72 protein-coding genes, 3 tRNA genes, 1 other RNA gene and 1 pseudogene (2 of these 77 running past the window's edge) are annotated in these 115,343 nt (G+C 53.0%); 35 read left to right on the plus strand and 42 right to left on the minus strand.

Annotated elements, in window-relative coordinates; genetic code table 11:
• Both KMZ15_RS04720 and KMZ15_RS04725 read left to right on the plus strand, forming a co-directional pair.
• Positions 1-881 carry the 3' portion of an aromatic ring-hydroxylating dioxygenase subunit alpha gene (locus KMZ15_RS04720; RefSeq protein ID WP_223691116.1) on the plus strand. 238 nt of this gene lie to the left of the window's left edge, so 881 of the gene's 1,119 nt are visible here — the last part of the coding sequence; the start codon falls outside the window, past its left edge; the stop codon is at positions 879-881.
• A 13-nt stretch (positions 882-894) separates the two neighbouring features.
• Positions 895-1,755: a sulfurtransferase gene (locus tag KMZ15_RS04725; RefSeq protein ID WP_223691118.1), complete on the plus strand. Its 861-nt coding sequence runs from the start codon at positions 895-897 to the stop codon at positions 1,753-1,755.
• Positions 1,756-1,781: 26 nt separating this feature from the next.
• Here KMZ15_RS04725 and KMZ15_RS04730 read toward each other — a convergent pair whose 3' ends face one another.
• Both KMZ15_RS04730 and KMZ15_RS04735 read right to left on the minus strand, forming a co-directional pair.
• A complete protein-coding gene (locus tag KMZ15_RS04730) occupies positions 1,782-2,828 on the minus strand; it encodes an SDR family oxidoreductase (protein WP_223691120.1) in 1,047 nt (348 codons plus the stop codon).
• A gap of 87 nt (positions 2,829-2,915) precedes the next feature.
• Complete coding sequence (locus KMZ15_RS04735) at positions 2,916-19,823, minus strand: SDR family NAD(P)-dependent oxidoreductase (protein WP_223691122.1); 16,908 nt, start codon at positions 19,821-19,823, stop codon at positions 2,916-2,918.
• Between the two features lie 525 nt (positions 19,824-20,348).
• Between KMZ15_RS04735 and KMZ15_RS08990 the strand changes: the two genes are divergently transcribed.
• Positions 20,349-20,501, plus strand: coding sequence for a transposase (locus KMZ15_RS08990; protein ID WP_368859504.1), 153 nt, complete (start codon positions 20,349-20,351; stop codon positions 20,499-20,501).
• Between the two features lie 28 nt (positions 20,502-20,529).
• Positions 20,530-20,757 (plus strand): IS4 family transposase, encoded by a 228-nt coding sequence (locus KMZ15_RS08995; protein WP_368859505.1) that lies wholly within the window; start codon positions 20,530-20,532, stop codon positions 20,755-20,757.
• Positions 20,758-20,801: 44 nt separating this feature from the next.
• On the opposite strand, the gene KMZ15_RS04745 is transcribed toward KMZ15_RS08995, so the two are convergent.
• The 4 genes from KMZ15_RS04745 to polA all read right to left on the minus strand — a co-directional run bounded on the left by KMZ15_RS04745 (position 20,802) and on the right by polA (position 48,351).
• The gene (locus KMZ15_RS04745) at positions 20,802-21,296 is read right to left on the minus strand and encodes a hypothetical protein (protein WP_258134733.1); all 495 of its coding nucleotides are present in this window, start codon (positions 21,294-21,296) and stop codon (positions 20,802-20,804) included.
• 132 nt (positions 21,297-21,428) lie between these two features.
• Entirely contained in the window at positions 21,429-22,736 is a 1,308-nt protein-coding gene (locus tag KMZ15_RS04750) for an NAD(P)/FAD-dependent oxidoreductase (RefSeq protein WP_223691128.1), read from the minus strand.
• A gap of 105 nt (positions 22,737-22,841) precedes the next feature.
• The gene (locus tag KMZ15_RS04755) at positions 22,842-45,038 is read right to left on the minus strand and encodes an SDR family NAD(P)-dependent oxidoreductase (protein WP_223691130.1); all 22,197 of its coding nucleotides are present in this window, start codon (positions 45,036-45,038) and stop codon (positions 22,842-22,844) included.
• 556 nt (positions 45,039-45,594) lie between these two features.
• A complete protein-coding gene (gene polA, locus KMZ15_RS04760; protein ID WP_223691132.1) occupies positions 45,595-48,351 on the minus strand; it encodes a DNA polymerase I in 2,757 nt (918 codons plus the stop codon).
• A 9-nt stretch (positions 48,352-48,360) separates the two neighbouring features.
• Here polA and KMZ15_RS04765 point away from each other — a divergent pair.
• A pseudogene (locus tag KMZ15_RS04765) lies at positions 48,361-48,555 on the plus strand (TIGR00730 family Rossman fold protein); the annotation flags it as partial.
• Positions 48,556-48,587: 32 nt separating this feature from the next.
• On the opposite strand, the gene KMZ15_RS04770 reads toward KMZ15_RS04765, so the two are convergent.
• The 4 genes from KMZ15_RS04770 to KMZ15_RS04785 form a co-directional block, all read right to left on the minus strand.
• On the minus strand, positions 48,588-49,358 hold the full coding sequence (locus KMZ15_RS04770) for a 4'-phosphopantetheinyl transferase superfamily protein (RefSeq protein ID WP_223691134.1): 771 nt from the start codon (positions 49,356-49,358) through the stop codon (positions 48,588-48,590).
• 47 nt (positions 49,359-49,405) lie between these two features.
• A complete protein-coding gene (locus tag KMZ15_RS04775; protein WP_223691136.1) occupies positions 49,406-50,167 on the minus strand; it encodes a metallophosphoesterase in 762 nt (253 codons plus the stop codon).
• 50 nt (positions 50,168-50,217) lie between these two features.
• Positions 50,218-51,636 carry a PfaD family polyunsaturated fatty acid/polyketide biosynthesis protein gene (locus KMZ15_RS04780; protein ID WP_223691138.1) on the minus strand — a complete coding sequence of 473 codons (1,419 nt, stop codon included), beginning with the start codon at positions 51,634-51,636 and terminating at the stop codon, positions 50,218-50,220.
• A 326-nt stretch (positions 51,637-51,962) separates the two neighbouring features.
• Positions 51,963-53,456, minus strand: a complete 1,494-nt coding sequence (locus tag KMZ15_RS04785; RefSeq protein WP_223691139.1) for an AMP nucleosidase — start codon at positions 53,454-53,456, stop codon at positions 51,963-51,965.
• Positions 53,457-53,696: 240 nt separating this feature from the next.
• On the opposite strand from KMZ15_RS04785, the gene KMZ15_RS04790 reads away from it, so the two are divergent.
• Positions 53,697-54,674 carry a homoserine kinase gene (locus KMZ15_RS04790; RefSeq protein WP_223691140.1) on the plus strand — a complete coding sequence of 326 codons (978 nt, stop codon included), beginning with the start codon at positions 53,697-53,699 and terminating at the stop codon, positions 54,672-54,674.
• 198 nt (positions 54,675-54,872) lie between these two features.
• On the plus strand, positions 54,873-55,691 hold the full coding sequence (locus KMZ15_RS04795; RefSeq protein ID WP_223691141.1) for a BPSS1780 family membrane protein: 819 nt from the start codon (positions 54,873-54,875) through the stop codon (positions 55,689-55,691).
• A 116-nt stretch (positions 55,692-55,807) separates the two neighbouring features.
• Here the strand turns inward: KMZ15_RS04795 and KMZ15_RS04800 are convergent, their stop codons facing one another.
• Together KMZ15_RS04800 and KMZ15_RS04805 are read right to left on the minus strand one after the other, a co-directional pair.
• Positions 55,808-56,728, minus strand: a complete 921-nt coding sequence (locus KMZ15_RS04800) for an Rpn family recombination-promoting nuclease/putative transposase (RefSeq protein ID WP_223691142.1) — start codon at positions 56,726-56,728, stop codon at positions 55,808-55,810.
• A gap of 229 nt (positions 56,729-56,957) precedes the next feature.
• On the minus strand, positions 56,958-59,279 hold the full coding sequence (locus KMZ15_RS04805) for a UvrD-helicase domain-containing protein (RefSeq protein ID WP_223691143.1): 2,322 nt from the start codon (positions 59,277-59,279) through the stop codon (positions 56,958-56,960).
• Positions 59,280-59,694: 415 nt separating this feature from the next.
• Between KMZ15_RS04805 and KMZ15_RS04810 the strand changes: the two genes are divergently transcribed.
• Positions 59,695-61,182 (plus strand): DEAD/DEAH box helicase, encoded by a 1,488-nt coding sequence (locus tag KMZ15_RS04810; protein WP_308710171.1) that lies wholly within the window; start codon positions 59,695-59,697, stop codon positions 61,180-61,182.
• Here KMZ15_RS04810 and KMZ15_RS04815 read toward each other — a convergent pair.
• From KMZ15_RS04815 to ffs, 6 genes are all read right to left on the minus strand, one after another.
• Entirely contained in the window at positions 61,173-61,607 is a 435-nt protein-coding gene (locus KMZ15_RS04815) for a universal stress protein (RefSeq protein ID WP_223691144.1), read from the minus strand. The genes KMZ15_RS04810 and KMZ15_RS04815 overlap by 10 nt on opposite strands.
• Positions 61,608-61,709: 102 nt before the next feature.
• Positions 61,710-61,907, minus strand: coding sequence for a Fe-S cluster assembly protein IscX (iscX, locus tag KMZ15_RS04820; protein ID WP_223691146.1), 198 nt, complete (start codon positions 61,905-61,907; stop codon positions 61,710-61,712).
• Positions 61,908-61,993: 86 nt separating this feature from the next.
• Positions 61,994-62,590: a recombination mediator RecR gene (gene recR / locus KMZ15_RS04825; protein ID WP_223691148.1), complete on the minus strand. Its 597-nt coding sequence runs from the start codon at positions 62,588-62,590 to the stop codon at positions 61,994-61,996.
• A 32-nt stretch (positions 62,591-62,622) separates the two neighbouring features.
• A complete protein-coding gene (locus KMZ15_RS04830; protein ID WP_223691150.1) occupies positions 62,623-62,949 on the minus strand; it encodes a YbaB/EbfC family nucleoid-associated protein in 327 nt (108 codons plus the stop codon).
• A gap of 13 nt (positions 62,950-62,962) precedes the next feature.
• Positions 62,963-64,678 carry a DNA polymerase III subunit gamma/tau gene (dnaX, locus tag KMZ15_RS04835; RefSeq protein WP_223691152.1) on the minus strand — a complete coding sequence of 572 codons (1,716 nt, stop codon included), beginning with the start codon at positions 64,676-64,678 and terminating at the stop codon, positions 62,963-62,965.
• Between the two features lie 19 nt (positions 64,679-64,697).
• Positions 64,698-64,796: signal recognition particle sRNA small type (gene ffs, locus KMZ15_RS04840), an RNA gene on the minus strand.
• A gap of 287 nt (positions 64,797-65,083) precedes the next feature.
• Here ffs and KMZ15_RS04845 point away from each other — a divergent pair.
• The 3 genes from KMZ15_RS04845 to ltrA all read left to right on the plus strand — a co-directional run bounded on the left by KMZ15_RS04845 (position 65,084) and on the right by ltrA (position 73,208).
• A complete protein-coding gene (locus KMZ15_RS04845; RefSeq protein WP_223691154.1) occupies positions 65,084-69,649 on the plus strand; it encodes a HEAT repeat domain-containing protein in 4,566 nt (1,521 codons plus the stop codon).
• Positions 69,650-70,026: 377 nt separating this feature from the next.
• Positions 70,027-71,127 (plus strand): ABC transporter substrate-binding protein, encoded by a 1,101-nt coding sequence (locus KMZ15_RS04850; RefSeq protein WP_223691156.1) that lies wholly within the window; start codon positions 70,027-70,029, stop codon positions 71,125-71,127.
• Between the two features lie 602 nt (positions 71,128-71,729).
• On the plus strand, positions 71,730-73,208 hold the full coding sequence (ltrA, locus tag KMZ15_RS04855; protein WP_223691158.1) for a group II intron reverse transcriptase/maturase: 1,479 nt from the start codon (positions 71,730-71,732) through the stop codon (positions 73,206-73,208).
• 116 nt (positions 73,209-73,324) lie between these two features.
• On the opposite strand, the gene KMZ15_RS04860 is transcribed toward ltrA, so the two are convergent.
• Positions 73,325-74,785, minus strand: coding sequence for an SH3 domain-containing C40 family peptidase (locus KMZ15_RS04860; protein WP_223694712.1), 1,461 nt, complete (start codon positions 74,783-74,785; stop codon positions 73,325-73,327).
• Between the two features lie 270 nt (positions 74,786-75,055).
• On the opposite strand from KMZ15_RS04860, the gene KMZ15_RS09000 reads away from it, so the two are divergent.
• From KMZ15_RS09000 to KMZ15_RS04875, 4 genes are all read left to right on the plus strand, one after another.
• On the plus strand, positions 75,056-75,184 hold the full coding sequence (locus KMZ15_RS09000) for a tail fiber assembly protein (RefSeq protein WP_223694714.1): 129 nt from the start codon (positions 75,056-75,058) through the stop codon (positions 75,182-75,184).
• A 155-nt stretch (positions 75,185-75,339) separates the two neighbouring features.
• Positions 75,340-76,434, plus strand: coding sequence for a hypothetical protein (locus KMZ15_RS04865; RefSeq protein WP_223691160.1), 1,095 nt, complete (start codon positions 75,340-75,342; stop codon positions 76,432-76,434).
• A 41-nt stretch (positions 76,435-76,475) separates the two neighbouring features.
• Entirely contained in the window at positions 76,476-77,084 is a 609-nt protein-coding gene (locus tag KMZ15_RS04870; RefSeq protein WP_223691168.1) for a hypothetical protein, read from the plus strand.
• Between the two features lie 7 nt (positions 77,085-77,091).
• Positions 77,092-77,628 (plus strand): hypothetical protein, encoded by a 537-nt coding sequence (locus tag KMZ15_RS04875; RefSeq protein WP_223691170.1) that lies wholly within the window; start codon positions 77,092-77,094, stop codon positions 77,626-77,628.
• On the opposite strand, the gene KMZ15_RS04880 is transcribed toward KMZ15_RS04875, so the two are convergent.
• Entirely contained in the window at positions 77,602-78,126 is a 525-nt protein-coding gene (locus tag KMZ15_RS04880; RefSeq protein ID WP_223691172.1) for a hypothetical protein, read from the minus strand. The two genes, KMZ15_RS04875 and KMZ15_RS04880, sit on opposite strands and share 27 nt — an antisense overlap.
• Positions 78,127-78,163: 37 nt before the next feature.
• A complete protein-coding gene (locus KMZ15_RS04885) occupies positions 78,164-78,373 on the minus strand; it encodes a hypothetical protein (RefSeq protein ID WP_308710628.1) in 210 nt (69 codons plus the stop codon).
• Between the two features lie 63 nt (positions 78,374-78,436).
• On the opposite strand from KMZ15_RS04885, the gene KMZ15_RS04890 reads away from it, so the two are divergent.
• From KMZ15_RS04890 to KMZ15_RS04900, 3 genes are read left to right on the plus strand one after another with little or no spacing between them, the layout of a single operon-like run.
• A complete protein-coding gene (locus KMZ15_RS04890) occupies positions 78,437-78,952 on the plus strand; it encodes a hypothetical protein (RefSeq protein ID WP_223691174.1) in 516 nt (171 codons plus the stop codon).
• A 36-nt stretch (positions 78,953-78,988) separates the two neighbouring features.
• Entirely contained in the window at positions 78,989-79,144 is a 156-nt protein-coding gene (locus KMZ15_RS04895) for a hypothetical protein (RefSeq protein ID WP_223691176.1), read from the plus strand.
• A 60-nt stretch (positions 79,145-79,204) separates the two neighbouring features.
• On the plus strand, positions 79,205-79,984 hold the full coding sequence (locus KMZ15_RS04900) for a hypothetical protein (protein WP_223691177.1): 780 nt from the start codon (positions 79,205-79,207) through the stop codon (positions 79,982-79,984).
• Positions 79,985-80,182: 198 nt separating this feature from the next.
• On the opposite strand, the gene KMZ15_RS04905 is transcribed toward KMZ15_RS04900, so the two are convergent.
• The 8 genes from KMZ15_RS04905 to rimP form a co-directional block, all read right to left on the minus strand.
• A tRNA-Leu gene (locus KMZ15_RS04905) sits at positions 80,183-80,269 on the minus strand.
• Positions 80,270-80,312: 43 nt separating this feature from the next.
• On the minus strand, positions 80,313-80,837 hold the full coding sequence (locus KMZ15_RS04910; protein WP_223691178.1) for a carboxymuconolactone decarboxylase family protein: 525 nt from the start codon (positions 80,835-80,837) through the stop codon (positions 80,313-80,315).
• A 62-nt stretch (positions 80,838-80,899) separates the two neighbouring features.
• The gene (locus tag KMZ15_RS04915; RefSeq protein WP_223691179.1) at positions 80,900-81,448 is read right to left on the minus strand and encodes a peroxiredoxin; all 549 of its coding nucleotides are present in this window, start codon (positions 81,446-81,448) and stop codon (positions 80,900-80,902) included.
• 232 nt (positions 81,449-81,680) lie between these two features.
• Positions 81,681-82,691 (minus strand): tRNA pseudouridine(55) synthase TruB, encoded by a 1,011-nt coding sequence (gene truB / locus KMZ15_RS04920; protein ID WP_223691180.1) that lies wholly within the window; start codon positions 82,689-82,691, stop codon positions 81,681-81,683.
• Positions 82,692-82,738: 47 nt separating this feature from the next.
• On the minus strand, positions 82,739-83,107 hold the full coding sequence (gene rbfA, locus KMZ15_RS04925) for a 30S ribosome-binding factor RbfA (protein WP_223691182.1): 369 nt from the start codon (positions 83,105-83,107) through the stop codon (positions 82,739-82,741).
• 14 nt (positions 83,108-83,121) lie between these two features.
• Complete coding sequence (infB, locus tag KMZ15_RS04930; protein ID WP_223691184.1) at positions 83,122-86,112, minus strand: translation initiation factor IF-2; 2,991 nt, start codon at positions 86,110-86,112, stop codon at positions 83,122-83,124.
• A 91-nt stretch (positions 86,113-86,203) separates the two neighbouring features.
• On the minus strand, positions 86,204-87,679 hold the full coding sequence (nusA, locus tag KMZ15_RS04935; RefSeq protein WP_223691186.1) for a transcription termination factor NusA: 1,476 nt from the start codon (positions 87,677-87,679) through the stop codon (positions 86,204-86,206).
• A gap of 13 nt (positions 87,680-87,692) precedes the next feature.
• Positions 87,693-88,127: a ribosome maturation factor RimP gene (gene rimP, locus KMZ15_RS04940; protein WP_223691188.1), complete on the minus strand. Its 435-nt coding sequence runs from the start codon at positions 88,125-88,127 to the stop codon at positions 87,693-87,695.
• 386 nt (positions 88,128-88,513) lie between these two features.
• Here rimP and thiC point away from each other — a divergent pair, with 386 nt between their 5' ends.
• Positions 88,514-90,466, plus strand: coding sequence for a phosphomethylpyrimidine synthase ThiC (thiC, locus tag KMZ15_RS04945; RefSeq protein WP_223691190.1), 1,953 nt, complete (start codon positions 88,514-88,516; stop codon positions 90,464-90,466).
• A gap of 100 nt (positions 90,467-90,566) precedes the next feature.
• Here the strand turns inward: thiC and KMZ15_RS04950 are convergent, their stop codons facing one another.
• Together KMZ15_RS04950 and KMZ15_RS04955 are read right to left on the minus strand one after the other, a co-directional pair.
• On the minus strand, positions 90,567-91,430 hold the full coding sequence (locus KMZ15_RS04950; RefSeq protein WP_223691193.1) for a DMT family transporter: 864 nt from the start codon (positions 91,428-91,430) through the stop codon (positions 90,567-90,569).
• Entirely contained in the window at positions 91,427-91,639 is a 213-nt protein-coding gene (locus tag KMZ15_RS04955; RefSeq protein WP_223691195.1) for a hypothetical protein, read from the minus strand. The genes KMZ15_RS04950 and KMZ15_RS04955 overlap by 4 nt, the downstream gene beginning before the upstream one ends.
• A gap of 332 nt (positions 91,640-91,971) precedes the next feature.
• On the opposite strand from KMZ15_RS04955, the gene KMZ15_RS04960 reads away from it, so the two are divergent.
• Entirely contained in the window at positions 91,972-92,220 is a 249-nt protein-coding gene (locus KMZ15_RS04960) for a hypothetical protein (RefSeq protein WP_223691197.1), read from the plus strand.
• A gap of 36 nt (positions 92,221-92,256) precedes the next feature.
• Positions 92,257-92,333 (plus strand) — tRNA-Met (locus KMZ15_RS04965).
• Positions 92,334-92,381: 48 nt separating this feature from the next.
• On the opposite strand, the gene KMZ15_RS04970 is transcribed toward KMZ15_RS04965, so the two are convergent.
• The 3 genes from KMZ15_RS04970 to rimO all read right to left on the minus strand — a co-directional run bounded on the left by KMZ15_RS04970 (position 92,382) and on the right by rimO (position 95,347).
• Positions 92,382-92,924 carry a DUF6013 family protein gene (locus tag KMZ15_RS04970; protein ID WP_223691198.1) on the minus strand — a complete coding sequence of 181 codons (543 nt, stop codon included), beginning with the start codon at positions 92,922-92,924 and terminating at the stop codon, positions 92,382-92,384.
• 104 nt (positions 92,925-93,028) lie between these two features.
• Positions 93,029-93,874, minus strand: coding sequence for a phosphoserine phosphatase SerB (serB, locus tag KMZ15_RS04975; protein ID WP_223694718.1), 846 nt, complete (start codon positions 93,872-93,874; stop codon positions 93,029-93,031).
• Between the two features lie 99 nt (positions 93,875-93,973).
• Positions 93,974-95,347 (minus strand): 30S ribosomal protein S12 methylthiotransferase RimO, encoded by a 1,374-nt coding sequence (gene rimO, locus KMZ15_RS04980; protein WP_223691199.1) that lies wholly within the window; start codon positions 95,345-95,347, stop codon positions 93,974-93,976.
• A 248-nt stretch (positions 95,348-95,595) separates the two neighbouring features.
• Here rimO and rnr point away from each other — a divergent pair, with 248 nt between their 5' ends.
• From rnr to rpiA, 3 genes are all read left to right on the plus strand, one after another.
• Complete coding sequence (gene rnr / locus KMZ15_RS04985; protein ID WP_223691201.1) at positions 95,596-98,007, plus strand: ribonuclease R; 2,412 nt, start codon at positions 95,596-95,598, stop codon at positions 98,005-98,007.
• Between the two features lie 15 nt (positions 98,008-98,022).
• The gene (gene rlmB, locus KMZ15_RS04990) at positions 98,023-98,775 is read left to right on the plus strand and encodes a 23S rRNA (guanosine(2251)-2'-O)-methyltransferase RlmB (protein ID WP_223691202.1); all 753 of its coding nucleotides are present in this window, start codon (positions 98,023-98,025) and stop codon (positions 98,773-98,775) included.
• Between the two features lie 62 nt (positions 98,776-98,837).
• Positions 98,838-99,536: a ribose-5-phosphate isomerase RpiA gene (gene rpiA / locus KMZ15_RS04995; protein ID WP_223691203.1), complete on the plus strand. Its 699-nt coding sequence runs from the start codon at positions 98,838-98,840 to the stop codon at positions 99,534-99,536.
• Between the two features lie 45 nt (positions 99,537-99,581).
• Here rpiA and KMZ15_RS05000 read toward each other — a convergent pair whose 3' ends face one another.
• Positions 99,582-100,379: an outer membrane protein assembly factor BamD gene (locus tag KMZ15_RS05000; protein WP_223691204.1), complete on the minus strand. Its 798-nt coding sequence runs from the start codon at positions 100,377-100,379 to the stop codon at positions 99,582-99,584.
• A 17-nt stretch (positions 100,380-100,396) separates the two neighbouring features.
• Here KMZ15_RS05000 and KMZ15_RS05005 point away from each other — a divergent pair, with 17 nt between their 5' ends.
• The 4 genes from KMZ15_RS05005 to KMZ15_RS05020 all read left to right on the plus strand — a co-directional run bounded on the left by KMZ15_RS05005 (position 100,397) and on the right by KMZ15_RS05020 (position 103,178).
• Positions 100,397-101,545 (plus strand): RluA family pseudouridine synthase, encoded by a 1,149-nt coding sequence (locus KMZ15_RS05005; RefSeq protein ID WP_223691205.1) that lies wholly within the window; start codon positions 100,397-100,399, stop codon positions 101,543-101,545.
• A complete protein-coding gene (gene pgeF, locus KMZ15_RS05010; RefSeq protein ID WP_223691207.1) occupies positions 101,542-102,375 on the plus strand; it encodes a peptidoglycan editing factor PgeF in 834 nt (277 codons plus the stop codon). The genes KMZ15_RS05005 and pgeF overlap by 4 nt, the downstream gene beginning before the upstream one ends.
• 69 nt (positions 102,376-102,444) lie before the next feature.
• Positions 102,445-102,999 (plus strand): polyhydroxyalkanoate synthesis repressor PhaR, encoded by a 555-nt coding sequence (gene phaR / locus KMZ15_RS05015; protein WP_223691208.1) that lies wholly within the window; start codon positions 102,445-102,447, stop codon positions 102,997-102,999.
• Between the two features lie 88 nt (positions 103,000-103,087).
• Positions 103,088-103,178, plus strand: a tRNA-Ser gene (locus KMZ15_RS05020).
• Between the two features lie 24 nt (positions 103,179-103,202).
• Here KMZ15_RS05020 and KMZ15_RS05025 read toward each other — a convergent pair.
• From KMZ15_RS05025 to KMZ15_RS05050, 6 genes are all read right to left on the minus strand, one after another.
• Complete coding sequence (locus KMZ15_RS05025) at positions 103,203-104,393, minus strand: DUF3596 domain-containing protein (protein ID WP_223691209.1); 1,191 nt, start codon at positions 104,391-104,393, stop codon at positions 103,203-103,205.
• Positions 104,369-104,575, minus strand: a complete 207-nt coding sequence (locus KMZ15_RS05030; RefSeq protein WP_223694719.1) for an excisionase — start codon at positions 104,573-104,575, stop codon at positions 104,369-104,371. Before KMZ15_RS05030 ends, KMZ15_RS05025 begins: the two co-directional genes overlap by 25 nt.
• Positions 104,576-104,898: 323 nt before the next feature.
• Positions 104,899-106,002, minus strand: a complete 1,104-nt coding sequence (locus tag KMZ15_RS05035; RefSeq protein ID WP_223691210.1) for a hypothetical protein — start codon at positions 106,000-106,002, stop codon at positions 104,899-104,901.
• Positions 106,003-106,008: 6 nt separating this feature from the next.
• On the minus strand, positions 106,009-106,896 hold the full coding sequence (locus KMZ15_RS05040; RefSeq protein ID WP_223691211.1) for a YqaJ viral recombinase family protein: 888 nt from the start codon (positions 106,894-106,896) through the stop codon (positions 106,009-106,011).
• Positions 106,896-107,282: a hypothetical protein gene (locus tag KMZ15_RS05045; RefSeq protein WP_223691212.1), complete on the minus strand. Its 387-nt coding sequence runs from the start codon at positions 107,280-107,282 to the stop codon at positions 106,896-106,898. Before KMZ15_RS05045 ends, KMZ15_RS05040 begins: the two co-directional genes overlap by 1 nt.
• Before the next feature lie 425 nt (positions 107,283-107,707).
• On the minus strand, positions 107,708-108,370 hold the full coding sequence (locus tag KMZ15_RS05050; protein WP_223691214.1) for a LexA family transcriptional regulator: 663 nt from the start codon (positions 108,368-108,370) through the stop codon (positions 107,708-107,710).
• 548 nt (positions 108,371-108,918) lie between these two features.
• On the opposite strand from KMZ15_RS05050, the gene KMZ15_RS05055 reads away from it, so the two are divergent.
• The 6 genes from KMZ15_RS05055 (at position 108,919) to KMZ15_RS05080 (ending at position 113,396) form a co-directional block, all read left to right on the plus strand.
• On the plus strand, positions 108,919-109,812 hold the full coding sequence (locus KMZ15_RS05055) for a YdaU family protein (RefSeq protein ID WP_223691216.1): 894 nt from the start codon (positions 108,919-108,921) through the stop codon (positions 109,810-109,812).
• A 1-nt stretch (position 109,813) separates the two neighbouring features.
• A complete protein-coding gene (locus KMZ15_RS05060; RefSeq protein WP_223691218.1) occupies positions 109,814-110,605 on the plus strand; it encodes an ATP-binding protein in 792 nt (263 codons plus the stop codon).
• Between the two features lie 80 nt (positions 110,606-110,685).
• Positions 110,686-111,105, plus strand: a complete 420-nt coding sequence (locus tag KMZ15_RS05065; RefSeq protein WP_223691220.1) for a RusA family crossover junction endodeoxyribonuclease — start codon at positions 110,686-110,688, stop codon at positions 111,103-111,105.
• Positions 111,106-111,443: 338 nt separating this feature from the next.
• A complete protein-coding gene (locus tag KMZ15_RS05070; RefSeq protein WP_223691222.1) occupies positions 111,444-111,794 on the plus strand; it encodes a hypothetical protein in 351 nt (116 codons plus the stop codon).
• Positions 111,795-112,028: 234 nt separating this feature from the next.
• On the plus strand, positions 112,029-112,658 hold the full coding sequence (locus tag KMZ15_RS05075; protein ID WP_223691224.1) for a recombinase family protein: 630 nt from the start codon (positions 112,029-112,031) through the stop codon (positions 112,656-112,658).
• A gap of 351 nt (positions 112,659-113,009) precedes the next feature.
• Complete coding sequence (locus KMZ15_RS05080) at positions 113,010-113,396, plus strand: hypothetical protein (RefSeq protein ID WP_223691226.1); 387 nt, start codon at positions 113,010-113,012, stop codon at positions 113,394-113,396.
• Positions 113,397-113,980: 584 nt separating this feature from the next.
• Here the strand turns inward: KMZ15_RS05080 and KMZ15_RS05085 are convergent.
• The gene (locus KMZ15_RS05085) at positions 113,981-114,262 is read right to left on the minus strand and encodes a type II toxin-antitoxin system RelB/DinJ family antitoxin (protein WP_223691228.1); all 282 of its coding nucleotides are present in this window, start codon (positions 114,260-114,262) and stop codon (positions 113,981-113,983) included.
• Between the two features lie 132 nt (positions 114,263-114,394).
• Here KMZ15_RS05085 and KMZ15_RS05090 point away from each other — a divergent pair, with 132 nt between their 5' ends.
• A protein-coding gene (locus tag KMZ15_RS05090; RefSeq protein ID WP_223691230.1) for a TerL protein crosses the window boundary here: on the plus strand, positions 114,395-115,343 show its 5' portion. Its footprint extends 647 nt past the window's final position; the window shows 949 of its 1,596 coding nt (coding positions 1-949); it begins with the start codon at positions 114,395-114,397; the stop codon falls past the right edge of the window.

Raw genomic sequence — 115,343 nt, forward strand, 5'->3', positions numbered from 1 at the left:
TGTGTCGTCATCGCCAAGCCATCTTGTTAGATGGCCAAGGCCAAACAGAAAACATCGTATGCCCGCTCCATCGTTGGACTTACGCGTTAAATGGCGAGCTACTGGGCGCGCCACACTTTGCTGAAAATCCCTGCTTAAATCTTGACCGCACCCCTCTGCATAACTGGCGTGGCTTGTTATTTGATGCCAATGGACGTGATCCACAGCATGATTTGGCCACGCTCTCCAATGCCTACTTCGATTTTTCGGAGTATCGCTTCGATCATGTTGAAGTCCACGAATGCAATTACAATTGGAAAACCTTCGTCGAAGTTTACCTAGAAGATTACCATGTGGCGCCGTTTCATCCTGGCTTGAGCCACTTTGTCTCCTGTGACCAGTTAGAATGGCAATTCGGCGATTGGTATAACGTGCAAACAGTCGGCGTGCATCAAGCACTGGCGCAAGCTGGCAGCCCAGCCTATCGCAAATGGCAAAACGCCCTGCTACGTTTTGGCGCAGGTCAAGCACCAAAGCATGGCGCAATTTGGATGATGTACTACCCGAATTTGATGATTGAATGGTATCCCTATGCGCTGGTGGTCTCAACGCTGGTACCGCGCGGCCCTCGTCATACAACCAATATCATTGAATTCTATTACCCAGAAGAAATCGCCCTGTTTGAGCCCGAATTAATTGCGGCCGAACGCGCAGCGTATATGGAAACCGTCGCCGAAGATGATGAGATCGCCAGACGCATGGATGCAGGGCGTGAAGCCCTGCTGGAGCGCGGTATGTCTCAGGTTGGTCCATATCAAAGTCCATTAGAAGATGGCATGCGACATTTTCATCAGTTCTTACAATGCAAATTAGGTAATATAGAAGAGAATTTAGCTGCGTAAGGGAGCATTCTCTATGTCTATTCATCGCTATACAACGTTAATCAGTGCCGCCAATCTTGCCGCATTGATCGCCAGCGGATCCGAAACCATGACTCTTTTTGATTGTCGTTTCGATCTGACCGACGAAAATGCCGGCAAGCTTGCTTATCAGGCTCATCATCTGCCCGGCGCGCACTATGTACATCTTGCCAACGTGCTGTCTGGACCTTGCACAGGGCAAAATGGCCGTCACCCACTGCCCGAACGCGCAACGCTTGCCCAACAGCTAGCCGCTTGCGGCCTACACCATAACCATCAAGTGATTGCTTATGATGCGCAGGGCGGGATCTTTGCAGCACGCTTATGGTGGCTATTACGTTGGCTGGGCCATGAAGCCGTTGCTGTGCTTGATGGCGGTTTGCAAGCATGGCAAAAAGCCAATCTGCCTCTTTCTAGTACACGGCCCATAGCACGATCAGGTGACTTTGAACCTACGGCACCGCTTGCAGTCACTACCGATGTCACCACCGTGATGCGTAATCTGAGTACGCATAAATATACCCTCATCGATGCGCGTTCCGCCGATCGTTACCGCGGTCAGAATGAAACGCTTGATGCCGTTGGCGGGCATATTCCAGGGGCCATCAATCGATTTTATAGAGATAATCTGACGGCAGATGGCCACTTTAAACCAGCGCACGTTTTACGCGACGAATTCAATTCACTGCTGGATGAAAAGCCAGCACAACGGGTTATCTTACAATGCGGATCAGGCGTTTCTGCATGCTTAAATGCGTTAGCCATGGAAATTGCCGGTTTGCATGGGGCCGCGCTTTACGCGGGTTCGTGGAGTGAGTGGTGTGCTGATCCTAAGCGACCCGTTGCGACTGGGTAATTTCTGTCCTAGCCAATACATTGATTTCAATACCCATTCAAAAGTCGCTCCATGATCAAGTCTCCCACTGGGGAACACTCATATGCGTGATCTAGCGCCTGGTCCAAGCATGAGCGGTCAAACTGCCACTCTATTTCTAAATGGGGGGCTATATTTTCAAAGGCCTTGGCCACTTGCTGTTCCAAGATGGTTTCTGGTGAGCCATAAGAAACCATGACACCGAAAAAACGACCTATAAAGGAAACGATCTCAGCGGTACTTTTCCCTAGCCCATTGGAACAATGGAAGATCTCGAACATACGCGATACGCCTTGCCGCTCCGATAACGCGATCGCCTGATCAACCAGCCTGTTCACTGGGATAAAATCGAGCCGCGCTGAATAATTCAATGGGAGCCTGATCGTTTGCACACCAGCCTCCTGTAGAGTCTTTATAACTTTGACAAACATATAGAAGCCAAAATCACTCTTAACCCATCCAGTCTTTTCATGGCCAACAATCACTGTCGGGCGAAAAATCGTTACTGGTAAAACACCATTAGCAGATAACAATGCTAAAGACTGTTCTGCGCACCGCTTGCTGAGTTGATAAGGATTAATACAGTCGCTAGCAAAGTTAAGGGTCTCCAAGGCTTTGCCACCCGAGATTCCTGCTACATATGCTGTAGACACATAGTAAAAGCGCTTACATTTCGTGGCAAATTTAGCTATGCACTGATACAGAGCGATTGTCGTACTTGCATTCGTTCTTAGCGATTCCACTAACCTATCTATGGAAAAACTCATTTCTGCTGCGACATGCCAAACCTCGCTAATTTCGGCCAAATAATCTGGCGTTAGGTTAAGGCATGGATTGTGCTCATCGCTTTCAACCACACGCACATTGCGTTCGATTAGAGATTCAGCAAAATCAAGGCCGAAACCCTCTGCAGCAGCGCGTATCGCTGTGCGTGTACGCTCACCATTAGGGTCATTTCGCACTAATGCAATAACTTGCACAGACCTTGTCAGTAAATTTGCCGCCAGAGCACTGCCAACAAAGCCCGTGGCACCTGTAATCAAAATGGTTTTCATGTCATATTCCAGTTCCGTCTCCACATGTTATCTCTGCGATATAACGTGGTTGCTTTTCTATAGGTCATTATCGAAGGTGTGTATCTTCTACCCACTTGTCGCTGCAATGCGCCGAGGGAGCGGCGTGAGCGGCTGAGAAACAGTGCGGCCATCCGGACGTATGGTCGTCGTCACCGCAAACACGGGCGCAAGCACCGCTTGGTGTTCCCTTGCCAGATAGTCCGCCAGCGCTGCAATCGTAGGATACTCGAAGAATATCGCTGGACTCAGGGCCAAGCTGTATTTCTGGTGCAAGGCGTTGCTGAATGCTATCTGCGCGATCGAGTCAAAACCAAATTCGCTGAGCAGTACATCTCGCTCCAGTTCCTGCCGCGCAATCTTTAGTTGCGTTGAGAGCATCCCCGTTAACGCATGCTCTATTTGCGACGGCAACTCGCCGACTGCCGCTGGGCCACCTGCATCCAGAGCCACTGTCGTTGCCGGCAACATCGGTGTTTCGCAAGCAGCCCGCATGCATTGCAGCACACGAGCTACTGCGCCATATCCCACGACTACGTGCGGTGCGGGCTGGCCTAGTGCCTGGTACAGTGCCATTACGCCCACGGCACTCGGTATCACCTCCAGCCCGGTGTCTCGTCGCAGCCGCTCTTGGCCAGCCGCATCTATCTGCATGCCCCCTTCGGCCCACAATGGCCAACTCACCGATACGGTGCGACCTCGGCGTTGCCCTTGCACCACTAAGCTCGACCGGTACTGCGCATAGCTGTCCAGAAAGCCGTTAGCCGCAGCATAATCCGTCTGCCCCACATTACCCCATACACCAGCCACTGACGAGCACAGCACCAGCCAATCCAGCGCTACGTCTCGTGTCGCTTCATCCAATGCTACCAGGCCCGCCACCTTCGGCGCTAGCACCTGTCGCAAGGTCTCGCCGGTCTTCTGCGCCAGCAAGCCGTCGTGCAACACCCCAGCGCTATGGATCACACCATTCAGTTGCCCGTACTGCGCCACCATTTCCGCTACTAAGGTTGCCACTGCCACGGTATCGGTCACGTCCACTACCCGGTATGCGACACGCGCGCCTCTCGTCTGCAACTCCTGCAACTCACGCTCCTGCGCTGGCCTCAACGCGCTGCGCCCAGCGAGCACCAGCACCGGATGGCGTACTTGCTGCACTATGGCCCGGGCGAACACTTGCCCCAGTCCGCCCAAACCTCCGGTAATCAAATAGACGCCCTCGTCACGCCATGGCAGCGTCATCTCTTTGCTTTCACATGGCGCAAAGCCCCAGATCTCTCGTTGTCCTTGTACATAGCGCACCATCGGCGCAGGGGATACCGCCTCGGCCCGCAGCCGTTGCACCAATACCGGCATCGATAGTCCCGCTTCCACCGCCACCACCTGGCACACCAACAACGGGTATTCTTGCTGCGCGCTACGCAGCAAGCCGCCCAGCCCCTGCAATACCGCGCCTTCGCCTTCGCTGGGTACGACCAATTGTAGCAATAGCGCCTTGCCCGGATGAGTTGCGACCTTTTGCTGTGTCCATTCCAGCAATTGCACCGCATAGACCGTATAGCGCTGCGCCAGCAGGCCCGTTGCTGTCAATCGCACACACTGCGCTGCAGGCACTGTGGTGGCGAGTTCAGTGACTGTCTTTGCATCAGCTTCGTTCATCTCGCATAACAAGATCCCATGCCCCGCATACGCCGATACTGCCGCTGGTTGTGCCATAGCTTGTTGCGCCGTCCATTGCGGCGCCAGCAGGACGGTCTGAGGCGCAGCCACCTGCTCAGCGGCCTCATCATGCACAGTCCGTGTACTAAAACCACTCAAGCGTAGCGCCACCTGTCCATTCGCATCGACGATGTCAACGTCAAACTTGCGGATTGCCGCGCTGTCACCTGCTCCTGGGCGCACCACCGCCCATGCCGGCATTGGCAATTCACCCCATTGCCTCACCTGTGCCACCGCAAACGGTAACGCCAAGGTCACATCGGTCATGCCTTGCGTCATCCCCACGCTTGCCTGCAGCGCCCCGTCTAACACATTCGGCGCCCACGCATATCCTACCGGCCCCTCGCCCGACAACCTCAATGCGCCCACCGCTAGATCATCCCCTATCCACAATTCGTGCAGAACCTGGAAGCTCAGACCGTAACTCAACCCCAGTTGCGCAAATCGGGCATAACATGCCTCGCTCGTCAACCTTTGCTCACATTGCCCCCGTAGCGCCGCCAGATCCATCTGCGGCGCTTCGTCCGCCTCGGCTAGTTGAGCCCAACCCTGGCTGTACACTACCGTCTCGTCCCCACTGCCGCTGTAGATCTCAAAGCCAATCCGGCCATCTTCCTGCGTCTCTAGACCGATATAGATGTCCTGCGGCCGAGCTATCACCAGTGGGCGTAACCACATCACTTCCTGCAGCAAAACTGATAATCCCTCTATACCCCCCTCGTCCTCGCTGGCCAACGCCACCGCCGCGCGTGCCCACTCTAGTTGAGCGGCGCCGGGCACCACCCGCTCACCTTGCACCACGTGATCGCGCAGAAAAAACTCCTCGCCCGTGAGCGTGGTAGTAAAGCGCTGCTTACTCAAAGACGATGTGTTCCGGTGGACCAGCGGATGCAGCCGGCGTTCTAGCCCACCTTGCAGTGACGCCGGCACCCAGTACCGCTCCTTGGCAAAAGGATAGGTTGGCAGGCTGATCCGCTTTGGCCTCGCTGCACCATATAATTGTCTCCAAGCCACCTCAAGTCCCTGCACCCACAACTGTGCTAGCTTGCCCACCTGGCCCTTGGCGACCCAAATTTCAATCGCTTTTTGCATTCCTTCGTCGTCTCGGAATAGCGCCAACGCCTCCCGGCTGCGCTTAGGCTCGCCTTGGTAGAGGTATTCGCCAGCCGCCTCACCGCGCACGTAGCGTAATAGCTGTTCCTTCAGCGCACTGATGGACCTCGTTACCAGTGCCAACCTGACCCCCAGCGCCTCGCGTCCCACCTGTAACGTATACGCTAGGTCGGTCAGATTCACTTCAGCCGGGCGCTCCAGATACGCCAGCAACTGCTGCACCTGATCCCGCAACTGCGCCTCGCTCCTGGCCGATAGCACCACTACTACGGGCCCATTTGATACCGTCGGCGCCCTCTGTGGCCCAATGTATTCCTCAACGATGACATGCGCATTGACGCCACCAAAACCAAACGAACTCACCCCAGCTCGGCGTGGCAATACCTGCCCTTGCTGATCTCTTAATGCTTCCCACGCGCCCGTTTTCTGCACCACATAGAATGGACTACCGCTCAAAGCAAGCAGCGGATTCAGTTCTTCGCAATGCAAGCTTTTAACCAAGGTCTGGTGCTGCAGTTGTAGTAGCACCTTGATCAGGCCTACCACACCCGCGGCCAATTCTAAGTGCCCGATATTGCTCTTCACTGTCCCCAAGCCGCAACTCTGCGCCGGCAGTTCTGAGGCTAGTTCTGCGAACGCGCTCTTGAGTCCCTGCACCTCGATCGGATCGCCTAATTCGGTGCCTGTGCCGTGCGCCTCGATGTAGCTTACCGTGCCCGGCTCCACGCCCGCTTGTTGCAGCGCAGCCTTGATCAGATCAGCTTGCGCTCGCGGGTTCGGCGCCGTTAGCGAATGAGCACGCCCGCCATGATTGGTCGCACTACCTTTAATCAAGCCGTAAATATGATCACCATCTCGCTCAGCCGCCGACAGCGGTTTGAGGAACACCATACCTACGCCTTCCCCACGCACATAGCCATCCGCCCGTGCTGAAAAAGTCTTACAGCGTCCATCCGCGCTCAACATGCCCGCCTGGATAAAACTCTCGTGCATTTCCATCGACAGCAGCGTATTGACCCCGCCCACCACCGCCTGCGCGCACTGCCCGCTACGCAGCAACTCCAGCGCCCGGTGCACCGCGACCAGCGAACTCGAACACGCCGTATCGATCGGTTCACTCGGCCCATGCCAATTGAGCCAATAGCTCATCCGGTTCGGTCCCATCGACCCCGCCAGTCCCGCCGCGCTGTACCCTGCCACCTTCTCGCCCGCTTGCGTCAGCAACTGCCCATAACCGTTACCGGCGGAGGTCCCTACCAGCAACGCCGTGGCGCTACCCGACAGACTCTGCACCGAGTACCCTGCATCTTCGATCACTCGGTACACATACAACATCAGCAGCCGCTGCTGCGGATCCATCCCTTGCGCTTCACGGGGCGAGATGCCAAAAAAGAGGGGATCAAATTCGTCTATATTTTCGATCACCCCGGCATGGCGAATCGCCGGCGCCAACCCACGCTCCCAGCGGCTCGCCGGCAATGCCCCGATGCTGTCCCGCTCCGCTAGCAGGTTTGCCCACAAGGCATCAATATCCTCTGCTTGCGGGAAACATCCGCTCATGCCGATCACCGCGATCGGCTCGCCCTTGACCGTATTGTGCCTACTCACATCGCCCCTCAGCGTTGCCGCAGCAACGCGTTCCCGCCGACGCTGGCGGGCGGGAGCGAACGGCGAAGACACTGTGCTGCTCTGCAGACAGGTCGGCGCCGTCACCGTTGCCGTAAACTTGGGCGCTAGCTCCGCTTGGTATTCCCGCGCCAGATATCCAGCCAGTGCTGCAATTGTCGAGTACTCGAAGAATATCGTTGGACTTAGAAGCAAACTGTACTTCTGGTTCAAGGCGTTGCCCAACCCTGTCAGCATGACCGAGTCAAAACCAAATTCGCTGAGCGGCGCATCTCGCTCCAGCTCCTCACGCGCAATCTTCAGTTGCGCTGAGATCAACCCCGTCAACGCATACTCTATTTGCGACTGCAACTCGACCACTATCGCTGGGTCATCAGCGTCCAAAATTGCTGTCAATGCCAGCCGCATCGGCGTTTCGCAAGCAGCCCGCAAGCGTTGTAGCACAGGAGCCACTGCGCCATACCCCACGACCACGTGCGCTACGGGCTGCCCCAGCGCCTGACACAGTGCCGTTACGCCCGTAGCACTCGGCATTGCCTCCAGCCCAGTGTCTCGTCGCAACTGCTCTTGGGCGGCCGCATCTATCTGCATGCCCCCTTCGGCCCACAACGGCCAACTCACCGAAACGGTGCGGCCTTGGCGTTGTCCCTTTGCCACTAAACCCACCCGATACTGCGCATAGCTGTCTAGGAAGCCATTACCCGCTGCATAATCCACCTGCCCAATATTGCCCAACACGCTAGCCACCGACGAGCACAACACCAGCCAATCTAGCGCCATCTCTCGCGTCGCCTCATCCAAGGCCACCAAGCCCGCCACCTTCGGCGCTAGCACCTGCCGCACGGTCTCGCCGGTCTTCTGCGCCAGCAAGCCGTCGTGCAGCACCCCAGCGCTATGGATTACGCCGTTTAATTGCCCGTACTGCGCCACCATTTCCGCTACTAAGGTTGCCACTGCCACGGCATTGCTCACGTCCACTGCTCGGTACGCAACCCGCGCGCCCATCGTCTGTAATTCCTCCAGCACACGCTCCTGCGACGGCGGCAACGCACGGCGCCCGGTCAGCACCAGTACCGGATGGCGTACCTGCTGCGCTATGGCCCGCGCAAACACTTGCCCCAGTCCACCCAAACCGCCAGTAATCAGATAGACGCCTTCGTCATGCCATGGCAGCGCCGTCTGTTCAACTTCCCATGACGCCAAGCCCCAAACCTCTCGTTGCCCTTCTACATAGCGCACCACCGGCGTTGGCGACACCGCTTCAGCGCGCAATCGTTGTACCAATACTGGCACCGATACCTTCGCCTCTACCGCCACCACCTGGCACGCCAACAGCGGATATTCCTGCTGCGCACTACGCAATAAGCCACCCAGACCTTGCAGCACCGCCCCTTCGCCTTCGCTAGGCACGACCAGTTGTAGCAACAGCGTCTGGCCCGGATGGGCGGCGATCTCTTTTTGGATCCATTCCAGCAATTGCACTGCATAGGTCGTATAGCGCTGCGCTAGCGTGCCCGTTGTCGTCAATCGCACACTCTGCGCTGCAGGCACTGCGGTGGCGAGTTCGGTTACTGTCTTTGAATCATCCTCGCCCACCTCGCAAAATAGAATTCTGTGCGCCCCATACGCCGGTAATGCCACGGGTTGTGCCGTGGCTTGCACCGTCCATTGCGGCGTCAATAGGGCAACCTGAGGTACAGCTGTCGCTTGCTCGGCGGCCTCTCGCATGAGCCGTGTACTGAAACCACTTAGGCGCAATGCCACCCGCCCACCGGTATCGACGATGTCGACATCAAGCTTACGGATTGCTGCACTGTCGCCCACACTCGGGCGCACTACCGCCCACGCCGGCACTGGCATTTCGCCCCATTGCCTCACTTGCGCCACCGTGAATGGCAGCGCCAGAGTCGCACCGGCCGGGCCTAACGCCAACCCCCCACTTGCTTGCAGTGCTCCGTCTAGCACATTTGGCGCCCACGTATAGCCGACTGGCACTTCTGCAGCCAAGCGCAAGGCGCCCACTGCAAGATGATCGCCTACCTGCAATTCGTTTAGCATCTGAAAGCTCGGCCCGTAACTTAACCCCAGTTGCGCAAACCGCGCATAACACGCCTCAGCCTCCAACGTCTGCTCACATTGGCCTCGCAGCCCCTCCAGATCCACCCTAGGCGCTTCACCCACCTCGGCTAGTTGAGCCCAACCCTGGCTGTACACTACCGTCTCGTCCCCACTGCCGCTGTAGATCTCAAAACCAATACGGCCATCTTCCTGCGTCTCTAGACCGATATAGATGTCCTGCGGCTGGACTATCGCCAGTGGGCGTAACCACGTCACGTCCTGCAGCAAAACTGATAATCCCTCTATACCCCCATCGTCCTCGCTGGCCAACGCCACCGCCGCGCGTGCCCACTCTAGTTGGGCGGCGCCGGGCACCACCCGCTTACCTTGCACCACATGATCGCGCAGGAAGAATTCCTCACCGGTGAGCGTAGTGCTAAAGCGCTGCTGGCGTAAAGATGACGTATTCCGATGTACCAGTGGATGCAGTTGACGTTCTGCTCCACCTTGCACCACCGTTTGCGGCACCCAATACCGTTCCTTGGCAAACGGATAGGTCGGTAGACTGACCCGCTGCGGCTTCGTTTGACCGTATAACTGCCCCCACTCTACCTCTAAGCCCTGCACCCACAACTGAGCCAGCTTGCCTACCTTGCCGCGGACAACCCATTTACCGATCGCTTCCTGCAATTCTTCATCGGCCCGAAACACCGACAAGGTATCTTGTTCACGTTTAACCTTGCCGTAATACATGCCCTCCAATTCGCCCTCGCCCTGCATGTAGCGCAATAACTGCTCCTGCAGAGGCTCAATCGCAGTCACTATCAGCGCCAAGCGCACTCCTAGCACCTCACGCCCCACCTGTAACGTATAGGCCAGGTCAGCCAGGTTCACCTCAGCCCGGCGCTCCAGATACGCCAGCAACTGCTGCACCTGATCCCGCAACTGCGCCTCGCTCCTGGCCGATAGCACCACTACTACGGGCCCATTTGATACCGTCGGCGCCCTCTGTGGCCCAATGTATTCCTCAACGATGACATGCGCATTGACGCCACCAAAACCAAACGAACTCACCCCAGCTCGGCGTGGCAATACCTGCCCTTGCTGATCTCTTAATGCTTCCCACGCGCCCGTTTTCTGCACCACATAGAATGGACTATCGTTCAAAGCCAGCAGCGGATTCAGTTCTTCGCAATGCAAGCTTTTAACCAAGGTCTGGTGCTGCAGTTGTAATAGCACCTTGATCAGGCCTACCACACCCGCGGCCAATTCTAAGTGCCCGATATTGCTCTTCACTGTCCCCAAGCCGCAACTCTGCGCCGGCAGTTCTGAGGCCAGTTCTGCGAACGCGCTCTTGAGTCCCTGTATCTCGATCGGATCGCCTAATTCGGTGCCTGTGCCGTGCGCCTCGATGTAGCTTACCGTGCCCGGCTCCACGCCCGCTTGTTGCAGCGCAGCCTTGATCAGATCAGCTTGCGCTCGCGGGTTCGGCGCCGTTAGCGAATGAGCACGCCCGCCATGATTGGTCGCACTACCTTTAATCAAGCCGTAAATATGATCACCATCTCGCTCAGCCGCCGACAGCGGTTTGAGGAACACCATACCTACGCCTTCCCCGCGCACATAGCCATCCGCCTGTGCTGAAAAAGTCTTACAGCGTCCATCCGCGCTCAACATGCCAGCCTGGATAAAACTCTCGTGCATCTCCATCGACAGCAGCGTGTTGACCCCGCCCACCACCGCCTGCGCGCACTGCCCGCTACGCAGCAACTCCAGCGCCCGGTGCACCGCGACCAGCGAACTCGAACACGCCGTGTCGATTGGTTCACTCGGCCCATGCCAATTTAGCCAGTAGCTCATCCGGTTCGGTCCCATCGACCCCGCCAGTCCCGCCGCGCTGTACCCTGCCACCTTCTCGCCCGCTTGCGTCAGCAACTGCCCATAACCGTTACCGGCGGAGGTCCCTACCAGCAACGCCGTGGCGCTACCCGACAGACTCTGCACCGAGTACCCTGCATCCTCGATCACCCGGTACACATACAACATCAGCAGCCGCTGCTGCGGATCCATCCCTTGCGCTTCACGGGGCGAGATGCCAAAAAAGAGGGGATCAAATTCGTCTATATTTTCGATCACCCCGGCATGGCGAATCGCCGGCGCCAACCCGCGCTCCCAGCGGTTCGCCGGCAATGCCCCGATGCTATCGCGCTCTGCTAGCAAATTTGCCCACAAAGCGTCGAGATCCTCAGCTTGCGGGAAACATCCACTCATGCCGATGACTGCGATCGGCTCGTTCTTAATCACATCGCGCTTACTCGCATCATCCCCCTGCATTATCGCTGTACCCCTTTCCCGCCGGCGCCGAAGAATAGGGGAAGAGAGTGGAAGAACGGCACCGATATCTGGACAGATCTGCTCCGACACCACAAACGCGGGCGCTAGCATCGCTTGGTGTTCCCGCGCTAGATAAGCGGCTAGCGTTGCAATCGTCGAGTACTCGAAAAATATCGTTGGACTCAAAGTCAAACCGTACTTCTGGTTCAACGCGTGGCTAAAACCTGTCAGCGTGATCGAGTCAAAACCAAATTCGCTGAGCGGCGTATTTCGCTCCAGTTCTTCTCGCGCAATCTTTAGTTGTGCCGAAATCACCTCACTCAACGCAGACTCTAGCCGCGACGACAACTCACCCGCCGTGCTCAGGCTAGCGTTCAGAACCGTTGCGGTAACCGGCAAGTGCCGCTCGCTCGCGCCTGGTGCGCGGACCGTGGCCTGAACAGGCCGTACAGCGGAACGCATCGGACTGATTAGCGCTTCGACTTGGTGTGGCTGCCGCACTACGCCATTGCTGAAAGCCGCCACGATCTGCTGGCCTAGCCCGTGCGCCGCCTCAGCAGGGAAGGTGATGGTCTCAAAGCCCTCCGCTGCCAGCACCTGCTGCCACATCGGCGAAGTCAGCCCAGGTGTACCCGCGATCCGTAACGCACTATCCTCGGCTAACCACCAGCCGTCCAGCAACCCAAACGTCAAGTGTGCAAACAGACCCATGTCTGTCAGTTCATTGAGCAACAACAAACCGTTGCCCTTGAGGAGTGTCTTGGCATGGCGCACCGTACGGCGAATATCATGTGTAGCATGTAGAACATTGGCTGCCACTATGACGTCGTAGTAACCCAACGCGAAGTCCTGCTCCTTCGGTGCACGCTCGATGTCGAGTTTCTGCGTATGCAGATACGGCACCTGCGGTGCGTAGTGCTGCTGCGCATGCAGCAGAAATGCCGCCGACACATCCGTATAACAATACTGCTCGATCTGCGACGCATACGGCGCCAGTTGTGCAAACATCATCGTACTGGTGCCGCCGGTGCCCGCACCAATCTCGAGTATGCGTAGCTTGGCCTGCGGATCGGCTTGCAAGCGCGCTTGCACATACGCGATAAGTCGCTCGGTAAGCACCGCATTGAAGTAGTCCGCTACTGGATGATTGCGGTACACGCCTTCCATCCGATCTAACCGCCCTTGCGGGAACAGCACCTCGGTCGCCGCAATCTCGCCGCGCAGCACGGCGGGCAAAGCCCGCAGCGTGACATCCACCAATTGGACCTGGGCCCGCAGCGTCGGCTTGTCTTGAGCGGTGGCGCAATACACTTCCCATTGCGCCCAACATTCGGCGGGATCGCCTGGTGTCTGTGCGAGCAGCCCGCGCGCCTCCAGCCAGCGCAGACTGTGGGCGTGCCAACGCGTATATGATGCGGGTGGGAGCGTATCCGCTGTAAGCCACCCCAGGGCAGCCAACTGCACCCGCAGCAACGGTGCGAGCTGCACTTCGAGATCCGTGATATCCTGTGCCGCCCCCTCGGGCAGCGCCGCCTCCACCTGCGGCAGCGCCACAGCTGGCGCAACGGGCAGCGCTGTCACCGTCTCGTGCGCCTCAATTCCCAATACATCGGCCACCGCAGTCTGTGTCGTCTTCACAAACACCAGTTGATCCACCGGCCCGGCCAGCAACTGCTCCAGTGTAGCCATCGCCTCGGGCGACTCAATCGAACCCATACCCATCTGCGCCATCCGCTCGCGGTAGGGCGCTGAGGCCACTATCCCCACACTGCCCCAATAGCCCCAGTGCATTACCTTCACCGGGTAGGACCGAGCGCCCATCCCTTGCGCAAACGCATCCGCAAAGCAGCACCCCGCCGCATAGTTGCTCTGCCCTGGCGGCTTCATGAAGCTCTGGATCGATGAAAAGAATACCAGCCAATCCAGCTTCTCCTGGCCGAACACCTCAGTCAGATGTTCCGTGGTGGCCACCTTGGCCGACCATGCCGCCTCGAAGGTCGCTTCATCCATCTGCGCCAAACTGCGGTCAGCTAGCACAATCGCTGCATGCACCACCCCGTGGATCGCACCGAAACGCTCCCGGATCATTGCATGCGCCAGCGCCAGTGCATTCTGGTCGGTCGCATCCGCTTGCAGGTAGAGCGGCATTGGACCCAATGCTCCAAGCCGCGCGCACTGTTGCGTGATGGTTGCGTCTTCGGCACGCCGGCCTAGCCAAACCACTTGGGCCTGGTAATGTTGGATCAGATACTCGCTTAAGGCCATCCCCAAACCGCCCGCTCCGCCGAGGATTACGTACACCCCACCCGTGCGGTAGGCTGACCCCATGGCCGCAGGCAGCGTGCACGGCACGAGCCGTTGCCGGTACCCCTGACCATGCCGATACGCCCGCGCATCGCCCCGGCCATCGGCTGGTTGCTTTAGCAGCCACGCTAAGGGTACATCCTCGTGCGCCGGCACATCGAGCAGCCGCACCCGCCAGTGCGCATACTCCTTGGACAGTGAGCCCATCAAGCCGTGTACGCCAGCGGCGGTGGCATCGACTGCCTCCCTCGGCCACACTGCTTGCGCTTGCTGCGTCACCACCGTCAGGCCCAGCGACCGTGAGCCGTAACCCAGCGCCAGCAGCGCTTTGTGCAACTTGAATCCTAGTTGCGTTGCCACCGCATTGGCGGGTGGCACCCACCACACCAGATGATCCAAAGGCGAATCACTATGGAAGCGTTCGATCAACGCTTCCATACTCTCCGTACCTGTCAACAAAATCCTTTTCGCCTGTGGGTAACGCTCCAGCCAGGCTGACTGCGCAGGTTCTGGGGCGCCCACCAACATCACTTGCTGCTGAGGAAGCGGCCAGGCTTCATGCGTTTCTTCTGTCTCGTCTACTGCCCCTTCCCACACCGGCGCTAGCGTCAACTCGCCCACCAAGACGGGTACCGGCAAAGCAAGCGGTGTTGGCACCGTCTGAGCAGCTACCTCGGCGTAATCGACTGCCTCATGCAAGAGTCGTGTACTGAAGCCGCTTAGGCGCAGTGCTACCCGCCCACTGGCATCGACGATGTCGACATCGAGCTTGCGGATTGCCGCGCTGTCGCCCGCTCCCGGGCGCACCACCGCCCACGCCAGCGTTGGCAACTCACCCCATTGCCTCACTTGCGCCACTGTGAACGGCAGCGCCAGGGGCACGTCAGTCTTGTCTTGCGTCAACGCCACACTCGTCTGCAGTGCCCCGTCTAGCACATTCGGTAACCACGCATAGCCGGCGGGCACCTCTGCCGTCAAGCGCAAGGCGCCCATCGCTACGTTATTGCCTAGCCGCAATTCGTGTAAAACTTGGAAGCTCGGACCGTAACCCAACCCCAGTTGCGTAAACCGCGCATAACACGCCTCGCCTGTCAACGTCTGCTCACATTGCCCTCGCAGCGCGGCCAGATCCACCTGTGGCGTTTCACCCACCTTGCTCAACTGGGCCCAACCCTGGTTGTACACTACCGCCTCATCCCCACTGCCACTGTAAATCTCGAAGCGAATACGGCCGTCTTCCTGCATCTCAAGACCAATCTGCACTTCCTGCGGCTGCACCACTACCAGCGGGCGTAGCCACGTCACTTCCTGCAACAGAACCGATAGCCCTGCCGTGCCAACCTCACCACCGCTGGCTAGCGTCACCGCCGCGCGTGCCCACTCCAGTTGGGCCGCCCCCGGCACCACCCGCTCGCCTTGCACCACGTGATCGCGCAGGAAGAACTCCTCGCCCGTGAGCGTCGTACTAAAGCGCTGCTCACTCAAATTTGACGTGTTTCGGTGTACTAACGGATGCAGTTGACGCTCTAGCCCACCTTGCCCTTGCATCCCTTTCTGCGACACCCAGTATCGCTCCTTGGCGAAGGGATAGGTCGGCAGACTGATTCGCTGCGGCTTCGTCTGACCATATAACTGCCCCCACTCTACCTCTAGCCCCTGCACCCACAACTGCGCTAGCTTGCCCACCTTGCCGCGGGCAATCCACTTACCTAGGGTTTCCTGAAACTCCTCATCAGCCCGCAACACTGGAAAGATGTCTTGCTCACGATTGACTCTGCCGTGATACATGTCCTCTTGATCCACCTCGCCTCGCGCATAGCGTGGTAGTCGCTCCTGCAGATTCTCTACGGTAGCCGCCACTAGTGCCAATCTCACACCCAGCGCCTCGCGTCCCACCTGAAGTGTGTATGCCAAGTCTGCCAAATTCACCTCATCCTGGCACTCTAGGTATACTAGCAACTGCTGCACCTGGTCCCGCAACCGCTCCTCATTCCTGGCCGATAGAACCACTACTACGGAGCCACTCAATACCGTGGGTACTCTCTGCGGCGCAACATGCTCTTCAACGATGACATGCGCATTGGTACCGCTAAAGCCAAATGAACTAATCCCCGCACGTTTGCGCCCCGCCGGCCAAGCCTGGGTTTGCGTCACCACTCGTACCGGCAAGCGCGCCCAAGGAATATGAGGATTCGGTGTCTCAAAGTGCAGCTGCACCGGCATCACCCCATGCTGTATCGACAGCACAGTCTTGATCAGTCCTGCGATACCGGCGGCCGCTTCTAAATGGCCAATTGAACTCTTTAGCGAGCCAACTAAAAGGGGCTGATCATCCGGCCGTCCCACTCCAAGCACTTGAGCCGCGGCCATCACCTCGATCGGATCTCCTAGCTTGGTGCCAGTACCATGCGCCTCCAAGTAGCCGATCTCGTGCGGCGCGACTCCCGCTTGGGCTAACGCCTCTTCGATCACTGCCTGCTGTGCCAACTGGTTCGGCGCGGTCAAGCCACTGCTACTGCCATCCTGATTGATCGCACTGCCCCGAAGCACCGCTAGAATCGGATCTCCGTCGGCCTGCGCATCGGACAATCGCTTCAGAATCACCGCCGCGCAGCCTTCCCCTCGCACATACCCATCGGCCGACGCATCGAACGTCCGGCAACGTCCATGAGGCGAGAGCATGCCTGCCTGTTCATACGCCAGGAACCGCTTCTCATCAAGCAACAAATTAACGCCTGCGGCCAAAGCCAGGTTGCACTCCCCGCCCAACAAACTACGACATGCTGTATGCACCGCCACTAGGGATGAACTGCAGGCGGTATCGATACTGAGTGCAGGACCCTGCCAATCGAAAAAATACGACAGCCGACCTGCAGCTACCGAACACGCATTGCCAGTGGCAAAGTGCGCGTTGAGATCAGCCTCGCTCCCATGCTGTGCAATCAGCCCTTCGTAGTCACCTGCCATCATCCCCACGAAGACCCCGCTACGCGTACCACGTAGCATTGCCGGCGCAATTGCGGCGGATTCCAGTGCTTCCCAAGCCACCTCCAACAAACATCGTTGCTGCGGATCCAAGAGTTCCGCCTCGCGCGGAGAAATACGGAAAAATCCCGCGTCAAAGCGATCGACTTCACTCAGGAAGCCTCCCTGCCAACGGCATAAGTCGTTTTGGCCCCACCACAGCGCTTGCCGGCTGGCGGGCAGCTGACCAACAAGATCATGCGCCGCCAGCAATTTTTCCCACAGCTGGGCTGGCGTATTGACGCCACCAGGCAGACGGCAAGCCATACCGATGAGCGCGATAGCTTCATCAGACTGGCTGGATTCCGGCCGTAGGCCGTGGCCCTGTGAAGCAAGCACAGTTCTGCTTGAGGCTGTAGTTGAAGTTACGGTTGTTTGCAATGCTGGGGTGGCATTTGGCCGCGCCATAAAATACCCCATAATCGCCGCGGGCGTGCCATAGCTGAATAAGAACGTCGAGGGCAACGATTCTCCCAGACGGGCTCCTAACAGCATTCGTAATTCAAGCAATTCCAGCGAACTCAGCCCCATTTCCATCAACGGTACTTGGGCGCCATAAAACGCAGCCCGTTGACTGCCCAGTACCTGCATCACCGTGCTAGATACGACTGGCTCGATCTGATCAGCGACTTGCATGGCACGCTCAGGGACAGCTTGCTGGACCTCGGTCTTGGCAACGGCAGCGCCTCTAGGACGCAACGGGTATTCGATGAGAATTCCAGCCCCCTCATTATCTGTATCCTCCGGCCGGAATCTCCTTAGCACTTCACGCAGGACCGCTCCATGCGAAGTGTGAAAGTGCAACATCGGATCGAGCAACTGGCCCTGTTCGTTGCTTGACTGGATATAGTCATCGAGGCTACATGCTTGTTGGCGCCGGATAAAGTGTGCGCAGCGCGTGACCCCCACCACAGCGTCTACCCCATCCAGCGTGGCACTATAGGCCAGGATCAAGCCGATCAGCGCATCACTGAACCCCCGCCCCTTCATCTCAGGCGCAACAAACAATCCTAACAGTTGTACACAACGGCCTTCTGACCGATGTAAGCGCGCCATATCCTTATAGCAAGCGCGGCGCAGAGCGTCGAGAGACTCGATGCGCTGTGTATATAGCGCCGCCACAATCTGTCCGCCGAACTCCAACACCCACTGCTCCTGGGCAAGATCGCACACCCGCCGCTTTATTTCCGCGATAGGCGTATGAAGCGCTTTCGGCTGGCAGATCCGGTCGAGTTGCTTAAGCCGGCGTAGATCAGAGCGGATCGGATGCCGGACGGTATAAGGTTGGGGTACCAAACGATGTAGAGAAATACGGGTAAAGTCCATCTGCTTAGGGATAGCCTGTGACATGCCCTCTTCCGGAAAAAGCCCCGCCTCTGCTGCGGCCGCTAAAAAAATCGGGGCTTCAACCAGTTGCTGGCCAGAGAAGGCATGATAGGCATCGAAATGAGCGCTTTCCGTCAGATCTCCCAAGCGCTTGACGGTGACTGGCGGCAAACAATGGACCTCCAATACAAGCAAGCCAAAGCGGGAAATGGCTTTACGCCAGCGGCGCAGATGCTCCACCAAGCCCTGCACGGCATGGGCTGCCTTAATCTCACCACCGTCACGCGCAACATACACGCCCGTACCCTTCACCTCCTCCTGGCGCCGAGCAGCGCTCTTATCCTCAAGAGGCAAAAAAGGGCGATCATGATCCAAGAAAGAACGCACATGCAGAATGTTTTCTGGATCTGTAATACCTGCGGCAGCTAAATCGGCTATCAGTTGCTGCGGGTCTGCGATATCCGCCCGCACCAGCACATGCGGCAAACCCGCCAAGGTTTTTCCTGTGGCTTCGAGCGCCAGCGCATTGTAGTCTGCTCCGATCAGGGTAAGCGGATATTCTGTCAGGGCCTGGCCCCTGGCCGATCGTGTTTTGACAAGCTCGTAGATCCGGCGCAATAAACTCCCGTCTCCGCATCCCATATCCGCCACATAACGCGGTTGATTAGCCAGAGGGGATTGATCAAAGATACGCAAAATGAGGGTATCCAGCTCGGCAAAGTGGCTTTGATGCTGCACGCCGCTGGCCGTGACATTCAAAGTGCGGTCTATATGAGATTCATGCCCATGTTCATCCGCGTCGAATACCCCTTCTGCCTTGCCAAATAGTAAGTCATCGATGCCACCAAACATCGTCGCATAAGACACCACCACCCCCAAAGCCCCGCTACTCGCCAACAAGGCCCCACCGCTTGGTGTCAACCGAAAACCAGCGGCCCCGACTTGTCCCCAGCCACGTTGAACAAACAAACTCTGAATGGCTTGTAACGCAGCAATTGATATTTCGTTTGGCTGAGCCTGTTCGAGCACGTGATTGCCTAGCGTCGCCAGCTTGGCCAGCAGGGGCGCCAACAAAGCACCGTCCAACACGTTGACTACGGCCGGATCAGCGCCAGCCCAGCCCGTGCCACAGCGCTCTAGCCAGAGCAGCAAGCGCGCGGGCTGCTCAGCCTCCAACGCATGCGTCATCGACAAATGTATCAAATCTGCCAAATCGTTCGGCAACTGCCGGACAAGGGCGGCGCCTTTAGTTGCCTCATACTGGTCCAGCTCAAGCCATTCTATCCAACCTAATTCATATAAGAGCCGAAGTGCTGCATGTAAGTGTCCCACGTTGCCCCGACAGCGTGACGCCAGTTTCTTGAGCGTCATCGGTCGCGTTGACATCGCCTCGAAAACTCCATGCCACGCAAATGCGCTAATGACAGGTGTTGCAACCCAACCATTGGCAAATCCATTGACGACATCTAGCATAATGCGGTTCTCTCTTAATTGTTATGGACCAACAAACAAGCACTCAGCTAAACAACTCATACCTTTTCATCGCTGCCATTTCTCAGCATTAAGGAGCTTCAAGTTTTCAACACTTTACTTTAGTTTTTCAATTATTTTTTGATTTATTCGATTGACGATGGATTAACCTTTTATATCATTTGGAACTAAGCGGGTGTCCCGCATCTTCTATGCTGATTTGCTCGACGTCCCTTTAGGCCGGTGAGGATGTCAAAGACCTCATTTCAAGAGTTTATCGGCTCCAAAACAGGGGCCCTCATCTGACTCATTTTAATCGTGATCATCAGACCAGCAAAAGCGCACAAAAAACCCAACATGTAAACAGCCCTAATCTCGAATTTATCCGCAAGAAGCCCTGCCAAAGGTATGACTGCTCCAAATGCTAGGTCAAAGAAAGCCAAGTATCCGGCCATTGCTGAGCCGCAGTTTTGATGGAGCACCCGGCGCATCACTTCTACCCCAAATGCAGGCACGACAAGTGAGTTTATTGACTGGTACCGAGCACGCTGGGAGATTGAGACTTTCTTCCATGTGCTCAAAAACGGCTGTCGCGTCGAGGCGCTGCAGTTGGCACGATCGAAAAGCTCGAACGCGCGCTGGCGGTCTATATGGTGGTGGCATGGCGAATTGCCCGCCTGATGCGGTTGGCCGTATCTGCCCTGATCTGATGCTGAACTGCTGTTTGAGCGAGAAGAATGGCAAGCTGCGTATGTGCTCATGGAAAAAAGCGTGCCCGGAAGCGCCCACACTCAATGAAGTCGTGCGACTGGTTGCGATGCTGGGCAGCTTCCTAGGCCGCAAGGGGAATGGGGAGCCCGGTATCTGGCAGGGCCTGCAGCAGATTGCTACCTTTGTACACGGACTCCGCTGGGCGCGCGAAAATCAGGTGCTTTGAGTTGTGTATAAGGACATGCAGTTAGAGTATGAGCTATCGCCCCCTTAACGCGTTTGCTTAAGGATCGTGGTGATTTCTTTCTCACTCAGCCCAGTACCCTTCTCAATGAAAGCATTGTCCATTCCCATCGCTCTCAAATTCTGAACGATGGCACTCGCTTCTTCTCGGCGTCCTCGCTGTAAACCTTCTTGCAGACCCTCCTGCAAACCTTCCTGTCTGCCCAGACGTTCAATGCTAGTTACATATGGCATATTGCGCTCCTGCTCTAATTCCTTGATAGATAAATTATAACGAATTTCTAAATTTTCTGGTAAAGTCAAGATCCCATCGATAAAAATGTATAAATTACTAATCGCTTCTCGATCTAAACCTTTATCGTAAAGCTTGCGGGTCAAAGTAAGCTTTGAAGCATAGCGAGCTTCCGGCGCAGAGCGGGTTTCCAGTCCAGCCAGATGAGCCGCTACGACAGTGCCAAATGGATTGGCTATTTCCAGTAACAGCACTTCCTGGCCGCGATAATCAAGCAATTTGTTTGTCAAAAATTGAAAGTTGCAAACGGGATAGCCCCAAACTTCCTCTATGTAATTGCTCGGCCGCCAGCGAACGTGTTTGGCGCACGCTCGATGCCAAGAAATCCGTACGACGATCATACTAGCTCAGCGAACACCCCTCTAATGCAACTTCACCCGCGGCGAAATTGAGCGGCGTAACCAATGCGCCACCGTATCCGTTGCCATGCGTATAAAACCATGTAACGCGGCAATATGCAGCCGATACAATGACATATACATAAAACGAGCAAACAGTCCCTCAATAAATAGACTGCCGCCCATCACCCCGCCCATTAAATGACCTACCGCGCTAAAGTGACCTAGCGAAACCAGTGAGCCAAAATCACGATAACGGAAATTAGGCAGCGGCGCGCCTTTAAGCCGGCGCGTTAATGCGCGTCGCAAAAAATTGGCCTGCTGATGTGCAGCTTGCGCGCGCGGGGGGATGGTTGTGTTCTGCTCTGGCCACGGACAGCTGGCACAGTCGCCAAAGGCAAAAATGTCAGGATCGGTTTCAGTTTGCAGCGTGGCATGGACCTTCAACTGACCCCGTGGATTCGTTGCCAGCCCATCCAGTTGACTGAGTATGGCGGGTGCTTTAATGCCCGCGGCCCATACGGTGAGATCTACGGATAGGGTTTTGCCGCTCGCCGTGTACAGTGCTTTATCCGAGACACTGGCCACTTGCTCGTTCACCATGATTTCAACATTGAGTTTAGTGAGCAAGGCAGCGGTTGCTTTTGAGACATGTTCAGACAAAGCCGGCAAGATGCGCGGCCCCGCTTCAATCAGCACGATACCGATATCATGCTTGGGGTCCAGCGGGTGTAAACCATAGGTGGCTAATATTTGGGCGGTTTGACGCAATTGAGCCGATAGTTCAACGCCGGTTGCCCCTCCGCCAACAATCGCAATTTGGATCCGCGGCCGTGCATCAGAACTACCTGGGTTTGCATCAGCGCGCATGCATGCAGCCAGTAAACGACGATGGCACGCTTGTGCTTGCGCTGCAGTATCCAACGCCTGCGCGTATTGCTGAGCACCTGCTACCCCAAAAAAATTCGTGGTGCTGCCGATGGCTATCACGAGGGTGTCATACGCCAACTCGCGAGAAGGCAATAATTCAGAGCCATCAAGGTCATGCACAGCGGCCAGCGTAATGGTCTTCGCTACACGATTAAGACCGCTCAATGCACCGAGTTGAAATTTAAAGTGATGCCAATGTGCTTGGGCCGCGTACTCAAGCTGATGCATAAATGGATCCATGCTGCCGGCAGCAACTTCATGCAGGAGCGGCTTCCAAAGATGGGTCGGGTTGCGGTCAACCAAGACAATTTGAGCGGTTTGGCGGGCGCCAAGACGGTTACCTAGGCGGGTTGCAAGCTCAAGCCCGCCGGCACCGCCCCCCACAATCACGATGCGATGCATATATTTTCAACCTTCAAGGACGAAATCCAAGTGATGTAAAGAAGTATACATTCGTTTTCGATGATGACTGCGAGTATAAGACAGGCCAATTACCACACTTTCGGCTCACGGCAACGCATTCATTGTTTCGATTACCTCAAAATCTGCATGGATTCTGCTCTGCCTTGCCAGAAAGGTTCCACTGCAAAGAAAGCTGCAAAAGACATCAAGGTCTTTCTTGAGGATTTCGTATTTCGACCCCGTGATAACCTTCCGGGCAGCGATCGCAGCGTCAAGGTCAAAGTCTGCATCCCGCAAAGCCAGCGCATCGGAAAAAGGGCTCTCGCTCAAGTGCGAGATCAACCCGTAAGATACGGCTGTCTCGCTCGAGATAAGTTCCCCCGTCACATTTAAACGCAACGCACGAACCGGACCGATTACCGAACTCAGATAGCTCATACCTCCCATGCCGGCGATCAAGCCTGAGCGCGATTCGGGTAAGCCCATTTTCAGACCTGGCCAGACGAACTGGAGATCGGTCATCATTAAGAGTTCCATCCCTCCCCCTTGGGCGCTGCCGTAGACCGCCCCGATGATTAGACAGGGTAAAACGGCTAGGATGTCTAAGACCGACTTATAGGTCTCGCCAAGCTCAATGATCGCATCGGTATCACTACGTTGGACGCCGTCGAGAAAGGACTTTCGGTCCCCACCTAGCGAAAAATGCTTGCCACGATGGGAGAAATAAATAAACCTCGTCCGAGAAAAATCTGCGAAGTCACGGATCGCTGTGAAGACCCCAAGCAATGCCTTTAGACTAGCCAAGTTAAATGTATTGCCGGGGCCAGTCTGGATGAAAATCCACAAATCTCCCGCTAGATCTTCGGCAACTTCGAACTGATTAGCATAAGGAGCCAGCGCTTCTGACAGCGCTCCTATGCTGATAGGGCATAACCTTTTGTCAAGACGCTCGAGTTCTCCTGCAAAAAGCCGCTGACGCTCATTCAGGGAGCGAATCGAGCCAACCTTCGCCAGCTCCGGATCAAGTGAGATGTACGCTGTGGGTACGGTGGTCTGAGAGGTTCGGCTTGGCACGGCGGGAGCGACAGCGGTCATTGGGCTGGCAAGAGGCAGGCGCTTGCGTCCGCGCCAAGAAGCTGGCACCACCAGCACCGCCCTTTCGCCGGCATCGGCCTGGACGTCGACCATCGCCGCAAGCGATTTCGCCATAACGGCCGCCTGCTCTCGCGTCAGATATTCCGCTAACGCCGCAATCGTCCGGTACTCGAAGAACACGGTGAGACTCAATTTGAGGCCGTAGGTGCGATTCAGCACGCTGCTAAAGCCTGATAATAGGATCGAGTCAAAACCAAATTCACTCAGAGGGATATCTCGTTTCAGTTCCTCTCGCGCAATCTTCAATTGGGCCGCGATTAACTCTGTCAGAGCATGCTCCACTCGCACTTGTAGCTCGTTCGAGACGATTTTAGTCCGCTCGGAGTCTATCACTGCTGTTTTTTTAGACCGCGCCGACATCGGCGCTCCGTATCCGGTTTGCACATGTTGCAGCATACGGGTTCGATCGCCATACCCCACCACCACATGTGCTGCCGCCTGATGCAACGCTCGATACAGAACGCTAATACCTGCCTCACTAGGTAACGCCTCCATCCCCATCACTTGCCGCATGCGCTCTTGGGTGGCTGTATCCAGTTGCATGCCACCGTCGGCCCATAACGGCCAGCCCACCGAAAGGGTGCGGCCATGCCGTAAGCCCTGACGTACCAGGCCCTCCCTGTATTGCGCATAAGCATCCAGAAAGCCATTGCCCGCCGCATAGTCGGTCACCCCTACATTACCCAACACGGTCACCAGCGACGAGCACAGTACCAGCCAGTCCAAATCGATGTCTCGGGTTGCCTCATCCAGCGCCACCAATCCATCTACCTTAGGTATCAGCACCTCCTGCAATGCTTGCGCCGTCTTGGTCGCCAGTAGACCGTCGCGCAGTACCCCTGCACTATGAATAACGCCATTCAGTGCTCCATACTCGGCCATAATGTCTGCGATTAGGGCCGTCACCGCTACTGCATCGCCCACGTCCAGCGTCCGGTATACCACGCGCGCGCCCAAGGCGCGTAATGCTTCCAGCACCTCTTCGTATGCCGGCTGCAACACACTTCTTCCGGCCAGTATGAGCACCGGATCACAGACTTGTGCACTCGCCCGCGCGAAGATCTGCCCCAAACCGCCCAAGCCGCCAGTAATCAAGTAGACTCCTCTAGCACGCCAGGGTAATACTGTCTCAACGGTGTTCGTTGTGTCCAAGTCCTCAAAATCCCAGACCTCACGGCGTCCTTGCGCATAACGCACCATCGGTGTCGGCGCAGCCGCTTCGGCCTGCAGCCATTGCGCCAGTACTAACGCTGGTGCGTCGACGTCCACCGCCACTATTTGAGCCACCAGCTGCGGGTATTCCTGCTGTGCGCTGCGCAGTAACCCGCTTAACCCTTGCAATACCGCGCCTTCATCCGCGTTAGGGGTGACCAGTTGCAAAAACAACGACGCTCCCGGATGCGTTGCAACTTGCCGCTGCAGCCACGCCACCACCTTTTGAGCGTAGCAGACATAGCGCTCGGCCAGCGTGCCGGTTGCCGTCAATCGTTCGCACTGCGCTAATGGTAGTGTGGTGGTGAACACTTCAACTATCGATGCATCACGCGTACCTACCTCACACAGCAATACTCCGTGCACCGCGTACGTTGGTAAATCGGCAGAGGGGATTAGTGTTCGCGCCTTCCAACGCGGTGCTAACAACATCGTTTGAGACATCGTTACCTGACTCACGGTTCTGATGGGTGCATGCGCTGAGGTCAGCGGTACCTCACTACACTGCGGTTGCACCTGGCCATCACTCACCGCGACCACAATTTGCTGGCCTAAGTCGTGTGCTGCTTCAGCAGGAAATTGGAGCGCACCGAAGCCCTCAGCCTCCAACACTTGCCGCCACGTTGACGGCGCCAACGCCGGGGTACCCGTTATCCGCAATTCTTGGTCCTCAGCCAGCCACCAGCCGTCCAACAGCCCAAACGTCAAATGCGCAAAGAGGCCTGTATTCGTCAGTTCGTTGAGTAACAACAAGCCATTGTCCTTAAGCAGGGCCTTAGCATGGCGTACCGTGCGCCGAATATCGCGCGTGGCGTGCAGCACGTTGGTTGCCAACACCACGTCATAGCGCCCTAGCTCAAATCCTTGCTCCAGCGGCGAGCGCTCGATGTCTAAGCGTTGTGTGCGTAGATAGGGAGCCTGCGCCACATGGCGCTCCTGCGCATGTAGCAAGAAAGCGGGCGATACATCCGTGTAGGCATATTCCTCGATCTGCAACGCATACGGCGCTAACTGTTTAAACAGTGCCATGCTGGTTCCGCCCGTACCCGCACCGATTTCCAAAATGCGGTATGGTGTCATCGGGTCAGTCTGTCGCCGTGCCTGTACATACGTCATTAAGCGTTCAGCCAGCACGGTATTAAAGTAGTCCGCGACCGGGTGATCGTGGTATACCCCTTCAACTAAAGCCAACTGTCCTTGTGGGAACAGCACCTCTGTCGCGAGCGTGTCGCCGCGTAGCACGGACGGTAACGCTCGCAGCGCTGCATCGACCAAACGAATCTGAGCACTGAGTGCTGGATCATTCTGTACAGCGTCACGATACGCATCCCACTGAGCCCATAATACGGATGGATCTGGCGCTGCTTGCATCGGCAGTCCCCGTTCGGCCAACAAGCGTCGACTGTGCTGCCACCAGCGCGCGTAGGGTGCACTCGGTTGAGCGTTTGCTGCGAACCCGCCAACGCTATCCAATTGCGCTTGCAGCAACTGGGCCAAGCGCGCATCGAGATCCATTAGGTCATGCTGCGTCACCGGCGGCAGCACACTCTCAGTAGCCGGCGGCAGTGCTACGCTCGGTGCTAAAGGAGCTTTAATTACCGTCTGTGGCACAGCGATCTCACGCTCCACGCTATCCTGCACAATACGTATACTGCAACCGCTCAAGCGCAATGCTACGATGCCACTTGCGTCAGCGATGTCGATGTCCAGCGTGTGCATGGTTGCACTCTCACCCTCCCGCGGCCGCACCACAGCCCATGCCTCGGTTGGCACTTCGCCCCACTGCCTTACTTGTTCAACTGCAAACGATAATGCCAGACTCTCGTCCTGCGTCAGCCCCAGGCTCGTTTGCAGCGCTCCGTCCAAGAGTTGAGGCAGCCAGGTATAGCCTCCCGCGGCCTTGCCCGGCAAACGCAACGATCCTACCACCACGTTCGGACCCACCTGTAAGGCGCTTAACACTTGGAAGCTTGCGCCATACTCCAAGCCCAGATGCGCAAAGCGGGCATAGCACACCGCAGACGTTAACGTCTGACTGCATTGCCCAAGCAGCGTCGCCAGATCTACCCGCGGCGCGTCACGCACTTCGGCAAGCCGCGCTGTGCCGCGGCTATACACGACCGTTTCGTCATCATTGCCGCTATACATCTCAAAGGCAATCTGGCCATCCTCCTGCACTTCCAGGCTGATATGGACCTCCAGCACGTCTAAAACTTTCAGCGGGCGCAACCATGCCACCGTTTCCAAAATAACCGTTTGCTCCGCGTCCATGCGGCTAGCCAACGCCACCGCCGCACGCGCCCACTCTAGTTGCACCGCCCCTGGCACGATCCGCTCACCGCGCACCACATGATCACGCAGAAACCACTCCTCCCCCGTCAGAGTCGTGCTATAGCGCTGCTCAATTAAGTCCGACGTATTACGGTGGATCAGTGGGTGCAGCAAAAACTCCGCTCCGGTCACTGTTGCCAGCTCCAGTCCTTGCGACACCCAGTACCGCTCCTTAGCGAACGGATAGGTCGGTAGACTGATCCGCTGCGGCTTCACTGCGCCATATAACTGCGCCCACTTCACCTCCAGCCCCTGCATCCATAATTGAGCCAGTTTGCCCACTTTGCCAAGGGCCATCCACTTACTGATTACTTCTTGAAATTCCTCATCGGCCCGGAATACCGCCAAGGTATCGTGTTCGCGTTTCGCCTCACCATGGAACGTATCCTCTTGCGCTGCCTCGCCACGTACATAGCCTGATAGTTGCTCCTTCAGCGTACTCATGGATGTCGTCAGCAGCGCCAATCTCACCCCCAGCGCCTCGCGCCCCACTTGTAGCGTATACGCCAAGTCAGCCAGGTTCACCTCAGCCTGGCGCTCCAGATAGGCCAGCAACTGCTGCGCCTGATCCCTCAGTCGCTCCTCACTCCTGGCCGATAGCAATACAACTACCGGTCCGCTCACCACCGTCGGAGCCTTCTGTGGCGCCACATATTCCTCAACGATAACATGCGCATTCACGCCACCAAAGCCAAACGAACTCACTCCCGCGCGGCGTGGCAACGCCTGCCCTTGTCGATCTCGTAAGGCTTCCCAAGCGCAGGCTTGCTGCACCACATAGAATGGACTGTCGCTCAAAGCAAGCAGCGGGTTTAGTTCCTCGCAGTGCAAGCTTTTGACCAAGGTCTGGTGCTGCAATTGCAATAGTACTTTGATCAGACCAGCCACACCGGCGGCCAGTTCCAAGTGTCCGATATTGCTCTTCACCGAACCTAAGCCGCAATACGCCACCGGCAACCCTGCGCCCAACTCAGCGAATGCGCTCTTGAGACCCTGCGCCTCGATTGGATCGCCTAATGAGGTACCTGTGCCGTGCGCCTCGATATAGCTCACCGTTTCTGGCTCTACGCCGGCTTGTTGCAACGCGGCCTTGATCAGATCCGCCTGCGCTCGCGGGTTTGGCGCTGTCAACGAATTCGCTCGCCCACCATGGTTAGTTGCGCTGCCTTTGATGAGGCCATAAATGTGATCGCCATCACGTTCCGCAGCCGACAGCGGTTTGAGGAATAACATCCCCACCCCTTCTCCACGTACATAACCATCGGCCTGCGCAGAGAAAGTCTTGCAGCGCCCATCCTTGCTCAACATGCCCGCCTGGGCAAAACTCTCGTGCGCCTCAAGCGACAGCAGCGTGTTGACTCCACCTACGACCGCCTGCGCGCATTGCCCGCTACGGAGCAACTCCAACGTCCGATGCACCGCGACCAGAGAACTTGAGCATGCCGTCTCGATGGGTTCACTCGGCCCATGCCAATTTAACCAATAGCTCATCCGGTTCGGCCCCATCGAGCCCACTAATCCCGCTGCGCTATACCCCGCCACTGTCTCACCCGCTTGGGCCAGCAACTGCCCATAACCGCTGCTCATCGTCCCGACCAGCAGCGCCGTATCACTGCCCGATAAACTCTGCACCGAATAGCCCGCGTCCTCGATCACCCGGTACACATAGAGCATCAGCAGCCGCTGCTGCGGATCCATTGCTTGCGCTTCGCGCGGCGAGATGCCAAAAAAGAGCGGATCAAATTCGTCTATGCCTTCGATGATGCCGGCATGGCACATCACCGGCGCCACGCTACGCTGCCAGCGGTCGGACGGTAACGCTCCGATGCTGTCCCGCTCCGCCAGCAGGTTAGTCCACAAGGCATCAATATCCTCGGCTTGCGGGAAACATCCGCTCATGCCGATCACCGCGATCGGCTCGTTCTTGAGCGGATCACGCCCGCTCACCTCTACCTGTAATGGCGCTGTTGCAACGCCGCCCCGTCGGCGCCGAGTAGTAGGGGGAAGCGGCACGGGAACAACTCCGCCAGCGGAACGAATGGGCGTCTTTACGGTTGCCGCAAACGCGGGTGCGAGTACTGCTCGGTGTTCCCGCAGCAGATAGCCCGCCAGTGCTGCGATCGTCGAATACTCGAAGAATATTGTTGGACTCAGGGCCAAACCATATTTCTGGTGCAAGGCGTTGCCAAACTCTGTCAGCGTAATCGACTCAAAACCAAATTCGCTCAGCGGCGTATCACGCTCTAATTCCTCTCGCGCAATTTTTAGCTGGGCCGAGATCAATCCTGTCAATGCGTACTCTACCCGCGACTGCAATTCGTCTCCGGCGAACTCGCTCAACTCAGTGTCCACAACAAACTTCGCAGCAAACGATAGCGGTGCTTCACATGCAACCCGCAGTTGGTTCAGGATGCGCGCGGCAGCACCGTACCCGACCACCACATGCGCAGTGTTCTGCGCCAGTGCTTGGTATAGGGTTGTCACACCGGCAGCACTCGGCAATGGCTCTAATCCTGTGTCCCGCCGCAGCCGCTCTTGAGCAGCCGCATCTAGCTGCATACCCCCTTCGGCCCACAACGGCCAACTCACCGATACAGTGCGGCCTTGGCGCTGTCCCTGCGCCACTAGGCCCGATCGGTACTGCGCATAGCTATCCAGAAAGCCATTACCAGCCGCATAATCCGTCTGCCCCACATTGCCAAACACACTCGCCACTGACGAGCACACTATCAGCCAGTCCAGCGCCATGTCTTGCGTCGCTTCATCTAATGCCATCAGGCCCGCCACCTTTGGCGCCAACACCTGCTGTAGGCTCTCACCGCTCTTTTGCGCCAACAAACTGTCGCGCAAGACCCCAGCGCTATGGATCACTCCGTTCAGTGGCCCATACTGCGCCTCAATTTCGACCACTAAGGCCGACACTGCCGCCACATCGCTCACGTCCACTGATCGGTACGCGACCCGCGCGCCCAGCGCCTGCAACTCCTGCAGCACAAGCTCCTGCGCCGGCTTTAATGCGCTGCGCCCGGTGAGCACCAGCACTGGATGGCGAACCTGCTGCGCCATCGCGCGAGCGAATACCTGCCCCAATCCACCCAAACCACCTGTGATCAAGTAGACGCCCTCGTCACGCCATGGCAGTGTCGGCTCTTCGCTTGCCAAACGCGCATAGCTCAACACCTCTCGTTGCCCTTGCACATAGCGCACCACCGGCACCGGGGATGCCGCCTCGACTCGCAGCCGCTGCGCCAATACTGGCATCGATACCCCCGCCTCCACCGCCACTACTTGACACGCCAAGCGCGGATATTCTTGCTGTGCACTGCGCAATAAGCCGCCCAGCCCCTGCATGACTGCGCCTTCGCCTTCGCTCGGGACAATCAGTTGGAACAACAGTGCCTCACTCGGATAGGCAGCGACCTCTTGCTGTATCCGCGCCAGCAATTGCAACGCATAGGCCGTATAGCGCTGCGCCAGCGAACCCGTTTCTGTCAGCTGCACGCACTGGGCCGCAGAGAGCTCAGCAGCTAGTTCAGCGCTCTTCTCTGGACCATCCTTGCCCACCTCGCACAATAAGATTCGGTGTACCCTAGCGGATACGGCCGCGGGTTGCGCGTTAGCGGGTTGCACCGTCCATTGCGGCGCAAGGAGTATGGTCTCAGGTATAGCCACGGCATGCCCAGCAACTTCATGCACCGGCCGTACACTAAAACCACTTAAGCGTAGCGCCACCTGCCCACTTGCACCGACGATATCGACATCAAGCTTGCGGATTGCCGAGCTATCCTCTGCACTCGGGCGCACCACCGCCCATGCCGGCGTAGGTATCTCGCCCCATTGCTTCACCTGCGCCACCGCAAACGGCAGTGCCAGGGATGCATCAGTCTCATCTTGCGTCAGTCCCATGCTGGTCTGCAATGCCGCGTCTAACAAATTAGGCGCCCACTCATACCCTACTGGACTCTCGCTGGGTAGGCGCAATGTGCCCAGCACTACGTTATGACCTACCTGCAATTCGTGCAGAACTTGGAAGCTTGGACCGTAACCTAAACCCAGCTGCACAAACCGCGCATAACACGCCTCCCCTGCCAACGTCTGCTCACATTGACCTCGCACTGCCTCCAAATTCACCTGCGGCGCCTCATCCACTGCGACCAGCCGGGCCCAACCTTGGCTATACACCACCGCTTCATCGCCACGGCCGCTGTAGATCTCAAAGTCAATCCGACCGTCTTCCTGCCTCTCCAGCCCGATATGCACCTCCTGCGGCTGGGTAACCACCAGTGGACGCAGCCACGTCACCTCCTGCAGCAAAACCGATAACGCTGTTGTCCCGCCCTCGTCATCGCTAGCCAATGTCACCGCCGCGCGCGCCCACTCCAATTGGGCCGCTCCAGGCACCACCCGCTGACCTCGCACGACGTGATCGCACAGGAAAAATTCCTCACCCGTGAGCATCGTACTGAAACGCTGCTCACTCAAATTTGACGTGTTCCGGTGGACCAGCGGATGCAGTTGACGTTCTGGCCCACCTTGCACCACCGTTTGCGGAATCCAATACCGCTCCTTAGCAAACGGATACGTCGGTAAACTGATCCGCTGCGGCTTCACTGCGCCATATAACTGCGCCCACTTGACCTCCAGCCCCTGCACCCACAACTGTGCCAGCTCGCCCAACTTGCCGCGAGCAAGCCACTTACCGATCGCTTCCTGCAATTCCTCATTAGCACGGAATACCGACAAGGTCCCCTGCTCGTGTTTCACCTCACCATTGAACGTGTCCTCTTGCGCTACCTCGCCACGCGCGTAGCCTGATAGCTGCTCTTTCAGCACGCCGATGGAACTTGTCACGAGCGCCAATCGAACGCCCAGCGCCTCGCGTCCCACCTGGAGCGTATACGCTAAGTCAGCTAAATTCACCTCAACCTGACGCTCCAGATAAGTCAGTAACTGCTGCACCTGCTCCTGTAGCTGTCCCTCACTCCTGGCCGATAGCACCACTACTACGGGTCCATTCACCACCGTCGGCGCTCTTTGCGGCCCCACATACTCTTCAATAATGACATGCGCGTTCGAGCCCCCTGCTCCGAACGAAGAGAGACCTGCCAGCCGAGGATATTCCCGCTCCTGGCCATCTAGATTGAGCACCGGTCTTGGCCATTCGCTTAATTCCCGCTGTACCTTAAATGGCGTTGACTCAAACGCAATATACGGATTCAGAGTTTCGCTGTGCAGGCTCTTGACCAGTTGGCCATGCTGCATCTGCAGTAGGACCTTGGTAAGACCCGCAATCCCTGCCGCGCTCTCGCAATGGCCTATGTTCGATTTCGCTGAACCAATCGCACAATACTGCGTGTCCTGGGTATAAGCGCCAAATGCTTTGCTCAAGCCGGTGATTTCGATCGGATCCCCGAGAGCCGTGCCGGTACCGTGTGCTTCTAAATAACTAATCGCCCGTGGATGCACCCCTGCCTGTTGGATTGCCTGCCCGATCACCTCGGCTTGTGCATTGGGATTAGGTACCGTATATCCATTCGTTTTACCACCGTGGTTGATCGCGCTGCCCTTAATCACGCCATAGATATGGTCCCCATCTTCAACCGCCTGCGCCAGCGGCTTAAGTACCACTACGCCCACCCCTTCGCCTGGCACATAACCGTCTCCACCCGCGCCAAAGCTAGTGCAACGTCCTTCGCTCGAGAGCAGCTGCAGCCGCGAGAGGAACACATATTTGTTCGGATGTACCGTCACATTGACGCCGCCGGCCAGCGCCACTTCACAACCACCATGCCGCAGGTTCTCGCACGCTAGATGGATCGCTGTCAGCGAGGACGAGCACATCGTATCTATGCCCAAGCTTGGGCCATGGAAATTGCAATAGTATGAAATACGGTTGGCGATTGAGGCTACACTGCCGAATAATCCCAGTCCTGGAGCCTGGTGGGTACCGTGCAACTGATATTCCTCATACATCACGCCAACAAATACTCCGATTGCTGCGGCCTGCTCCAGAGCATCCGTCGGTGCACCCGCCAGGTTCGCCCGGGTATAGCCCGCATCCTCAATCGCGCTATATGCGCATTGCAGGAATAAACGCTCCTGCGGATCCATGATTTCCGCCTCGCGTGGCGAAATCCCAAAAAACCGCGGATCAAATTCATCCATGCCATCGATAAATCCACCCCACTTGCTGTAGCTCTTGCCCGGCCGGCCTTTATGTGGCTCAAAGTGGTCTTGCCAGTCCCAGCGTTCAGGCGGAATCTCAGTGATACAGTCGACCCCTTGCACCAGATTGTTCCAAAACGCTTCCAAGGTATTGGTCTGTGGATAGCGGCCACTCAGACCAATGATAGCGATATCCTGTGCACCCTTGCCTGTGGCTTGCCCTTTCTCACTCTCAAAGTCGCGCTGCAAGCGCCTACGGGGACGGCTGGCTGGAACCGGAGACACCGCAGCAAGCGGAGATGCCGCAGCAGGTTGTGGCTGACTCTCTTGCTTAAGCAGGGCCATGAGCTGTGTGCGCCGTTGTTGCAAAAAGTAGTGCGTCAAGGCAGCAATACTCTGGTATTCGAAGAACAGCGTCTTTGAGAGCGACCCAAAAGACTTTTCCAGTTCAGTCGTTAACGCAACCACCATCACTGAATCGATCCCATATTCCTCGAGTGGGGCTTGCGCGTCAATGCGCTGCACCGGCAGTTTCAGACTCTTAGCTAATAAACCGGTTAGAAAGCGCTGCGCGAGCTCTATCAAGTCAGGGTCTGGTCCCGATGGTGCCGCCACAGCAGCGAGCTGCAGCCGCGGTGTAGCGCAAGCAGCCTGCATCCGTTGCAGCATACGGGCCTCTGCACCATATCCCACGAACACATGCGCTGCAGGCTGCCCTAGCGCTTGATACAATGCCGTTACGCCGACGGCGCTCGGCATTGCCTCTAGCCCGGTCTCCCGTCGCAGCAGCTCTTGGGCAGTCCCATCGAGCCGCATACCCCCTTCGGCCCATAACGGCCAACTTATCGATACGGTGCGGCCTTGGCGCTGTCCCTGCGCCACTAAGCTCACCCGATACTGCGCATAAGCGTCCAGAAAACCATTAGCCGCCGCATAATCCGTCAACCCCACGTCACCCCACACGCTAGACACCGACGAGCACAACACCAGCCAGTCCAGCGCCACCTCCCGCGTCGCCTCATCCAAGGCGACCAAGCCCGCTACCTTCGGCGCCAGCACCTGCCACAGGTCCTCGTCAGTCTTCTGTGCCAGCAAGCCTGCGTGCATCACCCCAGCGCTATGGATCACACCGTTTAGCTGCCCATACTGCGCGATCACTTCTGCCACTAAGGCAGCCACTGCCACGACGTCGCTCACGTCCACTGCCCGATATACGGCCCGTGCGCCCATTGCTTGCAACTCCTGCAGCACGTGCTCCTGCTCTGGCTTTAATGCGCTGCGCCCAGTCAACACCAGCACCGGCTGGCGTATCTGCTGCGCCATCGCGCGGGCGAACACCTGCCCCAATCCACCCAAACCACCGGTGATCAGGTAGACGCCGTCATCGCGCCATGGTAATGTCGTATCGTCACCTTCCCATGGCGTAAAGCCCAATACCTCTCGTTGCCCTTGCACATAGCGCACCATCGGTGCCGGTGAGGTCGCCTCAGCTTGCAGCCGCTGCACCAATAGCCGCATCGATACCTCAGCCTCTACCGCCACCACCTGGCACGCCAACCGCGGATATTCTTGCTGCGCGCTACGCAAGAAGCCATTTAGCCCTTGCAGCACAGCGCTTTCGCCTTCATTAGGGATCACCAGTTGGAGCAACAGCGCCTCGTTCGGATGGGCTGCGACCTCTTTCTGTATCCATTTCAATAGTTGCGCCGCATAGGCCATATAGCGCTGCGCCAGCGTACCGTTCCCAATCAAACTCACGCACTGAGCCGGGGAAAGTGCAGCCGCCAGTTCAGCTAACCTCTCTGGATTGTCCTTATCCACCTCACCCAATAAGATCCCGTGCCTCCCATAAGCCGGTACGCTCTCTGGCTTTGCCATTGCTTGCGCCGTCCAGTGCGGCGCCAACAGGACGGCCTGAGGCGCAACTGCCGCGTGTTCGGTGACCGCACGCATGGGTCGTGTAGTGAAACCGCCTAGGCGCAACGCCACCCGCCCACTGGCATCGACAATGTCAACGTCGAGCTTGCGCACCACCGCACTATCGCCCACTCCTGAGCGCACCACCGCCCACGCCGGCGTGGGCAGTTCACCCCATTGTTTCACCTGCGCCAATGAAAACGGCAGCGCCAGGGGTGCGTCGGACTTCTGCGTCAGCACCAAGCTCGCCTGTAATGCCCCATCCAGCACATTCGGCGCCCACCCATATTCGGCTAGCTCCTTTGCGGCCATGCGTAAGGCGCCTACCGAGACGTGATGGCCTGCCCGCAATTCGTTCAGCATCTGGAAGTTCGTGCCATAACCAAACCCCAGTTGCACAAACCACGCATAACATTCATCGCTCGTCAAGGTCCGCTCGCATTGCTCCCGTATCGCTTCCAAATCCACTCGCGGCGCTTCACCGACTTCGGCGAGTTGAGCCCAACCCTGACTGTACACTCGCGTTTCATCCCCACTGCGGCTGTAAATCTCAAAACGAATCCGACCGTCTTCTTGCATCTCCAGACCAATATGCACTTCCTGCGGCTGTTCTACCACCAGGGGGTGCAACCATGTCACTTCCTCCAGCATCACTGCCTGGCCTACCTCAGCAACACTGGCCAACGTCACTGCCGCGCGCGCCCACTCCAGCTGGGCAGTTCCAGGCACAACTCGCTTACCTCGCACCAGATGATCGCGCAGGAAGAATTCCTCGCCCGTGAGCGTTGTACTAAAGCGTTGCTCGCTCAAATTTGACGTGTTACGGTGTACAAGCGGGTGCAGATGGCGTTCTAGCCCACCTTGCGCCACTTTCTGCGGCGCCCAATACCGCTCTTTGGCAAACGGATACGTCGGCAGGCTGAGCCGTTTAGGCTTCGTGTGACCATATAATTGCCCCCACTCCACCTCTAGTCCCTGCACCCACAGTTCCATCAATTTGCCAAGCTTGCCCTTAGCAACCCATGCTTCGATCGCCCTTTGCAGATCCTCGTCGGCTCGAAACACCGCCAAGGCGCCCTGCTCACGTTTCACCTCACCCTGGAACATATCCTCTTGCGCCGCTTCACCACGCACATAGCTTGATAGTTGCTCCTTCAATGCACTCATGGATGTCGTCAGCAGTGCTAATCGGACTCCCAGCGCGTCACGTCCCACCTGCAGCGTATACGCCAAATCGACCAGGTTCACCTCAGCCTGGCGCTCCAGATACGCTAGCAACTGCTGTACCTGCTCCCCCAGTTGCACCTCGTTTCTAGCCGATAGAACCACCACTACGGGCCCACTTAATTCCGTCGGTGCCCTCGGGGGCCAGACATATTCCTCAACAATGACATGCGCATTCACGCCACCAAAGCCAAACGAACTGACCCCGGCTCGGCGTGGCAGTGCCTGCCCTTGCTGATCGCGTAAGGCCTCCCATGCCTGCGTGTGTTGCACTACATAGAACGGACTGTCGTCCAAAGCAAGCAACGGATTCAGTTCTTCGCAATGCAGGCTTTTAACCAAGGTCCGGTGCTGTAGCTGCAGCAGCACTTTGATCAGGCCCACCACACCGGCAGCCAGTTCTAGGTGGCCGAGATTGCTCTTCACCGAACCCAAGCCGCAATACCTCAGTGGCAACTCAGTGGCCAATTCTGAGAATGCGCTCTTGAGACCTTGTGTCTCAACCGGGTCACCTAATGCGGTACCGGTGCCATGCGCTTCGATATAGCTGACTGTTGCCGGCTCCACGCCCGCTTGTTGCAGCGCGGCCTTAATCAGATCCGCTTGCGCGCGCGGATTCGGCGCCGTCAGCGAATTGGCCCGCCCACCATGGTTAGTCGCACTGCCTTTAATCAGGCCGTAAATATGGTCTCCATCTCGCTCGGCCGCCGCCAGCGGTTTGAGGAAGAGCATGCCAACCCCTTCCCCGCGCACATAGCCATCCGCCTGTGCGGAGAAAGTCTTGCAGCGGCCACCTTTGCTCAACATGCCGGCTTGGGTAAAACTCTCGTGTATCTCCATCGATAGCAGCGTGTTGACCCCACCCACCACCGCTTGAGCGCATTGTCCGCTGCATAGCAACTCCAGCGCCCGATGCACCGCGACCAACGAACTCGAGCAGGCCGTATCAATCGGTTCACTCGGCCCATGCCAATTGAGCCAATAGCTCATCCGGTTCGGGCCCATCGACACCCATATGCCTGGCGCACTGTATCCTGCTACCGTCTCGCCCGCCTGCGCGAGCAAATTCCCATAACCGCTACTGGCGCTCCCGACCAGCAGCGCCGTGGTACTGCCCGACAGGCTCTGCACCGAGTAGCCCGCATCTTCAATCGCCCGATACACATACAACATCAACAGCCGCTGCTGCGGATCCATCGCTTGCGCTTCGCGCGGCGAGATGCCAAAAAATAGTGGATCAAATTCATCTATACTCTCGATCATCCCGGCATGGGAAATCGTCGGCACCGCCCCATGCTCCCAGCGGCTGGCCGGCAACGTTCCGATGCTATCCCGCTCCGCCAGCAGGTTGGCCCATAAGGCGTCGATATCCTCAGCTTGCGGAAAACAGCCACTCATGCCAATCACGGCAATCGGCTCATTTTTGAACGTATCTCCTCTACTTACATCGTCCCTCAGCGCTGCCGCAGTGCGTCCCTGCCAACGCCGAGAAGGCGTCAACGATGAAGGAGCAGAGCCAGCTTCTGAACGGACTGGTACTGCTACCGCTGTCGCAAAAGCGGGGGCGAGCAGCGCTTGGTATTCCTGCGCTAGATAAGCGGCTAATGCTGCAATCGTCAAATATTCAAAAAATATCGTTGGACTTAAAGTCAAACCGTACTTCTGGTTCAATATATTGCCCAACTCCGTCAGCGTGATTGAATCAAAACCAAATTCTCTCAGCGGCATATCACGCTCTAATTCTTCGCGTGCAATTTTTTGCTGCGCCGAGATCAACCCCGTCAATGCGTGCTCTACCCGCAACTGCAACTCGTCCGCTGCGACCTCGCTCAACTCAGTATCCAGAACCTCCTCTGCAGCGGGTGATAGAGGAGCTTCAAAAGCAACTCGCAAATGTTGCACGATGTGCAATGCCGTACCATACCCAACCACCAGATGCGCCGCGTTCTGCGCCAGTGCTTGGCATAAGGCTGTCACACCGGCAACACTCGGCAATGGCTCGAGTCCTGTGTCCCGTCGCAACCGCTCTTGGGCAGCTTCATCTAGCTGCATCCCCCCTTCGACCCACAACGGCCAACTTATCGATACGGTGCGACCTTGGCGCTGCCCCTGCGCTACTAGGTTCATCCGATACTGTGCATAGGCATCTAAAAAAGCATTGCCCACCGCATAGTCCGTCTGCCCTACATTACCCCATACCCCCATCACCGACGAGCACAGCATCAGCCAATCCAGCGCCACCTCTCGCGTCGCCTCATCCAACGCCATCAAGCCCATCACCTTCGGCGCCAACACCTGCCGCACGGTCTCGCCAGTCTTCTGCGCCAGCAAGCCATCGCGCAACACCCCAGCGCTATGGATCACGCCGTTTAATTGTCCGTACTGCGCCACCACTTCCGCCACTAAGGCAGCCATGGCCGGGGCATCGCTCACGTCCACCGCCCGGTATGCAACGCACGCGCCTAGCGTCTGCAATTCCTGCAACACGCGCTCTTGCGCCGGCTTTAACGTACTGCGTCCGGTCAGCACGAGCACCGGATGGCGTACCTGCTGTGCTATCGCCCGCGCAAACACCTGCCCTAGTCCACCCAAACCGCCGGTGATCAGGTAAACGCCTTTATCACGCCAAGGCAGTGCTGCCTCTTCGCTGTCCAATCGCGCAAAGCCTAAAACTTCTCGTTGCCCTTCGACATAGCGCACCATCGGGGCGGGAGAAACTGCTTCGGCGCGCAGCCGTTGCGCCAGTAGCTGCATCGATACCTCAGCTTCTACCATCACCAACTGGCACGTCAACCGCGGGTATTCCTGCTGCGCGCTACGCAATAAGCCACCCAGACCTTGCAACACCGCGCCTTCGCCTGCGCTGGGAACAACCAGTTGTAGCAGCAGCGCATGGCTCGCATGGGCTGCCACCTTTTTCTGTATCCATTCCAGTAATTGCACTGCATAGGCCGTATAGCGCTGCGCCAGCGGTCCCGTTTCCTTCAATTGCACGCACTCTGCTGCAGACAGTGCCATGGCAAGTTCAGCTAGCTTCTCTGGATTACCTTGGCCAATCTCACACAATAAGATTCCTTGCATTCCATAAGCGGGGGCTAGTGCGGATTGTGCGGTAGCGTGCGCCGTCCAGTGCGGCGCCAATAGAACTGTCTGAGGTAGTGCAACTGTCGCCCGCTCGGCGGCCTCATGCAGGGGGCGTGTACTAAAACCACTTAAGCGTAGCGCCACCCGTCCATTCGCATCGACAATATCAACGTCGAACTTACGCACCACAGCATGATCATCCGCATCCGCGCGCACCACCGCCCACGCCGACGTGGGCAGTTCACCCCATTGCCTGACCTGTGCCACCGCGAAGGGCAGCGCCAGGGGCGCATCGGCCAATCCTTGCGCTAATCCTACGCTTGCCTGCAACGCTCCGTCTAGCATATTCGGCGCCCACGCATAGCCAGCTGGCTCCTCTGCAACGCGCAAGGCGCCCACCGCGACGTGATCGCCTAGCTGCAATTCTTGGAGAACCTGGAAGTTTGGACCGTAACTTAAGCCCAGTTGCGCAAATCGCACATAACACGCCTCGCCTGTCAACGTCTGTTCACATTGCTTTCGGATTGCGGCCAGATCTACCTGCGGCGCTTCACTGACCTCGGCCAACTGAGCCCAACCCTGGCTGTACGCCACCCTCTTGTCCCCGCTGCCGCTATAGATCTCGAAATGAATACGGCCATCCTCCTCTTCCGCCAGACCAATATGCACCTCTTGTGGTTCTCGTACCACCAAGCGTCGCAACCACGTGACCTCTTGCAATAGAATCGATGACTTGGCCGCCCCTGGCTCGCTCTCACCCGCCAACATCACCGCTGCGCGCGCCCATTCCAGTTGCGCCACCCCGGGTACAATCCGTTCGCCTTGCACCACATGATCACGCAGAAAAAATTCTTCGCCGGTGAGCGTTGTACTAAAACATTGTTGGCGTAAAGACGACGTGTTCCGGTGAACCAGCGGATGCAGTTGACGTTCTGAGCCATTCTTTACTCCCGTTGGCGACACCCAATACCGTTCCTTGGCAAAGGGATAAGTCGGAAGACTGATCCGTTGCGGCGTCGTCGGACCGTATAACTGCTGCCACTCTACATCGAATCCCTCGACCCACAACTGCGCCAGCTTGCCGAGTTTGCCCTTAGCGACCCATGCTTCAATACTCTTTTGCAAATCCTCGTCGGCTCGGAACACTGCCAATGCCTCCTGGCTGCGTTTGAGCTCACCCTGATAGGTATCCTCTTGCAGCGTTTCGCCTTGCCCATAGCACAACAACCGTTCTTTCAGCTCAGTCACGGACTTCACCACGAGTGCCAAGCGCACTCTAAGTCCATCGCGTCCCATCTGCAATGTATACGCCAGGTCGGCCAAGTTCACCTCAGCATGGCATTCTAAGTACGCCAATAACTGCTGCGCCTGGTCCCGCAACCGGGCTTCATTTTTAGCCGACAGCACCACGATAACTGGCCCGCTCAACCTCGTTGCTGTCTTCTGTGGCGAAATATATTCTTCAACGATGACATGCGCATTGGTGCCACTAAAGCCGAATGAACTCACCCCCGCTCGCTTTAGCCCCGCCGGCCACGCCTGAGTGTGCGTGACGACCCGCACCGGCAAGCGCTCCCAAGGAATGTGCGGGTTCGGCGTCTCAAAATGCAACTGTGCTGGAATCATTCCGTGCTGCATCGACAGTATGGTTTTGATGAGCCCGGCAATGCCCGCTGCGGCTTCTAGATGGCCTATTACGCTCTTGAGCGAGCCGATTAAAAAGGGCTGATCGTCTGAGCGATCGGTCCCAAGTACTTGGGCCGCCGCCATGACTTCGATTGGATCGCCTAATTTGGTCCCCGTCCCATGCGCCTCCAGGTAACCGATTTCGTGCGGCGCGATGCCCGCCTGGACGAGCGCTGCTTCAATCACTGCCTGCTGCGCCAACTGATTCGGCGCAGTTAAACCGCTGCTGCTGCCATCCTGATTGATGGCACTGCCCCGGATCACTGCAATAATTGGGTCCCCATCGGCCTGCGCATCAGACAACCGCTTCAAGATCACGGCCGCGCAGCCTTCTCCTCGTACATACCCATCCGCCGACGCATCGAACGTTCTGCACCGCCCATGAGGAGAAAGCATGCCGGCCTGTTCGTATGCTAGAAATCGTTTGTCATCTAGCAACAGATTGACCCCAGCCGCCAAGGCCAAAGTGCACTCTCCACCCAACAGACTGCGGCATGCCGTGTGTACCGCTACCAGCGATGAACTACAAGCGGTATCGATACTGAGTGCGGGACCCTGCCAATCGAAGAAATATGACAGACGACCTGCCGCCACCGAACACGCATTACCGGTGGCAAAGTGGGCGTTAATATCCGCCTCGCTGCCATTGCGCGCAATCACGTCCTCGTAGTCACTGCCCATCATGCCTACGAAGACCCCGCTACGCGTCCCACGCAGCATCGCTGGCGCAATCGCAGCAGATTCTAGCGCCTCCCAAGTCACCTCTAGCAACAAACGTTGCTGCGGATCCAATAATTCTGCCTCACGTGGCGAAATACGAAAGAATCCCGCATCAAAGCACTCTACCTCGGCCAGGAAGCCCCCCTGCCAACGACATGGCTCTGCTTGGCTCCCCCACAGCAACTGCCGGTTGGCGGGCAATGCACCCACCCCATCACGTGCCGCTAGCAATTCTTGCCAGAATTGGGCGGGGTTGTTCACGCCATCTGGCAAACGGCAGGCCACCCCAATGATCGCGACGACTTCATCTTGGCGGGTGGATTCCCGCTGTAGGCCATCACTCGCTGAAACATAGGTCGCACGGGCGGTGCTTGCCTGCGGCATCGACTGAACGGTGGCCTGAGCCATAAAATACCCAATGACCGCCTCAGACGTTCCGTAGCTAAAGAAAAACGTCGAGGGCAACGACTCTCCCAAGCGAGTACTCAGCCGCCTTCTTAATTCAAGCAATTCCAGTGAACTGAGCCCCATCTCCATCAACGGCGCCTGGAGATCATAGCCTGTGGCTCGTTGACTGCCCAGTATCTCTATCACAGCGCTACGCACAATCGGCTCAACCTGATTGACAGCTAGCGTAGTATCAGTGGATACCGCTTGTGGACCTGCGGTTTCGACGACCGTCTTCTGCTCGGAGCGCAAGCGATATTCAATTAAAACCCCAGCCCCTTCGTTATCTGTGTCTCCCGGCCTAAACCCGGGTAGTACCTCGCGTATTACCGCCCCATGCGAAGCATGGAAATGCAGCATCGGATCCACCCATTGGCCCTGTTCATCGCGTAATTGAATATACTGATCGAGGCTGTACTCCGCCTGATACTGACTATAATGAGCGCAGCGCGTGACGCCCACGATCGCCTCTACACCGTCAAGCAACGAGCCATAGACCAACATCAAGTCAAGCAGCGCATCACTGAACCCTCGTCCATGCATCTCGGGCGCAACAAATAATCCTAACAGCTGCACATAGCGGCCTTCTGCTTGGCATAAGCGCCCGACTTCGGCATAGTCTATGCTGCGCAGTGCTTCGACAGAATCAATGCGCTGCGTATACAACACAGCCGCAATCTGTCCGGCAAACTCCAGCACCATTTGCTGCTGCGGAACATCACACACGCGCCGCTTTATTTCCGCTGTGGAGATACGCATGGAGCTTGGCTCGCACATCCGGTTAAGGTGCTTGAGGCGAGATAGATCGGCTCGTACTGGATGACGAATCGTATAAGGCTGAGGGATTAAACGATGTAAAGAGAGGCGGGTAAAGTTCTGCCCCTGGGGAAAAGTGCGTGACAGGCCCGGTTCAGGAAAGAGGCCAACTTCAGCTGCGGCCATTAAAAAAACCGAAGCTTCGACCAGCTGCTGACCAGAAAACGCTTTAAAGGCATCAAAATGAGCGCTTTCGGTCCTATTCCTTAAGCGCTTAACGGTATTCGGTTGTAAACAATGCGACTCCAGTACGAGTAGGCCAAAGCGGGAGATTGCCATGCGCCAACGGCGTAGATGCTCAACTAACCCTTGTACTGCCTGTGCGGGCTGGATTTCACTGCCATCGCGCGCTACGTACACGCCGGTATACTCCAACCCCTCTCGTCGCTGTACCACCTTCTTATCCTCAACCGGCAGGAACGGGCGCTCATGGTCTAAAAATGCACGCACATGCAAAATGTTTTCTGGATCTTCGATGCCCGCAGCAGCTAAATCAGTGATCAATTGCTGCGGGTCTCCGATACTTCCCCGCACCAGTAAGTGTGGCAACCCAGCCAACGTTCTTCCTGTGGCTTCAAGTGATAACGCGTTGTCGTCTGCGCCGATCAGCGTGAGTGGATACTCCGCCAATGCCCGCCCCCGTGCTGAACGCATTTTGATAAGCTGGTAGATTCGGTGCAGCAAACGCCCGTCGCCACATCCCATATCTGCGATATAACGGGGTTGCTCTGCCAAAGGAAGTTGATCGAAGATGCGTAGAATGAGAGTATCAAGCTCAGCAAAATGGCTTTGATGTTGCACGCCACTGGCAATGACATTTACCGTACGGTCGAAATGGGATTCATGTCCCTGTTCATTTTTACCGAATATTGTATGCGCCTTGCCAAACAATAAATCATCAATACGAAGAAGCATCGGTGTGTAGGACACCACCGTACCCAAAGCGCCCCTGCTCGCCAGCAACGCTCGGCCACCCGACGTTAACCGAAAACTCGCCGCCTCAATTTGCCCCCAGCCACGTTGGATAAATAAGGTTCGTATAGCCTGCAACGCAGCAGCCGATATGTCGCTTGGTTGAGTCCGTTCCAGTACATCATCTCCCAATGTGTACAGGTGTGCTAACAATGGCGTCAACAAAGCACCATCTAGGATGCTCACCACCATCGGCTCAACTCCGCCCCATCCCGCGCTACAGCGATCTAGCCAGCGCAGCAAATGTTCAGACTGCTCAGAGTGTTCAGCCGCTAGCGCTTGCGTCAGCGGTAGTTGCACTAATTCCGCCAGATCGCTCGGTACCTGCCGTGCCAAACTAGTACCTGCAACCACCCCATATCGGTCCGGTTCAATCCATTCCACCCAACCCAATTCATACAAGAGCCGCAGACCCGCATGTAGATGCCCGGCATTGCCTCGGTAGCGTGACGCGATCTTCTTGAGCCTCATCGGTCGGGCTGACATCGCCTCCAAAACCCCGTGCCGTGCGAAGCTGTCAATGACATGTGAAGCAACCCATCCATTAGCCAACCCATTGATGACGTCCAACATAATGACAACCCCTAAAACGTTATATTTCGTTATATGACGGCTCACCACATAGGCGACCGCTTAGGCTAATCTTGAGACTTGAAGGCGAGGGATATGATAAGCAAATTTTGTCCGGCATGCACTTTTTTTCATTTGAGAGTATTCTCAAATGAAAATTAATCCAGGACGGTTATCGAAGATGAAAATGAACGAAAAACAAGCAAGCGTAGTGCGAGAAATCCGCACACTACGTTGTGTGGGAACCGGGGGCGGGTGACTGCCTCCGGTCGTGGGGGTGAGATTCCTCTGCGCTACCCCGATGAATACTTCTACCAGCAGTTAGGACTCATTCGTCTGCCAAAACTTACACAGAACCTTCCGTGGGCGAAGGCATGATGTTCTGTCCGAAAGCCGGATGCGTTAGTAGCGCACGTCCGGCTCGATGAGCGGGATGTGAAAACGTAGTCACGGTTCGGCTAGTGAGGCACCGCCAAACGAAAGAGGCGGATACAAATACACAAAACCTAACGCCCACGCGCCACATCTCGACTCTACCCTTTTCATCAAATGCCCCCTATTAATGCGCCTCCTCCCAATTGTTGCCAACGCCCACGTCAACTACCAGTGGCACACGCAATTGCGCGACTTCACACATCAGCGCCGGCAAACACTCCCGCACTTCAGCCAATTCTGCATCCGGCACTTCAAGCACCAACTCATCATGTACTTGCATGATCAGCTTCGATTGCCGTGCCGTTGTCTCTAGCCACTGTTGCACAGCAACCATCGAGAGCTTGATTAAATCGGCTGCCGTGCCTTGCATTGGCGCATTAATTGCCGCCCGTTCAGCCGCCTGACGGCGCGGCCCGCTGCCGCCATTAATCTCAGGTAACCACAAGCGCCGGCCGAAGACAGTTTCAACATACCCTTGTTCTTTTGCACGAACCCGGGTTTCTTCCATATAGCGTGCCACGCCTGGGTAGCGATTGAAATAGCGGTCAATATAGACCTTGGCCGCATCACGCGACAGGCCCAAGTTTGACGCTAGCCCAAATACGCTCATGCCATAAATCAGGCCAAAATTAATCGTCTTGGCGACGCGCCGCTCGTCATCAGAGACCTGCTGCGGCGCAACGCCAAAAATCTCGCCGGCACTGGCGCGGTGAACGTCTTCGCCACGCGCAAAAGCACCGAGTAAATTCTCATCGCCTGAGATATGGGCCATAATCCGCAGTTCAATTTGCGAATAATCCGCCGACACAATGTGATGTCCAGGCGCGGCAATAAAGGCTGCACGAATGCGCCGCCCTTCGCTGGTGCGCACCGGAATGTTTTGTAAATTGGGTTCATTTGAAGCCAGCCGCCCGGTGACGGCGACGGCCTGGGCATAATTCGTATGCACCCGCCCCGTTTGGGGGTTGACCATTTTGGGCAGTTTATCGGTATAGGTTGATTTGAGTTTCGACAGCGTACGATGGTCAAGCAGCAGTTTAGGTAAGGGATAATCCGCGGCGAGCTTTTGCAGTACTTCTTCATCGGTTGAAGGTGCGCCGCCGGGGGTTTTTTTGATAATCGGCAACTGCAGGCGTTCAAAAAAAATCTCGCTGATTTGCTTGGGTGAACTTAAGTTAAATGGGCCACCGGCTAAGGTATGCGCTTCTTGTTCCAGTTGCATCAAACGTATGCCCAGCTCATGGCTTTGTTGAGCGAGTAACTGAGTATCGATTAAGACACCATTACGCTCCATCACTCGCAAGACGCGCGAAACAGGCATTTCGATCTCGCGATAGATATGCAGCAAGCCGGGCTCTTTCGACAGTTGCGGATAAAGCGCATGATGCAGGCGTAGCGTTACATCTGCATCTTCCGCTGCATAACGTATTGCTTGCTCAAGCGGCACTTGATCAAAGCCAATTTGGGCAGCGCCTTTGCCACAAACGTCTATATATTTAATCGTGTTGAGGCCAAGGTGGCGTAGCGCAAGGCTGTCCATATCATGGCTACGATGAGATTCGAGCACATAGGATTGAAGCAAGGTGTCATGCTCTATGCCAGCCAAGCCAATGCCATAATTAAATAGCACTTGCTCATCATATTTCATGTGCTGTCCAACTTTCTTTTTAGTTGGATTCTGTAGCCACTCTGTTAACCGCGCGAGGACCTCATCACGTGGCAATTGGGTGACATGAGCATCGATATCGGGTCCCCGATGGGCAAGCGGAAGATAAGCCGCATGACCCGCTTCGACTGAAAACGAAAGACCAACCAACTGCGCACGCAGTGGATCAAGTGACGTAGTTTCAGTATCAAAAGCTGTTAATTCGGCGGCATTGATTTTTTCTAACCAGGTATCAAATTGCGCCCAGTCGAGTATGCTCTCGTAATCAGGCGTTATTTCCAATGCTGGTGCGGCTAGACTGCTAGAGCTGCCGTTATCGGGTGCGGGGACTCCCGCGGTGGCTAATTCGTTTAACCAGCTTTTGAAACCGTAATGCGTGAATACATCCAGAAGTTCCGCTTGAGCTTCAGTGCGCGTTGCCAGCGAGGCTTCGATTGATTCAATGTGTGGCTCAAGCGAGCAATCCGTACATACGGTGATCAGTTTGCTTGCCAACGGTAAAAAATCGAGCGCGCGGCGCAAGTTTTCCCCTACGGCCCCGGTGATTTGGTCAGCATGTTCAACCACCCCCGCCAATGAGCCGTATTGCGTCAGCCATTTTAGCGCCGTTTTAGGGCCACATTTTTCAACCCCTGGCACATTGTCCGAGGTGTCGCCAATTAATGCCAAGTAATCGACAATTAATGCTGGCGGCACGCCAAATTTTTCAGCGACCCCGGCTTCATCCAGCAGTTCATTGCTCATGGTGTTGACCAGCGTAATTTGGCTTGTCACTAACTGCGCGAGATCTTTGTCGCCGGTCGAGATCACTACTTTCATGCCAGCCTGCTCGGCTTGCCGGGCCAAGGTACCAATTACATCGTCGGCCTCGACCCCATCCACCATCAGTAACGGCCAGCCTAAGGCACGCACGACGCGGTGAATAGGTTCAATCTGCCGTACCAAGTCTTCAGGCATCGAAGAGCGCTGGGCTTTGTATTCTGGATACCAGTCATCTCGAAAGGTTTTACCTTTAGCATCAAATACACACGCGCTATATTCTGCCGGGTTGTCTTTGCGTAAGCGCCGCAGCATATTGATCATGCCATATAGGGCACCAGTCGGCTCCGCGTTGGGGCTGCGCAAATTGGGCAAGGCATGATATGCACGATACAAATAACTTGAACCATCGACCAGTAATAGGGTCCGGCCTTTTAGATTGGATTGCACAGGCATATGAATACGATAGACAATAGAAAAATGATACCAAGCTTGCGCGCACTCGCAGATTAAGAGCGCGCCACGGCAAAAAAAGCGCGCGCATCCTGGCAAAGGTTTACGATTATGGCAGAGTTCACCGAAGCCGCCGAATATCTGTCGGAAATTCGGCCAGCCGTTTGTATTTATGGCTCGGCACGTTTAAAACCCGATACGCCCTACCGCGCTTCATTAAGCCGGTTCGAGCGTCTTTTTTAGCGTGCGTGACACAGCCCACCCTCCAGCAGTTCCTCTTTAACCAACGGCACACTATTTCTCATGATTAACGTCTGCTTTGCACTGCCAAAACGTTCAGCACAGACTGCCACCAGATAATCTGCAGCAGGCTTAAACTGCCAAAACTGCCAGCGGGACGGCTGATCATTTAAAGCAGGATGAATTGAAATTCCTATCTCGCGATCTGCTGCAAAATGAAAGCCAAATTGATCCAACGGAATCGATAATCCCATGCCGCGAGCTTTGATATAGGACTCTTTAAGTGTCCAATATTGAAAAAAACGCTGGTATTGTGTTTCTATAGGTAACTCACTCAATGCTCTCACTTCAGCCGGTGAAAAATAATGCTGAGCGATTTCAAGTGGAGCCTGACGCAGACGGACATTTTCCGTATCAACGCCCAATGCATTGCCACTCGTCACACCGAGCACGATCAGGCTTTGTGTGTGAGACAGATTGAATGAGATTTTTTGCGACAGATGAGCGTTAGCAATTTCCGGCCGGCCGTAGGCATTGGCTGCAAATAACCATTGCTCCGGTGCTATCGGTGCATAGCGTGATAAAACGGTACGCACCAATGCTCGTGTAATGAGATAGCGGCGTTGATCTTTAACAAAATAAAACCGTTTTTCTTGCTGCCGCTCGGCTTGCGTCAAGAGACGCCGGTACTGATTGAGTAGCGACTCATCCTGTATCGCGTCAAAGAAGACAAACCACAAATCGATTTTTTCAGGAGTCAGTTCTAACATGATTAAGACTGATGTATGGACGGTTGCTTAAGAGCAGTTTCGAGGTTTTAAGTTTCGTAGATACAGAGTAATTGTTTGGCTGCAATGTGGGTTTCCCGCGGATATCCGAAGGCATTATTAATATACGAAATACCTTCGATCTTGACGCTGCGATTAACATGGCTATGGCCATAGACATGGATGGTTGAAGCCAGCTGCCGAACCTGCTTTTCAAGGAGGTGGGTTCCCAAGATTGGATAAAGCGTTCTTTTCTCGAGCGGAATATAGGCTGGCATCAGATCAATCCGTGGCAAAAAATGGGAGAATGAAATCACCGTTTGATTAAGGTTGCTAAATAGCGGTTCATTCAATTGCACAAAATGTGCCGTAATATCGTGTGCGCTGAAATGCTCGGGCCAACGGCAAGCATGATAGTCCGCCCACGTGGCGAAAATTTCTGTGCTCGGCTGGCCAAACGAATAATCGTACCAACCCAAAAGAGGAATAATCGACAACGATCCGCGATGAAATGCTTGCATTGAAGCGCCGCAATTTTCAACTAAGGTACAAATCTGTTGAAATTTGTCTAGCGATTGACGATCAGGCCCATCCCGAATGACCCATAGGTCATGGTTTCCAGGCACATAGAGGACTTTTTTAAAGCGGCTCGCCAACGTTTTCAGACACCACTCAAGCAGTAGCAAAGAATCAGAAACATCGCCAGCCAGGATTAATACATCGTCACGATAGTCATCAGTAGACAGCTGCGCGATCCATTGCTTGTTAAGGTCGTAATCGATATGCAAATCCGACAGCGCAAAGACCCTCATGATTTAGTCATTTTTCGTATTAGCTTGAGAAAGAATGAAATGGGCAAGGGTCATGATACAAGTTCCTGTTGCTGGGTTAAGAATCGCTCGTAATGGGCGCGCATCTGCTGAGCTGTGGCATCCATCAACTTAATTCCGATCCCATCGACATGGCGCTGCTCCCAAGACTCCAAAGGCGTTCCTTTGACCCATTGATTAAACGCACCCAAAGCTGGCCCAGTATGCACTTGATAATTGACCAGGTCGTCCGGTGAGCCGCTAAATGCGAGCCGGGTGGAGTACGCGAAATACCATCGAAACACTAGCGCCATCCGGTATTTGGGATTGCTCTGCGCCTTCGCGAGATCCTGCGTCCGGCCGCGCGACTGCAAATGGCGTTCGGTCTCGGTCCAAACCTCGGCTAAACTGCGCTTGAAGTAACTTCGCTCGAGCTGGCCTTTGAGTGCAGCGGGAATGTCATCCAGGCTTTCGTAGTGACTATACAAGGCAAAAAGTTTATTGGCCCGCATCGGGAACAGTAAGCTTTTTTTAAGCACCTGAACGCGCGCCCCCATTTCGAACATATCCCCTGCCGGCGCATACGCCATGTCATGAATGCTAGCTTGCTGCAGCATTGCCTTAACTTCTTTGGTGGCGCCAGCCTCCACCGTACACTGGTTGATCGAGCCGGTTAAAATAAAATCCGCCCCCATCGCGAACGCAGCAGTGGCGGAAGCCGGTGTACCGATACCGCCGGCCAGTCCCACACACACCGGATCTTGATAACTGTATTGCGCCACTAAAGTCTGCCGCAGTTGTTGCATCGCCGGCAAGAGGATAGTTGGGATGCCGCCATCGGTATGTCCGCCAGAATCAGCTTCCACGCAAATATCGTGACTCATCGGAACGTATTGCGCTAATGCGGCCTGCTCGGCGGTGATGGCGCCTTCTTTTTGCAACGCATCCACCAGGTGAGCGGGCGCCGGGCTCATGAAGGCTTGCGCCACCTCCAGACGCGAGACCTTGCCCAGTACTCGGTGGGCGCACTGAATCATGCCGCTTGCATCGCGGCTCAGCCCTTTGACGCGGAACAAGACTAAGGCCGGCGTCATTTGCATAAAGGCTGCCGCTTCGATATGGCGCACCCCGTACTTCAAATACAAATCAATCGTAGCCCGTTCAAGATCTGGCTCAACGTAATCAGCCAGCAGGTTCAAACCATATGGCGCACCGTCGCTAAGTTCTGATTGAATGGTCTGAATCGCGGCTTCGATGGCCTTTAGGGTCAGGCCACCCGTCCCTAGGTAGCCGATCATGCCGGCTTGGCCCAGCCGCACTACCAGAGCAGTGGAAGTGGTGCCGCGGTACATTGCACCGGCCACATAGGCATACTTCAAGCCATAGCGCGCGCGAAAGGCTCGGCTGCCCAAGGACTGAGCCTCGGAGGTAGGTGCTGCGGGGGCAATATCTTCTGTTTTGTACATTTGCATGAGACACATCCATTTGTTGAGATGCTACAAATCAAGCTCCAAGATTAGCAGCATGAACGGGGACGAGCAGCACGCTGTCTCTAGCCACCACGGTTGCAGCTAACAGGCCAGCTGTTGGCGCCTCCCCCCGAAAACATAAACGCCCTGATTTCTCAAAATTATCTTCAATACGATGAATAGAATTTTTTGCTAAGCGCCGGTATTGTGCAAATTAACGTATTCCGCTCATTTGCGCAATATAGGCGCCGGCAGAGTGTCTGAGAATTGCCTAAAAATTTCACTAAAAATTCAAAGCTATTTTATTGAAACACCGCCTCGGCAATATTTTATTGAAATGCTACCTCAGCAAAACTGCGCAGTTTACGGCTATGCAATTTATCTAGGCCGTTTTCGCGCAGTAACTCCATCGCACGCACACCAATTTTTAAATGCTGGCTGATTTGCGTGCGATAAAATGTGTTTGCCATTCCAGGTAGTTTTAATTCGCCATGTAGCGGTTTGTCAGAAACGCATAAAAGCGTGCCATAAGGCACTCGGAAACGAAACCCATTGGCTGAGATCGTAGCGCTTTCCATATCAAGTGCAATCGCGCGGCTTTGCGATAGCCGGCGGATCGGCTCATGGTGGCTGCGTAACTCCCAATTACGATCATCCACGCTCGCTACCGTGCCAGTACGCATCACGCGCTTTAACGCTAAGCCTTCAAGCTGCGTGACATCGGCCACCGCCCGTTCCAGCGCCACCTGCACCTCAGCCAATGCCAGAATCGGTACCCAAAGTGGCAAATCCGCATCGAGTACATGGTCTTCGCGGACATAACCATGCGCCAACACATAATCGCCTAGCCGCTGCGAATTACGCAAGCCGGCGCAATGGCCCAGCATAATCCACGCGTACGGACGCAAAACAGCGATATGATCGGTGATTGTTTTAGCATTAGAAGGCCCCACGCCAATATTTACCATCGTGATACCAGAGCCATCTGCACGCTTTAGATGATAGGCAGGCATCTGCGGTAAGCGCGCGGGCGCGACCCCTTCAACGCTCCTCTGAACGCTATGCACCGCGAGATTGGCATTCTGCGTCACGACATCGCCGGGTTCGATAAAAGCCACATACTGGCTGCGATATGCGCTCTCAACCGGGTCGCTGGCAAGCGACATTAAAGTACGCCCGAGTTGCACAAATTCATCGATGTAAAATTGATAATTCGTATACAGCACATAGTTCTGAAAATGCGCCGGCGAAGTCGCCGTGTAATGCTTGAGCCGATGTAAAGAGAAATCAACCCGTGGCGCAGTAAAGAGCGCCAGTGGATAGGGCTCGCCAGGCGATGGCTGATAGGTACCGTTCACAATACAATCATCGAAAGCAGCTAAATCAGGCATATCAAAAATATCGCGCATTTGACTGAGCTGATCATAATCCAGCGCACCCTCTAGATGAATGCCCTCGGCAAACGCAAAATGGATTGGGATCGGTTGCCCCGATAAACCCACTTCAAGCTGCACTGAATGATTGCTGGCCAACAAGCTAAATTGCTGCCGATAGTAATAATCAAACAAATCTGGGCGCGTCAGGGTCGTATCAAACACCCCAGGACCTGACACAAAGCCATAAGCTAAGCGTGAATCAAGCCGAGTATTGTGCTTGATGCGCACCCTCACAAATGGGTAATACGCGCGCACCCGAGTTTTAAACTGTTCACCGCGCTGATAACGTGCAAAGGCATCCCGCAAGGTGGCCGTGCTCATCGCATAGAGTTCGGCGACGCGATCAACAGCTAACATTGGATCTGCAATTTGCTCAGTGGTTATCATGCTTAATAAACTCCTGAATAGATGGGCGCGCTCTTGACCACCCTCGCCCGCTTACCCTGCCTATGCTTTACTTTAGCCTTCGCAAGGCTAAAGGCAGAGTTTTCTACTGTAAGCTAAAAAGTGTAGCATTCTTGCAGTGCAAATACGTAGCCCGCCCAATTTTTGTTTTGCGGCAGGTATGCTAGGTAGGTTTGCTAAAATCCTCCTTTCTGTCAAATCAAGCTGGTACTTTAAATCCGCATGGCTGTTTTCACCCCTGTCACCGAACCGCAACTTGCGCATTGGCTGCAACACTATTCGCTTGGACCCGTCCTCAGCTTACGTGGCATTACTGCGGGCATTGAGAACAGCAATTTTTTTCTCACCACCGGCAGCGGTCATTATGTGTTGACGATTTTTGAAAAACTGACCGCTAGCGAGCTGCCGTTTTATCTTAAGCTTATGCAGCATTTGGCTGCGCATCAGGTGCCGGTGCCAGATCCAGTGGTGCGCAATGACGGTACGTTATTTGGCGAACTATGCGGCAAGCCGGCTACCATCGTGACCAAACTAGAGGGCGCGGCCCAGTTCGTACCCAGTGCACATCATTGTGCTCAAGTTGGGAAAATGCTGGCGCAGATGCACCTGGCTGGGCGCACTTTTTCATTAGCGCAATCCAATTTACGTGGCCTAAGGTGGCAGCAGCAGGCGGCAAGCGCGGTCGATGCTTTTTTGACCGCATCACAGCGCGAGCTCTTACAGACTGAACTTGCGTTCCAACAAAATTTACAGATAAGTGCTGACTATCTTGCGTTACCTGAGGGGCCGTGTCATTGCGATCTGTTTCGCGATAATGTACTTTTTGTACCGGCGCAGGCAACTCATCAAAATGAACGTCTAAGTGGTTTTTTTGATTTTTATTTTGCGGGCGTGGATAAATGGCTGTTTGATATCGCAGTGAGTGTGAATGATTGGTGTATTGAACCTTTAAGCGGTGAGTTCGATCCCGTGCGGATACAGGCATTTTTACTGAGCTATCAAGCAGTGCGCCCGTTTACTGCATGCGAAACATTATGCTGGCACGCACTGTTGCGCGCCGCTGCATTGCGCTTTTGGTTATCACGACTTTATGATATTTACTTGCCGCGTCAGGCCACAATGCTTGAACCTCATGACCCTGCGCATTTTGAGCGGATACTGCGCGCTCATATAACGGTAGCAGCTTTACCGTCAGTTTAATTTTTTAGCCACTCTGCAAGCTATATATGCATATCAAGACAGCCACCGCCCAGCTTGGATCTTTGTGGTTTAAGGTGTTCGCCCCTTAAGTCGCGATTATTTTGCATGGCTAGGCGGCTAGCATCAGTTAAAATTGACCTACTCGCACATCACGGCCACGGCGTTGTCATGGCTTTAACTTTGAGAATAACCAATACTATGCATTTTAATAAAGTTCCCGCCAAAGCTGGCTATCTATGGTTTGAACAGGGGCTCCAGCTCTTTTGGAAAAACTTAGCCATTTTTTTGATTGGCTCTTTATGCTATTCGCTTTTGATGATGCCGCTCTCGGCTATGCCGATGCTGCTGAGCCATATATTGCCGCAGCTTCTATTTCCGCTGATCTCAATCTGCTTTATGACAGTCTGCCGCAATACACTCAAGCAAGAGCCCACTGCACCTGCCGCGTTATTCAACAGCTTACGCCTCACCTTTAGCAAGGCGACGGTGTGGCGGCTGCTTTTACTCGGTTTGTACTATACATTAGCGCTATTGATCATGTTTGCCGCCTCAGCATTGGTAGATAGTGGTTTATTAGTGCGCCTGGCATTATCTCCCAGCAGTCTCAAGCCGGAGATGCTAGAAAGCGGTCGTTTGACACTGTCCATCTTGGTAATGGCAGCCATCTACATACCCGTTTCCATGATGTTTTGGTTTGCGCCAGCTCTCAGCGCGTGGCATCAAGTGCCTTTGCGTAAAACGCTTTTTTTTAGCATGGTCGTGTGTTGGCGTAACCTGAGCGCTTTTATGCTCAATGGCTTAGTCTTGGCGGGTTTTGGCGTCGCCTTATTTGGTGCATTGATCCTCTTATTTAAGCTAGGGGGTATTGAGCAAACGCCACAGATGTTAGCGTTTGTCGTCTCTATCATTGTGATGCCCATTTCCTTTTGCGCACATTATGCCAGCTATGTCGGCTGCTTCTCCAAAGAACCTAAGCATCCGCCATCAGTTAGCCATCAAGAAACAAATTTTAAGTAATTGATTATTAAATATTTTTAGACTCAACCTTGAAACATAGACACACGTTGCAAATGTTGAAATGTCAGTGTGCGATTTACAGACACAGTTTCAATTAAGTCTGTAAATCGCACATATTACATAAGCGCTAAAATTTTATCGTCAGAAAGCTTGGTCACTTGCTTGATAAAATCAAGCGCCGCCCCTCTCACCAACATATTTCTAGCTATTTCAAGCGTTGCTTCTTGCAAACCTTTTTGCTGCCCTTCTTGCAAGCCTTTTTGATGTCCTTTCTCAATACCTTCCTCAATCCAAGATTGTGCAATCGACATAATGTCCTCCTGATAATGTGGTGCATGGTTAATCACAAATTGAACAAACTCCTGTTTATCCATTCCTCGACCTTCTTTTACCAGATAATATAGCACCCCTCTTATTTTTTCAAGCGCTAATGGATAGCGCTCAAAGAGTTCAAATACCTTAGGCACGAGTTGCTGCAAATCCCAGTTGTAGATATATTTTTGCGCTAATTCCATTACCGCACAACGCTTATGCGTCATTAATACATCATCCGGTATTGCTGATAGCGCAATCAGTTGGATGGATTTTGTCAGCGCAAATATTTCTTGTGCTATTGCTTTGTGCCTGAAGCATTCCAAAAGGCTAAGCGGGCCTCTATAAGGAGCTGTCCCTCGATAAAAAATCAGCGGCAGGACCACGGGTAGCAAGGTATCACCTTGATTAAGGTGCTGCTTCATAATGGCGCTTTGATAGCGCCATAACTTAAAAGGGGTCAGCTTGCCTACAGCACTCTCGTGTTCGAGCAAAATATACGCCGAGCCTTGGTCTTTCGCCACGCGAATTGAATAGACGAGATCGCAGTAATGTTGGCTTAAATTGTCCTCAACGAAGGCGCCCGGAGCAAGCGCCAACGTATTAAAATCAAACTGTTCTTGTAAAGAGGACGGCAAATGTGTTTGCAGAAATTCTTTGGCAATCTCCACATCCATCAAAAACAGCTTGCATAATGCATCATGCGGCATCGGTAAGTAGCTCATTTAGCAATCGCCTAATCGTTGGTTAGTCACGTGCCACACATTCTGTCACGGCGTCCAAACGATGAGTACTAGACCAAATGGCTAATTCGTTAGCCCTGAAAGGGGCCACCTCAGACAGCTACCGGCGGAGCCGGAGGCGCTCCGCACGCACGGCTCTTGGAGGAGAACGAGGCAGCAATGCCTCGTTTTTACTCAACGTTAGATAATTGGACTGCGCTAGTGGCACTATTCACTCATCAATGGGCTGCAATTTTGCCACCGCTAGCGCCAGCCACTTCACCCCGTGTCGATTAAAGGTGACCTGCGCCCGCGCATCGTCGCCACTGCCCTCGAGGGCCGCCACCTTGCCTTCGCCGAACTTCGTATGAAAAACCGCCTGTCCCACCCAAAAACCGGTGGCGGCCGTACGCTGACGCGCTTCAAAAGCTGTCGTCGCAACACGCTCCTCCGGCGCCGATTTTTTGCCAAACCAATTGCGTCCCCAACCGCTTTCACCACGGTTACCCGTGAGACTATTTTGCGCGAATGAATCGCGCTTAGGCGTCAACCACTTCAGCACCTCGTCAGGCAATTCGTCGATAAACCGAGAACACACGTTATAACGCGTTTGCCCATGCAACATACGGCTTTGCGCAAAGGATAGATATAACCGCACTTTCGCACGCGTAATCGCGACATACAGTAAACGCCGCTCTTCTTCTAAGCTACTCGTATCCGCTGTACTATTTTGATGAGGAAACAGCCCCTCTTCAAGACCGGTGATAAAAACCGCATTAAATTCGAGCCCTTTGGCCGCATGCACGGTCATCAGCTGAACAGCGTTCTGCCCCGCTTGCGCTTGGTTATCGCCCGCCTCCAGCGAGGCATGAGACAAGAAGGCGGCCAGCGGCGTCATCATATCCGTGACTTCCGCCGTCAATATCAGTTGGGCGGACTCGTCTGCCAGCAATTGAGCAGCCGGTGTAGCACCCGGCGCTAAGGGAATTGAACGCGCTGGCGTAGCAAGCTCATAACCGCCCTCGGCCATAAAAGCCACCGCGGCATTCACCAATTCACGCAAGTTCTCAATCCGGTCTTGCCCTTCACGCTCAGTTTCATAATGGTTAAGCAAACCACTTGTCTGCGTAATATATTCAACTGTTTCAGGTAAGCCCATGGCCTGCGTAGCAATGCGCATGTGCTCAATAAGCTGGGTAAATGCGGTTAGATTTGCGCCTGATTTACCGGCAACATACGGTACCGCAGCCGCCAGCGAGCATTGGTGCTGCCGCGCCATATCACTTAATTGCTCAAGCGCACGCGCACCGATCCCACGCGTTGGAAAATTAACCACGCGCACAAATGAAGTGTCGTCATCCAGATTATCGAGCAAGCGCAAATAAGCCAGCGCATGTTTAGTTTCCTGCCGCTCGAAAAAGCGTAATCCGCCGTATACGCGGTACGGAATCCCTTGGCTAACTAACATATGCTCGAACACTCGAGACTGCGCATTGCTCCGGTAGAGCAAAGCGATTTCATCCAGCGCAGACCCCTGGTCAATCAGAGCGCGGACTTCTTCGGCCAACCAAGCGGCCTCACGCGTGTCAGTCTCAGCTCTATAGACTCTTACCGGCTCGCCAGCCCCCGCTTCAGTAAAAAGATTTTTACCCAGGCGCTGCGCGTTATTTGCAATCAGACTATTCGCGGCATCTAAGATATGGCCATGAGAGCGATAATTCTGCTCAAGCTTAATCAGATTACGTACTTCAAATTCACGCTGAAAGTCCACCATATTGCCAACATTAGCGCCCCGAAACCCGTAAATACTTTGGTCATCGTCACCAACCGCAAAGACCGCTCCTTTGGGACCGGCTAACAGCTTTAACCACTGATATTGCAACCTATTGGTATCTTGAAACTCGTCCACCAAAATATGTTGAAAACGCGCTTGATAATGCGCCCGTAGCGAGGTCTCACGGGCCAGTAGCTCATAACTGCGTAAGAGCAATTCGGCAAAATCAACCGTGCCTTCGCGTTGGCATTGGACTTCATAGGCTTCGTACAGCTCGACAAATTGACGATTAAAGTGATCGCGCACGTCGACTTTAGCGGGCCGCAAGCCTTCTTCTTTGGCGTGATTAATAAAGTTCTGTAAATGCTTTGGAGGGTATTTTTCATCATCGATATTCAGTCCTTTCAGCAACCGCTTAAGCGCAGACAGCTGATCAGCTATATCGAGAATTTGGAAGGTCGCAGGCAAGCCAGCCTCGCGGCAATGAACCCGTAGCAAGCGGTTGCAGAGGCCATGGAAGGTGCCAATCCACATGCCACGCGGATTGATCGGTAACAGCGCCGTCAGGCGCGTAATCATTTCGCGCGCCGCCTTATTGGTAAAGGTAACGGCAAGCACTTCTGCCGGACTAAAACGGCCAGCTTGAATCAACCAAGCAATACGAGTGGTCAGCACCCGTGTTTTACCGCTGCCGGCACCGGCCAGAATTAACGCCGGCTCATCCGGTAAAGTCACTGCAGCGCGCTGCTCGGGATTTAAATGGGTCAGTAAGTCGGGCATGGGGACACTTTAAAGTAGAGCCCTAATTATACGACGCGTTTAAGAGACCAGCGCAAAGTTACAGTCTGAGATAGAGGTCATGTTATTGCAAACAAAGAAAAAGCCCGCTTTTATAAAACCAGATACACCCACTAGCCCTATTTCTCTAAATTATGTATAATGCTCGTTGCTTGCCGATTATAAATTGGTCAGCATCTCCGCGTTTTGTTTCTACCCAGCCTGGAAACTGTTCCTCCGTCTAGGCCGTGCTTTGCACGGATTCCCCATTCAGAGGCTGTTGCTTCTTTAATACAGCTTCCAAAACAATGCTCGCTCGCATAAACCTATGTTTTTAGCGTGTATCGCGCATTTCGGCATGGTATGACTTTAGCTTATAAACAGCCGGCGCATTGTTTATTTTTTAGGGATCCGTTCAATGAATTCTGATTATTCCACTAGCACACCTACACCAACAACTAGCACACCAGCACCTACGGCCGCCGATAGCGCAAAAAGCAACGCAGCTTTCGCAGCCCTTGGCCTATGCCCTGAAATTTTGTCAAGCCTCAGCACAGCAGGCTATACAGAACCCACTCCGGTACAGCAAAAAGCCATTCCCGCCGCACTGGCCGGCCGTGATTTGCTTGTATCAAGCCCAACCGGCTCGGGCAAAACAGCCGCCTTTATGTTGCCAGCGATTCAACGCTTTGCACAATTGCAAAAAGAAGACGCTCCAACTGCTGCTACCGCAGCAGCAGCCCCCACAGAACGCTCTCGCGAGCGCCGTGGTGGCGCTGGCCGTAATAGCCGCCAGCAGCCAACGGCTTACCCCGCGCTGCTGGTCCTAACGCCTACCCGCGAACTCGCCACACAAGTTACAACGGCGGCAACAACCTATGGCAAACATTTAAAGAATTTGCGCACAGTCAGTATTTTAGGTGGTGTGCCTTATCCTCAACAGCTTGCATTGCTCGCTAAGCAGCCAGAGATCATCGTCGCAACACCTGGTCGTTTGCTCGACCACCTTGAGCGCGGCCGCATCAATTTGTCCAAATTGACCATGCTGGTGCTTGATGAAGCTGACCGGATGTTGGACATGGGCTTTATCGACGATATTGAAACCATCGTTGCCGCTACGCCAGCAAGCCGGCAAACATTGCTTTTCTCGGCGACTATCGATAATCGGATTAGCCATCTAACCAAGAGCTTATTGAAAACGCCTGAGCGGATTGAGATCATGCACCGCCCTGAGCAACGTGCAAATATTACTCAATCAGTTCATTGGGTCGATGATCGCGCCCATAAAGATCGCCTGCTAACGCATTTATTGGCTGATCAAACCCTGGATCAAGCGGTTGTGTTCACGGCGACTAAAAGTGGCGCGGACGAACTGTCCGACCTGCTCAGCGATGCGGGCTTTTCGTCAGCGGCACTCCATGGCGACTTGCCACAAAATGCGCGGAATCGCACCATCCGCTCTTTGCGCGAGCGGCGTGTACGGGTACTCGTAGCAACCGATGTGGCTGCGCGCGGTATCGACATTCCCGGCATTACGCATGTATTTAACTACGATTTGCCGAAATTTGCCGAAGACTACGTGCACCGCATCGGCCGCACTGGCCGTGCGGGTCGCAGCGGGACTGCCGTCAGCTTGGCGCATCATAATGAAATGCAGGTGGTACGGCGGATCGAACGTTTTACCAAGCAGACACTGCCAGTCAATGTGATCGCCGGTTTTGAACCCCGCCGCACGCCATCAGCGGCGCCACGTCCAAGTAAAGGACGTACTACTGCTGCTCCACGCGGTGCAAAACCAAGCAGCTACGGCCGCCCTTCTAATGCAGGACAAGGCTACCGCGGTAACAGCAACACCACCACCGCACGCCGCAGTTCCGCTGCGCGCCCTGGAGCACGTCAGCGATAAACAATCACCGGAACCTTGGTGTGCGTCAATACTCGCTGCGTTTCACTGCCAATCAGCAGAGTACTGAGCCCACTGCGGCCATGGGAAGCCATTAAAATCACATCGCAGCCGCACACTTGTGCGGCTTCGATAATCCCTAAATAAGGTGATGAATGCGCGCTGATATGGCTTGTGCATGCCACTTGCTCATTCCTCGCCGCCTCCTTAACCTGTCGCAGATGCTCATGCGCCTCGCTTTCTTGGCGCTGGCGGAATTCAACCGGCGCCTCAATCGTTGCCTCAGCAAATAGCGGATAAGGATATTGCGGCAAACAGGCATACGCAGTGATATGAGCGCCTAACGCTTTAGCGAGCTCAATGCCACCGCGCATGGCCTTTTTCGATAGCTCAGATCCGTCAGTTGGAATCAGAATATGCTTAAACATAGCCTCTCCTTCTATGGGCGCCTTTCTGCGCTGATGCCTAGTAGCACAGCTACACTTTCACCACCCAATTAAAGCATAGACTATATTAATCGTTCCTGCCTTTTAATAATCAGAGTCTTCAATCCAGGCGGTTTGGATTGCTTCAAGTATTTTCTCACTCGAACGCTGAGGATCATCCTCAAAGCCAGCAAGCTCTGTGACCCAACGGTGCAGATCTGTGAAACGCACATATTGCGGATCAATATCCGAGTGCTTATCCGTTAGCGCCATTGCGATTTCTTGGATATCAGTCCACTTCATCTCTTGTCTCCGGGTTTTATCCCTATTGAATAATGATACAAAAAGGTTCTGCTGCTAGCCGAACTCCGCCGACTCCGATTTTTTCTTTAAAGCGGGCGTCGATCAAGCACCGCGCGCGCAATTGTCCCGGCATCCGTATATTCAAGCTCGGCCCCTACCGGCACACCGCGGGCGAGCCTGGTTGTCATCAAGCCTCGCCCTTTCAGCATCTGGCTCAGGTAATGGGCGGTTGCTTCCCCCTCATTATTAAAATTCGTCGCTAAAATCACTTCTTGTACTCGACCATCGGTGGCGCGCTGAATCAGACGCTCAAAATTAATTTCGCGTGGGCCGACCCCATCCAATGGGCTTAAACGCCCCATCAAGACAAAATATAAACCGCGGTAGGTCAAAGTCTGCTCGAGCATCAACTGGTCTGCTGGGGTCTCAACGACACACAGCAGCGTCGGATCCCGCTCAGGGTCTGCGCACGTCTCACAGGTTTGCGCCTCGGTCAAATTATTGCAGCACACGCAATGACGCAAATTCTTCAGCGCTTGCGATAATGCCTCCCCCAAGCGGGCAGCGCCATGGCGGTTGTGCTGCATCAGATAATAAGCAATACGCTGCGCGGATTTGGGGCCAACCCCGGGCAACACGCGCAAGGCATCGATTAACGCGCCCAGACTCGAAGGGGATGTCATGCCAAACTATTCATCAAGCGTCAGATTGCAACTTAGAATGGCAGCTTGAAACCTGCTGGCAAAGGTAGGTCGCTGGTCACACTCCCCATTTTCTCTTGCGTTGCTTCGCTGACCTTATGCACCGCATCGTTAAACGCCGCGGCGATTAGATCTTCAAGCATATCCTTATCATCGTCAAAAAGACTTGGATCGATCACTACACGACGTACTTCGTGCTTACATGTCATGGTTATTTTGACCAGGCCGGCACCCGATTGACCTTCAACTTTGATCAAAGCAAGTTCTTCTTGCACTTTACTCATGTTTTCTTGCATTTGCTGAGCTTGCTTCATAAGCCCGGCGAGTTGGTTTTTCAACATTAATAGCTCCTCTTTAAATATTGGAAATGTTTGTGGGTTGCACCGGCTTAATCGAGCCTGGTACGACAGTTGCATCAAAATCGCGAATCAGCGCTTGGGCAAATGGGTCTTGCGCCAGCGCCTGCTCCGCAGCTTGCTGGCGCTGAACATTTTGAGCGGCATCTAGCGCCGCCGCAGTTTGCATTACCGGGCCAATCTCGGTAACCAGCTTGAGTGGCTTGCCCAAATATTCAGTGAGCGCTGTGCGCAACTTATCGACTTGCAAACGCTCAGCAAGTTGCGCTACCGATACTTTTAATGTCAGCGTTGCCCCCTCAATACGCACAAGCTCACTACGATATGCCAGCTCTTTCACCAGGCCACGCAATGGCAAACGTGCCACCAGCGACGGCCAATCATGCTCCACAAACCCCAACGCCACGAGTGAATCTGTTGGCGTAGAGACGTCCGCATGATTAGGCATAGCGGCCTGCGCCAATTCGGGCACAGACTCCACTGGGCGGCTTGCTTGGCTTGCTTGGCTTGCTTGGCTTGCTTGGCTTGCTTGGCTTGCTTGGCTTGCTTGGCTTGCTTGGCTTGCTTGGCTTGCTTGGCTTGCTTGGCTTGCTTGGCTTGCAGCAATTGTAGGTCTGGCACCCCCTGTATTTGCTGGATAAAATGCCAGCATTCTTAACAGCGTCATCGTAAACCCGGCATATTCGTCCGGCGCAAGTCCAAGCTCAGAACGGCCAATAGTTGCAATCTGATAATACAATTGCACCTGCTCTGGCGAGAATAGGCTAGCAAAACGCCGGATATCTTCTGCTTCAGGCAACTCGTCAAGGACCGATTGGGGAGCCACTTGAGCCCATGCAATCTGATGCAACATCGTAGATAAATCTTGCAACGCCAGCAAAAACGATAAGCTGCGGGCGGCAAGCTCATCAGCAATCGCCAACACCTCAGCGCCATCGGACGCTGCAATGGCATCCAGGAGCCGAGTCAAATAATGCTGGTCAAGCGCCCCCAACATGCCCCGCACCGCCTCTTCACTAATTTGGCCTGCGGCATAAGCAATCGCCTGATCTGTGAGCGACAGTGCATCGCGCATACTGCCATCTGCCGCGCGTGCTAGTAAGCGTAACGCTTGCAGTTCAAAACCCAGCTTCTCCTCCGTGAGGACTTTCTGCAAGTGCGTAACAATATGCACCGCAGGCATCTGCTTAAGATTAAACTGCAAGCAACGTGATAGCACGGTTACCGGGATTTTCTGGGGATCAGTAGTAGCCAGAATAAATTTGACATGGGACGGCGGCTCTTCAAGCGTTTTTAACATTGCATTGAAGGCGTGATTGGTCAGCATATGCACTTCATCGATCATATAGACCTTGAAGCGCGCATTGACTGGCGCATAGACCGCGCGCTCAAGCAAACTAGCCATTTCATCAACGCCGCGATTGGACGCTGCATCCATTTCTACATAATCGACAAAGCGCGCTTCATCAATTGCACAACACGCTTGGCATTGGCCACAAGGCGTTGCTGTAATACCCATCTCACAATTAAGTGCTTTGGCGAAAATACGTGACAACGTGGTTTTACCAACACCACGCGTTCCGGTAAATAGATAGGCATGATGTAGCCGCTGCTGTTCAAGCGCGTGAGTAAGCGCTCTCACTACATGCTCTTGTCCAACTAGCGACGCAAAATCCTTGGGCCGCCATTTGCGCGCGAGAACTTGATAGGTCATCGAAAAATTTTAAATTAGGGGTGACGAGCCCAAACCCCGGCACTAGCGGGAAACGGTTGTGGCTGCTTCGTTCCCGATCTGACCAGATTGGCCGCACCACTATGCGAGGAGGCCCGTCACCCTGAATTCTACCATCGTAAGAGGATTCGTTATACATCCGTCAGTGATGGATCGCTTAAATGATTGGAATTTAGATCGTCTTTTGGAGTTCAGCGTAACTTTTAGGCCTCAAGGTTATTTCGCGCTTCATTTAAATTTGACTCAAGCCAAGACAAATAAGAATCTTCCAAAAACGCTTCGAGACAATATCCTATACAATGAAAGCTCAGTACCGATATGAGTAAAAGCCTTTTCAGCTTCTTCTTACGGGTAGCAAAGTTATATAAGAGAGTTAAGTAAAAAGTAATGAATAAAGTAGGCAGCCTGTTAAAAACCATCAAATTCACCTTACTGCCGCGTCACTGCGACGCCCGAGTACAAACAGATCCAATCCCTGAAAAAACCACTCAATCCGCACGACAAGCCCATTTTCGTAAAGATTCAGGTATTGAACTACCGCCTTCCCCGGCTGCTACCTTTCCCCCTGCTACCCAAGAAACGTATCAGCTAGCTTATGCTATCTCGCAAGATAGTGAGGCTATACCGCACGATAGTGAGCCGACTAAAAAGAAACACAGTTGGATCAACCATGCGAAGCAAGTGGCCAAACAGTTTCAGCAAACCAAACTTAAAAAATGGGCGCCCACTCAACAGGCGATGAGCCAAAGTCTAGATGGTTTAAAGCAGATATGGCTGGCTCCCCGTACGAATACAAAGCAAAGCGTCTCGATGCCGCTTGCTTGGCCTACACTTTGGACAACGCCTCCAAGCGACCCGTTAGGCAACTCTAGCCAGAGCAAAACACAACGTCGCGCCAAGCAAGCAGCGGCGCTCTATCAATTGACCCCACGCAACGAGCAGATGACGACACGAGCGCTCTCTCTAACCGCTTTGCGCCGCGCCCTTTACCAGCAGTATGAATGCTCTGGCCTCTCGATTCAGCGGCTATCAGGTCAAAAAGTGCAGCTTGATACCTGCCATACCCATCTCACTCTGGTTGAGCGTCACCTGCAACCGCAACCCAATCAAACTGAGCAGAAGCCACTGGCGGCTCTCGAATGCCTAGCTAACGATGAGTCGCGTGCTACATCCCATGACAATAGGCCGATTTCGCTCGCTACTCTGTTTGAACAACAAACGTTACGTAATGGCTCGATCGGTCTGCCTAAACGGGTTTTGATTCATGGGCAAGCTGGGATTGGCAAGACAACTTTATGCAAAAAACTGGTCTATGACTATCAGCACAACGCGCTGTGGCAAGATCGTTTTGATTGCGTGTTGTGGCTACCATTAGCACAGTTCAAGACCGATCAGACCATCAAGTTTGAAGAGTTACTGGGCGAGCACTTTTTTGCGAACCAAGAAAGCCTCCAAACGCAAGCGTTAACGCAGACTTTTGAGCGACATCGAGACAAAACACTGTTCATCTTAGACGGCTTAGATGAAGTTATTGGCGAGTTGGATGAAGGCCGCCCTTTAAATAAACTTTTACAAAAACTACTCGATCAGACTCACGTTTTAATCACCTCCCGCTCGGTTGGGGTGAACCCCCAGATATTAAGTCAATTTGATTTGCAGCTAGAAGCCACTGGCTTAAATCTGGATGATGTACAAACCTACGTGCAGAAATTTGTACCTGCAGCGAGCCAAGCCGCGATCCAGCAATTGATCCAAAGCACTCCACTGACTCAGGGACTGCTCAAGCTGCCAATTCTGCTTGATGCACTGTGTGCTAGTCGAGAAAATTCTCGCCCAGATCAAACCATAACGATGGTCACGTTATATGAGGCCATCGTCGATCAACTCTGGCGTAAAGATTGCGCTCGCTTAAAGAAAAGAGACCAGAGTGAACGCTTACAACCCTCCGTGATCCAAACTTTGCCCAAAGCTAAATTAGAAGAGCTTATGGCGACAGAACTCTATGCTTTGGGCTATTTAGCATTTACAGGATTAGAAGCCGGCAAAACTGAATTGAATCTGAATCAGCTGACTCACAATAAAACGCTACTAGGAATAAAATCTCCTTCCAGACTCGTCACTGATTTAAAACAGACTTCTTTTTTACATACAGTTGATATTGAGCCTCCTGAATTCGAGCGTGATTACCATTTCTTGCACCTGTCCTTGCAGGAATTCTTTGCAGCTAAGTTCCTAGCGCAACATCTGCAAGTAGATGCCAAAACCAATCCAGCACCCACCTTTACAAACAGCGCGCCCATCCATTCAAATTTAATCCTCAGCCAAGCGCAATTGCGCACTTTTATTGCTGAACATAAATACGACCCTCGTTATGAAGTCGTATGGCAAATGCTGGCCGGGTTGCTTAAGGGCGCTGCCTTAGAACGCTTCTTTACGCTCTTAGAAGAGGAACCACGTGACGTGCTTGGCATACGTCATCAACACGTGATCATAGGGTGTCTGCATGAAGCACGCGCCCACTTGAAAGAAACCACGGTCGATAGACTAGAAATGGAGTTAATGCAGTGGCTACGCTTTGAGCTGAGCCTGAGCACAGAGAGCGTGAGCGAATTAGGTTGCCATAGAGGATTTTCGGAACATCTACTGCTCACTTATCTGAATCAGCCTGACAGCAAGAAAGCCAGCCTTATTCGCACCCTAAATGCACGCTCAGCTTTATCTAACAACGCGACCCAGGCGATTCTTTCAGTGCTGCTCAAGCATAATGAAAACAAAGAGGCGAAAGTGGCGGCTGCCGAGGTCTTAGGTCAACAGCACACCTTGTCTAGTGCCGTCGTTCAGGCCTTAAGCACGGCGCTACAAAATAAGGATGAAGATGAGGATGTCAGAATTGCTGCGATTAGAGCCTGCGGCCGGCAGGAAACATTAACTGAAGCGGTCATTCTGGCCTTAATTGTGGCGTTACTGGATGAGACATGGGATATCAGATATGCCGCTGGCAAAATATTGAGCCGACAGAAAACCCTGCCTGACACAGCTATTCAACTCTTAATAACCGCCTTACAGAATAAAGAAAAGCATATCAGGTCTACGGCTGCTGAGGCCTTAGGCCAACAACAGCCACTCTCTGAAACCATCACTCAAGCTTTGATCGCCGTGTTACAAAATACAGGTGAAGACAAGGAGGTCAGAGCGATGGCTGCAAGCGCATTCGGCCAGCAACAAACTCTGCCTGAAGCGGCCATGCACGCCTTGCTCATGGTATTGCACAATAAAAATGAAAACGAAGATTTAAGGGCTTCGGCGGCCGAGGTCTTCAGTTGGCGAGAACCGCTTGAGCCGAGCATCAGTCAAATCTTGATCTCACGGCTACTGGATACAGATGAAAAAGAATATATCAGGTCTACCGCAGCGCAAGTATTAAATCGACGACAAATAATCCCTGAAACGGCCATTCAGGCCTTATCCGCCGTATTACAAGATAAGAGTGAGAAAGAAAACATTAGAATTTCGGTTGCCAAAGCGCTAAACAATCAAGACACGCTACCGCCTCGCCTCATTCAAGCCTTACTCTCTATGTTAAAAGGCGAGATTGAAAACGAGAGTTGGAGGATCAGAATGACTGCTGCCGATATCTTAGGCCAAGAAGCGCTACTTTCTGCAGAGATCATTCAAGATTTAACCGAGATATTACAGAATCAGGATCAAGAATGGCGGCTCCGGTGGGCGGCCACCCAAGCCTTGCATCGACAGCCAAGATTGCCTGCCGACACCTGCCAGGCCTTGATCATAGCGCTCGCAGATGAGAATAAAAAGATCAGGTCTGCGGCGGCCATGGTATTAAGCCGACAAGAAATTCTATCGAACGAAGTTCTGCAAGCCTGGATCAAAACGCTATCGAGTACAGATCAAGATATACAGTCTAAGGCCGCTAAGACGTTAGGCCAAAACCAAACTCTGCCTGATCACGCCAAATTAGCCCTAACCGAAGCCTTACTGGATCAAGAGAGCACGGTCAGAATTGAGGCTATAAAAGCCTTAAGCACGCAGAAAGAACTACCTGAAGCCGTGATTCAGGCTTGGGATTCGATCCTCAAAAATAAGACGGAGGACGCATCCATCAGGTCCACCGTTGCCCAAGCGCTAGGACAACAAGAGACACTACCAAACACCGTGATGCAAACTTTGGTGACGGTATTAGAAGATCAGGATGAAGAAGAATCTGTCATCTCCGCAGCGGCTAAAGCATTAAACCAACATAAAGCACTGTCTGACACCGTGATGCAGGCTTGGGACTCGATGCTCAAAAATAAGGAAAAGAAAAAATCCTTCAGGATGACAGCAGCGGAAGCACTAGGACAACAAGAGGCGCTGCCAGCAACCGTTCTTCAAACCTTAGTGGCGGTGTTAAAAGACCAGGATGAGGACAAATATCTCATCTATGCAGTGGCTAAGGCATTAAATCAACAAAAAATACTGCCTGATACCATGCTTCGAGCGTTGGTCACGATGCTACAGAATAAGAACAACCATCAGTCTGTTCTGACCAAAATCTTGAATTTACATATTGATCAGCTTTACACTTTGCTGCCAAGTCTAGCGCCTGAGCAGATACAAGCGCTCTATACTAAAGTTTTGTTTCCATGGAGCAGCACACACCTGGCACCGCTTTATATTCACAATAATAGACTTTACTTCTACACGACGACTGGGCTCAAGAACTCTGTTTCTCTAACCGCTAAACAAACTGCTGTTTTTATGAATGCTGTGTCGGAGAACAACGTACCATTGCGTCGCCGTCCCCGCCTAAATATACAGACAAATCTCTCCACCTATCGCTCGGACCCTACAGAGCCCTCACTTTTGAGAAAGCTAGCCTCCCCTCCTGCCATCCAAAATAGCGAGCTTGCTCACTTATGTACAGACATTCAAGGGCAGGCACATTTAGTCTAAGCCTCTGAGTAATGTCCTAGCCAAGGCTTGATCTGGCAGCTACTCGGTTTGGCGAGAGCAGTTGTCAGGTCAAATCGGCACTCATACAAATTAAGCACTGGTGCTAAAATCTAGTCAACCTAAAGAATGGCCTTATCCCGCCTGCCTTTGAGAAAGATATGAGATACTTTTCAACGTAGTTATGCACAATATTTGTGGATATCTCTGGGCTATTTTGCCTTGTACAAGGACAAATCTTATGTTCGGGCCACTGCAAAGTATGTTAAGCCATTTGCAGTGGCCATAGCGGCCTGAACTTCCCCAGTTGCGCCATTGGGAATCATCAGTGGGATTGATGTGCTAAGTGTCAGAAAAAACTCTGCATGGAACGCTTTAGTATGGATGATAAAAATCGGCCTCCCCCATCTAGCCGCAGAAACTGGATCAAAAAAATAGCTGCTTGCGGTGCAGCAGCACTCTGTGCGCCACACCTTACCTCCCCTTCTAGGGCGGCCTCCAAAGAAAAGAAACCTCAAAGAATTGTCATTCGCACTTCTGGTGGCAATGCACACAAAGCCTATACAAAAATACTATTTGAATCCTTTAGGAAAGAAACAGGTATTGAAGTAGTCGGCGTTTCATCAAAAGCGGAACCGACCGCAGAGATTAAGACCATGGTCGAAACGAAGACATACACGTGGGATATGGCATGCCTTAGTCATAGAGCGATCCATTTCTTAGGCTCTGCTTATTTAGAGCCGCATAGACTTGAGCACGATCCTGTCGTTTCAACCATTTTGCCGCAATTCATGACACCTTACGCTGTGGGTATTGATGTATTTACCACCGTGCTGGCATATCGGACAGATGCTTTCAAAGGACGCGCCGTACCAAAAACCTGGAAGGATTTTTGGGATATGGAGAATTTTCCTGGCCGCCGTGGACTGCGTAAGATTCCTTTCGATACGATAGAAGAAGCGCTGCTGGCTGATGGTGCCCTTCCAAGCGAAGTTTACCCTTGCGACCTTAACCGTGCGTTTCGCAGCCTTGATAGAATCAAATCGCATATTGCTGTTTGGTGGCAAAGTGCGCCAGAGGCTGAACACCTATTGAAGTCCGGTGAGGTAGATTTAATACCGGCTTTTCATGCCAGTGCATTATCGGCTATCGCGGCCGATGCCTCGGTAGCATTTTCTTGGGATCAACAGATTTATGGATACGATAGCCTGGCTATTTTGAAAGGCGCGCCTAACGCTGACGTGTGCCGTCAATTTATCCAATTTGCTAGCGACCCAAAGCGCCAAGCGCTGCTTGTGCCTTACGGAATTGGACCTACCCAGCCTGCAGTCTTAAGGCCAGGCTACATTGATCTGAAGTATGCCAAGCTTATTCCAACCTATCCAGACAATATCAAAAAAGGTCTGCCTAGTAATGGCTTGTACTGGATGACTCATCAACATGCAGTCATCGAACGCTTTAATCAGTGGATGCTAAGTTAGTGCGACCTGAAAGTCGTTTGAACCTCTGTCTCACAGTAATAGTACAACTGGACGAGACCGGCTGCTCCATCAGCCGTTCCCTACTCGGACATGCGGGGCTGGCAACGGTCCGGTGTGAAGCTCCGAAGACAATGTAACCACCGAGATATCGGTAGGCCGCGCTGTGAAGCAAAGCCGAATCTGCTAGCACTAAAGCGGAGAGGGGCTAGGGATGTGTGAATACGACCAACATAAGTGAACCTCTGCAAGTGCCGTAACATCCAACAGGCCAAAAGTGCTGGGCCTGAACCAACAAGGTAAGCGGTTAGGATTGGTCGCTTAACTTTCGATCAACATGGACGTACAACCGTCGGCATATAGGAGGGGTCCGACACGCACTGAAGTTCAAACGAAACAGGGTAAACCCGTAACGCTGCCGGAAACGGCAGGCAAACCGCAAGGAAAGCTGTTGGCGCTGCGGGCAGAGGATAGCGGAAAAAAGCATGCCAATCTGTAATGGGTTGGATACGGACTGCAATATAGTCCGGCACGAAAGTGAGCCAACTTCCGCTTAGCAATTCATAGCGAGATAACTTGACCAATCGTTACACACAGGAATGCAGATGACAGAGCTCGACACCTCAGCGCAAGCGAAAGGCGTCGGCAATGGTGCGCCTGTGCGCGAAGCCTTGAAGTGGGAACAAGCCAATTGGCCCCACATTATGGCGGAAGTGAAGCGACTTCAGGCGCGTATCGCTAAGGCAGTATTGGAAGGCAGATGGGGTAAAGCAAAAGCACTACAACATCTGCTGACCCGCTCGTACAGCGGCAAGATGCTCGCCGTGAAACGAGTGACGGAAAACAGAGGTAAAAGGACGCCAGGAGTTGACGGCAAGATTTGGTCAACTTCAGCGGCCAAATGGAAAGGAATGGGCTTGTTGCGGCACCACGGATATCGTGCCATGCCACTACGGCGTATTTACATTCCCAAGAGCAACGGCCTGAAGCGTCCGCTGAGCATTCCCTGCATGCGGTGCCGAGCGATGCAAGCTTTATGGAAGCTCGCTCTGGAACCTATTGCAGAGTGCACAGCAGACCCAAACTCATATGGGTTTCGGCCCTATCGCTCGACTGCAGACGCCATAGAACACTGTTTCATCGCTCTCGCTAGGCAATCCTCGGCAGAGTGGATTCTAGAAGGCGATATCCGCGGCTGTTTCGATAACATCAGCAAATCGTGGCTTTTAGAAAACATCCCAATGGACAAGCAGCTCCTGCGTAAGTGGCTTCAAGCCGGATATATCAGTGAAGATACCCTGTTCAATAGCACGGATGGAGTTCCGCAAGGCGGTATCCTCTCACCCGTACTAGCGAATATGACGTTGGATGGTTTAGAGGCAGCTGTTTACGCAAGCGTAGGTCTATCCGAATACGCCCGCCGACAAGCAAAACTCAACGTCATCCGTTATGCAGATGACTTCGTGGTCACCGGAATCTCGCAAGAGATTCTACAACACAAAATACTCCCTGCGATCAGGCAATTTATGGCTGCGCGTGGACTGGAACTCTCAGAAGAGAAAACCAAGATCACTCACATCTCGGATGGGTTCGACTTCCTCGGCCAAAATGTACGCAAGTACTCGGGCAAGTTACTCATCAAACCCGCAAAGAAAAGTGTTAAATCACTTCTGGATAAGGTCCGAGAAATCGTTAGAAGGTGCCGCAGCGCCACGCAAGAGGTGATGATCATGATACTGAACCCGATCATTCGGGGCTGGGCAATGTATCATCGCCACGTAGTGTCCAAGCACACCTTCTCACGGATAGACGCTCACATTTGGCAAATCCTATGGAAATGGGCAAAACGCCGACATCCTAACAAAGCAGTCAAATGGATTATAAAGAAGTATTTCCAGACCATCGGGAACCGTAGCTGGGTATTTGCTACGAAGAGTTGCTCCGGTCAGGGTTTGCACCTTACCGAACTCTTCCAGGCTAACACCGTCCCTATTCGTAGGCACGTCAAAATACAAAGCGCCGCGAATCCCTTTGATCCGGTCTGGTCTTCCTACTTTAACCGACGCCAAACTCAATCTCTGTAATACTGCCCGGTTCCAGAGTCTGGGGCTGACGAATTGCTTGAGCCGTGTGCGGAGTGATTCGCATGCACGGTTCTTGGAGGAGAGCGAAGTAGCAATGCTTCGCTTTTACTCGACACTCAACGCTGACTGCCGTCGTCGGATTGAACCGGAGTGTCCGCCGCGGGTGCTCCGAGGATACTGATCTGGAAAATCGGTTTGGCGGCGAGCGACTGCAACGCCAGATCTTCAGGAATACTTTCGAACAAAGGTTGGATCAACGTGCCACCGATGATCGCCCGCCAGCTATTATCGGCCGGGCTCAGCCCCCACACACCGTGATAGACCACCGGCACGGTTTGAGCGCCGCGCGTGGTGTTGCCGAGGTACAGCATTACGTGGCCGTTGATATAAACCAGCGTGCGCATCGGTTGCCCGTTGCGTGCGAGGTAATCGAGCCGTTCAGCCGGCGTGGCGATGGAAAGATCGGTTATTTGCCCAGCAGTCATCTGGCCGAACGAATTTCGTTGCAACCATATGCCGAAGGCAGCAAAGATGTTTTTCAGTTCGGATGAACAGTCGTTATACAGCCCCATGTTGCCCCAGCCATACGGGCGCCCGATCAGCGCTTTGAGCAGCGTCGCAAGATGGCGCGGCGTTGCGCTCCACGGCGCCGGTACGATCTGCGTGTCGCTCAATTGCGCAATGCTGATGACCGCCTGGCCGTCGATATTGCGGGCAGGAACGAGAACCTCGCGCATCCCGGGTGTCGTGCCAGGTCGGAGTGGCAGAACCGTGCCGGCCGGCGCGTCGAAGCGAAATGCCCCGTGACTGTCACGAACCGGCACCGAAGCGGTGATGACTGCCCCCAACGCCTGACGTGCGGTGTTCCTCCAGGTGTCGACGAATGTGTCGTCGACGAAACCGAGGTTGTCACTGCGCACCCAGCCCTGCACGTCAGGTGCCTGCACGTAGCACCAGCCGCCGTCCAAGCTACTCCCCCACACGTAAAGCGGCGTGCCCGGCCGAACCGCCGAGACTTGCAGGCTATCAAACGGGTAGCCTTGGCCCGCAAGACGGTGAGAATAGAAAAAAGGATCCATGGTTGGCAGTTCGCGCACGAGCAGGTTGCCGGTTGCAATCGCGCGACGCCCAGGTGTGTAGGGTACCGCGTGCTCGAACTGCCCGACGTCCATGTTTTGAGCGATTGCATCGATCCACGATTTCGTCTGAGGCCTAAGGTTCTGACCATAGCCGATATATCTACCGGGCTTGCCGGTGTTGTCGTAGACGGCGATCCGCTGAAGCAGCCAGCTGGCGATATCGCCATCGCTTTTGTCGTGCGCGGGCGTGTCGATGAAAGCGTGGTTCCAGGGCGAAGCGCTGTTCGCATCGGTGCCAAAATAGCGCGAGTAAAGCGCTTCGAACTGGGCGTGCTGATCACGTGCGCTCAGGAACGGCGTGTCGTAATCGGGGCCGAGCGGGTCGATCCAGTGGTCGACATCCTGACTGTAGGCGGCCATCGGAAAGAGGCTTATCGGATCGACCGCCGCAGGTGGGGCGGGCAGCACAGGCAGTGAGGCCACGCACCCGGCCAGCACGACGCATAGCGCGGCAGCCGGAATGTTCAGCCAAGCAAGCGAGCGGGATCGAAAGGGCACGGAGACGCCGGGCACGTGCCTTGGCGGAGTTGAGGTTTCTGTATGGTGCGGAACCACTGGGGACATAATGTTTGATCGTAAACGCGCGAGGCGATAATTATACGTTGTGCGCTTCGCGCCAGGGCCTTCCTTCTATCCAATCCGTATACTCAGAAGCTTCATTGAGCAGCGACGCGCCGCAGCAGGTTCATCGGCGAGATAGACCTCAACATCGCCACTGATAACGAAAAACAGCGCCTCAAAGCATGGAAGCTATATCGCGTCAAACTCAACCGCATCGAGCAGCAGTCCAGCTTTTCGACCGAGATCGAATGGCCTAAACCGCCTGATGAGAATTGAACTCAATTGTTATTGTGCCGACCGCTTACAAGTGGTTTTTTTTTCGTTTATTCAAATTTAAATCCTAAATCCGCTCATAAGCATAGAGCACGCCTGCTCAGCAAGTAGAAGCCAGAACCGAGGGTGATCTTGAAATTGAAAACGTACAGAACACAATGAGTGCTTCGGGCACTGCATCGTCTACAACAAAGAGTACCCTCAGTGGCGCTCAGATCGTGATTACGGATGAGACTCGGCACAAGGCGTTAACAGGGCAAAGTTCAGAGGACACCCTCGCCAGCCTAAACCGCTACCCAGCGCTCAACCATTCGGCGCTCGCACCAATTTTTAATCAAGCGGAGATTGAAGCGGGCTTTGAAATCGTTCAGGCATTGGGCCGGGAAGTGAATACGTTCATTCAACATAGAGCCAAAGATGCGGATCGTAAGATTCAGCAAGCTAAAAATAAAGAAACACTCGCCAATGAAAACGCGTTGATCCCGGAGGAGCTACGGCAGCAGTTAAAGGAAGACGCAGCTGAGTTGCGTGTGCAAGCGAAAGCGTTGAATGATAAGTGGGGTCCAGGTGGCCTCAACCGGCGGGTATTGACTGCGTTAACAGCCGCAGCCTCTGGCAATGTAACCGGTACAACCGCACAGTTCGTGCAAAGCGGCGTGGTGAATTTAATCCAGCAGCAAGGCGCAAGCTATATCGGCAAGTTGGTGCAAGCTAAGGCTCTAACAGAAGGCAGTGCAGCACATGCGACACTACATGCCTTAGTGGCAGCTGGCGGAGCAGTCGCTAGCAATCAAATCATAAGTGCTAGCGCGATAGGAGGAGCCACTTCCAGTTTATTGACGAACTTATTCAAAACAGATTCTGATGCAACGCAACAAGAGCAAGAAGCGAAACGCAATCTATTGGCGGGTTTGGTCACGGGTATTGCTGCAGCTGTTGGGCAGGATCCATCCTCAGCGCTGACGAGCGCGAGCATCGCGATAGAAAACAACTGGCTGGCTACGGAGCAAAAGGCCCAAGCCCAAAAAGAATTAAAAGCCTGTGAAGATAGTCTCGCCTGCGAAGCAGGGACAATGATTAAATGGACGGGCATTTCAGCAAAGCAAGATGCATTGACGATGTCAGGTCTGCTCAGCGGTTTGGCTGAAGCGGGTTGGGCGGATGCAGAAGGGTTAGTTGAATTTTTTACGGACCTGCCCAAGAGCCTAGCAGGATTGGCTTCTCTGATTACAAAGAAGTACGGGATCAAATAGGCGAAGCGATTGCCGCTGAGTTAGATGCCAAAATTAGCCGGATGCAGGTCGCGCTGGAGAAAGGTGGCGACCAGAATGCCGTGCAACTGGGTCGGGATTTAGGCAATTTAATTTGGCAAGTAGGCTCGATAATGATAGCAGCAGCTGGGGTAACCAAGCTCACTGCATCGCTGGGCAAGGCTGGAATTCATGTGGGTAAGAAAACACTGGAAGAATTTTCTAGCCTCTCGAAGTCTGAACACTTGGCGAAAGCGGGCGGCGCTTCTGCGGCTGATGGTAAACTCCTGACGACGGTTAGCCAGCCAGTGAATGCCTCAAAAGTCGAGGAAAAGTTACAGTATTTTTTTGGGAAAGCAGCAGGAACAGAGCACGGCATTGAGCGCTCCCGAGATATGCTGCGCCAGCTTGAAAGAATTGGGTTACCTGATACCCCTGCTTCCCGACAATACCTTTATAAGTCTATTTTAGAAGTTTACGGTAATCCAAAAAATATTATTAAAATTCAAAAAAATGGCCGTGCGGTACGCCATTCTGTGCTAATAGGACCGAAGGGTGGCGCATTGCTCGAAACGATTTGGGCAGGTAATCTTTTGACTACAGGAAAAATAATTAAGTCTGAGGGTGGTCGGTACGCCCACAAACCAAGATAGGAAAATAATGATGATTTCTATGACTGAATCTTTTGGTCGTGTGAGGGACCTTGAGCAAGCACTTCAGGATAAGTATGAGAAATGGCTAATCTTGGGTTCTAAGCACCAAGCAATTAATGAATGCTATGCGATTGAATCTGATTCAAATGAATTTGATTTTGGGCTTGGTGTGGCAATTGCACGTATGATTGTAAAACCTAAATTGCTGCTTGTCGAAAGACATCAAACTCTGTATGTAGCCTTTGATTCTTACTTAGCAGCGGTGTCTACTATCCAACCATCCCCAACTATTGAAAGCCGATTGTTGTGGCTAAATGGAGACTTTTTTGACATGGCACTATTGAAAAATGGAAACCTTTGCATTGTTCATGAAATAGGTGCGCAAGTTGTTACGAGAGACTTAACAGAGATATGGGATGTTCCCACAGACATTATTACAGATTGGACTATCAATGATGAACAGGGGATACTTTCGCTGACCGAAATGGACACAGGGAAAATTATAAATATCTCAATTTCAACGGGTGCTATTTTGCCAGCTTGAGGAGGAGCACCGATCCTCTGCTATAGCGGACTGCTGCGTTTGCTGCAACTGTCGATAGAATGCCCTTAATCCAAGCGTCTGTTCGCGCCACTGCCGGCAGACGCTAGCGTTGAAGGCATTGATTGCTGCAATCTCAGTAAGCGAAATATTGGCGGGTTCTCGGTCAGACTTGGCGGCAGGTCCGGCAGATTCACGGGTAAATGCGGCGTTGTAGTGGCGCACGAAGCCAACGTTAACGCCAAAATGGGCAGCATCAGCTTGCGTAACATAGATGGGTATTTCCTTAATAAGCGTGTCGCCTTTTTCTTTGATGACTTTGATGCGGTCGCGGTATTGAATCTCAACGTGAGTAGCAAGTTTGTACTGCGCTTGTGTAAGTTCGGCGTGCGCTAGAGCAAGCTGCGCTTTATAGTGCACCAATGCCGAGTGTTCTTTTTGAATACGCGGCCCATAATAAAAATAACCCGCGCACCACACACCGAAGCTGAATGCGGCCATTGCAAGGCCCAATAATCGGGGCCGTGGTGTTATCCAATCAATCCACATCTTGATTCGGATGTTTGTTAAACCAGCGCTGTACGATCAATTCGAGATAAGACTGCCCGAGAATCCCCAAAGCTGCGCCTAGGCCAGTGATTGCCATTAATGGCAATTCAGGGAATAGCATCAGGACCGAGCTAGCAGCGATGCTCAGCCCCGCCCCTACGATGATGCGCCCAATAATAAGCCGAGCGGTGTTAATCAGCGTGCAAAACTTTCCAGTTTAGGAGGGGAAACAGCGTCCAAAAGTTTCCACCCTATTTATGCAATGATCCGGCGAATTTGCCGGGGTAACTGGAGTGTTTTACATGGATATGATTTACGAGATAAGACGTCGATACAAAGTACAAAAGCAGAGCATCAGCGCGATAGCGCGAGAGATGGGTCTATCGCGCCCGACAGTGCGCAAAAATGTGGAGACGGTAAGGAGCCCAAATATGAGCGAGCACAGCCAATACGCCCCCAATTGGGGGCTTATGAAGGGCAACTAGAGCAATGGTTAGAACAAGAAGCAAAGTTTCCCCGTAGCCGTCGTCGTACCGCCCGTAGATTGTTTGAAGGGTTACAGGAAGTGGGGTACCAGGGTGCTTATGACAGCGTGCAACGCTTTGTTAAGGATTGGAAACTGAAGGCTCAAGGGCCGCGAGTCACACAGGTTTTTGTGCCGCTCGTATTTGAGCCTGCTGACGCTTGCCAATTTGATTGGAGCCATGAGCATGTCGAACTAGGGGGCGTTGGGCAAACAGTCAAGGTGGCACATTTTCGGCTCGCGTATAGCCGTTAGCTCTTTGTTGTAGCCTATCTGCGCGAAACCCAAGAGATGGTATTCGATGCACATAGGCGGGCTTTTGCTTTTCTAGGTGGTGTGCCCAACCGAATCATCTACGATAATCTCAAGACGGTGGTGGACACCATATTAGTCGGTAAGGAACGTCAATTTAATCGGCGTTTTCTGACTCTAGCCAATCATTACTGATTCGAGCCGGTCGCCTGTACGCCAGCAGCAGGCTGGGAGAAAGGGCAAATTGAGAATCAGGTGGGCAACGTACGAGAATGGCTATTCACGCCGCTTGTGCGCTTTGCTAATCTGGCCGAGCTCAATGACTGGCTGGCTATACGCTGCCGAGAACTCGCTCAACGCAAACACCCCTGCCATGCTGAGCGCACCATCAGCGAATGTTTCCAAGAAGAGCAACGATTGTTACGCCCAATCGTCGCACCGTTTGAGGGTTATGTTGAACAGATGATGCGAGTCTCAAACACCAGCTTGGTGCGCGTGGATAGAAATCGTTATAGCGTTCCGGTTCGCTTTGCGGGACAAGCCATGTCCGTACGTATGAGCGCCAACCAAATCCAGGGGTGGCCCAGGCTCAGGTCGTTGCGGCTCACCAGCGAGTCTTTGGGCGTGACCAACTTAGCAGGACGACGAGACGTAAAGATTCTTCCCCCAGCACTTGCTGCGCTAAACGCGCAAAAAGCCCATACTTTTTCACTTAAAAGCAATCCTGTATTCCATAATCCAGAAACCAATCAACGCTGGCAGGGCGACCATGAAATATGGAAGACTTGGCAATCAACTATACGACGTGCTGAGGTACGTTATCGCCGCCCTTATCAAACGCGGCACACCTATGCCTCGATGATGCTATCGGCTGGCGAGCATCCAATGTGGGTAGCTAAACAAATGGGGCATTCAGACTGGACAATAATTGCGCGGCGCTATGGTCGCTGGATGCCTTCAGCAGATGACAAAGCGGGTGAAAAAGCTATTGCCGTTTTTGCTAAAAAAGCTTTCACGGAATATCCGGATTATTAAAGCACCCCAGAGGCCTAAAAATAACTCGTCAGTTATATTTGGTCTTGGCTACTAACGGAGAACGATGGAATAAAACTATTGCACATTTTTGCTAAAAAATGCTGGCAAAAAGCTGTCTTTCTGTACCGAATTCCACCGAATTTCAGGGAAGAAAAGGACTTTTATAAAAACGTAAGTCTTTAATTTATAAGAATTTTTTGGTGCGGGGGGCGGGACTCGAACCCGCACACCATTACTGGCGTCAGGACCTAAACCTGGTGCGTCTACCAATTTCGCCACCCCCGCATACTGCCCTACTTCGACGGCTAAGCGCGCTATTCTAACTGATTCATCCCTCTTCCGCTACTATAACTAGAGCAGCGGCATTCACCACCGCTGCAATTCTACCTACATCACGCAACTGCGTTGTGCTCATGCCTTCTTTAACCAGCGTATCAAAGTGCGCTTTGACGCAAAAGTGGCATTGACCAATAATCGATGCGGCTAATGCATACATTTCAAAACGCCGCTTATCCACGCCGCCATGCTGCGCGTAAGCATTCATTCGCAATCCTGCTGGCTGCCCTTTTAGCTCGGCATCACCGGCCATTTCCAAATACGGATACCAGGTATTGTTCATGCCCATCAATGCCGCAGCGGTTAATGCGCCATTTTGTTCTTCAGTAGATAATTGGCCCGCACGTTTGATGATGTCGACGAGTTTGCCGCTTTTTGCGGCAAATGCGGCCGCTAATGCGACGCCAATCGCGTCATTGCCTTCTAGCGAAGAGCGCGCGATCGTCCCATCAATATTTAAGCGAATGTCCTTCGCGTAGTCGGGAATTAAATCCTTGATTGCATTTAAGAATTCCATTGGGGGTCCCTATGCGTGGTTAAAAAAAGCCCGTTGATGCGGGCTTTTTTTGTAAGTTCACGTTACAGCGTTGCGCCACCGACTGCCCGATTGCATGGACACAGTTCATCGGTTTGCAGACCATCCAAAATACGCAGGATTTCTTGTGGATTGCGACCCACATTGAGATTGTTGACCGAAACATGCTGAATCACATTGTCTGGATCCACAATAAACGTCGCACGCAGTGCTACGCCGGCCTCGTGGTCACGAATCCCAAGTTGGTCAATCAACTCTCCCCGGACATCACCAAACGCGTAGTGGTTAAGTTTATCCAGATCTTTGTGCTCCCGACGCCAAGCCAGTTTAACAAATTCGTTGTCGCTGCTGCCACCGAGTAAGATCGCGTCACGATCGGCAAAGTCCTTCGTCAGTTTGCCAAACTCGACAATCTCAGTCGGGCAGACGAAGGTGAAGTCTTTCGGGTAGAAGTAAATGATTTTCCATTTGCCCGGAAAGGATTGCTCAGTGATATTTTCAAATGCCGATTGCCCATTCTCTTCATGATGGTTGAAACCAGGCTTCGCGGCCGCGACGGTAAAGGCTTCTAGTGTGTCACCAACGGTTTTCATATAAGGACTCCTGTGCGTGTGTTAGAAATAAATTGGAACTTAAAATGTAGCAAGCAACTAGGTAAAAGTTTAAACCTATTAATTATAAAGTCCAATAGAATTTAACTAATATTCTAAGTGATTTTAGCAATCAGAGGGGAATTCCACGGGGCTTGCGCGGCGGCGGTGAATTCAATCCAGCACTCCCCTGCCTCAGCTAGCGCTAATAAACGCCGCGATAAAAATCAGTCGTTTATTGATTTGCAATCAGCCGCTCAGGCGCTAATATGCCTTCGATTAAACGCGCCGTCCCTAAAAATTGAGAGGTCTCGCCATAGACCCGCACCAGCGCCGTGTTGAGCGCTTCAGGTAGCGTGATGGGAGCTGACTCCAGTTCTACTTCAGCGGGCAAGCGTAAGCGTTGTCCTTGCTTAAAACGGTGCGTTAGATCGGCCGCCAGGCGCACAGCTGGGTAGGTTGAAAGTAAGGTGTCAGCGGGCTGCAAACACGCTAGACGCGCCGTATGAGAAGCGCTTGAAAGCACATCCAGCGTCACCGCATCGGTGAGTTGCAATGAGCCTACCCCGGTCCGGCGGAGCGCGCTTAGATACGCCCCGCACCCGAGTGCTTCGCCAATGTCTTGCGCAAGCACGCGTATATACGTTCCCTTACTACACTGCACGCGAATCCGCATTGTGCCTGTTGCGATCGGCATTGCGTCTGCTGCGATCGGTAATGGACTTATTTGAGCGGATGCAGGTAGCATACAATCGATCAATTCTAGCGCCTCAATCGTCACTGGACGCGCGTCACGCTCAAGCGTGATGCCTGCACGCGCATATTCATACAGTGGCTTGCCATCTCGCTTAAGCGCTGAATACATTGGCGGCACTTGCCATATTTCGCCTCGAAAGCGGGCTAGCACATCATGTACTGCTTGCAGTTCGCAGTGGACTGGTCGGGTCTGCACTATTTCGCCTTCGGCATCCGCCGTGGTCGTACAGACGCCGAGTACGAGCGTGGCTTCATAGAGCTTAGTTGCGTTCAGTAGATCGCTGGAGAATTTTGTGGCCTCGCCAAAACAGAGTGGCAAAAGGCCAGAAGCGAGCGGGTCAAGCGTGCCAGTGTGTCCGGCTTTTTTCGCCAAAAGCAGCCGCTTAGCGCGAATTAACGCTTCATTGCTAGAAAGGCCGAGAGGCTTATCAAGCAGGAGTACGCCATCCAGCGCATGCCGGGCAGGCTTGGTAGATTGAGCATTCGCCATAACTGTATGGAATTTATAGCGTCGTCAGCTGACTATCATGCGGCGCGTTAATCCTTCGCGCGCACTGTATTTGCTTCATCAATTAAACGTGACATCTCCGCGGCTTTTTCAAGCGTCTCATCAAAGAGGAAATGGAGCGTGGGCACCGTATGGATATGCAAGCGCTTAAACAGCAGATTACGCAAATGCCCGGCGGCATGGTTTAACGCTGTACCCGAGGTTTTCGGGTCCCCTGAGAGCGTAGTAAACCACACTTTGGCATGAGCATAATCAGGCGTAAGCTCCACGCTTTGCAGCGTGACAAAGCCAATGCGAGGATCTTTCACTTCACCGCGCATGATCATTTCAGACAAATCACGTTGGATTTGATCTGCGATGCGCGTGATGCGCTCAGGGTTAGTCCGTTTTTTAGGCATAGTCAATACAGCTTTTATAGTGTCCGTGCGACTTCCGTAATCTCAAAGGCTTCAAGTTGATCGCCTTCAAGGATATCGTTAAAGTTCTTAACGGACATACCGCATTCAAAGCCAGCCTTCACTTCACGCACATCGTCTTTGAAACGCTTAAGTGACTCAAGCTCACCGGTATGGATCACCACATTGTTGCGTAATACACGTACCTGAGACGAGCGTTTAACCCACCCTTCGAGCACCATGCAACCAGCAACCGCACCCATCTTAGGCACACGAAATACCTGCCGCACATCGACCAGACCAGAAATCACTTCTTTTTTCTCTGGCGCAAGCATGCCTGACATGGCCGCTTTCATTTCGTCGACGGCATCGTAAATGATATTGTAGTAGCGAATATCAATACCGTTGGCTTCGGCAAGTTTACGCGCTTGAGCATCAGCACGCGTATTAAAGCCGATCACCACCGCTTTAGAGGCAGTCGCCAGGTTTACATCCGACTCACTAATGCCGCCCACGGCTGCATGCACAACTTGTACCCGCACTTCGTTGGTGGACAGTTTTGTCAGCGTGTGCGTTAGTGCTTCTTGCGAACCTTGCACATCTGCTTTGATGATCAAGGACAGGTTTTGGACCTCACCTTCAGCCATTTGATCAAACATATTTTCAAGCTTCGCAGCTTGCTGTTTGGCTAGCTTAACATCACGGAATTTACCTTGACGAAAGAGTGCAATCTCACGTGCTTTACGTTCATCTGGCAAGACGATTACTTCTTCGCCAGCGCGCGGCACTTCGGATAGCCCTTGAATTTCAACCGGAATGGAAGGGCCTGCTTGCGCCGTTGGCTTACCATTTTCGTCCAGCATAGCGCGCACACGGCCATAAGCCGCGCCCACGAGCACAATATCGCCACCTTTTAAGGTACCTGATTGCACTAAAATCGTTGCTACCGGTCCGCGCCCTTTATCCAAGCGTGCTTCAATCACTAAACCCTTAGCCAAGGCTGTGACGGGTGCAGTTAATTCAAGTACTTCCGCCTGCAGTAAAATTTGCTCAAGCAATTCATCAATACCCTCTCCCGTTTTAGCGGAAACACGCATAAACGGAGCGTCGCCACCGTATTCTTCGGGAACTACACTTTGGGCGACCAACTCTTGCTTGACACGTTCTTCATTCGCGCCAGGTTTGTCGATTTTATTGATCGCGACCACAATCGGCACATTGCCTGCTTTAGCATGAGCAATTGCTTCTTTGGTTTGTGGCATCACGCCATCATCGGCCGCTACGACCAACACGACGATATCCGTAGCCTTCGCGCCGCGTGCGCGCATGGCGGTGAAGGCCTCATGGCCAGGCGTATCAAGGAAGGTAATAACCCCGCGTGGCGTTTCAACATGATAGGCGCCAATGTGCTGGGTAATGCCTCCTGCCTCGCCGGAGGCGACTTTAGCTCGGCGAATATAATCAAGCAGTGAGGTTTTACCGTGATCCACATGGCCCATGACCGTCACGACCGGCGGCCGTGGCAATCTCTCCGCATCATATGAATCGCCTTCTAACAACAATGCTTCTGGATCATCAAGCTTAGCCGCTAGCGCATTATGGCCCAACTCTTCAACCACGATCATTGCTGTTTCTTGATCCAGCACTTGGTTGATGGTCACCATCTGGCCTAGCTTCATCATGACTTTAATCACTTCAGAAGCCTTCACGGACATCTTATGCGCAAGTTCTGCCGCGGTAATGGTCTCAGGCACATGAACTTCGCGCACAATAGGCTCTGGCGCTTGAAAAGACGTACGGTCATCATGATGATGCTTGCGCCCGCCTTTAGGGCCTCCGCGCCAGCCACGGTCGACACCGCCGCTCGCATCACCTCGAGTTTTGATGCCACGGCGCTTGGCCGCATCGTCTTGCCAACTCGATGTTTTGGTCGGTTTCTTTTTATCCGTGGTCGCGGTGACACTGACTGGTTTTTTAACTTCTTTTTTGACCGCTGTTGCACCTGCTGGTTTTGCAGGTTTATGCAAGGTCCCTTTGGCAGCCACCGCTGCCGGCGGCGGTGGCGGCGCTACCACTGGCTTGGGTTCAACCGCGCGCATTGCTTTACGCGGCGTGCTCATCATTTCTCGAATGGCAAGTGCCTCTGCCTCAGCAGCAGCGCGCCGGCGTTGGATTTCCGCTTCATCAACGGGCGCTTTTGCGACCATTTCATGTGCGCTAGCGCTGGCTTTTCTAACTACATAGCGCTGCCCAGTCCGCACGACAGTTGCTTGCCCAGTTTGCGGTTTTTGCTCCGCGACTTGCGGTTTTTGCTCTGTGACTTGCGGCTTTTTCTCTGTGAGTGGCGCCTGCTGAGTCGATTGGCTCAGTACCTCTGCCGAGGGCTGCGGCGAAGTCTCAGTTGGCACTACTGCTGCTTGAGTTACCGCGGCAGCTTGTACAGCAGCGGCTTGTTTAGCAGCAGCTTGTTTGGCAGCCTCCTCTTCGACACGACGGCGCTCAGCTTCGGCGGCTTCCTCGCGAAGCTTGCGCTCAGCTTCTTCCTGTGCAAGCTGTGCTTGGCGTTCCTGCTGTTCCTGCGCCTGACGAGCGAATAGTTCAGCCTGCTGGCGCGCTTCATCCTCACGGCGGCGCTCCAACTCTGCTTCATTCACTTCGTTGGGCTCGGCCACTGGGGGCTCGCTAACACGGGTCTCGCTAACATTTTCGTCACGTTTAACAAAGACACGCTTTTTCCGCACTTCGACTTGAATGGTACGAGCTTTACCCGTAGCGTCAGATTGTCTAATTTCCGATACTTGTTTACGAGTCAGCGTAATTTTGCGTTTTTCCGCATCATCCGCACCATGGGCGCGGCGCAAATGCTCCAACAGACGGGCCTTATCGGCCTCCGACAGCGAATCATCCGTGCTTTTTTTATCAACGCCCGCTGCGCGTAATTGCTCTAGCAACACACCAGCAGGCATTTTAAGCTCCGCGGCAAATTGAGCTACATTATTGCTCGCCATTCATTCCTCATTAATTTCTATTTCCCGCCTAAAACAGGCTCTTTCATGCTATTGCTTGGGCATAGCCCAAGCGCACATCAACTCGCTACGCTTATTCGAACCAGTGTTCGCGTGCTTTCATGATTAAAGCTTTCGCAAGTTCTTCATCCATTGCAGCGATCTCAATGAGCTCGCTGGTATCCAATTCCGCTAATTCATCACGCGTTTGGATCTGGTGCGCAGCCAGTTTTGAAAGCAAGTCGGGATTCATGCCTTCAAGCGTTTTCAAATCAAGGGCGATATTTTCAACTTCCTCTTCGTTTGCAATCGCCATAGTCAACAATGCATTACGTCCCCGGTTACGCAACTCATGTACCGTAGCTTCATCCAATGCCTCAATTTCAAGCATTTCGTTCAGCGGTACATAAGCCACTTCTTCGAGGCTCGCAAAGCCTTCATCCAGTAAAATGTCAGCGACTTCTTCATCGACATCTAAACGGGCCATAAATAAATCACGCAAACCTGAACGTTCCTGCGCTTGCTTGTCAGCCGACTCGTCTGGCGTCATGATATTGATTTGCCAACCGGTAAGCTCACTGGCTAAACGCACGTTCTGCCCACTACGACCAATTGCAACCGCCAATTCAGCATCGTCTACAACCACATCCATTGCATGTTTTTCTTCATCCACCATGATCGACTGCACGACCGCTGGCGCCAAGGCATTAATGACAAATTGGGCTGGCTCTTCCGACCAAAGTACGATATCGATATTTTCGCCGCCAAGTTCATTGCGGACGGCTTGCACTCGCGAGCCACGAATGCCAACGCACGTGCCAATCGGGTCGATTCTTTTATCATAGGCAACCACCGCGATTTTTGCACGTGTGCCTGGATCGCGCGCTGCCGATTTAATTTCAAGCAAACCTTGCTCGATCTCAGGCACTTCGATATCAAATAATTTCATCAGAAATTCTGGCGCTGTGCGCGAGAGTTCGATCTGCGGGCCGCGGGCGGTACGGTCAACCTTAAGCAGCCAAGCCCGGACGCGATCACCGACTCGGAGATTATCCCGTGGAATCAGTTGATCACGACGCAACACCCCTTCAACACGCCCTGACTCAACAATCAAGTTGCCTTTATCAAGCCGCTTGATAGTACCGGTCATGATGACTTCGCCGCGCTCCAGAAAATCATTCAGGATCTGCTCGCGCTCGGCATCGCGAATCCTTTGTAGGATGACTTGTTTAGCTGCTTGCGCGCCAATCCGGCCAAAGCCAATCGATTCAACCAACTCTTCAAGATAATCGTCGACTTCGATATCCGGGATTTGCTCAAGTGCCTCAAACAACAGAACCTGTTTGTCGGGTTCTTGCAAGCCCGCCTCATCCGGCACCACCAGCCAACGACGAAAAGATTCATGAGACCCATTGCTACGGTTAATGGCCACCCGAATCTCTACATCTTCATTGTAAAGCTTCTTGGTGGCTGAAGCGAGGGCCGCCTCAAGCGCGACAAAGACAACCTCTTTACTCACGTTTTTTTCGCGGGCGAGCGCATCTACCAGCATCAATACTTCGCGACTCATTGCTTTATAGCTCCTAAAATTCTATTTGCGGCACAAGGCGAGCCTTATCAAGGTCAGCTAAGGTAAAATCTAGTACCGTTAACCCTTCTTTGCCTTCAAATTGCAACTTCATGGTTTCACCTTGAGGTTGCTGCAAAATACCTCGGTATTGCTTACGGCCATCCAGCGTTCTTTTCAGTGTGACGACTGCCTCACTGCCCGCAAAACGCTCAAAATCAGCCAATTTTTTTAGTGGCCGATCTAATCCTGGCGAGGACACTTCAAGGCGCTCATAATCCACATTCTCAACCGTCAGCACATGCTGCAGTTGGTGGCTCACTTTTGCACAATCCTCAATCTTAATACCCGCTGCTTGATCAATAAAGACACGCAACACACCACGCGCGCCATACTCAATATCAACCAGTTCATAACCCAGTCCATTGACTGTAGTTTCTATCAGTTGCACGTATTGACTCCACCCAAAGCTGCCTGAAAAATGGCTTAAGCGGCCTTTGCAGCGACACTGATCTGCTGCCAAAAAAAAATGGGCTCAATGCCCATCTGTTTTGCTAGCTACATGCTTTACCTTGCGTTGCCGAGCTTAAGCTCCCATTAAGTTTATAATTCTATACTTTTTTCAGGCCAGCGACAATCTGAATCTAAAAGCCGGGAATCTAGGCCATGCTGAAAACGCTCAATAATCTAAGGTTTAAAGCAGATAATGCAGTTAAATTGCAACGCCCATAAATAGTTCTTTGCGTGCTGCCAATGAAGCTGTAAGCTTGTGGCTTCAAGTGAGTCTGGGTCCTTCAAGAAACGAATTCGCACATAACTGCTAACTGGAGTGCTATTGTGACAACTACGAATACTAAACCAAAATTCATTTCCGCCACCGCGCTTGTTGATAGCGCGGCGATTGAGGCTTTGCCTAATTCAACCAAAATTTATGTGACTGGCTCACGGGCCGACCTGCGCGTACCCATGCGCAAGATTTCACAAGCCGATACTCCAAGCAGCTTCGGTGCCGAAAAAAATCCGCCGCTGTTCGTCTACGATACCTCGGGGCCCTATACTGATCCGCAGGCCAAGATTGATATCCGCTGCGGTTTGGCGGCCTTGCGCGACACTTGGATTGAGGAACGCGGCGATACGGAAGCGCTGCCGCAACCTAGCAGCCGCTTTGGCCGCGAACATACGGCTGAGAAAAGCCATACGGAGTCACAATTTACCGGCTCCAAGCGCGTGCCACGGTGCGCCAAAGCAGGCGCCAATGTTACTCAGATGCACTATGCGCGGCAGGGCATTATCACCCCTGAAATGGAGTTTATCGCCATCCGCGAGAACCAATGCCGCGCCGAATATCTAGCCAACCTACGCAGCAGTGGCCCACAAGGCGAGCGGCTCGCCGCCTTACTCGGCCGCCAACATCCAGGGCAGGCTTTTGGTGCGGCCCTGTCGAGCCAGCCAGGCTCAGTTAACAACACCTATGAAATTACGCCGGAATTTGTGCGCGACGAAATCGCCCGCGGCCGAGCCATCATCCCTGCCAATATCAATCACCCCGAACTCGAGCCGATGATCATCGGCCGCAATTTCTTGGTCAAAGTCAACGCCAATATCGGTAATTCAGCTCTGGGCTCATCAATTGGTGAAGAGGTCGATAAAATGACCTGGGCCATCCGGTGGGGTGCAGATACGGTGATGGATTTGTCGACCGGCAAAAATATTCATGAAACCCGTGAATGGATTCTGCGCAACAGCCCCGTCCCTATTGGCACCGTACCCATTTACCAAGCGCTTGAAAAAGTCAATGGCAAAGCCGAAGACTTAACCTGGGAAATTTTTCGCGACACCTTGATTGAACAGGCTGAACAAGGGGTAGATTACTTCACCATTCATGCCGGCGTGCTACTGCGCTATGTGCCAATGACCGCCAAGCGCATGACCGGCATTGTGTCGCGTGGCGGCTCCATTATTGCCAAATGGTGTCTGGCGCATCACCGCGAAAGCTTTATTTACGAGCATTTTGAAGAAATTTGCGCCATCATGAAAGCCTATGACGTCAGTTTTTCGCTCGGCGATGGACTGCGTCCCGGTTCGATTTACGATGCTAATGATGAGGCTCAATTAGCCGAATTAAAAACGCTCGGCGAGCTCACCCAAGTCGCCTGGAAGCATGATGTGCAAGTCATGATTGAGGGTCCAGGCCATGTGCCGATGCAGTTAATCAAAGAAAATATGGAGTTGCAACTCGATTGGTGCGACGAAGCGCCCTTTTATACGCTGGGACCGCTCACCACCGATATTGCGCCAGGCTACGATCACATTACGTCAGGCATTGGCGCCGCTATGATTGGCTGGTTTGGCACCGCCATGCTCTGTTATGTCACCCCCAAAGAGCATCTAGGTCTGCCCAATAAAAATGATGTAAAAGAAGGCATGATCACGTATAAACTCGCCGCTCATGCCGCAGATTTGGCCAAAGGGCATCCAGGCTCACAGATTCGCGATAATGCGCTGTCGAAGGCGCGTTTTGAGTTTCGTTGGGAAGATCAGTTTAATCTGGGCCTAGACCCCGATAAAGCGCGTGAATTTCATGATGAAACACTGCCTAAAGACTCCGCCAAAGTCGCGCATTTCTGTTCAATGTGCGGGCCACACTTTTGCTCCATGAAAATCACGCAAGATGTCCGTGAATACGCTGCCAAAGCAGGGATTTCGAACGAACAGGCGCTGGCTCAAGGCCAAACCGAAAAGGCGATTGAATTCAGGCGCAGTGGGGCAGAAATTTATCAGCGTGATTAAGCGACATAAAGCGTAATTATTGAAAACACGGCGAGCGGACAGAGTGCCGCTCGCACGCTTGCCAGCCATCCCTCTTATCAGCCGGAATGCACGTTGTCCTTTAGTGCTCGTATTTACGGCTAAGAAAAAACACACTACCTATAGTAAGCACTACTCCAGCTGTCTGAACCGCACTCAGCGTTTCATCCAGAAACACCCATGACAGTAAAAGTGCGATTACCGGAACGAAGTAAAGCATCACGCCGGCGATGTGTACTTCCACCCATTTAAGCGAGTACAAATAAAGAATGAAGGCCAGAAAATACTGCATGGTTCCCGATGCAATAACCAGCAGAACGGCCCCCTTCGGCAGACGCAGGCTTGCTCCGGAAAAAAACAGGAACACCGGAGCCAGAATGGCCGCATACGTCAGCTGGCCGGTGAGCAGTTGAAGGGGATTCATTGACTTAACCAGCCTGGATGAAATCACCACACAGAACGCGGCTGACAGTACACCGGCGAAAATCAGCAGATACCCGGAAAAACTTCCTCTAGGATTACCGGTTTCTGGGAATACAACCAAGAGGCTCCCCGCAAGAGCACCGACAAGCAGCAGAATAAACGTTCCCGCTGACTTAACTTTCACCTTCAGTATCAGCACGGAAAGTATCAGGATCATGGCTGATTCAAGGGAGAAAATCACCGATGCCGCACCGGCCGGAACCTTCTCAAGCCCGTACAGGGTCAAAATATAGGCCAGAAAGGGTTCAAAGATACCTGTGGCATACGCCCAGAGCGCTGGACGGTTCAGCGTCAGGCGGTTCCTGCTAATCAGCAGCACAGCCCAGGAGAACAGTGTCGCTGAGAGGATTTGGAAGAAGAATAGTGTTCCGGCATCCATCTGCTCCAAGCCAGCTTTGCTCAGGACTATGGAGGCACCCCAGCAGAATGCGGCCAGGAAGGCAAGGAGAAAACCTTTTGTCATATGGCCTTCTCTTTCACATAATAGGCACTGTCTTCGTTGGCAGCCGGGCAGCCGGCACGGTTAACTTTTTTGAGGTGGTGCCAGGTTGTTGAAATCTTCCTGTGATGCGCGATACCGCCGCGTCCAACTGACTGTTCGGTCATTGTTCTGATAGCATCCAGCGCCTGGGATGCGTTATCGTATATTTTTTTATTCAGCGCGAGCCTCATAAAATGACCTGGGGCATTGACGGCGTCTGTGAAAAATTGACTGAGTATCGAGTTGGAATAGAGGTAGTGGGCACATACATAAGACTCTCCTTTCAAAGAGAATTAAACAGTCCATCTTAATAATACACACCAAGATCGATATATTAAAGAAAGATATGTAACTCCCAAGGTCCCCTGCGTTATTCACCGACTGGTGCGATCCGCAGTCATACAATTGAGTTACGCGTCCCCACTGGATGCCAAACGGGCAATTGCGCAATATCTAGGCCGGGCGTTGGCGACACTTCCGGCGGACCAACTCGTACTCATCACAGCATGGACGCCGCACGATAGTGAATACCGTACGCGACGACCGGGGTTTAATTCCTGAATTGAGGTTTCGAGATGTGATGTTTTTAAACTCTGGTGACTTTGAACATCATGCAAAACAACGCTGGGCTAAGCTATACGATGATACAGTGGCTGGCCCGTGCAACCTTCAAAAACTGACAGCCATCACAACGCGCAGGATCGATAAACACATGCGCCAAACAAACTCCGCAGGCGATTTTGCAAAAAATAAAAAGAATTTACTTGCGTAAACTAGAACAGTTTGCTATAGTTCTGTTCTTACCGGACGCGGGGTGGAGCAGTCTGGCAGCTCGTCGGGCTCATAACCCGAAGGTCGTAGGTTCAAATCCTGCCCCCGCAACCAACTTAGCATTGCCTGTGTCTTACAGGCAATCGCATCAAATGCTTGATTTTACCTAGTTGCCCTCACCGTCAAAATAGTTCCATCCGTCAGCTTGATTGTTTTAGATCCGCCATTCGTTGGCAATGTAAAGCGCACAATCTGGTGATGCATGCGGTCTTTCGGACAGCGCACTTTCTGGCCACTTTTCTTTGTCTCAATATAAGTCCCCTGAGGCGCGTGCGCCCGAAAACCTAATTGAATCGTGGCAACGCCGTCGTGACCCACAATTGGAGCCAGTCGCACTTTGGTCTGCCGCAGCATTGCATGCTCGCTATCGCGTGGCATATTTTCCCAGTTCGAGCATTGCCGGTCAATCGGCACGGCCCCTGTAGGCGGCACCGTTTTCCAAGTAAAATCATCGACTTCACCTGAAGCAATCAGGCGCGTTTCTTGTGAATTGCCATACAGCTTGGAGACGACTTTGACGGTGTAATGAATCGGCGCATCAAGCGATTTTGGCATTTGGCCTAACGCCAACCTACTGGTGCCGACTAAAGCCAGGACTGAGAACATGGATACAACTTTGACTGCTGTCGTTATCTGGTATTTCATCTGCCGCTCCTGCTATTTTTATGACCTGTTTTAATTACCTTGCGCCTTGTCAAAATACGGCTTCCAGGATGATCAGCAGCGTCTCCTAAACACCCACCACGCATTTATTCAAATAAGCGCAAGACCCCGTCTAACCCCGTAAAATTCAATGATACGCGTGCTGCCTGCCGCACCACTGGCTTCGCCTGAAAAGCGACAGACAAACCCGCGGGCGCCATCATCAGCAGATCATTTGCCCCATCACCTATGACAATAGCACGGGAAGCTGTGATGCCCAACTCAGCGCAGACCTCATAGAGCCAGCGCCTTTTTACCTGAGCATCAACAATCTCACCGACCACCTCACCGGTTAGCTTACCATTACTCACGCCAAGCAGGTTCGCGTGCGCATAATCCAATCGCAGACGAGCCGTCAGCCGCTCTGTAAAAAATGTGAAGCCACCCGACACTAACAGCGTATGCAACCCCGCTGCTTGCACGCCAGCAAGCATCCGTTGCGCGCCTAGCGAGAGCTTTAAGCGTTTACGCCATACTTGCTCCAGCACACTGGCATCAAGCCCTTTTAACAAAGCAACCCGACGCCGCAGGCTCTCACCAAAATCACGCAGCTCGCCCCGCATAGAAGCCTCAGTGAGTGCCGTGACTTCAGCCTTAAGCCCACAAAAATCAGCAATTTCATCAATGCATTCGATGGTGATCAGGGTCGAATCCATATCCATCACAACCAAGCCGAAGTCAGCCAAATGCAGTGGCGGCAGGTAAGCTGCGTCAAGCTGGTGCTGAGCGCACCAGGCGGTGGCTTCCGAGCGCCGAGCTAAATCTACGTCGAGAATACGCCCAGCATAGTCGTCGAGACGAATGGCCGCCACGCCACCGGCAAGTGCACGCGCTTGCTCAAGGCGGGCACTGAGCAGTGGCTGTGCGCTCTGGATAATAAGATTCACTGAAATTTAGCCTAACAATAATAAGATGCACTGAAATTTATTTAACCGACCAAATGAGTCGAAATGCTTCGTTCAAGAAATGAGTAGCCATCGATAACTCCTGCGTTAACTCGCTTTGCTACAGACTTCGCCCCATAAATCATGCCCTTGGGCGCCGGTAATTTTTACCTCAACAAAATCACCCGCTTGATAAGCTTGAGATGCTTTGGAAATCGGCTCAATATAAACTACGCCATCAATTTCTGGCGCATCTGCAGACGAACGCGCCACCCCGCCGGCTTCATTCAGTTCATCCACTAAAACACGCAATGTCTGCCCCACCTTACGCTTGAGACGTTGCACCGAGACCGTTTCGGCCACTTCCATAAAGCGCGCACGCCGCTCATTGCGCACTGCATCGGGCAACGCCCCTGGCAATTCATTGGCAGCCGCACCGGTTACAGGAGAATAGGCAAAGCACCCCACCCGGTCCAGTTCAGCGGTGCGGATAAAGTCCAGCAAGGTTTCAAACTCGGCCTCCGTTTCCCCTGGAAAGCCGGCGATAAAAGTACTCCGAATCGTTAATTCAGGGCACATCGCGCGCCATGCTTGCACCCGCTCAAGCGATTTTTGCGCGTTGGCGGGACGTTTCATCCGTTTTAACACCGCCGGGTGCGCATGCTGAAACGGGACATCAAGGTAAGGCAGGATCCGTTGCTGCACCATCAGCGGAATCAGTTCGTCGACATGCGGATAAGGATAAACATAATGTAGACGCACCCAGGCACCATACTGAGCCGCCAACTCGCCTAACGCCGTTGCGAGCTCAGTAATCCGGGTTTTGATCGGCCGGCCATTCCAAAAACCCATACGATATTTGACATCAACACCATAAGCGCTGGTATCTTGCGAAATCACGAGCAGTTCGCGGACCCCCGCACGCAACAGATTTTCTGCTTCCAGCATAATATCCGCGACCGGCCGCGAGACTAAATCGCCCCGCATCGACGGGATGATACAAAAGGTACAGTGATGATTACAGCCTTCAGAGATTTTCAGATAGGCGTAATGGCGAGGCGTTAACTTCACGCCTGCGGCCGGCACCAGATCAGCAAAGGGGTCGTGCGGCTTTGGCAAATGCTGATGCACCGCCTGCATAACTTCGCCCAGCGCATGCGGCCCCGTGACGGCGAGTACTTTTGGATGAATGTCTTTAATCAAAGAGGCGCCGCTCGCGCTTTTTTTCGCCCCCAAGCAACCCGTGACAATAACTTTACCGTTTTCGTGTAAAGCTTCGCCAATTGTATCCAGGCTTTCCTGCACCGCTTCATCGATGAAACCACAGGTGTTTACCACCACTAGATCAGCGCCAGCGTAGGTCGCAGAAATTTCATAGCCTTCGGCGCGCAATTGAGTCAAAATATGTTCAGAATCGACTAGGGCCTTTGGGCAACCCAGTGAAACAAAACCAACCTTAGGTGTAGAATGGGTAAGCGGCATCGTATAGAATCAGAAATAAAGAGGTAAACCAACAAGAAGGACGCAGGATACAACAAAGAAAACATTAAGCCAAACTGATCGGCTCGAAGAATTGATGCAACCTAAAATTTCCACTATTTGGTATAAACCTCCTTCCCTGTTAGAATATCTCTATCTAGTTAGCAGCATTGGATTTATTTGCTTCTTTCGCTTTTGCAGCTCTCATGCAAGAAAAACCTACCCACATAACAAAAAACATTAAACTGCCCTTGAATAAATTCCCTTATCCCATTCCAAGCCGCGAAGACATTCTTGGTGTGTTGCGAGCAACCACTGCTCCGCTCACTGCCCATGATATTGCTCAAGCACTCTCAGTCAAACCCTTAGAAGAGGAAGGGTTTCTGAAACGGCTAACCGCCATGGAGCGTGACCAGCAAATTGAAGCCAGCCAAGAAGGTTATTTTCAACTGGCTTCCTCCTCGACTTTTGTGGCCGGCCGCATCCAAGGTCACCGCGATGGCTATGGTTTTTTAATTCGTGACGATGCGCAAGCCGATCTCTTTCTATGCAATGCTGAAATGCAAAAGGTCATGCACAATGATCGTGTACTCGCGCGCATGGTTGGCTATGACCGCCGTGGACGGCCTGAAGGGCATATTGTTGAAGTCACCAAGCGCGCCAATACGCATGTCACTGGCCGCTTGCTGAACGAAAATGGCGCCCTGGTGCTGGTGCCAGAAGATAAGCGCATTGGCCACGATATTGTGATTGCTCCGCAGGCCCATGGTCAGGCTAAAGCCGGTCAGGTGGTGAGCGTTGAGCTGATCGAATTTCCAAGCCGTCATGCCGCGCCTTTGGGGAAAGTTGTCGAAATCCTCGGTGAGATCGATGATCCTGGCATGGAAATTGAAATCGCCGTACGCAAACACGGGGTCCCCCATCAATTTAGCGAGGCGGCACTCGCTCAAGCTAAGAAGTTACCCGAAAAAATACGCCCAACCGATCTGCACGATCGCGTCGATCTACGCGATCTGCCACTAGTCACCATCGACGGTGAAGATGCGCGCGACTTTGACGATGCGGTCTATTGCGAGCCGGTCAAAGTCGGCCGCGGCAATGGTTTTCGGCTGCTGGTCGCGATTGCGGATGTCTCCCATTATGTCAAGCCAAACGATGCGCTTGACATCGATGCGCTGGAGCGCAGCACCTCGGTTTACTTTCCGCGCCGGGTGATTCCAATGTTGCCGGAAAAATTATCGAATGGGCTGTGCTCTCTTAACCCAGGCGTAGATCGTTGCACCCTTGTGTGCGACTTAGTGATCAGCGCTCAGGGCGAGCTCCATGCGTATCAATTCTATCCTGCCGTGATTCATTCAGCAGCGCGCTTAACGTATACTGAAGTCGCCGCCATCTTAAGCGACACCAACAGCCTAGAAGCCAAAAACCACGCTGCCTTGCTGCCGCATTTACAACATCTGTATAGCGCCTATCAACTGCTGGCAAACGCGCGTCATCAGCGCGGAGCAATTGATTTTGATACGGTCGAAACCTATATTGTGTGCAATGCGCTTGGCAAAATCGAGCAAATTGTCCCCCGCACGCGCAATGAAGCACACAAATTAATTGAAGAGTGCATGCTAGCCGCTAATGTCTGCGCGGCTGATTTCTTAAAGCGCCATAAACACCCGGGGCTATACCGCATCCATGACAGCCCGACCGAAGAAAAGCTCGCCAATCTAAGGAGCTTTTTGCGTGGCTTTGGGCTCTCGCTGGCAGGCGGCGATAAACCCCATGCTAGCGAATATGCTGCACTAATGGCACAAATACGTCTGCGGCCAGATGCGCAAATGCTGCAAACGATGCTGCTACGCTCAATGCAACAAGCCGTCTATAGCCCAGACAATATTGGTCATTTCGGCTTAGCCTATGAAGCGTATGCCCACTTTACTAGCCCGATTAGACGTTACCCCGATTTACTTACGCATCGCGCCATCCGAGCGGTGCTAAGCGGCAAGCGCTATCAACCCGCCCTGTTGCCGGGTATGCAACTCAATACTGCCCTGAGCAACCGTGCCCGCGCTTTACAAAACGAAGCCAGTACCGCACCAAAACCGCCACGCCAAGGCAAGGAAGCGATTTGGGAGTCGCTTGGCCTGCACTGTTCAGCCAATGAACGACGCGCAGATGAAGCCTCGCGCGATGTTGAAGCCTGGCTTAAATGTTATTTTATGCGCGATAAACTCGGCGCAGAATATGGTGGCATGGTCAGCGCAGTAACTTCATTTGGCATCTTTGTGCAACTCGATACGCTGTTTGTTGAAGGTCTAGTGCATGTGACCGAACTTGGCTCAGATTATTTTCAATATGATGAAATCAAAAACGAATTACGCGGCGAGCGCAGCGGCACTCGCTACCGGCTGGCCGATCGCGTATGCGTACAGGTAGGTCGAGTTGATCTTGACACACGTAAAATTGATTTTATTCTGGTGCAGGATCAGCCAGTTAAAACTTCTCGCAAGCTGCCAGCAGGCCAAACCACCAAAACGGTCCCTGCCAAAGCCGAGAAAAAGCCTAAAGCAAAAGTAACCCAGCCGGCAAAAAAAGAACCCGCTGAAACGCCTCGACGTGCACCCCGCGGCAGCACCCAGGCTAGCTCAAAACGCCCGCGCAAAAAAACTTGATTTCTCTTCTACAGCATGGCTCATCTCAAACTTCTTTACGGTTTTCACGCAATCACGGCACGGCTGCGGCATGACGCATCCACTATCACTGAAATCTTATATGATCCAAACCGCCGCGACCGGCGGATGCAGGATTTTTTAAATACCGCCACCGGCGTGCGGCTGATTGCAGCTGACGAAGGTAGATTGCAAGGACTCGCCGGCACTGACCGCCACCAAGGCGTAGTCGCGCGCGTCACGGAAGTCTACCTGGCCCAGAATCTGGCCGAGCTACTCGATGGCATTAGCGGCTCAGCGCTCTTATTGGTGCTTGACGGCGTCACTGATCCGCATAATCTTGGCGCCTGCTTGCGCGTGGCGAATGCAGCTGGCGCACAGGCGGTAATCGCCCCTCGTGATCGGGCGGTGGGACTCAATGCAACTGCCGCCAAAGTAGCCAGCGGCGCAGCTGATATAACCCCTTATATTACGGTCACCAACCTAGCACGCGCCTTACGCGAATTAAAAGACGCCAATATTTGGGTGACCGGCACCGCGGATGATGCTCCCGCCAGCCTATATGAAACCAAACTTACCGGTCCGCTGGCGCTGGTCATGGGCGCAGAAAGCGAAGGCATGCGCCGCTTAACCCGCGAAACCTGCGATGAAGTGATGCACATTCCAATGGCCGGCACAGTTGAAAGTCTAAATGTATCGGTAGCCAGCGGGATTGCCTTATTCGAGGCGCGGCGGCAACGGATCATGGTGAACTCGGTACCCAAGCGCTAAAAAAACCATGGCCAACTCAGCTCCCGTTGAATCATTTTAATTCTCTTTTTTGATCTACCTCAATGTCCCAGGACACCTTAAAATTTCTCGTTAGCCAAGCGGCGGCGGATTATGTGCTCGCCCACACCCCAGAAGGGGCCGTGATCGGTATCGGCACCGGCTCAACCGCCAACTATTTTATTGACGTTCTGGCTGAGCGCAAAGTGTTTGGCAGCCGCTATCGGGGTGCTGTGTCGAGCTCAAATGCAAGCACCTCGCGGCTGCAAATGCATGGGATTGAAGTATTCGAACTCAATCAGATCGAAACCTTACCGGTGTATATCGATGGTGCTGACGAGATCAATCATCATGGGCATATGATTAAAGGCGGTGGCGGTGCGCTGACGCGCGAGAAAATTATTGCGATGGTAGCCGAGACATTTATCTGCATTGCAGATGCCTCTAAACGCGTCGATACATTAGGTCACTTCGCACTACCGGTTGAAGTTATGCCCATCGCACGCAGCGCACTAAGCCGCAAGCTCCTCGCATTAGGCGGCATGCCGGTATTACGCACCACCTCAAATAGCACGCCTTATCTGACGGATAATGGCAATCAAATTATTGATGTTCAGCACTTAAATATCACTGACCCACTAACCCTCGAAGCGGAGATTAACAGCTGGCCGGGGGTCGTGACCGTGGGACTCTTTGCCAAACGCCACGCAAACTTATGCTTATTAGCCAGCGCAGCGGGCATTGAGACCATTCAGTACGCTTAAAGAAGCGCTAGCGGCGACGGACAACCGCTAGTCAATCCATACGCGTCACGATTTAATCTTCAACTTGCAACCGCTATCCCGCAGATAGCGGCTCGCCGGGAAAGAGGCCTGCAAGACACGCTCAGCATCGTTAGCCAGTTTTGTTTGGCCAAGCGCGCGATAGGAAAGCACCATAATATGCAGCGCATCTTCGGTAGCCGGCGCGTTTTCGTATTGCTTAAGCGCTGCTTGCGCGCGATTCACCGCCGCAATATAAGCGCCCCGCCGATAATAGTAATCAGCCGTATGCACTTCGTGGGCCGCCAGGGCATTGACAATATAGCGCATCCGTTGCGCGGCATCCTGCGCATACGGACTTTGTGGATAGCTCGCAACCACTATTTTGAAGGCGCTGTATGAATCACGCATCGCCTTTGGATCACGCTCACTGATGTCTTGTCGGCTCAGGCGGCCGAATAAACCAAGCTCATCATTAAAATTGATGACGCCCTTTAGATAATAAGCGTACGCAATGTTAGGATGACTCGGATGCAATTGAATAAAACGATTAACGGCCTGCAAAGCAGCGGCCGTTTCGTTATCTTTCCAGTTGCAATAAGCAACATTGATTTGAGCTTGCTGCACATACTCGCCAAACGGATCTCGGCCTTCTAGCGCTTCAAAATATTTCGCGCAACGAGCCCAGTCACCGCCGGTTAGCATTTCCTGGGCCTCCGAGTATAATTTTCCATTAGACCAGGTTGTTGTTTCATCAATCTTTTCAGGTAAACCGCTACAGCCTGTCAGAATGGCCGCGATACTTCCTAAAAGAACCACTATTTTAAATTTATTCAGCACTTGCATTTGTCTTTTCAATCTCAATGACTCGTTTTCTCGTAGAAGATTATAGCCCAAGCCTCGACTCTGCCGCCGGATTTGACGCAGATATACTCGATGATGATGCTCTCGCGCTGTGTGCAGAGCCCACTGAGGGTGCGCCAGCAGACGAGCTGCCTCAGCTAATGGCCCAGATTCCGGCCGAATTGGCAGGCCAACGCCTGGACAAAGCACTCGCTCGCCTGTTCCCGAGTTATTCACGCAACCGCTTGCAAAGCTGGATAGAAACCGGGCGTGTACAAGTCAACGGCCAGCCTGGCCGCATCCGTCAAGCCGCGCCACTGGCCGCATCGATCGTGATCGCCCCCGAGCCATTGCCTGAGGAAACTGCGTTTACAGCGGAGCCCGTGCCGCTTGAAATAGTTTACGAAGATGCCGCACTGCTGGTGATTAATAAACCCGCCGGGCTGGTGGTCCATCCGGCCACAGGTAACTGGCATGGCACCGTGCTCAACGGACTGTTGCACCGCTATGGCAAAGCCGCCGCCGGCCTGCCCCGCGCTGGCATTGTCCATCGACTCGACAAAGATACGTCTGGCTTAATGGTGATTGCACGCACGCTGACGGCACAAACTCACCTGGTCCGTCAGCTACAAGCGCGTACCGTCAAACGCCGTTATCTTGCCTTCGTTTGGGGCACACCCAATGCCCATGGCACGATTAATGCTCCGCTTGGCCGCGACCCGCGCAATCGCATCAAAATGGCCGTGGTAGCGGGTACCGTGGGTAAACCCGCACGCACCCATTATCGACGGATTGCAACCGGCACCCTAGCGGGCCAATCCTTCGCTGCCATACAGTGCGATCTCGAAACCGGGCGCACCCACCAAATTCGTGTGCATTTGGCCCATATTGGCCATCCGCTCATCGGCGACCCGCTGTACTGTAAAACCGCCCCCTATACGCAACTCTTAGCCACCACCCGTGCCGCTGACTTTGCACGGCAAGCACTCCACGCCTGGCAACTCAAATTAGAGCACCCGGTAACCGGCCTCGCCTGCGCATGGCACACGCCTGCGCCCGCTGACATCTCCCTGCTGGCAGAGGCATTAGGCCTAGCGCCGACGGTGATGAGCGATACCATTGAAGCTGAGGGTGTAGAGCATAACGACCCACAACACCCACTGACATGAAGCCAGACACAACGGCATACTCTCCATTATCACTAGCAAATTGCCTCACGCCTAATTGGCCGGTCTCATCACGAGTGCGCATACTCTTTACAACCCGTATCGGCGGCGTGAGTCCCCCGCCCTATGGACAATGGCAGAACCGGATTGAATCTGCGGGAGGCCTTAACCTGGGCCTGCATACAGGGGATCAAGCAGAGTGCGTTGCCGCCAACCGTCAACGTCTAGCCACCCTTACCGACACCCGTATCGCCTGGCTTGAGCAGGTTCATCAAACCAACGTAGTGCGCGCAGAAACTGCGCTAGAGGCACTTCACCCACCACGCGCAGACGCCAGCGTCACAGCGCAAGCCGGCATTGCCTGTACCATCATGAGCGCTGACTGCCTGCCAGTACTCATCTGCGATGGCGCAGGTCGCGCAGTGGGGGCCGCTCACGCCGGCTGGCGCGGCCTCGTAGCTGGTGTGCTAGAACACACCGCCGCTGAAGTTGCTGCCCTGACAAGCTCAAGCCAAGAGTTATATGCATTTCTTGGGCCGGCAATTGGCCCGCACGCCTTTGAAGTGGGTGACGATGTACGCGCTGCATTTTTAGCAGCGGCCACAGCAGGTGAAAGCGCTACCACTGCCGCCGCCTTCCGCCCTCGCCTAAATACGCCAGGAAAATATTGGGCCAACTTATTCGCCTTGGCACGTCTGCGGCTCATCCGCGCTGGCATTCAACGCATCAGCGGTGGCGCCTGGTGCACTGTTTCCGACCCTACGCACTTCTATTCATATCGACGACAAACTTTAACAGGACGTCAAGCGGCAATGATCTGGCTTGAGCACTAAATCGAAGATGAGTGGCGTATCCGCGTAATTTAGTGAATACTATAGGACAGTAAGCCAACAAGAGCAAAAATGACCAACGAAACAAATCTGCGCTTAATAAAAAAATACCCGAATCGCCGACTCTACGACACGCAAACGAGTATGTACATTACGCTAGCCGATGTAAAACAGCTGGTGCTAGACGAGCAGACATTTAGGGTAGTAGATGCTAAAACAAACGAAAATCTGACACGCAGCATCTTGCTGCAAATCAGCTTCGAGGAAGAAAGCATTGGCGCGCCTATTTTTTCTCATGAAATGCTATTGCAAATCATCCGCTTTTACGGCCACCCTATGCAGGAAATGGTTGGCAACTATCTACAAAAAAATCTGCAAGCTTTCATCGATATTCAAAACACCTTCACCGAACAATTGAAAGATATTTACGATAGCAACATCTCTGCTGATATGTGGTCACAATTTATCAATATGCAAGCGCCTTTAATGCAAACCATGATGACCGGCTATCTCGAACAATCGAAGAATTTGTTTATACAAATGCAAACGCAAATACGGGATCAAGCAAAAGATATGTTTGACACGCTCACGCTGCAGCCACAACTGGATGCCAACCAAGAAAATTAAAACTAAAAAACAATAAATTAAGACAGTAACCCCATCGTTCTGATAGAATCTGCCCTCGTCGCTGTTCGCTGCGACAGCAGAAAATCTAGGAAAGGTGGCAGAGTGGTCGAATGCGCCGGACTCGAAATCCGGTATACGGGTCTCCCGTATCGAGGGTTCAAATCCCTCCCTTTCCGCCAAAAATTCCCTTATATTTCATTAGCTTAGAAACCTAAGCTACTTTTTCTGGGACAAATTTGGGGCAAATTCTCTCCAAGGCTCGACTCAAACCGCGCCATTTCTAAGTCGTTTTGTGCGCCGTCTAGCCATTTTGCATAAGTGTGCAAAAACATTTCAATACTGTGTCCAAGCTGTCGAGCGCAAAAAGCCGGAGTCATTCCAGCCATCAGCATCATCGTGGCGTAAGAATGTCGCATATTGTAAGGGCGTCGATAGCGGATACCCAAGCGCTTCAAGCAGGGTGTCCAGTGGTTAAGCCGGAAGCCCTCCCAATCCTTGTCCATCCAAGGCTTATCATGAACCCGCCATACATGCTTTCCGGTTATTCGAGTGTGTTTAGCTTGGCGATTAATCGCTCCTAGCGCACGGCTGTTCAGTATCACGTCGCGCGCTACGTTGGTTTTGGTGCTGCTTTTCTCTTCGTCCAACACGATGACTTCGGCAACAGTGAGTTTCTTGTTGTACAAGTCAACATTAGGCCAGCGCTGACCAGCCACTTCTGACGTGCGTAGGCCGGTAAAGAACCATGCCTCAACCATGTTATAAATCTGCTCGGGGTAGTGTTTCCCCATGTCCGCAATAATCGCTTCAGCCTCATCGCGGCTAAAGGGGTCGGGCTGCGGCTTTTGGTGTTTGGCACGCGGTACCTCCTGGGCTGGGTTCTTGCTGATGATTTTATCTGATACAGCCAAGTCGAGTGCTTGACGAATAACGGACACGTAGTTGTTTATCGTCTTGCCACTCAAATCAGGCCGTTGGGCAATCGCTGTGAGCAGGTGACTCAGTTTGAGCTTACATAACGTTAGTGTGCCTAAGGGCATCTGTTTTTCTTTGTAAGCGATCGCTCTGTTCCAGAAATTGATCCCGTTTTTATAGCCAGCTTTAGTTGATTTTTTGATGTTCTGCGTATCTAACCACGTGTCAAACCAGCCTTTCAAGGTGAACACACCATCAGCGCCACTTGTTGGGAAGTATTCGGCCATATTAAATGTGCCGTGCCGTATCCGCTCCCGTATTTCCTGTGCGATACGATGCGCATATTTCATATTCGCCGACGTGGGCTGCATCGGTTGGTCATTAAGCATTAATAATTTGCGCTCGCGCTTGCCGTCGAAAGTAAACGACAATCTGATCGCGTTACCATGAATTTCTACGCCAGTACCTTTTCTACCCATTGTTGATATCCTTTCATCGATATATAAATCTCTCCGTCCTTTCGCAGGTATTCTTGGCGTTCAATCCATTTGCCATCTTCAATTTTGCGTCTGATGGCTTTCTCCGTCAGTCCTGTGATGGTGGCGGCCAGATGGATCCTAACGTAGGGGGCGGCAGCTACCTGAATGACCGTTTCGCGCATGGTCATTTATTCCTCACTCCATGATTTAACATAGCGTTCATTTGCATTTTCTAGCACCATTTATGTTTACCTCTTTTATTGATTGATAAAAATATTTTCAAGTCAATGATCAGCGATCCTAACAGGTAGGATGAATTTTGAGAGGTAGCTAAAGAGTTTTACCCGCCATTTGCCAAGCTTTGAAAATAGAAAAGCCTTGTCGCTTCCAGTAAAAAAAGCCGGAGAGGAATTTTTTCCAGTGGAGGAGTTTGGCTAAGAATTTTTTCATGGCAGCACCTTTACGATAATTTTTCAGGAACATAGGCTGATATGTTTAGCGGCATCTAGCATTGCTTTGATAAGTCGAGTTCGGCGCGGCGCTGGTGGTAAATGGCGCTTAATTCCGCGCGGTGCGCTGGTTCAGCTACTTCGCCAATTAGGTCGGCAGCCGCATCAAGTAGGTCAACATCGCTTGCTCTGTGCAGTTGGTCGGATACTTGAGTGAAGGTGATGCCGAATGCTTGCTGTTTGCTGCCTGGTTCAAGTTGGTGCAGTGCATTATCTTGTTGGTCTATGCTGCTTGTTTTCTGTGCCGCCTCGCGCTGTTCCCGAGCCTTGGCTTTGACGGAATGGGTTCTGGATGCGGTTGTGGCTTGTGGGGTGGTTTCTGTCTCGGTGACGTCGAACCAATCAGCGGGGGTGCTCATGCCATCACGCAGACTGGTGTAAATCTTTTTGAGGCTGACGACCTGCGCGGGTTGGATGGCATCGAGGCGACGCTGAATGCGTTTCTCAATCTGCTCCTTGGTTACACCGAACGGCTCAAAGGCCGCCATCATCTTCTGCATGGCTTCTGGCGAGGTCTCTGCCTTGATGCGCATGGTGGCCTCGCATTGAGCAACTGCTGTCTCGGTCACGTCACCAGGAATCACGGCCAATATGCACGCACGTAAACGCCTTGCTCCTTGATTAGCAATTAACTCGTAAATTTCGCGTGGGTCTTCTAACTTGTACGAACCTTTCCGTGTATAGCGGAGGTGCGGTACTTGAAACGTGATTTCTCGGCGGGTATTGGTCTCAACGTCCCACGCATAAGCTTGTACTGTGGATTCACCATTGGTTTGATCCAATTCACGGATACCAAATTGCAAATTACCCCAGGCTTGGGCTATCGCTTCGGCAAGCCTAATTGATGGGCCGCTGACATTAGAACCGCCTTTTGCGTAGGTATACACAGCAGCGTCTGCGAGACTCGGACGTGTGCAGGTGTTGAGGATGCGATCCATCGCGACGATGGGATCGCGAGGATTCATCCGAGCGATCATCATGGCTGCCTGAACTTCTGCGACTGCGCGCTGTTGGTCTGTTTGGGCTATAGCGTTGACACCCGAGCGCGCTTGAGTCGCAGAGGATGCTGCGAAGGGATTAGCGGTGAGGACTTCATTCATGCTTGTTTACTCCTTAGTTGTGCCAAAACGGGCATCGATATAGCTAGTTGCTTCGACGGTGTAGGGTTTTTTCTGAATTGACTTACGGCGAAAGACCTTGTTGCTATCCAGTTTCAGAACAGCGGCTTCACCCATAAAAGCCAGAAGATGATTTTTAGCGCCTTCTGCGACCTTTTCATATTCGCTTGCACGCTTGGCAGCATCTTGTGCAACCTTGGCCCAATGCAGGATTATTTCGTCGGCTTCGATTGTTGCTCCATTGGTTCCTGGATACAGTCTCTTGAACATCGGAAGCGTTGCAGGGTGATCGAACTCCGGCTCTGGTGGTACTCCAGCTAGAACGTGCTTGTGCCAGAAGTCGTGGGCTGTCTCGATGATTATTTCGTCCATCTCTGGATCGCGCTCCATCGGGTAGATGCGCAGATCATCCCCGCCGAAGTAAGCTGCTACGTCAAATGCCGGGTAGTCTAGAATTAGCATGTAGTGGTGTGGCTGCGGGACGTAGTATTCAGCAATGGCATCAGGCTGGCCGTCTTTGCCCCATAAATAGCCCATGCGCGGACTAACGTTCTTGATCTCAAGCCCTTTTGATATGCCGACAAAATCGCGGTCAATATGTGCAATCAGAAAGCCGTGTTCGGGGTGGCGTAGAGTCTTGTTCACTCGGCGTAGTTTGCTGCCTGTGCGTTCCGAAACCATAGCTGCAATCACTTGCTCCATGACCTTACCAGCCTTTGTACGACTGTTGTCTGGGTGTGGTTTGATTTCGCCACGTTTTTGTAAATAGAGCTCGAGCTTGGTGGAGAATGGGTTGATGCCAAATAGTGTTGCAATGTCACTGCCCCCCAAGCCAGATTGTCTCTCCTTCAAAAAGGCATCGTTCGATACGTTCATCAGTAGCTCCTTCTGTAGTTTTCGTCAAAGTGGCGGCAGCCTCGATCAAGGCAGCGTGGGCAGGCATTCGCTCGTTCGTTTTCAATCTCGCGCTCGGCCTTGCGTTGGGCTTCTCGTTCCCAATACACATTCACCAAAGCGGCGAGTGCTTTTCCCGCCTCTTCGTAGTTACCTGCCTTGAGCAAAGCGGCGATGGTTTCGATGTTGATCTCGCAGATCGCCTCCAACAGGTTGTTGATCGATAATGGATAGCAATCGCTGCCATCGCCAAGTAGCTTTTCTTGTCTCGCATCGACTGTTTCTTGCCAGCGTTCGTTCTCGTCAAATTGCGTGAGGTAGCGATTCAGATCAGCGGTAACAGCGCATGGAAAGCCATGAATGTTCATAGCAGCGTCACCTTGGCAAGATTCCAAGCGCTGCGGATGCTATGGCCGCGGCGTACGTAATAGACGAAGTTGGTTAGGAATTTTTTCATGGTAATGCTCTTACGCTTCGATTGAGTGTTGGTTCCTTGGTTATCTCTGTCATGAACTTTCCCTATTTCAATGTTAAGAGTCAGACCGGCGTAATGTTCTTAACCCAGCCCGTTCCAACTGTCGAATTTGTTGCCAACGGCTAGTGTTTACTTTTGTCTATCAAATTAAACATATTTGTCTATCAAATTAAACAGTTTGGACGAGGAAATGTCAAGAGAATTAATTAAATTGATTCTCTTTTAGTTGATTTGAATCGACAAAACGATTCGTAGGTGGAGTGAGGGGGGGGCTAGGAAGAAGCGAAAAGCGTCTTCCTAGCTGCTTGTGCTTCTAGATTAGATGCGTTCGCTCTGCTTATGAACAATGCGGCCAATAATGAAATTATCTTCGGTAATTAGCTTATCTCTATAAATTCTTTTTTCCGCATTGTCTGATGCGGCTAGCCATTGATTACCTGTTTTAAAGAGGCGTCTGATCACGACCGCCTTTTCATCGTGAACCGCAAAGGCAACCCCCTCTTTAGGGGTGGTATCAGCAGTATTAACGATAACCCAGTCGCCATCATATAGAGCGGGCTCCATAGCTGAGCCTTTTATCTCGATAGCAAAAAGCTCTTCGGGATGATAGTTGTTTTTTTCATACCATTCTTGAGAAAAAAAGATGGGGGCCATATTGTCTCCGGTTGGCTCAGTAGAAAATTTACGTGTGCCCTCGAAGAAATTAATTTTGACCCTGTTAACAGGCTTACTACCCTTTTCGCGTTCAGCCAGCTTAACTTTTTCGCCCCATTCTTTGGGCCCTACTCCCTGAGAGAGCCAATCTAAATGTACCTGCAAAGCCTTTGCAGCCTTCGTTAAATTTTGTCCATCGGGAACTTTCACTTTGCCATTACGCCAAACGGAAATTGTTCCAGGGGGAATGCCCGAGAGCCGCGAAAACTCTGCTGGAATGAGGCCCTTCTCGTCCAATATGGACTGAAATCTATCTTTAAAACTCATATCGCATTGAAAACTTCTTTAGGATGCGTTGAAAAAACCTTTGGGGCTTTCACCAAATTTTCCCCCTCGGTTCAGGCGAGACTGTTCTCGACAAGTTACAACTTTACCTCATATTTTCCTTCAGTGTTCACTTAATTAAACGCTTTTGGCACAAGTGTTCACTTAATTAAATGCTTGATTGTTTAACTAAATAGAAATATTATTAGTTTAATTTCATAGATAAATTAAAGTGCACGAAATTATGATTCTTTCAAAGCAGCAGGCTATTAGGGTATTTGGCAGTGGCGCTGATCTTGGGCGGGCTATCGGTGTGGGTCGGAGTGCAATTTCACAATGGCCAGAGAAACTAAATCAAAGGCAAACAGATTTAGTTATAGGCGCTGCCCTTCGCTTAGACAAGCCATTGCCTATAAGTTATGAAGCGCATATTCGTGTATCCAAAGAACAGAGAAATTGAAATGAGCAAACCATCACGTCCAGTCATGACGTATCACGGTGGCAAATTTCGCCTCGCAGATTGCGATCATCTCGTTTTTCTCTGAGCACCAATGAACTATTACGAACATCATATCGGTGATTACACTGAGGCTACCGCGCATCTAAATTTTATTGAGGATGCAGCTTATAGCCGGTTGATTCGGAAGTACTACGCCAGCGAAAAGCCAATCCCTGTTGATCTTAAGGTCGTACAACGTCTCGTCAGCGCTCGAACCAAAGAGGAACGCGAAGCGGTCGTTACCGTACTTGAAGAGTTTTTTATTCTGAAGGAAGACGGCTGGCACAACCACCGTTGCGATAAGGAAATCAGCCGGTATAAAGAAGGTGACGCCGAACGCCAGCAAAGAGCCTCTCACGAGAAAGAGCGAATGCGCCGAAACCGTGAAGAACGCGCACGTCTGTTTGCCGAGCTCCGGAAGTTTGGCATTACTCCGAAATGGGACACGCCTATTACGCAACTGCGGGAGCTGATAAAACGCACCAGAAACGCACCTATAACGCGAACAGGTACTGAACAGGAGCAAACCTGCAACGTATCTGCAACGCGAACAGGTGCCGAACAAGAACGCACCTGTAACGCACCTGCCACGGCTAACCAGACACCAGACACCAACCCCCAGTCACCAAACACCAGTACCCATATGTGTAAAGACACACACATAACCACTCGCGCAGGCGCGGTGTGTGTCGCGCTCAGTGCAGCCGGGCTTTCTTCGGTTAACTCATCTCACCCCGACTTGCTGGCGCTGCTGGATGAGGGGGCCGAAATTCAAGAATTCGTTAACGCGGTTCCGATTGCACGTGAGCGTGGCAAGGGCTTTGCCTATGTGCTTGGGGTCGTGAAGGGGCAGCGTTCAGACGCGCAACGCTTGGTCTCACAGGACAAATTAAAGCCAAGACAAGGAGCAACGCATGACAGGCATGATGTCGAGGAACCGGCCTGATATGAACGCCGAGAGAAATGCGTTAAGCGCGGTGAATTTTGCGCAAACCGCTATCGATTCAGCACGGGCAAATAGCCTGTCAGATTTGGCGTTACGGCCTTTCACCATGCAGTTTGAGGAGTGCGAAAAACACGGCAAATACCCGTTGAACACGCAGGATGAGCGAGGGCAGGAACGCTGGTTTGCAGGCAGTTGCCCTACCTGCCGCAAGCAGGAAAACGCCGCCCGGTTGCTGGCAAATAGCAATATCCCAAGGCGGTTTTTGGATTGTGATTTTTGCAACTACGAGGCGACCACTAGCGAGCAGCAGCTTGTGCTTAATCGCTGCAAGGAATACGCCAACGACTTCGCCAAGTACCGCGAAACAGGCACGTGCCTGCTACTTTGCGGGCGCACAGGTACGGGAAAAAACCACCTCGCCACCGCAATCACTCGCCAGTTATTGGCAGCTGGGTATTCGGTGCTACGCATTAAGGCAAGCGAATACTTTGATGCGTATTGGTCGAAAGCGTTTGACGAGCGCGAGACATGGCTTAAAAACATGGCATCTGTTGATCTGCTCATCATGGATGAAATAGGCAGAAGCAGTAACGCCAAAAGCGCAAAAGATGCCTTTTTCCGGCTATTAGATGCTCGCTACGAAGCGCAACTGCCAAATTTGCTAGCGACAAATCATAACCGCGAAGAGTTAATAGATATCTTGGGCACCGCAGCCTATGACCGACTGACAGAGCGCGGTGGCGTGCGACTGACGCTAGATTGGGAAAGTTATCGCGCAAAAAAAGAGTTTTAAGCATGACACAGGTATTACGCCGTGCGCCGAAATTGTCGCTCGGTTAGATGACGCTGATTTGAATTTTTTCGGACTAAAAAATGCCAGACACCATCAAATTCATCATTCCAGGCGAGCCAGTCGCAAAAGGTCGAGCCCGTTCATTCGTTCGAAATGGCCGTATCGCGCACTACACACCAGCAAAAACCGCTCGATATGAAAGCCTTGTCCGGCTGGTTGCGCAGCAGGCAATGAGCGAGAAATTGCCTGTAGAGGGTGCCGTAAACCTAACTATTCGAGCCTTCCTTACCATCCCGACAAGCTGGAGTCTTAAGAAGCAACAAGCGGCAGCTATCGGCGCAATTGCTCATACCAAGCGCCCCGACTTGGACAATATCGTTAAGGCTATCAAGGATGGTGCAAACGGCGTGACGTGGGAGGATGACTCTCAAGTAATCGATGTGCGCGCCAGTAAGCAGTACGGAACGCCCCGCGTTGAGGTGGAGATAACTATCTGCTGATGGCGAGACGATAACCACGCTATCAGCCTCGCTCACATTTCATAACAACAAATTGCCATCACTACAAAGAGAAAATTTTAAAAAGCCATTGTAGAGGCGTACTGGGCCTTACCAATGGAGACATCCTAGACTTGGACGCACATATGACCATAACCGCCACACCTATCTTTAGATCCGTGCAGCAGTGCTTACATTTTTCTTTTCTCATGGAGATTTTGCCAGCAACATACAAAAGCCGAATGCAGACACTAATTAAAAAAACTAGAACATTTAGCTCTATAAACCTTGACGGGCTGACGGCATTGGAAGTTCGGGGGCAGTGTGCATTAGTGCGTAATATGGTAATGCTTCACTTGCCCCAATCAGAGGTAGATGCAATTCATGCATGGTATGGACATCAAGAATGTAAAGCGGGCGGTGTGCGTGGCATCCGCGATTACAGCCGGGAAAAGATATTCACACAGCACGACGAGGCAACGCTAGCGATAGCGTGGAGCGTGTTTGTTAGAGGGGCGCAGCGTAAGCACCTGTCCACCCGCAAAATTGCTAAAGAATATGGGCTATCTCAATCTACCGTAATGCGTGATGTAAAGGTTATCGCCCACAACGGAAGAGCACTTGAAGGCGAGGCAATCGAGCGTTTAACGCCGATTTTTGAGCGTAGCGGGCTGATAGAAATTGTTGAGTGATTGAAAAAACAGGCATTTTTCTTAAAGCTAGATTTTTAATTTTTGCACGCCAGGTCTGAACGTAGAGGGCAGCATCCCATAGAAATACCTGGGGTAGCCAATTTAAGTAGTCAAATTGGTTGTGGTCAAATAGGGTTGCTATTTTAATTTTTGGCTAGTACGATAATCACTAGTCAAATAGGGTATACTCTATTTGTCAATTTAAGGCCCTCTACTTCATTGGAAGCATCCCCTATGAACGTTGCCCGTATTTACCTACGTGTTAGCACTGAAGAGCAAGACCTCACCCGCCAGGCTACATTAGAAGACAGCACCCGCGAAGCAGGGTATTACATTGCAGGGGTCTATCGGGAGAAGGCATCAGGCGCACGGGCAGATCGCCCTGAACTGCTGCGCATGATTGAAGATTTGCAATCTGATGAGGTCGTGGTGGCTGAAAAAATAGACCGCTTAAGCCGCTTGCCTTTACCTGGGGCGGAACAACTGATTGCAGCTATTCGGGCCAAAGGCGCACGCTTAGCCATACCGGGGGTTGTTGATTTATCGGAGTTCGCGCAGGCGTCGGATGGCATCGCAAAAATCGTCCTGGAATCTACCCAGGAAATGCTACTCAGGCTCGCGTTGCAAATGTCTCGTGATGACTATGAAACACGCCGTGAGCGCCAACGCCAAGGCATAGAATTAGCCAAGAAAGCAGGCAAATATGGGGGCCGCAAACCCAACTTGATTCAACAGCAGCGCATTATCGCCTTACGCAGCGCTAAAGAAACCATCCAGCGCACCGCCGAGTTAGCGGGGTGTAGCGAAAGCCAAGTTAAGTTGATATGGAGCCGACATGCATACAACCAAGATTTAAATGATTGACTGATAATTATAGAGATAGGTAAGAAAATTTTTTACCTATCTCTTGACTTTTTGGTTCAGTTGATGCATATTCCTGATATTGTCTGGACGAAAGCATGTTCAGACCGCTTAAAAGCTCGCCAAAAGTGGGCTTTTTGCATTTCTAGTACGTATTTATCCTCCGCCACCCTCCGCGGTGGCTTTGAAACCCGCGCTCAGTCCCATGCTGGCGCGGGTTTCGCTTTTTTGGCTTGCGTTTATGGCAATGTGGCTATCCGCCTAGCCCAACTAGGGCGCTAGCCTAGGCGCCTGGAGTCACACATGTCAGGAGTAAAAAATAAATCGGGTGGAAAACGCCCAGGCGCTGGGCGCTTGGCTTTTAACCCTAGCGATGAACAGCGTAAGCTAGTAAAAAAATTGTCCGCTTTGGGTATTCGCCATTCAGATATTCCGCTGTTGATTGTAGATGCCAAAGGGAACGCTATCTCTGAGCCAACGCTGCGCAAGTATTTCTCCTTTGAACTTGCGAGCGGTAAAGTAGCGGCGAACGCTGAAGTGGCTGAAACGCTATTTAATAAAGCGACGAAGGGAGACGATACCACCGCAATGATTTTTTGGTTGAAATCTCAAGCTGGCTGGACAGATAGGCAGCGCGTGGAATTAACCGGCGCAAATGGTGCTCCGATACAGTCGATCACTACCGCAACGAATGATCCGATAGAGGCTGCCAAAATTTATCAGCAGATGGTGAACTCGTAAAATACTTATTGCACGCCAAGCTCGCTATGTGAGTCGCTAAGAAATTGCTATGCAATGAGCGCGCAGGGCCATTTTTTTAGCATCAAAAAGGCTGTACAAAGCAGTCGTGCACGTTCAGCATAGACATGACCTTGTACAGAATTCTTGATGTTAGGATCGGTTTTTAGGATGTTGCTGTTCGTATTGCTTTTTAGCGTACAGTGCAGCAGAAACAGCAAGAGACAGCATAACTGCCATCGTCGCATATACAATAATCATTCGTCCTCTCCTTTTAAAGTGAACCACTTTAAACTACCAATGTAAACCATTATAAGCCCGTATATAGCCAAAATGAGCGTAAGTATTCCCTTATGGTCCAGGAAATATCCGAATACAGAACCTGAAGCCATCGCCACACCATGATTACGTATGGACTGTGCTAAATCGGGTAGGCTAAGCTGCCTAAAAATTTGATTCTTCAACAGGCCGATAGCCTGCTGTAGAGGAGCTAGAAATTTTAGTGTCATCTCAATGGGTTTTTAATAAGGAAATTTTGCCGATAAGGCCCCTTCGCGTTTCAAGTCTCGTTTAAATGGTTCGATTGCTTAATCGTCCGCATCCAGCACCTTTTGTAGCTCGTCAAGCGTCACTGTTTCCAGCTTACCGTGCCGTGCTTCTTTCATTGCTTGGGGGGCGTGTGCGATTGCTTCGATAGTCGTAGTGTTTGGCACCAGAGGCTCAAATGGCAACGCCTTTTCACGTGTAATACGGGTTAACAAAATACGGAAAGCATCAGACACCGTTAGTCCTATCGCTGCTAATACGGCGGTGGCTTCTTCCTTAATATGCTCGTCGATTCGAGCACGAACTACCGTAGTTGCAGACATGATTTTCTCCATATATTTATGGCCACATTGTGGCCAAAATGTTTATTAAATGCAATTTGAATTCTGATGGAGCCGTCATAAACGATCCAGTTAAGGCCGCAAAAACGTATCAGCAGGCGATGAATTCATAAAATGCCTATTCCGTTCCCGTTCGATTTTCGCAACCCGGATTATGTGCAGGTATTTGCATGGCGCGCAGAAAGGCTACAGCGTATTCGGGCGAACCCAGCCATGCTACCCGCATTAAAGGCGTTCTACCGCGACCATCCCGCGCAGTTTATTATCGATTGGGGCATGACGTTTGACCCGCGCAATGTGGAGCGCAATTTGCCTGCGGCGATCCCATTCCTACTTTTTCCGAAACAAGAAGAATGGGTGGATTGGTTTTTAGACAAGTGGCGCACGCAATCCCCCGGTATCACAGAAAAATCCCGCGATATGGGCTTAAGCTGGCTCACTGTCGGCGTAGCCGCAACGATCTGCCTTTTTCATGGCGGCGTAGTGGCGGGGTTTGGCTCCCGTAAAGAAGAATATGTCGACAAAATCGGTTCCCCTAAATCCTTGTTTCACAAGGCGCGCATGTTTTTAGCGCTGCTACCGCCAGAATTTCGGGGCGGCTGGAACCCTCTCAAGCACGCGCCCCATATGCGTATCCATTTTCCGCAAACGAGCTCTGTAATGACCGGTGAAGCGGGAGACGGTATCGGACGAGGGGATCGAGCCAGTTTCTATTTTGTGGATGAGGCGGCATTTTTGGAGCGCCCCTTGCTGGTCGATGCGTCTTTATCGCAAACAACGAACTGCCGACAGGATATTTCTTCGGCTAATGGCATGGCGAATCCGTTCGCGCAAAAGCGGCACGCTGGAAAGATTCCCGTATTTACTTTTCATTGGCGCGATGATCCGCGTAAGGATGATCACTGGTACGAAGCGCAAAAGCGCAAGATCGATAACACCGTCATCGTCGCGCAAGAGATCGATATTTGTTACACCGCCTCTGTGGAAGGCGTACTTATTCCGAGTGAATGGGTGAACGCTGCAATAGATGCACACCAAAAGCTTGGCATAGCGCCTACAGGCA

The sequence above is a fragment of the Mycoavidus sp. HKI genome, assembly GCF_020023735.2.
GTDB lineage: Bacteria > Pseudomonadota > Gammaproteobacteria > Burkholderiales > Burkholderiaceae > Mycoavidus.

Coding starts and splice junctions, on each gene's coding strand:
- KMZ15_RS04725 (WP_223691118.1), top strand. CDS start 895: ATGTCTATTCATCGCTATACAACGTTAATCAGTGCCGCCAATCTTGCC.
- KMZ15_RS04730 (WP_223691120.1), bottom strand. CDS start 2,828: ATGAAAACCATTTTGATTACAGGTGCCACGGGCTTTGTTGGCAGTGCT.
- KMZ15_RS04735 (WP_223691122.1), bottom strand. CDS start 19,823: ATGCTAGATGTCGTCAATGGATTTGCCAATGGTTGGGTTGCAACACCT.
- KMZ15_RS08995 (WP_368859505.1), top strand. CDS start 20,530: ATGCTGAACTGCTGTTTGAGCGAGAAGAATGGCAAGCTGCGTATGTGC.
- KMZ15_RS04750 (WP_223691128.1), bottom strand. CDS start 22,736: ATGCATCGCATCGTGATTGTGGGGGGCGGTGCCGGCGGGCTTGAGCTT.
- KMZ15_RS04755 (WP_223691130.1), bottom strand. CDS start 45,038: ATGTTGGACGTCATCAATGGGTTGGCTAATGGATGGGTTGCTTCACAT.
- polA (WP_223691132.1), bottom strand. CDS start 48,351: ATGCCTGTGCAATCCAATCTAAAAGGCCGGACCCTATTACTGGTCGAT.
- KMZ15_RS04770 (WP_223691134.1), bottom strand. CDS start 49,358: ATGTTAGAACTGACTCCTGAAAAAATCGATTTGTGGTTTGTCTTCTTT.
- KMZ15_RS04775 (WP_223691136.1), bottom strand. CDS start 50,167: ATGAGGGTCTTTGCGCTGTCGGATTTGCATATCGATTACGACCTTAAC.
- KMZ15_RS04780 (WP_223691138.1), bottom strand. CDS start 51,636: ATGCAAATGTACAAAACAGAAGATATTGCCCCCGCAGCACCTACCTCC.
- KMZ15_RS04785 (WP_223691139.1), bottom strand. CDS start 53,456: ATGATAACCACTGAGCAAATTGCAGATCCAATGTTAGCTGTTGATCGC.
- KMZ15_RS04790 (WP_223691140.1), top strand. CDS start 53,697: ATGGCTGTTTTCACCCCTGTCACCGAACCGCAACTTGCGCATTGGCTG.
- KMZ15_RS04795 (WP_223691141.1), top strand. CDS start 54,873: ATGCATTTTAATAAAGTTCCCGCCAAAGCTGGCTATCTATGGTTTGAA.
- KMZ15_RS04800 (WP_223691142.1), bottom strand. CDS start 56,728: ATGAGCTACTTACCGATGCCGCATGATGCATTATGCAAGCTGTTTTTG.
- KMZ15_RS04805 (WP_223691143.1), bottom strand. CDS start 59,279: ATGCCCGACTTACTGACCCATTTAAATCCCGAGCAGCGCGCTGCAGTG.
- KMZ15_RS04810 (WP_308710171.1), top strand. CDS start 59,695: ATGAATTCTGATTATTCCACTAGCACACCTACACCAACAACTAGCACA.
- KMZ15_RS04815 (WP_223691144.1), bottom strand. CDS start 61,607: ATGTTTAAGCATATTCTGATTCCAACTGACGGATCTGAGCTATCGAAA.
- iscX (WP_223691146.1), bottom strand. CDS start 61,907: ATGAAGTGGACTGATATCCAAGAAATCGCAATGGCGCTAACGGATAAG.
- recR (WP_223691148.1), bottom strand. CDS start 62,590: ATGACATCCCCTTCGAGTCTGGGCGCGTTAATCGATGCCTTGCGCGTG.
- KMZ15_RS04830 (WP_223691150.1), bottom strand. CDS start 62,949: ATGTTGAAAAACCAACTCGCCGGGCTTATGAAGCAAGCTCAGCAAATG.
- dnaX (WP_223691152.1), bottom strand. CDS start 64,678: ATGACCTATCAAGTTCTCGCGCGCAAATGGCGGCCCAAGGATTTTGCG.
- KMZ15_RS04845 (WP_223691154.1), top strand. CDS start 65,084: ATGAATAAAGTAGGCAGCCTGTTAAAAACCATCAAATTCACCTTACTG.
- KMZ15_RS04850 (WP_223691156.1), top strand. CDS start 70,027: ATGGATGATAAAAATCGGCCTCCCCCATCTAGCCGCAGAAACTGGATC.
- ltrA (WP_223691158.1), top strand. CDS start 71,730: ATGACAGAGCTCGACACCTCAGCGCAAGCGAAAGGCGTCGGCAATGGT.
- KMZ15_RS04865 (WP_223691160.1), top strand. CDS start 75,340: ATGAGTGCTTCGGGCACTGCATCGTCTACAACAAAGAGTACCCTCAGT.
- KMZ15_RS04870 (WP_223691168.1), top strand. CDS start 76,476: ATGCAGGTCGCGCTGGAGAAAGGTGGCGACCAGAATGCCGTGCAACTG.
- KMZ15_RS04875 (WP_223691170.1), top strand. CDS start 77,092: ATGATGATTTCTATGACTGAATCTTTTGGTCGTGTGAGGGACCTTGAG.
- KMZ15_RS04880 (WP_223691172.1), bottom strand. CDS start 78,126: ATGGCCGCATTCAGCTTCGGTGTGTGGTGCGCGGGTTATTTTTATTAT.
- KMZ15_RS04890 (WP_223691174.1), top strand. CDS start 78,437: ATGATCCGGCGAATTTGCCGGGGTAACTGGAGTGTTTTACATGGATAT.
- KMZ15_RS04895 (WP_223691176.1), top strand. CDS start 78,989: ATGGTATTCGATGCACATAGGCGGGCTTTTGCTTTTCTAGGTGGTGTG.
- KMZ15_RS04910 (WP_223691178.1), bottom strand. CDS start 80,837: ATGGAATTCTTAAATGCAATCAAGGATTTAATTCCCGACTACGCGAAG.
- KMZ15_RS04915 (WP_223691179.1), bottom strand. CDS start 81,448: ATGAAAACCGTTGGTGACACACTAGAAGCCTTTACCGTCGCGGCCGCG.
- truB (WP_223691180.1), bottom strand. CDS start 82,691: ATGGCGAATGCTCAATCTACCAAGCCTGCCCGGCATGCGCTGGATGGC.
- rbfA (WP_223691182.1), bottom strand. CDS start 83,107: ATGCCTAAAAAACGGACTAACCCTGAGCGCATCACGCGCATCGCAGAT.
- infB (WP_223691184.1), bottom strand. CDS start 86,112: ATGGCGAGCAATAATGTAGCTCAATTTGCCGCGGAGCTTAAAATGCCT.
- nusA (WP_223691186.1), bottom strand. CDS start 87,679: ATGAGTCGCGAAGTATTGATGCTGGTAGATGCGCTCGCCCGCGAAAAA.
- KMZ15_RS04950 (WP_223691193.1), bottom strand. CDS start 91,430: ATGACAAAAGGTTTTCTCCTTGCCTTCCTGGCCGCATTCTGCTGGGGT.
- KMZ15_RS04955 (WP_223691195.1), bottom strand. CDS start 91,639: ATGAGGCTCGCGCTGAATAAAAAAATATACGATAACGCATCCCAGGCG.
- KMZ15_RS04970 (WP_223691198.1), bottom strand. CDS start 92,924: ATGAAATACCAGATAACGACAGCAGTCAAAGTTGTATCCATGTTCTCA.
- rimO (WP_223691199.1), bottom strand. CDS start 95,347: ATGCCGCTTACCCATTCTACACCTAAGGTTGGTTTTGTTTCACTGGGT.
- rlmB (WP_223691202.1), top strand. CDS start 98,023: ATGGCTCATCTCAAACTTCTTTACGGTTTTCACGCAATCACGGCACGG.
- rpiA (WP_223691203.1), top strand. CDS start 98,838: ATGTCCCAGGACACCTTAAAATTTCTCGTTAGCCAAGCGGCGGCGGAT.
- KMZ15_RS05000 (WP_223691204.1), bottom strand. CDS start 100,379: ATGCAAGTGCTGAATAAATTTAAAATAGTGGTTCTTTTAGGAAGTATC.
- KMZ15_RS05005 (WP_223691205.1), top strand. CDS start 100,397: ATGACTCGTTTTCTCGTAGAAGATTATAGCCCAAGCCTCGACTCTGCC.
- pgeF (WP_223691207.1), top strand. CDS start 101,542: ATGAAGCCAGACACAACGGCATACTCTCCATTATCACTAGCAAATTGC.
- phaR (WP_223691208.1), top strand. CDS start 102,445: ATGACCAACGAAACAAATCTGCGCTTAATAAAAAAATACCCGAATCGC.
- KMZ15_RS05025 (WP_223691209.1), bottom strand. CDS start 104,393: ATGGGTAGAAAAGGTACTGGCGTAGAAATTCATGGTAACGCGATCAGA.
- KMZ15_RS05030 (WP_223694719.1), bottom strand. CDS start 104,575: ATGCGCGAAACGGTCATTCAGGTAGCTGCCGCCCCCTACGTTAGGATC.
- KMZ15_RS05035 (WP_223691210.1), bottom strand. CDS start 106,002: ATGAATGAAGTCCTCACCGCTAATCCCTTCGCAGCATCCTCTGCGACT.
- KMZ15_RS05040 (WP_223691211.1), bottom strand. CDS start 106,896: ATGAACGTATCGAACGATGCCTTTTTGAAGGAGAGACAATCTGGCTTG.
- KMZ15_RS05045 (WP_223691212.1), bottom strand. CDS start 107,282: ATGAACATTCATGGCTTTCCATGCGCTGTTACCGCTGATCTGAATCGC.
- KMZ15_RS05050 (WP_223691214.1), bottom strand. CDS start 108,370: ATGAGTTTTAAAGATAGATTTCAGTCCATATTGGACGAGAAGGGCCTC.
- KMZ15_RS05055 (WP_223691216.1), top strand. CDS start 108,919: ATGAACTATTACGAACATCATATCGGTGATTACACTGAGGCTACCGCG.
- KMZ15_RS05060 (WP_223691218.1), top strand. CDS start 109,814: ATGAACGCCGAGAGAAATGCGTTAAGCGCGGTGAATTTTGCGCAAACC.
- KMZ15_RS05065 (WP_223691220.1), top strand. CDS start 110,686: ATGCCAGACACCATCAAATTCATCATTCCAGGCGAGCCAGTCGCAAAA.
- KMZ15_RS05070 (WP_223691222.1), top strand. CDS start 111,444: ATGGTAATGCTTCACTTGCCCCAATCAGAGGTAGATGCAATTCATGCA.
- KMZ15_RS05075 (WP_223691224.1), top strand. CDS start 112,029: ATGAACGTTGCCCGTATTTACCTACGTGTTAGCACTGAAGAGCAAGAC.
- KMZ15_RS05085 (WP_223691228.1), bottom strand. CDS start 114,262: ATGTCTGCAACTACGGTAGTTCGTGCTCGAATCGACGAGCATATTAAG.